Below are 114,470 nucleotides of genomic sequence, written 5' to 3' on the forward strand. Positions count from 1 at the left end.
AGGTCGATGTCCGAGTGCCGGAGGTCGATGTCCGAGTGCCGGAGGTCGATGTCCGAGTGCCGGAGGTCGATGTCCGAGTGCCGGAGGTCGATGTCCGACTGCGTGCGCTCAGGGAGCGCCAGCAGCGTCAGCTGGTGCGTCCGGGGCGCGACCGGGCGGTCCCAGCTCAGGGAGGCGCCGTTGGGGCCACTGCCCCAGGCCGCGGCCCGCCGGCTCACGCTGCGCAGCCGGCTGACCAGCTGCCGCACCGGGGCGGTCAGCCGCGACGGGGGCGCGGCCAGCCGGGTGGGGGTGGTGAGCAGGTCGACGGAGAAGTCGGTGGCGAACTCGATCGCCGCCTCCAGCTCGTGGTCCACGGCCGGCGGCGCGGACGGAGCCGGGGCGCGCTCAGCCGCCGGGGCGACCGCCGGGACGGGCGCCGGGCGGGAGACGGACCGGTCCGGCCCGTCGGTCAGCCGGTAGACCGGCAGCGGCGTCGCACGCCAGGCCAGGTGCGCACCGTCCCCGCCGGCGCCCCAGGTGGCGGCGCGGCGGGCGAGCTGACGCCGCCGGGAGCGGGGCGGGCGCACCGGCACGTCGTGGTCCACCACGGGGTCGGGGCCCATGCCGAGCACGCCTACGGCGAGGCCGATCGCCAGGCCGAACGCCAGGTCGGTGGTGTTGGGCGCCGGGGTGTCGGTGCCGAACAGCCCGAGCCGACCGGTGTCCCGGGCAGTGGGCAGCTCGGTCGTCCGGACCGGTGCCATCTGGATCGCCATGTGCCGCCCTCCCGGGGAGTAGTCGCCGCGGCCGGGGAAGGGGCCGCGGGCAAGGAAGAAGTTACGGACGACGGAGCCCCGGGACCCCCGTTCAGGACACCCCCTCCCGACCGCGTGACCCAACCGTTGCCCGACCCCTCCGCAGCGGTCGATGACCCCCCTCCGGACCCGGGCACTTGTCGACAGACCTGGACGAAAGACCAGGTCAGCCCCACATCTGCCGGGCAATGACCTCGGGCGCCGATCCGGCGCACCGGCGTGTCGGGCCGGTCTGGTGGGATGGGCGGATGCGCACCCCGCTGGTGATCGACACCGACCCGGGCATCGACGACGCACTGGCCGTGCTGCTCGCGCTCGCCAGTCCCGAGGTCGACCTACAGCTGGTGACGACGGTGCACGGCAACGTCGGGCTCGCCGCGACCACCGAGAACGCGCTGCGGGTGCTGCACCTGGCGGGGCGGTCGGACGTGGCGGTGGCCGCGGGCGCCCGCACCTCGCTGGTCTTCCCCCAGCCGCAGCGTGCGGGCCACGTGCACGGGGCGGCGGGCCTCGGCGGCGTCGTGCTGCCCCCGTCCCCGGCCACGGTCGACCCACGGCCCGCGGTCGTGGCGCTGGCGGAGCTGCTGCTGGCCAGCGAGCAGCCGGTGACCGTGGCCGCGATCGGCCCGCTGACCAACATCGCCCTGCTGCTGGGCGTGTACCCCGAGGCGGCGGCGCGGATCGGCCGGCTGGTCGTGATGGGCGGCTCGGCGACCCGCGGCGGCAACGTCACCGCAGCCGCAGAGTTCAACGTGTGGGCCGACCCGGAGGCCGCCGCAGCGGTGTTCGGTGCGGGCCTGCCGACCGTGCTCGTGGGGCTGGACGTCACGCTGCCCACGGTGCTCACCGCGGCGGGGATCGCCCGGTTCGCCGCGGCCGGCCCGGTCGGCGCCCAGGCGGCGGCGGTCCTGCAGCAGTACGTCGACCACGCCCGCAGCAGCTACGGCGTCGAGGGCGTGGTGGTGCACGACGCCCTGGCGCTGACCGAGGCGATCGTGCCGGGCACGCTGACGGCCGTGCGCCGGGACATCGTCGTGGACACCGGGCACGGGGCCGGGCGCGGGCAGACCCTGGTGGACCGCCGGACGACGTCGTCCTCGGCCACCGCCGTGGCGGTGGCCGAGGGCGTCGACAGCGAGGCGGCGGTGGAGTTCCTGGTCAGCCGGATGTGCGGGCTGGCCGAGCGGACCTGATCAGGCCGGCTCGACGAGCCCCTCGGAGACCATCCACTCCAGCGCGACGTCCCCGGGCTGCTCGCCGGCCACGTCGACCTGGGCGTTCAGCTCCTGCAGCACGTCGTTGGTGAGCAGCGGGGTGATCTGCCCGAACAGGTCGGCGAGCTCGGGGTGCTCCTCGAAGGTCTCGGTGAGCAGCACCGGCGAGATGTTGTAGTTGGGGAAGAACGCCCGGTCGTCCTCCAGCACCGTCAGGTCCAGCGCCGGGATCCGGCCGTCGGTGGTGAAGACCTCGCCGAAGTTGCACGCACCCTGGTCGGTGGCCTCGTAGACCGCGCCGGTGTCCAGCGTGCTGACGTTGTCCCGCGGCACGCCCTGCTCGTCACCGAGCTCCAGGCCGTAGGTCTCCAGCATCGGGACGAACCCGTCGTTGCGGCTGGCGAACTCGCTCTCCACGCAGAAGGTGCGCTCCTCCACCGGCAGCTCGGCGATCTCCGACAGCGTGCTGATCCCGCCGAGGTCGTCGACCGCCTCGCTGCGGACGGCGAAGGCGTAGGTGTTGTTGGCCTCCGCGGGCGGCAGCCAGGTCAGGCCGTTGGCCAGCTCGGCGTCCCGGACGGCCTCGTACTGCTCCAGCGGGTCCGCGATCGGCGCGGTCTCGCCGAGGTAGGAGAGCCACGCGGTGCCGGTGTACTCCCACTCCATGTCGATCTCGCCGTTGACCATGCCCTGGCGAGCCGGCACGGAGCCGGGGATGTTGGTGCGGTCGACGACGTCGAACCCGGCGGTCTGCAGCGCGATCACGGCGATCTTGCCGAGGATCAGCTGCTCGGTGAAGTTCTTCGACCCCACCACGATCTCCTCGCCGGCCACCCCCTCGATCGGCTGGATGTCGGCCGGCGCGGAGGCCGGGGTGTACTGCGTGGCGGCCTGCAGACCGCACCCGCTGAGCAGGGTGGCCGCCGCGAGGGAGAGGGCGGTGGTCGCGCGCGTGCGCATCAGAGTCCCTTCGGTCGGGCGACGTGCTCCACGACGCGGCCGAGCCAGTCGATGGCCAGCGCGAGCAGGGCGACGAGGACGGCACCGCTGAACAGCAGACTGTCCAGCGAGAGGTTGATGCCGGTGGTGATCAGCTGGCCCAGCCCGCCGCCGCTGATGAAGGTCGCCAGCGTGGCGGTGCCGACCAGCAGCACCAGGGCGGTGCGGACGCCGGCCAGGATGACCGGGACGGCCAGCGGCAGCTCCACCCGCAGCAGGACGGCGACGGCGCTCATGCCCATCCCCCGGCCGGCCTCGACCAGGCGGGCGTCGACGCCCTGCAGCCCGACCATGGTGTTCCGCAGCACCGGCAGCACCGTGTAGAGCACCAGGGCCACGACCGCGGACCGGAAGCCGAACCCCAGCCAGGTGGCCAGCAGCACGAACAGCCCGATCGCCGGGGCGGCCTGGCCGGTGTTGGCCACGCCCAGCACCAGCGGCGTGGCCCGACGGAACGGCCCGCGGGTGAGCAGGACGCCCAGCGGGATGCCGATCAGCAGCACGACGACGGCGGCGAGCAGGGTCAGCTGCAGGTGCTCGACGATGCTGCGGCCCAGCACGCTCCAGCCGAGCTGCCGCTGCTCGGTGTCGGCGAGCTCGGCGGTCGACCGCCAGACGACGAAGGCCAGCACCCCGGCCAGCACGAGGACCGGCTGCACGAGCAGTCCCCGCCAGGCACCGCGGGCCTCGTCCGAGCCACCGCGGACCGGCGTCTGGGTCTGGGCGAGCGCGTCGTCGACCTCGGTGTCGGGGTACGCCTCGGTGGCCGCGGGGCGGGGCGCCGTCATCCCTCCACCTCGTCGCGGGTGCGCTGGATCGCGGCCATCACCGTCTCCACCACCATGACGCCGGCGACGCCGTCCCGTCCGGTCACGACGACGCCGCCCTGGCTGGCGGCGAGCATCGTGTCCAGGGCGTCGTTGAGGGTGGAGCGCAGCCCGACCACCGGGAGCTTCTCGTCCACGGTGTCCGGCACGGTGGCCACCCGGGACAGCTCCGCCAGCGACGGCCAGCTGATCGGCCGGCCACGGCGGTCGGTGACCACGACGTACTTCTCCCCGGCGGCCGACGCGCGGCGGACGACCTCGGCGGCGTCCTCGCCGACCTTTGCCTGCTGGGGGTGGATCAGCTCGACGTCCCCGACCCGGGTCAGGGTCAGCTGCTTCAGGGTCGCGCCGGCGCCGACGAAGTCGGCGACGTACTCCTCCGCCGGGTCGGCGAGGATCGCCTCCGGGGTGTCGTACTGCACCACGCGGGCGCCGACGTCGAAGACCACGATCCGGTCGCCGAGCTTGACCGCCTCGTCGAAGTCGTGGGTGACGAACACGATCGTCTTGCCCAGCTCCTCCTGGATGCGGATCAGCTCGTCCTGCAGGCGCTGGCGGGTGATCGGGTCGACCGCGCCGAACGGCTCGTCCATCAGCAGGACGGGCGGGTCGGCGGCGAGCGCCCGGGCGACCCCGACGCGCTGCTGCTGGCCACCGGAGAGCTCACGCGGGTAGCGGTCGCGGTACACCTCGGGGTCCAGGCCGACCAGCTCGAGCAGCTCGTCGACCCGGGCGGCGATCCGCTTCCGGTCCCACTTGAGCATCCCCGGGACCAACCCGATGTTGGTGCCCACGGTCATGTGCGGGAAGAGCCCACCGGCCTGGATGACGTACCCGATCCGGCGGCGCAGCTGGTCGGCGTCCTGCCCGGTGACGTCCTCGTCGCCCAGGAAGATCTTCCCGCTGGTGGGCTCGACCAGCCGGTTGAGCATCTTCAGCAGCGTGGTCTTCCCGCAGCCCGAAGGGCCGACGAACATGACGATCTGACCGGCCGGGATGTCCAGGTCGACCGAGTCGACGGCCGGCTTCCCCTGCCCGGAGTAGCTCTTGGTCACGCCCTCGAGCCGGATCGACACGCCGCTGACCTGGCGCTCGGTGCTGGTGGATGCAGGTGCGGCTGCGGTGGCGCCGCCGCGCTCAGCGGTGGTCTCAGACACGGATGCCCCTCGAGGTGGTCAGGCGACCGACCAGCACGAGCACCACGTCCAGGACGAGGGCGAGCAGGACGATCGCGATGGTCCCGACGAGCGTGGCGTTCAGTGCGTTCGCACCGCCCAGCCGAGAGAGTCCGGAGAAGATGAAGCTGCCCAGGCCGGGGCCGAGCACGTAGGCGGCGATCGCGGCGATGCCCATGACCATCTGGGTGGAGACCCGGATGCCGGCCAGGATCACCGGCCACGCCAGCGGCAGCTCGATCCGCAGGAGCGTGCTCATGCGGCTCATCCCGATGCCGCGGGCCGACTCCACCAGCGAGCGGTCGACGCCGGCCAGGCCGACGACGGCGTTGCGCAGGATCGGCAGCGCCGCGTAGAACGTCACCGCCAGCACGGCCGGGGTGATCCCGAACCCGAAGGGCGCCAGCAGGATGCCCAGCAGCGCGAAGGACGGGATGGTCAGCCCGATGGCCGAGAGGCCGTTGGCCAGCCCGGTGAGCCGCGGGCTGCGGTAGGCCAGCACCGCCAGCCCGATCGCGATCACGGTGGCCAGCAGCACGCACTGCACGACCAGGCTGACGTGCTGGAAGGCCTGGAAGGCGATCAGCCCGCGCCGGTCGACCAGGTACTCCCACATCGGCCCACCCCCTCTCCGCACCCGGCCACGCTGGGCCGGGTGGTCGTCCTGATGGCGCCGCACTCGGTCCGGCGAGGACTCGGGCGGCCTGGTGGGCGTGCGCCCCCGGCGCGCACGGCGCGGCTGCGGGGTGCTCCACCGCCGGACACGGGCCGTACCGCACCGGCGGCCTCGTTTCGGCCGTGTGTCACCGTGTCACACCCGTCCCACGGATGGCGAGCTCGACAGGTGACGAAGTGATGACGTTCCTGACCGGGTACGGCGACTGGCGTGCCTCGATCGGGGTAGTGACTCGGCCCGGTCCGCTCCGCGGGCAGGTGCCGACGGAGACGATCGGTGGCGGACACGAACGTGTCCCGGTCTGGAGGAGGACCCATCAAGACGGTCAGGTCGGCAGCCGACGAGGCGCCGTTCCAGGTGCGGCTCGCCGACGGCCCGGAACCGGGGCAGGTCGTCGCCGCCGTGTCCGGCGAGCTGGACGCCGCCAGCAACCCGCTGCTGCAACAGAGCCTGCTGGCTGCGCTGCGTCAGGCGGAGCGCCTGCTCACCATCGACCTGTCCGGGGTCACCTTCTTCGGGTCCGCCGGGGTCACGGCGTTGGTGTGGGTGAGCCAGCACCCGGAGGCCGCCGGCAAGCACGTCGGGGTCATCGCGACCAGCCGCATCGTCACCGGGCCGCTGGAGCTGACCGGCCTGCTCCTGCGACTGGACGTCCAGGGGATGCCGGGCGTCGCCGCCGGCCCGCACGACAGCGAGGACCGGGCGCGGCGCTGACCGCGCCGAGCCGACACGTGACCCCCCGTGCTGCACGCGCCCCCTGCGTCCGCCACCATGGTCCCGGCGAGGACACCGGCCGGCGGGAGGCCCCAAGAGTGAGTGCACTGGTCTGGCCGGCGGCCGACGTGCCCCGCGAGGACGGCGACGTCTGGCGGTGGGAGCTCCCGACGGTGCACGACGCGTCCCGGGTCCGGATGGACCTGCGGGCCCGGCTCGCGCACCCGTCCCTGGCGGCCCGGTCCACCGAGGATGCCCGTGAGGGCCTCCTGCTGGTGTTCGAGGAGCTCAGCTCGAACGCGCTGCGGCACGGTGGTGGCGCCGTGGTGGCGCTGATCGTCGCCGTCCCGACCGGTTGGCTGATCGTGCTCACCGACGGCTCGCCCGACGCCCCGCCGCGCCCTGCGGTCGACCGCGACCCGGCGTACGGGGGGATGGGGCTGCCGATGGTGGCCCAGCTGTCGGTCGACTACGGCTGGTGCAGCGACGCCGGACGCAAGCACGTGTGGGCCCGGCTGCCCTCCGGGCTGCCCGCCGCCGCGGTCCCCCGGCCGCGCTCCTCCTCCGGCCCGGCAGGGGCCTGAGGGAGGGCCTCGGCCCGGAGCTCAGCTCCGCACCACCGTCACGTCGCTGAACCCCTCTGCGGTGCTCGGCACGGTGAGCCGCCCGGCCACGCTGTACAGCCCGACCAGCGGCACCCTCGCCCGCCCCTCCCGGGCCTCGTTGCGGGCCCGGCAGGTCTCCAGCGGGACGTCGAGGAACACCGCCCGGGCCGGGACGCCGGCGGCTGCCGCCAACGCGACGAGCGGTGCGCGTTCGGCCGGCGACGGCGAGGTGTTGTCGACGACGACGCTGGCGCCCTCGGCGAGCAGTGTGGCCACGGTCCGCTGCTGACGGGCCTCCCGACGCCGGGCGTTCGGCCAGTGGTCCTTGCTGACCACCGCATGTGTGCCGGCCAGGTGCTCGGTGACCCACCTGGACTTGCCCGACCCCTGCAGGCCGACCATCACCACGAGCTCCTGGCGTGCCATGGCCCATCCGGTACCCGCCCCGGCCCAGGCAGTCGCTGCGGGGTTGCGCGGCCACGGCACCGGGCATGGAGGGGCATCTGTCCCGAGACCCGAGGAGGACCCCGTGTTCCCGGCCGAGAACATCCGTGACTGGCGCACCCTGAACGTCGTCGACCCGGACGGGAGCAAGATCGGGACGTTGGAGTCGGTGTACGTGGACACCACCACCGACCAGCCGTTCTTCGCCGCGGTCATCACCGGCTTCATCGGCCGGCGCCAGTTGACCTTCGTGCCGCTGACCGGCGCCACCGTGGCCCCCGACCACATCCGGGTCACCGTGTCCAAGGACCTCACGAAGAACGCGCCGTCCATCGACACCGACGGCGAGCTCACCGTCGAGCAGGAACCCGACGTCTTCGCGCACTACTCGATGCCCTACACCGGCGGCGTGCGCCGGCTGGCCCGTCGATGACGAAGGGCCCCGTCCCCCACCCGCTCGAACGCTGAGGGCCCCCACCGGGGGCCGGGTGTGTCGTCTCGCAGGAGGCAGGGGCGGGCCCTGTCAGCCTCGGCGGGCGGTGAAGAGACCGGCGGCGTCCCGCAGGCTCTTGGTCGGGCGCAGCCAGGCGCCGTCCGTCGGCAGCGCGTCCAGCCGGACGCGGTCCAGCGGCTCGACGAACGCCCCGGGCACGTCCTCGATGTCGACGAACTGCAGCAGCTCGGAGCTGATCGCGTAGCCGGCGACCTCGCTGAACGCGACGACGACCACCTCGGTGCCCGCGCGCGCCAGGTCCTCGAGCGGCTCGGCGAAGTTCCGGCCGTCACCGGAGAAGACGACCAGGCGGCGCAGCTGGTGGCTGTGCGCCCGCACGCTGATGTGGTCGAGCATCGACTGGTCGATGTCGTCGTCGGGCTGGAGCTTGGGCCGGGCGAAGACGGCGTAGCCGAAGCTGCGCAGCGCCTCCACCCAGCGCTGCAGGGAGGTGGCGTGCTGCGGTGGCACGTTGGCGAAGACGCAGGCCTCCACCTCCGGCGGCTGCACCGCCCCGAACTCCTCGGCGCCCTCGACGAACCACGCGGCGATCGCGTCGAACCGCGGCCGGGACGCCGCGGTCGGGCGCGCGCCGATGACGTTCGCCAAGGTCATGTCGATGTTCGGCGCGTCCCACACCAGCAGGTCCAGCGACGGGCGCGGCCCCTCGGCCGAGAAGCCCTCGTGCCCGTCCACCGATCCGGTCGCGTCGTCGAGGATCTCGGTCATCGGCCCAGTCTGCCGGTCGGGGTCCACCGGCGGGCCCGGTGGGCGCGCGACCGTGGTGGGCGTGCCGCCCGGGGCGGTCGCCCGTCGCCGACGGCGGCCGGTCACCGGACCGCTCCGACGCACCGACGACGGCATCGCGACCAGCTCACCCCGGCACCGTACGAGACGCACCGGACGCTCAGGTCGTGATGGTCACCAACCGCTTGATCGCCAGCAGGGCCAGCGGCGCGTAGCCGAGCACCAGGGGCGTGAAGCCGCTGATCCGCAGGCCGGTCGTCGTCCCGCCGTCCGGGCCCGCGCCCACCCAGTGCGCCAGCCCCAGCCGGGTCGGTCCGACGGTGACCTGCCAGCTCCACCACCTCGCCGCGTCGGACACCTCGTCGACGACGAACGGGACGGAGGTGCGCAGCGGGTCGTACACCCGGCCGGTGACGCCCTGGGCGATCCGGGGGGCGGTGGCCTCCACCCGGCTGATCTGCGGTGACCACTCCGGCCAGCGGGCAGGGTGGACGAAGCGGTCCCACACCTCGCCGGGGTCGACCGGGCCGGTGGCGTGCAGGGTCACGGTGGTCACCCCGGACGGGTGCCCGCCCAGCTGCCGACTGACACCCGGGCGGGCTGATGGCCGGGATCCGCCCCCGAGAGTGACCCAGGCCGGTCCATCCGCGCCCGACCAGCATGACCCGCGCCCGCCCACCGCGCAGGTCCGGTTCCACGTGGAACCCCCGACCAGCGAGGACCGGACCGGACGCGAGGATGGCGGCGTGCCCGGGTCCTCCCCCTCAGCGGTCCTCCGTGCGATGACGGCGGCCGACTGGCCCGCCGTCCGCGAGATCCACGCCGCCGGCATCGCCACCGGCCTCGCCACCTTCGAGACCGAGCCACCGACCTGGGCGGCCTTCGACGCCTCCCGCCTGCCCGGTCACCGGCACGTGGCCACCGACGGCACCGGCGCGGTCCTCGGCTGGGTGGCGTGCAGCCGTGAGTCGCCGCGGGCGGCCTACGCCGGCGTGGTCGACCACTCGGTCTACGTCGCACCGCACGCGGCCGGCCGGGGCATCGGGCGGCTGCTGCTGCAGCGGCTGATCGACTCGACCGAGGCCGACGGCATCTGGACGATCCGGGCCGGGGTCTTCCCCGCCAACACGGCCAGCCTCGCACTGCACGAGCGGCTCGGCTTCCGGGTGGTCGGCCGTCGGGAACGGATCGGCCGCCGGGTCGTCGACGGGCGGGCGAGCTGGCAGGACGTGCTGTTCCTCGAGCGCCGCAGCCGGGTGGTGGGCCGGGACGACGACCCGGCCTGACCCTCCGTCAGGCCGGGGGGCCGCCGAGCAGGAGCTGGCGCAGCAGGTGCAGGGCGAGCGTCGTCGTCCGCTGACGCACCGCCTCCCGCGACCCGAGCAGGGTCAGCGAGCGGGCGACCGCGCCGGCCGGGCCGGCGGCGGCCAGGTGAACGGTGCCGACCGGCTTCTCCGCCGTGCCGCCACCCGGACCGGCGATCCCGGTGACGCCCACCCCGACGTCGGCGCCGAACCGGCGCCGGGCGCCCTCGGCGAGCGCGGCGGCGACCTCCGGGCTGACCGCACCACCGCGGGACAGCGTGCCGGCCGGCACGTCGAGCAGCTGCGTCTTGGCGCTGTCGGCGTAGGCGGCGACCCCACCGAGCACCCGCGCCGAGGAGCCCGCCGGTGCGGTGAACCGCGCGGTGAGCAGCCCGCCGGTGCACGACTCGCCGATGCCCACCGTCCACCCCTGCTCGTCCAGCGCGGCGGCGACCAGCTCGTCCACGGTGGGCCCGGCGCTGAACAACGTGTCGCCGAAGTCGGCGGTGACCGCCTGCACCAGCCGCTGGTGCGCCGGTTCGGCGTCCGGGCCGTAGCGGGTCACGATCTCCAGCTCGCCGTCCCGCAGGCAGGTGGTGATCTCCAGGCCGGTCACCTGGTCGTCGACCCGGCGCAGGGTGGCCGCCAGCTCGGACTCCGGAGTACCCCACAACCGCAGCGTCGACTGGCGCAGCTCGGTGGCCCCGGCCAGCGCCCGGCGCACCGGCTCGACCGCCAGCGCCGCCGGCCACATGCCCTGCAGCTCCGACGGGGGCCCGGGCAGCACCAGCACCGGGGGGCCGGTCCGGCCGTCGGCCACCGGGACGACGAGGCCCGGCGCCGTGCCGACCGGCTCCAGCACCGTCGCGCCCGCCGGGACCTGCGCCTGCTTGGCGACCCCGGCCGCGGTGGACGCAGGGTCCATCCGCCAGCCGCGGCGGGCGCTGAGCCGGGCGACCACCTCGGCGATCCGCTGCTCCAGAGCCGGGTCCAGCGCCGAGGGCCGGCCCTGGAAGTCACCGACCAGGGCGGCGGTCAGGTCGTCGGCCGTGGGGCCCAGGCCGCCGGTGGTGATCACCAGGTCGTTGCCCGCGCCGGCCAGGAAGGCGAGGGCGGCCCGCAGGTCCTCGGGCCGGTCCCCGACGACGACCACCGCACCGACGTCGACGCCTCGGGCGCGCAGCGCCTCGGCCAGCCACGGCCCGTTGCGGTCGGCCACCCGTCCGGTGAGCACCTCGGTGCCGGTGACGACGATGCCCGCGCGTGCTGCCACGGGACCGACCCTAGGCGGGCGGCCGGACCACGGCGCGGGGGCAGGATCCCGATGGCCCTCCGCGGCTACGGTGTCCAGCGCCCTGCCCCGCCGTCCGGCCGGACTCGACCAGGCCGTCGGCGCCTCGGCGCACCCCACGAGGAGGACACGTGAGCCAGCCGCACCCGCCGATCCCCGAGCCACAGCCGCAACCGCAGCCGCAGCCCGCACCGACCGGCGCGACCCGGCACCCCGCCGACGAGCCCGCCGGGGACCAGCACGCCACCACCGAGCACCCCGCGACCGAGCATCCCGTCACCGAGCCCGCGGTGACCGGCACGACCGACGATCCCCGTACCCAGTCGATCCTGCTGCCGCCCAGCCAGCGTCAGACGGTCGAGCCGGACGCCGGGGAGCACGGCAGCCACCAGCCGTACGAGCCCTCCTACGACCCGCCGACCGCTGTGCACGGGACCGGCCCGGTCGACGTCGGCACCGGGTCCACGCCCACCCCGCCGCCGGTCCCGGGCCCGGCCACCACCCCCGGCACCGCACCCGGCACCCCGTCAGCGGGGTCACAGGACGGGGGGTCCTCGTCGTCCTCGGTCCGTTCTCGGCTCGCCGCCGTCCGTTCCTCGGGCCGGCCCGGGACGGAGCTCGTGGCCCTCCTGCTCGGCGTGCTCGGGCTCGCCCTGCTCCAGCTGGGGCTGGCCCTCGACTTCGTCAACCAGTCGCTGTGGGACGTCGTGCCCACCTGGTCGGCGTTCGCCACCGTCGCCGCCCTCCTCGCGCTCGCGCCCTCGGTCGCTGCGCTGGCCGGGCGGCGGGAGTCCGTCCGGACGGCGTGGCGGGTCGGGGCCGGCGGCCTGGTCGGCCTCGCCGCCTTCTGGGTGCTGATCGCCCTCCCGATCGTCGCCAGCGACCGCGGCTTCTGGCTCACCCTCGCGCTGGCCGCCACGGGCGCCGCGGTGGTGCTGGCCCCGGGCCGCCCCGAGTGACCCGGGGCCGCGGCTGGTTCCTCGGCGCCGGGGTGCTCGCCCTCGCCTCGCTGGGGCTGCCGTGGGCCGGGCAGCTCTCCGGCGCCGGGCACCCGGCGCGGGTCGCCGTCCTCGCCGCGCTGGCCCTGGCGGTGGTGGGGCTGCGCCGCCAGCAGGGCCAGTGGCTCGCCGCCGCGCTGGCCGCCGCCGGTGTCGGGCTGCTGCTCGGCGGGATCGACGCGTCGTCCGGCCGGGTGGCACTGGCCGCCGCGGCGACCTGCCTGGTCCTCGGCTGCCGGGCTGCCGGGCACCGCCTGGTCCCGTCCCGGTGGACCGGGAGCACGGCGGGCTGAGCACGGGCACTACCCGCGCACCCGCACCGCCAGCACCGCGACGTCGTCGTCCACGGACCCGTCGAGTCCGGCGAGCAGCCGGTCGCACAGCTCCTCCAGCGGGAGGTGCGCCCACCGGGCGAGCGCCCCGGCCAGCCAGGCCGTGCCGTCGTCCAGCACCGCACCCCGGCGCTCCACCAGCCCGTCGGTGTAGAGGACGACCGTCGAACCGGGCACGAGCAGCTGGGTGTGGTCGCTGCGCAGGACGGACGGGTCGACGCCCAGCAGCAGGTCCGGCTCACGCTCCAGCACGGTGACCGTGCCGTCGGGGTCGAGCAGCAGCGGCGGTGGGTGCCCCGCGTTGCTCCAGCGCAGCAACCGGTCGCCGGTCCCCACCTCCTCGACCGTGGCCAGGACGCCGGTGGCGAGGGTGGCCACCTGCAGGTCCTGCAGCGCCCGGTCCAGCGCGCTGAGCACCGCACCGGGGGTGCCCCGGCGGCTGTGGGCGACCCCCCGGAGCACGTTGCGGACCTGCGCCATCGCCGCCGCCGCGTGCCGGTCGTGCCCGGTGACGTCACCGATCACCAGGGCGAGCCGGCCGTCGCCCAGCAGGAAGGCGTCGTACCAGTCCCCGCCGACCTGGGCCAGGGAAGCCGCCGGCAGGTACCGGACGGCGACCTGCAGGTCGTCGGCCTCGGGCGGCTCGGTGAGCAGGCTGCGCTGCAGCGCCTCCGCCATGCCCTCGACGACCGCGTGCTGGGCTCGCTCGTCGGCCCGGGCCCGGATCCGCTCCAGCGCCAGCGCGGACTGGCCGGCCAGCGCGTGCAGCAGCTCGAGGTCGCTCTCGGTCAGCGCCGGGGAGTGCATCCAGCCCACGCTCAGCGACCCGATCCGCCGGGAGCCGCTCTCCAGCGGCACCGCGGCCCAGGCCTGGACGCCGGTCACCTCGGCCACCCTGGCCAACTGCGGCGAGAACGCCTCGGTGGCCGCGCGGTCGGGCAGGACCACCCGCTCCCCGGTGCGGGCCGCGACGCAGCCGGGGTAGGGCGCGTCCAACGGCAGCACCGTCTCCGGGCCGACGCCGACCGGGACGAGGTCGTCGGTGCGCACCAGCCGCAGCCGGTCGGCGCCGTCGCACACCCCGAGCACGCCGCCGTGGGCCCCCAGCACCACCAGGCCGCGTTCGTTGACCACCCGGGCGAGGTCGTCGAGGGTCTCCGCCCGCCCCAGGGCCAGGGCGACGCCGGAGAGGGCGGCGAGCCGGCGTGCGGTGTCCGCCTCGGCCTGGCGGGCGACGCGGAGTTCGGCACTGCGGGCGAAGAGGTCGCTCTCCACCTCCAGCACCCGGCGGTGCCAGCGCTGCCCCCGGCCGCTGGGGTGGTCGGACATGGCCTGCTGGCGCACGTAGTCGGTGATGTCCTCGACCCGCTGGAGCAGGTGCCGGCAGCTCCCCTCGTCGTCCAGCACCGGGACGCTGATCAGGCTCCAGAAGCGCTTGGTGAAGCCGCCGGAGCCGTCGGGGATGTCGAACTCCTGGACGGGCAGCGTCTGCGGGCGGCAACTGTCCCGGGCCCGCTCGAGGGACGCCCGGATGCGGCTGCCACTGGCGTCGGGGGCGGTCGAGTCGGGGTTGCCGGGGAACGCCTCGAAGACCGGCCGCCCGACCAGCTCGGCCCGGGTCCGACCGGTGTTGGCCAGGTAGGCCGAGTTGGCGTCGACGATGACCAGCTCTGGCGTCAGCACCAGGTAGGGGGTGGGCATCGCGGCGAAGAGCGCCGCGTGATCAGGGGACGACGCCGCGAGGTCCGCGACAGGACCCGCGATGCCGGTCGGGTGGTCTGACCCGTTCGCCGCCGCGCTCACGACCCTGGATGCCCCCCCATGGCCACTGCCTCGTCGGACCGGGCCTGTGGCGGGCAACATACCGGCGCTGGGCACCGCCGGGGGCCGCTCGGCTCAGTCCTTGTCGGGCTTGCCGTTCCCGTTCCCGTTCCCGCCGCCGTTGCCGTTGCCGTTGCCGTTGCCGCCCGCACCGTTGCCGTTGCCGTTGGACGGGGACGTCCCCGGGTCGGGCGAGGTCTCGCCGTCGTCGGTCTCGCCGTCGGCCGTCTCGCCGTCGTCGGTCTCGCCCTGGCCCTGGCCCTGGCCCTCGCCCTCGTTCGCCTCGTCCTCGGCGCCGTCGTCACCCTCGGCCGACTCACCCGACTCGGCCGGTGCCTCCTCGACCGGCTCGGCGGTCGGGCGCCCGCCGGTCGTCGCAGTGGGCATCGGGGTGGGGACCTGGGTCGGCTTCGGAGCGGCGGTGGTCACCGGGGCGGGAGCCGGCTGCTGGACGACGGTGTCGACCGTCCGTTCCCGGCTCGGCCGGACGGGCGCCGGGGTGGCGCTCGGGGCGACGGCGTAGCTGACCAGGACCGTCTCGCCCGCCCGGAGCTCCGTCGCCAGCGGTGCGAGGTCGACGACCGTGCCGGGGTCCGCGGAGTCGGTCTCCACGGGCTGGACCTCGACGACCAGGTCGAGGGCCTCCAACTGGGCACGGACGGCGTCGACCGGACGGCCCAGGTGGTCAGCGGCGTCCAGGACCACGGTGGCCGGGGAGGCCACCACCTCCCCGGGGACCTCCACGGCGGCCGCGATCGGCGTCGTCCTGGTCGGGGCGAACGCCTGCAGCACGACGGCCGCCAGGCCGGCCCCGACCAGCAGCGCGACGAGCGGGACCAGCAGCCGGCCCAGGCCGCCCTGCGGAGCGGGACGGCGGGTCGGGCGCTCGGTGGCCGACGACGCCCCGGCCAGCGCAGCCGCGTCCGGCAGCAGCCAGAAGCTCTGGGTGTCGGTGCGCTGCACCGCCGGCAGCTCCCGCCCGGCGAGCACCTCGTCGATCGCCGCGACGACGGCCTCGCCGTCGGGGTAACGCTGGGCAGGGTCCTTGACGATGGCGCGCTCGACCAGCCGCCGCACGCCCTCGGGCAGCTCCGCGGGGAGCGGGGCCGGCTGGTCGCGCAGGTGGCGCAGCGCGATGGTCACCGAGTTGTCACCGTCGAAGGCGCGCCCACCGGTCAGGCACTCGTAGCCGACCATGCCCAGGGCGTAGACGTCGCTGGCCGCCGTGGCGTGTGCGCCCGCAGCCTGCTCCGGGGAGAGGTAGGACGCGGTGCCGACCACCTGGCCGGTCTGGGTGAGCGGGACGCTCCCGGCCGACCAGGCGATGCCGAAGTCGGTGATCTTGACGGTACCGTCCCACCGGACCAGCACGTTGCCCGGCTTGACGTCCCGGTGCACCACGCCGGCAGCGTGGGCGGCGGCCAACGCGGAGGCGGTCTGCCGGAGGACGTCGAGCGTCCGGTCCGGCGACAGGCGCTCCTCGCGGGCCAGCACGGTCGACAGCGACTGGCCCTCGACCAGCTCCATGACCAGGTAGGCCAGGTGCTCGCCCGAGCCGTCGACCGCCGACTCCTCGCCGTAGTCGTAGACAGCGGCGATGTTCGGGTGGCTCAGCGCGGCCGCGTGGTGCGCCTCCGCGCGGAAGCGGGCCAGGAACAACTCGTCGCCGGTGTACTCACTGCGCAGCACCTTGACCGCGACGGCCCGGTCGAGCAGCTGGTCGTGCCCGCGCCACACCTGGCCCATGCCGCCGGAGGCCAGCAGGGTCGCCAACTCGTAGCGGTTCCCGAGGCTCCTCCTCGTGGGCTCCACCACCGTGCGCCGTCCCCTCGTCCTGCCTCGTCAGAGGTGCGGTCCCCAGCCGGCTGGCGCTGGCGGGCTGGACGCACCGAGGGGGTGGATGCCCCGCCGGAGCGTTCGTACACATGCCGGCGACGGCTCGTCGGCCGACGTGCCCAACGTCAGGTCGACACGGACTGTTCCCGTGCGAGGCGCTCTCCCGCCGCCGCCAGCCAGTGAGCCGGGTCGGCCATGGCGCCCTCGACCGAACCGGCCAGGTCGGTCAGCGAGAGCGCACGGGCCACCGGCAGCTCCTCCGCCGCCACGACGCGGCCGGCGACCACCGCCACCGGCACCGCCGCACCGCGTGCCCGCTCGACCAGGTCGCCCACCACCTTGCCCCGCAGCGACTGGGCGTCGAACTGCCCCTCGCCGGTCACCACGAGAGCGGCGCCCCGCAGGCCCTCGTCCAGACCCGCGGCAGCGGCCACCGCCTGCGCGCCGCTGACGAACTCCGCCCCCCAGCAGGCCGCGAAACCGTAGGCGGTGCCGCCGGCCGCCCCGGCCCCCGGCGCCTCCCGGTCGCCCCCGAGCAAGTCGGCCAGCCGGGCCAGCGCCGCGTCGAGCTGGGACACCTGCGCGGGGTCCGCGCCCTTCTGGGGCCCGAACTGGCCGGCAGCACCCAGCGGCCCCAGGAGCGGCGCGGTGACGTCGACCAGGCACTGCACACCCCCGGCCGGCGGAGGGACCAGCCCGGCCAGGTCGACCCTGGCCAGCCGGGACAGGGCGCCGCCGCCGGGGGGCAGCGGCGCCCCGTCGGCGTCCAGGAACCGGGCGCCGAGCGCAGCCAGCGCGCCGGTGCCGCCGTCGGTGGTGGCGGAGCCGCCCAGGGTGAGCATCACCCGGTGCACGGCCGGATCGGCGAGCACGGCTGACAGCAGCTGCCCCAGCCCCCGGGTGGTGGCGCCCAGCGGGTCGGGCTGATCGAGCAGCGGCAACCCGGCCGCCCGGGCCATCTCCACCACCGCCGTCCCGTCGGGGAGCAGCAGCCAGGCGGCGTCCATCGGGCGCCCGTCCGGCCCGGTCACCCGCGCACTGCGCCAGCAGGCGGCCGGCAGGTCGTGCCCGAGGGCCTCGAGCGTGCCCTCACCGCCGTCGGCCAGGGGGACGGCGATCAGTTCGTCGTCGGGCCGCACCCGCCGCCAACCGGCAGCCAGCGCGTCGGCGGCCGCCGCCGCACCGAGCGTGCCCTTGAACGAGTCGGGGGCGATCACCACCCGGGTCACCCTCGGTCACCGTCGCCGTCGTCGCCGCACCACATGACCGGCAGCCTCGCCGGTGCCGGGGGCGGGCGGCAAGCCGGGCGGGTCGGGCCGGCGAGGAATGTGCCGCCCGGAGGTACCGATCGGCCCGGGAGCTGCCGAGGAGGACCCCGACGGCCGCTCGCGCAAGCCCACGACCAGGAGTGCAGGTCCGATGATCGGTGCCACGTCCACGTCCGCCACCCCCGCCCGGGCCCTTCGACCCGTCACCGTGAGCGCCGCACCGGCGCGCTGGCGGCGGAACGCGCTCGCCGCCCTCACCGCCGAGGACCGCGCGCTGCTCGCCCAGGCGACCGGCGTGCAGCTGACCGCGGACGGCGAGCGGGCCGACGGACGCGAGCTGGTGCCAGCCATCGCCTCCGCCGTCGCCCGGGACCGGCTGACCGGGCGGCTGCCCACCGACCGACCGGTCAGCCGGGGCTACCTGGAGCAGATGTGGGCCGCCCTGCCCCTGGGGCCGGGATCGGCCGGGACGATCAGCGACATCACCGCGGTGCTGGACGTGCTGGCCCGCCCGGACGCCCACCAGGCCCTGGCCCGCCCCGCCTGACCAGACCGCACCGTCCTGGCGGGTCGACCTGCGGGGCTGGTGCTCTGGTGCACCAGTGCAGCCAGAGCACCAGCGCGCCCGGGCTCGCGGCGCGGGAACGGCCGTACCAGCAGAATGGGCCGCGCCCGGAACGCCGTCAGCAGAGGAGCTGTCGATGCACCCTCAGGACACGCCGTCGACCAGCGAACGGACCGGCACCGACCGGACCAGCACCGCGCTGCCGGAGCAGGTCGGGGTGATCGGCGGCGGTCGGATGGGCGCCGGGATCGCCCAGGCGTTCCTCGTCGCCGGCGCACGGGTCGAGGTGGTCGAGGCCGGTGACGAGGCAGCCGAGGCCGCCCGCGGCCGGGTGTCGGCCGGCCTCGAGGAGGCCGCCCGACGCGGCAAGCTGACCGCTGAGGTCGCCGAGGTCCTCGGCCGGCTGACCCTGGTCGACTCGCCCGCCCAGTTGGCCGAGGACGCCGGCCTGGTGGTGGAGGCGGTGCCCGAGCGGGCCGACCTCAAGGTCGCGGTGCTCACCGCCGCGGAGGCGGTGCTGGGGCCGGACGCCGTCCTGGCGACCAACACCTCCTCGCTCTCGGTCACCGAGCTGGCCGCGGCGCTGCAGCGGCCGACGCGCTTCCTGGGCCTGCACTTCTTCAACCCGGTGCCGGCCTCGAAGCTGGTCGAGGTGGTCGTCGCGCCGGAGACCGCCGAGGACGTCGTCGCGGCCTCCCGCGAGTGGGTGCGCGCCCTGGGCAAGACCGACGTGGTCGTCCGCGACTCCCCCGGCTTCGCGTCGTCCCGGCTCGGCGTGCTGCTCGGGCTGGAGGCGATCCGGATGCTGGAGGAGGGCGTCGCCGACGCCGAGGCCATCGACGCGGCGATGGAGCTGGGCTACCGGCACCCGATGGGCCCGCTGCGCTCGACCGACCTCGTCGGTCTGGACGTGCGCCTCGCGATCGCCGAGTACCTCGCCGGCACCCTGGGCGAGCGCTTCACCCCACCCCAGTTGCTGCGTGACAAGGTGGCCGCCGGAGAGCTGGGCCGCAAGACCGGCCGTGGCTTCCACGACTACGCAGAGGACTGAGAGGACGACGATGTCCACACCCGGCTCCGAGCCCACCGTCACCCGCGCCGACGCCGACGGCGTCGCCACGCTGACCCTGCAGCGACCGGCGTTGTCCCACCGGCTGCGCACCGAGCTGCTCGCCCACGTGCGGGACGTGGCCGCGGACGAGTCGGTGCGCGCCGTGCTGCTCACCGGCAGCGGCCGGGCCTTCTGCGTCGGCCAGGACCTCGCCGAGCACGTCGAGGAGCTCCGCTCCGAGCGTCCGGACGCCGGGCCGTCGCTGTCGGTGGTCGAAGCCGAGTACAACCCGCTGATGCTGGCCCTGGCCGCACTGCGGGTCCCCCTCGTGGTGGGGGTCAACGGCGCCTGCGCCGGGGCGGGCCTGGGCATCGCGCTCGCCGGCGACCTGCGGGTCGCGGCCGCCGGCGCGAAGTTCACCACCGCGTTCACCGGCATCGGGCTGTCCAGCGACTCCGCGCTGGCCTCGCGGCTGGTCCACTGCGTCGGCGGGTCCCGTGCCACGGAGCTGTTGCTGCTCCCCGAGCCGTTCCTCGCCGAGACCGCCGCCGAGTGGGGCCTGGTGCACCGCGTCGTCCCGGCCGCGGACGTGCTCGCCGAGGCGACCGCGCTCGCCACCCGGCTCGCTGCCGGGCCGACCCGGGCCTACCGGGCGGTCAAGACGGTGCTGGCGACGGCGGCCACCGACAGCCTCGAGGACACCCTGGCGCTGGAGGCGAGCCTGCAGACCGACCTGGGGGCGACCGCCGACCACCGCGAGGCCGTCGAGGCGTTCCTGGGCAAGCGACCAGCGGTCTTCACCGGCCGCTGAGGGACGGATGCCCCCTCCCCGGGGGGGCCCGGGTTCCACGTGGAACCGCTAGCTGGCGGCGGTGCAGGCGGGGCAGACGTCGACGCCGGACACCGGCCAGTGCGCCTCGGTGGTCACCCGGGCCAGGGTCCCGCAGACGGTGAGCTCGCAGGCGCCGTCCAGGTCGCCGGGGGCCCGGTGCACCTCCACGGCGTGCCAGAGCGCGACGGTCGGCCCGTGCGCACGGCTGCGGGCGGCGGCGAACGTCAGCGTCTGTGTCGTCACCCCTGGGACGTCGGCAGCACCGGCCCGCCGGTGCAGGGACTCCGCCGCCGGCTCACCCCATCGGATGACCCGGCCCGGTCCCCAGGTGTGGACGCGGCGTGGCAGCGTGCACGGCGACGTCCCGCCACCCACGAGGAGACCCTGGTGCAGCTCACCAAGCACGGACACGCCTGCGTGGTCCTGTCCGACGGCGACCGACGGCTGGTCATCGACCCGGGTGCGTTCACCGCCGACGACGCCTGGCACGGCGCCTCGGCCCTGCTGGTCACCCACCAGCACCCCGACCACTTCCTGCCGGACCGGGTCCGCGCCGCGCTGGACGCCGACCCGGCGCTGGAGGTGTGGACCAACTCGGAGGTGGCCGAGCAGCTGGCCGGCGCGGGTCCGCGGGTGCACGTGGTCGGTGCCGGTGACGCGTTCACCGCCGCGGGGTTCGGGGTCACCGTGCACGGGGAGTGGCACGCCGTGATCCACCCGGACGTCCCGCGGGTGCGCAACGTCGGGTTCCTCGTCGAGGAGCGGGTCTTCCACCCCGGCGACGCGCTCACCGTGCCCCAGGCCGCCGTCCCCACCCTGCTGCTGCCGGCACACGCCCCGTGGTCCAAGACGGGCGAGCTGATCGACTACCTGCGCGAGGTGCGCGCCGAGCGGGCGCTGGCCGTGCACGACGGCCTGCTCAACGACACCGGCCTCGGTCTCGTCTCCGGGCTGCTCGGTGAGCGTGGACCCGGCCAGCCGGTGCCCTACGCGCGCCTGGCCCCCGGGGAGTCCGTCGAGGCGTGAGGTCCGTCGGCCGGCGACGGGAGGGACACCGGCACCGTGACCCGCGGGTCCAGCTCGGCGATCCGGGCCGCGTAGCGCCGCACCCGGTCCCGCTCGGTGAGCAGCGCGCGCTCGGTCTCCACCTGGTCGGTGACGTCGGCCTGGATCCCGATGTACTGGACGACGGCGCCGGTCTCGTCGGTCACCGGGGTGAGCGTGCACTCGTTCCACCAGCTGCTGCCGTCGGCCCGCCGGTTGAGCAGCACCTCCCGGCACTCGGCACCGGCCGCGATCGCCGCACGGATGCGGCCCACGGCGGCGGGGTCGGTGTCGGTGTCCTGCAGGAAGCGGCAGTTGCGGCCCAGCAGCTCGGCGGCGGGCTGGCCGGCCAGCCGCTCGAACGCGGGGTTGACGTAGACCAGCGGCTGGTCGGGCAGCCGCAGGTCCACGATGGTGACGCCGGTGCCGACCGCGGCCAGCGCCCGGTGCAGGAGCGCCTCCCCCGGATCGCCGGCGGACCGCCCGGTGAGCAGTGAGACCACACCGGCCGGGACCGCCGACACGTCGCCGTCCTCCGTGGACGCACGCTGCCCGGTGCTCGGCGCGACCCGGGAGAGCAGCGCGCGGGCGGCCCGCACCACCGTGTCGCGCTCGTAGGTGAGGGCGAAGGCGAACCGGCGCGCCAGGTCCGGCCCGTCGTCCCCGAGGTCGCGGGCCAGCAGCGCGGCGCTGAAGTGCGGACTGAGCACCACGACGTCCCACTCGCCGCGCACCGGGTCACCGGGCGCCAGGTCCGCTCCGCGGAGGCCGGGCATCGGCTCCACCGGCAGCCCCTCGCCCAGGGCGGCGACGAACCCGACCCGCTCGACCAGGTCCCGGTAGCGGAGCCGGGTCGCCGGCGTGACGTGCCGCGCCTCCTGGAACGTCGAGGTGACCACGCAGGTCTCCCCCAGTCGCAGGGCCTGCCGTTCCAGTTGCTTGCTGAGCTCGATCAGCAGCGCCTTGGGCGCCTCCCGGACCGGTACGCGCGCCGGCAGGCAGGCGAACGGGGACACCAGCTCCCCCCGTGGGGCGGCGGGCTGGACGGCGGGCAGCCGGAGCGTGCCCGGTCGCGCACCCGAAGCGGCACCGGGCCCCGGGCGCCCGAACAGCCAACCCTGCCCCAGCGTCGCTCCCAGCGCCCGCGCCATGGTCAGGTGCGTGCCGTTCTCGATCCCCTCGGCGAGCACGAACGCCCCGGTGGACTCGGCGTAGGCGTTGACCGCGTTCATGATCTCCGCGATGGCCGGGCCCGGACGTTCCTGCACCAGCCGCAGGTCGAGCTTGACGACGTCGGGCCGCAGCAACGGCATGAAGGCCAGCGAGAGGGACTCGGCACCGACGTCGTCCAGGGCGATCGCCCAGCCGAACTCCCGCACCCGCTCAACGGTCCGCAGCAGTTCCGCGGGGCGGGCGGCCAGCGCGCGCTCGGTGATCTCCAGGACCACCCGCAGGTCCCCGGGCACGGGCAGCTCCGGGTCGAACAGCGCCGCCACGGGGGCGTCGTCGAGGACCTCGGGCTCGACGTTGACGAAGACGGTCGCGGGAGCCAGCAAACCCTGAGACACGGCGCCGCGCAGTGCGGCGGCCCGGCACGCCTGGTCCAGCTCGGTGAGGCAGCCCGCGTCGCGCGCTGCGGCGAACAGCGCATCCGGCGCCTCGAACGGGCCCTCCGGGCCGCGGGCGAGTGCCTCGTAGGCGACCACCCGTCCGCTGTCCAGCTCGACGATCGGCTGGAACACGCTGCGGACCGCACGGTCCGCGATCACCGCACGGATGTCGGTCGTCAGCTGCTCCCCGAACTGCGCCACCGTCGTCCCCCATCGGAGCCGGGCATCGACCCCTGGAGTCTGACAGCATCGTCGTGCTCCGGACGGGTGAGCGCACTGGTGGGCGTCGCCGGACAGACCGCAGGCGGACAGGGGGGACAGTGAGCGCTGCGTACGAACTGCCGACCTGGGCCGTCCTGCCGGCCCGGGCCGACGCGGCCTCCGACCGGCTCGCCCGGTCGGCGGCCGAGGCGCTGCGCGTCCCCCGGGCACTGGTGGTCCTGGTCTCGAAGGCCGGGCAGGTCTTCCCGGGCGCCTTCGGGCTGCCCGAGCCGTGGGCCAGCCGCCGTTCGATGCCGTTGAGCCACTCGATGAGCAAGTGGGTGGCCACCAGCGGCAGCCCGCTCGTGCTGCGAGATGCCCGGGAGCACGCCGAGTTCGCCACCGATCCCTCCGTCCAGGAGCTGGACGCCGTCGCCTACGCCGGGATGCCGCTGTGGGGCGTGCACGGGCAGCCCATCGGCGTGCTGTGCGTCATCGACACCAGCCCCCGGGACTGGACGGAGCCCGAGCTCGCGACGCTGCACCGGATGGCCGACGACAGCTCCCGGCAGCTGCGGTTCCGGGTGATCGAGCTGGCCGAGCAGGAGGCGCACGCGGTCGCCGTCCGGGACGACAGCGCCGCCCAGAGCGCGGCCGAGGCGGCGCGCGCCGCGTTCGTGCTGGCCGAGGCCGACGCCGACCGGGCCCGGGTGGTCGCCCGGCTCAGCACCGCTCTGCTGCCGACGGAGACGTTCCCCGACCTGTTGCACACGGTGGACCGGCTGGTCCGGTCCCCGCTCGGCGCCACCACCGTGCTGCTCGGGGTGGCCGAGGTGGGTGCCCCGGAACTGCAGGTCTGGTCGACGGCGGCCAGGGCACCGCGGGGCACCGGCCCCGTCGCGTGCCTCCGGGTGGACGGCGCCCATCCGCTGTCGGCGGCGATGCGCGAACGGCACCTGGTGGTGGTCGCGACCCCGGAGGAGGCCCGGGCCTTCCCGGGGCTGCTCGAGCTGCCCGGTGCCGGTCCGGTCCTCGCCGTCCACCTGGCGCTCGGTCAGCACCACTCCGACGCAGCGCTGCTGGTCGGCTGGCGACAGCCCCGCCAGCTGGACGCACCGGTGCGGGCCGTCGTCACCGACCTGGCCCGGCCGGTCGGGCACGCGCTGGACCGGGTGCTGCTGCGCGACCAGCGACTGCGGCTGGCCGAGCTGCCGCCGGGGCCTTCCCAGGGCCTGACCCGGGGGCTCAGCGACCGCCGACGGACACCTCGAACTCGACCTGGCTCACGTCCGGCCGCAGCCGGCTGAACGAGTGCACCAGCGGGTGCCCCGACGTGTCCCGGACGGTGGTGCGCACGACGAGCAGCGGCGAGCCCGCGGTCACCTGCAGCACGTCGGCCTCGTCCGCGGCCGCCGTCCCGACGTCGACGAAGATCCGGGCGTGCGCCAGGTCGGCGGAGTACTCCCGGCGCAGGAACTCGTAGAGCGAGCCGTGGCTGAAGTCCTCGGTGGCCGCCTTCGGGTAGCGGGCGGCCGGCAGGAAGCTGCGGACGACGTGGTTGGGCAGCCCGTCGACGCTGCGCAGCCGGACCAGCTCCACGACGTCGGCGGCGGTGCCCACCGCCAGTTCGGCGGCGATCGGCGGCGCGGCCGGGACGACGCGCTGGCTGAGCACCGAGGTGCCCACCTGGGCGCCCTGCTCGGTCATCACCGAGTGGAAGCCGGCGATCCGGTGCACGAAGCTCTCGCGGTACTCGTGCCGGATGCCGGGCCGGCTGACGAAGGTGCCCCGCCCCTGCTCGCGGACCAGGTGCCCGTCGGCGACCAGCCCGTCGACCGCGCGGCGCAGGGTGATCCGGCTGACGCCGTACTCGGCGCACAACACCGGCTCGGGAGGGAGGAGGGTGTGTTCCGGCAGCGCGGAGGCGCGTCGCCGCAACGCCTCGCGCACGGCGAGGTACTTGGGCCCCGCCTCCGAACTCGCCACGCCCAGAAAGGTACTGCACCATGAGACGTCTAGACGTCATGACGTACGGTTCATCCGCCCGACCCCCTCGTCCAGAGGAGAGCACGTGCGCATCGGAGTCCTGACCGGCGGCGGAGACTGCCCCGGCCTCAACGCCGTCCTCCGGGCGGTGGTCCGCACCGCGGAGAAGCAGTACGGCAGCGACGTCGTGGGCTTCCGCAACGGCTGGCGCGGCCTGCTCGACGACGACGCGATGCCGCTGGACCGGCCCATGGTCCACAACCTGCTGACCCGCGGCGGCACGATCCTCGGCTCGGCCCGGGTGGCGCCGGAGAAGCTGCACGCCGGGCTGGGCCGGATGCGCGAGGTGCTCGACGCCCACGGGATCGACGTGCTGGTGCCCATCGGCGGCGAGGGCACGCTGACCGCCGCGGCCTGGCTGTCCTCCGAGGGCGTGCCGGTGGTCGGCGTCCCGAAGACGATCGACAACGACATCGACGGCACCGACCTCACCTTCGGCTTCGACACGGCGGTCAGCATCGCCACCGAGATGATCGACCGGCTGCACACGACCGCCGAGTCCCACCAGCGCGTGCTGCTGGTCGAGGTGATGGGCCGGCACGCCGGCTGGATCGCGCTGAACTCCGGGATGGCCGCGGGCGCGCACCTGGTGATCACCCCCGAGCAGCCCTTCGACATCGAGGAGGTCTGCGAGATGGTCACCGCCCGGTTCGAGCGGGGCCACCGGCACGTCATCGGGGTGATCAGCGAGGGGGCCACGCCCAAGCCGGGCACGATGCCGCTGCGCGACGGCGGGCTCGACGAGTTCGGCCACCGGCGGTTCACCGGGGTCGCCCAGCAGTTGGGCGAGGAGCTGGAACGGCGCACCGGCAAGGAGGTGCGGACGACGGTGCTCGGCCACGTGCAGCGCGGTGGCACCCCGACCTCGTTCGACCGGGTGCTGGCCACCCGCTTCGGGCTGCACGCCACGATCGCCGCCCACGAGGGGCACGTCGGGCAGATGGTCGCGTTGCAGGGCACCGAGATCGGGCTGGTCCCGCTGGCCGACGCCGTGGCACGGCTGAAGACCGTGCCCCCGTCACGACTGGGCGAGACCACCGCCTTCACCGGCTGAGCGGGCCGCTCCCGGCGGGCCAGGGGTCAGCGGCGTGGTGCGGTCGGCTCGCCGGGCAGCAGCTCGATCACGGTCACCTCGGGGCGGGCACCCACCCGCATCGGCGGGCCCCAGTAACCGGCCCCCGAGGTGACGTAGAGCTGGGTGTCGCCCTGCTGGGACCAGCCCTCGACCGCCGGCTGGTCCAGCAGCACCGCGTAGTCGAAGGGCCAGAGCTGGCCGCCGTGGGTGTGCCCGGACAGCTGCAGGTCGACCCCGGCGGCGCGCGCCTGCTCCACCTGCACCGGCTGGTGCGCCAGCAGGACCACGGGGACGGCGTCGTCCCGGCCGTCCAACGCGGCGTCCAGGTCGGCACCGTGGCCGGGCAGCCCGGAGGCGGCCGCCGTCCGGTCGTCGATGCCGGCCAGGTCCACCGTCGCGCCCCCGCGGCCGATCGACACCCGCTCGTTGCGCAGCACGTCGACCCCGAGGGTGGACAGGTGCCGCAGCCACTGCCCGGTGTCGACGAAGTACTCGTGGTTGCCGGTCACGAAGTAGACGCCCTGGTCGCTGACCAGGTCGGCCAGCGGGGCGACGTCCTCGCGCAGCTCGCTCACCTCGCCGTCGACCAGGTCGCCGACGATCGCCACCACGTCGGGGCGCTGGGCGTTGACCGTCTCCACGAGCCGCTCGAAGCGCCGCCCGCCGTAGGTCGAGGACAGGTGCCCGTCGGAGAAGGTGACGACCCGCAGCCCGGCCAGCGCAGGGTCCAGCCGTGGGATGCGGATCGGCACGCGACGGACGACCGGAGCCGAGTTGGCCAGGGCGACGCCGGTGCCCGCCGTCCCGACCGCGACCGCACCCGCCCCGACCGCCAGCGTGCGCGCCAGGAACAGCCGGCGGGAGGGGTCGGTGACGACGGGATCCTCCCGGACCGCACCGCCGCCAGGTGCCGGCCCCGGTTCGGGCGGAGCGGCCTCGTCGACCGACTCGGGCCGGCGCCGGCGCTGCCACAGCCGAGCGACCGCGCGGACCGGTTCGGTCGCCAGCGTGGCGAGGAACAGGTAGAAGGCCAGGCCCAGCCAGGTGTACCCGACCCAGTCCAGCACCCCGTCCCCGACCGACAGCCGGCCCCGCAGCAGCACGACGAGCACCGGCAGCACGGCCAGGACGACGAGCAGCACCGTCAGCCGGCGCCGGACACGCCCGGGCCGGGTGGTGCTGCGCACCAACCGCCACCAGAGGTATCCGTGCAGCAGGACCATGGCGAGCAGCACGGTCAGGCCGAAGCCGAGCAGGCCGATCAGGGACACCGGCGCGCTCCTGGGGGTCGGGGTGGTGCGCCCGACGCTACTTCGACCGGGTCTTCAGCACCGAGCGCAACTCCGGCCAGCGCAGCCAGAAGTCCCGCTCCGCCTGCTGGCACCGGGCTTCCTCGAGGGCGTGCAGGCGGCCCCAGGTGAAGGCGTTCTCCCCGGCTGCGAACGCCGCCCGGCCGAGCTGGACGCAGAGCGGACGGGTGACGAAGGTGTCCTGCCGGTCGCCGAGCACCTCCTGGACGCCCTTCAGCGTCGAGACCAGCTCGGCCACCGGTGCGCCCAGCACCGACACCGCCGCCTCCGAGGTGTACCGCAGCCGCTTGGCGGCCTTGCGCACGTCGTGCAGGGCCTCGGCGTCGTCGCTGTCCTGGGCCGCCTCGACGCTGCGCCGCAGCCGGCGGCCGGCGCGGGCGACGACCTCGCGGAGCACCTCCTCCGCGGGCCGGGTGGCGGCCTCGGTCAGCGGCGGCTCCTCGACCAGGACGTCGAGGTCGTCGCGGAGCTGGAGGTACGCGGCTGCGTTCAGCGCCTTGCGCGCCTGGGCGTCGCCGGCCTGCTCGTCCCGGGTCGTCGCCTGCTGCAGCCGGGCGGCGACCGGACCCGGCACCAGCTCCGCGGGCTCGGCGGCGACCAGGTCGCGCAGGTGTGCCAGCGCCACCTCGGCGTCCCGGCTGGAGGACAGCGCCGACCCGACCTGGGCCAGCTCCTCCCGCAGCGGGTCGGTCCGGGTGCGGTCGAGCACCGGGCGGAAGGCGGCGAGCGTGCTGCGCAGCCGACGGCAGGCCACCCGGACCTGGTGGACGCCGTCGGGCTGCCCGGTGCGGACCATCAGGTCGGCGTCCTGCAGCGCCCGGACCTGCGCGGCCAGCGCGGAGCGGACGACGTCGCCGGCCGGCGTGCCCGGTGCATGCCGGTGCTTCTTCTTCTTGCCCTTCTTCTTCCCGGCCCGCTCCGGAGCCGCGGCCGGCGGCTCGACCGCTCCGTCGGCGTCCGCCAGCCGGTGGGCGAGCACGCGGGTCAGCTTGGCCGGCGACGACGCCGGCCGGGCGCCTGCCGTGACGAGCAGCCCGGCGACGTCGGCGAGCAGCTGCTCGTCGCCGTCGACCAGCTCCACCTCCACCTCACGCCAGGTGGTGACCACGGCGGCCTCCCCGGGCGCGGCCGGCAGCGCGGTGCCCGTGACGTGGTCGTCGGCGACCTCGACCAGCACCCGGCCGTCGGCGTCGACGAGCTCACTGACCACCCGGCGGGTGCGCAGCGCGGCCACCTGGGCCGCCGGGGCGCGGCGGACGATGCCCAGCACCGGCTCCAGCACGGCCTTGGGCGGGGTCTTGGTGGCCCTGCCGAGGGGGGAGTGCAGCTCTCGGCGCGCACCGGCGACGGCCGGCAGCTTCACGTGCCAGCCGGCGTCCGGGCCGCCGGTGCGGCGCCGCATCGTGACCCGGGCCCGGGCCAGCCGCAGGTCGGTGGTGTCGTAGTAGGCGGCCTCCAGCGCGTGCTCGACCGGCTCGCGGACCTCGACCACGCCCGGCGCACCGCCGAGGTCGGGCAGTTCGAACGCCTCGTCGACGTCGAACTTCCGCTCGATCTCCACATGCTCGACAGCCACCGGCGCCACTCCTCCTCCACCGGGCCACCCTCTGCTGGGCGCCCCGCTGTGAGCCCTCCGTCCTACCGCACGCGGGTGAACGGCGCACCCGGCCGTCATCACCGTGCCGCGCTGGGCACCATGGACCCCGTGTCCCGCCGACCTCCCACCCGCCGCCGCTGGACCCCCACCGTCTTCGCCGTCCCGTGGGCCGTGGCGGCTGCGCTCCGACTGACCGGCACCGAACGCGGCTTCCCCCTCGTGCCCGCACTGGCCTTCACGCCGTACGTCGCGGCCACCAGCGTGCTGCCGCTGACCGCCGCGCTGGTGGCCCGTTCGCGCGGTGCCACGGCGTTGTCGGCCGCCGCGGCCGCGGGGCTGGCGGCCGCGGTGCTCCGGCCGACGACGCCCGACACCCCGGCGCGGCGACCACAGGGGCCGCGGCTGCGCGTCGTCTCGGCCAACATGCTGCACGGCCGGGCCGATCCGGCCGCGCTGCTGGCCCTCGCGGCCGAACAGGACGCCGACGTGCTGGCCCTGATGGAGGTCACGCCCGAGGCGGTCTCCGGTCTGCTCGCCGCCGGGGTGACCGACCTGCTGCCCGGCGCTCACGTGGTGCCCGCCGGCGAGGGCCAGCCCGCCGGTGCCGGCGGGGCGCTCTGGACCCGGCTGGAGATCCGGGGGCGCACGGTGGTGCCGGGGCGCTTCGGGCAGCCTGCGGCCCGGCTGGTCGTGCCCGGCGCGCCCGACGTCGAGCTGACCGCGGTGCACACGCACCCGCCGACCAGCTCCCCCGCCCAGGTCGCCAGCTGGGCTGCGGACCTGCGACTGCTGCCCGACCCGGAGCCGGAGGTGCTGCGGGTGCTGGCCGGCGACTTCAACGCCACCCCCGACCACGCCGCCTTCCGACGGCTGCTGCGCCGGGGCTGGGTGGACGCCGCGGCGGCGGTCGGTGCGGCCCGGCGGGCCACCTGGTGGCCGATGCGGGTGTCCCAGCCGCGGCTCACCCTGGACCACGTCCTGGTCGACCCGCGGATCGCGGTGGACGACCTGCAGGTCGTGTCCGTGCCCGGCACCGACCACCGAGCCCTCGTCGCCGACCTGAGGCTGCCGGCGGCCGGCTGACGGTCGGGAGGGAGGGAGTGTCCCGGGCGGCGGGTTCGCGGCACCGCCGCCCGGGCACTGCATCACATGCCCGCATCCCCGCCGGGTGCACGCGAGTTGTGTGACATCTGCGTTAACTCACCCGACCGCCCGCGCGGGGTGACTGCATGCGCACGGCCACGCACCCGAATCGGTCGGTCAGCCGACCCGCACGTCGTCCTGCCCGGCAACCGAGACGACGTCGCCACGGTGCAGTTGCCGGCCGCGGCGCTCCTCCGGCTCACCGTTCACCTGCACGTCCCCGGCGACCAGCACGTCCTTGACCTGGGCCCCGGTGGGAACGGCGTCGACCAGCTTGAGCAGCTGACCGAGCCGGATGGTGTCCTCGCCGGAGCGGAGTTCGATGGTGCGCACGGCCCTGATCCTCCCCGCCGCACGCCGGGGTCGGCACATCGCCCGCCGTGAGCACGCCGCTCAGGCCGGGGTCCACCCCACCGTCCAGGTCCCCGACCAGGTCTCCCCCGGCGCGAGCACCAGCACGTCCACGTCGTCGGCCAGCGCGTTCGGCGGGCAGGTCATCGGCTCCACGGCCACGCTGCGCCGCCGCTGGTCCGGGGGCAGGGTGTCGCCGGTGTAGACCTGCAGCCACGTCCAGGTCGGGTCCACGGCCACCTCCAGCGCACCGGCCGGCCCGCTGAGCCGGGTGCGCGCCCAGCCGTCGTCGTCCCGGACCAGGTCGGTCACGGCGGTGTCGATCGACTGGTCCCCGATCCGGCCGACCGCGCCGTCGTAGGTCCGCCGCTCACCGGTGGGCAGGCCGCCGTCGAGCACCAGAGCAGTGCGGGCCGGCACGGTCAGCTCGGCCGCGGCCACGTCGCCCGGGGCCGGCGCGCCGACCGAGAAGTAGGGGTGCATGCCTGCTCCGAACGGCGCGTCCTCGTCCCCGGCGTTGCGCACCCGCACGGTCACGGTGAGCTGGTCGGCCGTCAGCGTGTGGTCGACGGCGGCGGCCAGCCGGAACGGCCAGCCGGTGCGCGGCTCGATCGTCGTCCCGACCGTGACGGCGTCGGAACGCTGGGCCAGCACCTGCCAGGGCTGTGCGGTGACCAGCCCGTGCACCGCGTTCGGGGAGGCCTCGCTGACCACGTCGAGCTGGAGCTCCCGGCCACGCCAGGACCAGCGCCCGCCCCGGAGCCGGTTGGGCCAGGGCAGCAGGACCCCGCCGCGCCGGCCGGCCGGGACGGTGCCCGACGCGTAGCCGTCCACCACGTGCCAGTCGCCGACGACGAGCTCGCGCAGGGCCCCGCCGCGCAGGTCCACGGCCAGCCGCGCGGGACCGGCGGTCACCTCGACGTCGCGCGGTTCGGTGGCCGGCCAACGGAGGTCGGTGGACGAGGGCTCGAGCGACATGCGGTCCTCCCGGGGAGACGGTTCCCGGACAGCTCACCACAACGGTCGTCCGCCGGTTCCACGTGGAACCGGCGGCCTGATCCCGGTCACCGACGGGTCGTGACAGACGTCAGTGGCCCTGGAGAGGCGTGCGGCGACAGACTGGACGGGCACCGACCACGAGGAGCCCCCGATGCCCGAGCCCCACCTGCGCGCCGCCGATGCCGACCGGGCGGCGGTCGCCGAGGTCCTCGGCCGGCACATGTCCGCCGGCCGGCTCACCGTCGCCGAGTACGACGACCGGCTGGCCCGGGCCTACGCGGCTCGCACCTACGGCGAGCTCGCCGAGCTGACCACCGACCTCCCCGCCACCGAGCCGGCCGGGAGCCGCACCCCCGAGACCCCCGCTGTCGCCGGATCGCCGGCCGGCCCGGCCGGGGGTGGCCCCTGGGCAGCCCACGGCGGGTACGGCAGTTCCGTGCCCTGGGCCGGCGGCGCCAGCATGCGCGCGGCCTGGGCGAGCTGGGCGAGCACCGCGGTGATCGTGGTGGGCATCTGGCTGATCACCTCGCTGACCAGCGACGGGTGGATCCACCCCTGGCCGATCTGGGTGATCGGGCCGTGGGGGCTGTTCCTGCTCGCCCAGACGGTGGGCGGGCACCGCGACACCGTCGACCCGGGTGACCAGCGGCGCTCACTGCCCAACTGAGGCCGGCGGCCGGGCCGCGAAAGCCAGAGAGCGCCGGTGACCCGTCGGTCACCGGCGCTCTCTCCTCCCTCCCGGAGGAGGGACAGGGTGGGCAAGGGGGGAGTTGAACCCCCACGTCCTCTCGGACACACGGACCTGAACCGTGCGCGTCTGCCATTCCGCCACTTGCCCTGGCGAGGAAGGACAGTAGCAGCCCCCGGCGCAGCTTCCCGCAGCCCCCCGCCGGGACGGCACCGCCCATCGCCGGCGGCGCGCTGGTAGAACGGTGTGTCGACGCGGCACGGACGAGATCGTCCGGGGCGTCCCGCGCTTCCCGACCGGTCCGGCGACCCTCCCCCGGTTACGATCAGCGCTCAGGGCAGTGGGAGGTCGACCGAGCGCAAGGGAGCGACTGTGGGTGCGCTGCAGCGCTTCGAACGACGCCTCGAGGGCATGGTCGGGCTGGCCTTCGCCCGCGTGTTCAAGGGGAAGGTCCACCCCGCCGAGATCGCCCACGCCCTCCAGCGCGAGGCCGACGAGCAGCGTTCGGTGCTCAGTGGCGACCGGGTGCTCGCCCCGAACGTCTTCGTCGTGACCCTCGGCGCCACCGACCACGAGAACCTGGTCGAGTGGTCCGAACAGCTGGCCGCCGAGCTCGCCGACATGGTCGCCGAGCACATCGAGCGCGAGGGCTACCAGACCTTCGGCGACATCGAGGTCCGGCTGGAGCTCGACGAGGAGCTGCGCACCGGGGTCTTCGAGGTCGGCTCGCACGTCACCGGCGGGGCCTCGCAGCGTTCCGCCGCCGCGCCACCGCCACCGCCACCCGGCCTGCCCCCGCTCCCGCGGCTGCCCGGCGCCGCCATGGGGGCCACCGACACCGGCGCCCAGGACCCCTCGGTCGTCGGCCGCCCCGGCCAGCGGGTCAGCCACGTCCTGGTCGTCGACGGCCCGGGCACCAAGCACGTGCTCGAGCAGGGCAGCAACGTGCTGGGGCGCGGCACCGAGGCCGACGTCCGGCTGCCCGACACCGGGGTGAGCCGCAAGCACGCCGACGTCCAGCTCGTCGGCAGCGCGGTCGTCGTCGAGGACCTCGGCTCGACCAACGGCACGCTGGTGAACGGTCGTCGGGTGGGGCGGCAGGAGCTGGCCGACGGCGACGTCCTCCGCATCGGTCACTCGGTGCTGGTGTACCGGCAGGACGGCGCGTGAGCGCGGTCCCCGGGGGTCGCTGTGCCGGCTGAGATCGTGCTGCAGGGCTTCCGCTTCGGCTTCCTGATCCTGCTCTGGCTGTTCGTCTTCGCCGCCTTCCGGGTGGTCCGCGCCGACCTGTTCGGTGGCCGGGCCGGCCGGGTGGCCTCGGTGCCGCCCCGCGCCGCCGCCTCCCGCAAGCGTGGTGGCCGCGGACCCCGCCACCTCGTCGTGACCGCCGGCCCGCTGTCGGGCACCCGGATCACCCTGGGGGAACAGGCCATCCTGATCGGCCGCGCCGATGACTCGACCCTGGTGCTCACCGACGACTTCGCCTCCTCCCGGCACGCGCGGCTGACCAACCGCGGCGGCCAGTGGTACGTGGAGGACCTCGGGTCCACCAACGGCACCTACCTCGACCAGCAGCGGGTGCAGGGCCCGCTGCTGGTGGCCCCCGGTCAGCCGATCCGGATCGGGCAGACCGTCCTGGAGCTGCGTTCATGAGCTTGGTCCTCCGCTATGCGGCGCGTTCCGACCGCGGTCTGATCCGCGGCACCAACCAGGACTCGGTGTACGCCGGGCCCCGGTTGCTGGCCGTCGCGGACGGCATGGGCGGGCACGCGGCGGGCGACGTCGCCAGCAAGGTCGTCATCGCGGCGCTGGAGCACCTCGACGAGGACGCCCCCTCCGGCGACCTGCTCCAGGCGCTGCGTCACGCGGTGTTCGAGGGCAGCGAGCACCTGCGCGAGGTGATCCGGGAGTCCCCGCAGCTGGAGGGCATGGGGACGACGCTCACCGCCGTCCTCTTCGCCGGTGGCCGGCTGGGGCTGTGCCACGTCGGTGACTCCCGCGCCTACCTGATGCGCGACGGCGAGCTGCACCAGATCACCCACGACGACACGTTCGTCCAGACGCTGATCGACGACGGCCGGATCACCGAGGAGGAGGCCAACAGCCACCCGCAGCGCTCGCTGCTGTTGCGCGCCCTCAACGGCCAGGACGTCGAGCCGGACCTGTCGATGCGCGACGCCCGCGCCGGCGACCGCTACATGCTGTGCTCCGACGGCCTCTCCGGCGTGGTCAGCCACGAGACGCTCGCCGGGGCGCTGCGCGAGCCGGACGCCCAGGCGACCGCCGACCGGCTGATCGAGCTCGCGTTGCGCAGCGGTGGCCCGGACAACATCACCTGCATCGTGGCCGACGTCGTCGAGGACGACGGCCGTGGCGTGCTCGTCGAGCCGGTCGTCGACGGCGCCGCCGGTGACCACGTGGGCCAGCGCGAGGTCGACCCCCGGTCGGCCGCCGGCCGCGCCGCGCTCGCCGACCCGCAGGCCACCGGGCAGTCCACCGCGCTGACCACCAGCTCCCCGCCGCCGCGGCGGCGCCGGCCGCTGCGCACCGCGCTGTTCGCGCTGGCCGCCGTCGTGGTGCTGGGGGCGGCGACGATCGGCGCCTACCTGTTCGTGATGGGCCACTGGTTCGTCGGGGTCGCCGAGACCACCGACGGCGACCGGGTCGGGGTCTTCCGCGGGCTCAACGCCTCCGTCGTCGGGCTGGACCTCTACCGCCTGGACGAGTCGACGGCGCTGGCCACCACGGACCTCACCCAGGCCGCCCGCAACCGGGTGACCGACGGGATCCCCGCCGACGACCCGGACGACGCCGCGCGGATACTGTCCAACCTCCGCGGCCAGCAGCTGCCGCTGTGCCGGACGACGTCGGCGCTGGCCACCAGCACCCCGTCCGCCACCCCGGCCCCTCCGGCCGAGCCCACGCCCGCCCCCGCCCCGGGGCAACCGGACGCCGCCGCCACGACGACCGTGACCACGACCGTGCCCGGCGCGGACGCCGCCGAGCTGACGACCTCCACCTCGGCGCTGTCCCGTTCCGGTGAGCCGGGAGTGGACTGCCGGGAGGCCGACTAGTGGCTGCGCCGGTCAACGGCCCCGGCACCGACCCGCGCGCTGCCATCGCCCCCGGCACGGCCATCCCCACCCGGCGGGGCACCGAACTGCTCCTGCTCGGCTTCGCGGTGCTCATCACGCTGGCCGCACACCTGATCATCGACATCACCGTCACCGGGTCACCGGGCACCGAGCTGGTCACCTTCGGCATCTGGTTCTCCGCGCTGTGGCTCGTCGCGCACGTCGTCGTCCGGCGGTTCGCGCCCTACGCCGATCCGCTGCTGCTGCCCTGTGTGGCGGTGCTGTCCGGGCTGGGCCTGTCGATGATCCACCGGCTGGACATCGCCGGCACCCAGCTCGGCGGCGACGAGCCCACGAGCGTGGACGCCCCGGTCCAGCTGGTGTGGGCCACGGTCGGCCTGGCGCTGTTCATCGCCGTCCTGGTGATCGTGCGTGACCACCGGGCGCTCGCCCGCTTCGCCTACACCCTCGCCCTCATCGGGCTGGTGCTGCTGGCGCTCCCCGCAGTGCTGCCGAACTCCGAGATCAACGGCGCCAAGCTGTGGATCCGGTTCGGTGGCTTCTCCATCCAGCCCGGCGAGTTCGCCAAGATCTGCCTGATCGTCTTCTTCGCCGCCTACCTGGTCGACAAGCGCGACGTGCTCGCGCTGGCCAGCCGCCGGGTGCTCCGCCTGGAGCTGCCGCGCGGCCGTGACCTCGGCCCGGTGCTGCTGGCCTGGGTCGCATCGATCCTGGTGCTGGTCTTCGAGCGCGACCTGGGCAGCTCGCTGCTGCTGTTCGGCATCTTCGTGGTGATGCTCTACGTCGCCACCGAACGGGCCAGCTGGCTGGTCATCGGCCTGCTGCTGTTCGCCGGTGGCGCGTTCGTGGCCTATCAGCTCTTCAGCCACGTCCGGGTCCGGGTCGACACCTGGCTGGACCCGTTCGCCTACGCCGACACCGGCGGCTACCAGGTGGTCCAGTCGCTGTTCAGCCTCGGCACCGGCGGCCTGTTCGGAGCCGGGCTCGGCGGCGGGCGGCCGGACCAGGTGCCGGTGGCCAAGAGCGACTTCATCGCCGCGGCCATCGGCGAGGAGCTCGGTCTCTTCGGCCTGGTCGCGATGATCGTGATCTACCTGGTGCTGGTCGAGCGGGGGCTGCGCACCTCCCTGGTCGTCCGGGACGGCTTCGGCAAGCTGCTGGCCGCCGGGCTGGCCTTCTCCCTCGCCTGGCAGGTCTTCGTCGTCCTGGGCGGGGTCACCGGGCTGCTGCCGCTCACCGGTCTGACCACCCCCTTCCTCGCCTACGGCGGCTCCTCGCTCGTCGCGAACTTCGGGCTGGTCGCCCTGCTGGTGCGGATCAGCGACGCCGCCCGCCGGCCCGCCGCCACGGCGACCTCCACGCCGGCCAAGCTCACCGACGCGCCGACCGAGGTGGTCCAGCAGTGAACGCGCCGCTGCGCAAGGTCGCGATCAGCGTGCTGGTGCTGTTCACCCTGCTGATCGTCAACGTCAACGTGATCCAGGTGATCCGCGCCGAGGGGCTGCGCGAGAACTCGCGCAACACCCGGGTCCTCACCGACGAGTACGGCCGGGAGCGCGGGGCGATCGTCGTCGACGGCAACGAGATCGCCTCCTCCGTCGAGACCGACGACACCCTCCGGTACCTGCGCACCTACGCGAACGGGCCGCTCTACGCCCCGGTCACCGGGTACTACTCGGTGCTGTTCGGCAACCGCGGGATCGAGCGGGTCGAGAACGACGTCCTGCGCGGCACCGACGACCGGCTCTTCGGCCGGCGGCTGGCCGACCTGTTCACCGGCCGCGACCCCTCCGGCGGCAACGTCGAGCTCACCCTCGAACCTGCCGTGCAGGAGGCGGCGATGGCCGGCCTCGCGGGACAGGTGGGCGCCGTCGTCGCCCTCGACCCGTCCACCGGGGAGGTCCTGGCCCTGGCCAGCACGCCCACCTACGACCCGAACCTGCTCTCCAGCCACGACCCCGCCGCGATCCGCGCCTACGACGAAGAGCTGGACGCGATGGAGACCGACCCGCGGATCAACGTGGGCATCTCCGAGCGCTACCCCGCCGGGTCGATCTTCAAGGTGGTCGTCGCCGCCGCAGCGCTGGCCAGCGGTGACTACACGCCGGAGACGGTCGTCCCGGCGCCGCAGGACTACATCCTGCCGGGCACCTCCACGGACCTGCAGAACTTCGGCAACGAGCCCTGCAGCCCCACCGGCGAGCAGCCGCTGATCGACGCGCTCACCATCTCCTGCAACACCGCCTTCGCCCAGCTCGGCATCGACCTGGGCGAGGAGGCGGTCCGGGAGATGGCCGAGGCGTTCGGCATCGACGGCACGGGATTCGACATCCCGCTGCCGGTGGAGGGCAGCACCATCGGCGACATCGAGAGCGACGCCGCCCTCGGACAGACCTCCATCGGGCAGCGCGACGTCGCCCTGACCCCGATGCAGGCCGCGATGATCGCCGCCGCGGTCGCCAACGACGGCGTGCTGATGAACCCGTACCTGGTCGAGTCGATCCAGGCCCCGGACCTGACGGTCCTCGACCAGACCGAGCCCGAGCCCTTCTCCGAGCCCTTCTCGGAGGAGGTCGCCGCGCAGCTCACCGAGATGATGACCAACGTCGTCGACGAGGGCACCGGCCGCCGCGCCCAGATCAGCGGCATCCAGGTGGCCGGCAAGACCGGTACGGCGGAGAACGCCGGCCCCGACCACAACTGGTTCATCGGCTTCGCACCCGCCGAGGACCCGAGCATCGCGGTGGCCGTCTTCATCCGCAACGGCGGCGGCACCGGCGGCGACGTCTCCGCCCCGATCGCGCGCTCGGTCATCGAGGCCCACCTGCAGGGCGGCGGCTGATGGCCGTCCACGTGGGCAGCATGCTGGCCGGCCGCTACGAGATCACCGCGCCCATCGCCACCGGCGGGATGGGAGAGGTCTGGCAGGCCCGCGACCGCACCCTCGGCCGGATCATCGCGGTCAAGGTGCTGCGCAGCGAGTACACCGGCGACTCGAGCTTCCTCATCCGGTTCCGGAACGAGGCCCGGCACACCGCCGCCCTGTCGCACCCGAACATCGCCTCGGTCTACGACTACGGCGAGACGACCGAGGACGGCCAGCGCCTGGCCTACCTGATCATGGAGTTCGTCGAGGGCAAGCCGCTGGTCACCATCCTGGCCGAGCGCGGGCGGCTCACCGCCGAGCAGACCCTCGACGTCCTCGGGCAGGCCGGTGACGGCCTCTCCGCCGCGCACGACGCCGGCATGGTGCACCGGGACATCAAGCCCGGGAACCTGCTCGTGCGGCCGGACGGCGTGGTCAAGCTGACCGACTTCGGCATCGCCTACGCCCGCGACGCCGCACCGCTCACCCGCACCGGGATGGTGGTCGGCACCGCGCAGTACCTCTCCCCCGAGCAGGCCCAGGGGCACGTGGTGACCGCCGCCTCCGACGTCTACTCGCTCGGCGTGCTCGGGTACGAGTGCATCGCGGGGGTGCGTCCCTTCGACGGCGAGTCGCAGGTGGCGATCGCGCTGGCGCAGATCAACCGACCTCCGCCCCCGATGCCCGCGGACGTGCCGTGGCAGGTGCGGTCGCTGATCGAGCGGGCCCTGGCCAAGGACCCCGCGGCCCGCTTCCCCGACGGCGCGGCCTTCGCCGCCGCGGTGCGGCAGGTGGCGGCCGGTGGCCCCGTGCCCGCTGCCACCGCCATGACCCAGGTGGTCGGGGACGACGGCACGGCGACCACGGTGTTCCCGGCGACCGGCCCGGGCACCACCATGAACCCCTCGACCGCACCCCACACCATGCCCCCGCTGCACGGCCCCCCGGTCGACGGCGACGGCGCGAGCACCTGGACCGGTGACGACGCCGACCCGCAGGACCTCCGCCGCACCCGGTTGCTGTGGGCCGCGGCGGCGCTGGCCCTCGTGGGGCTGGTCGCCGCGGGGGTGTTCCTGGCGATGTCGGGGAACGGCGACGAGGGCGGCTCGGCCGCACCCAGCGGGCCCAGCTCACCGTCGACCTCGCTGTCGGCGACCACCAGTGCCTCCGGGGCCATCCCGTTCGACGTGTCCGACTACGTCGGGCGCGACGCCGACCTGGTCAGCGCCCAACTCGTGGGCCAGGGCTTCACAGTGCGGCAGGAGGACGCCACCACCGACGAGCTGGAGGAGGCCGGGATCGCGCTGGCCGAGAACGACGTCGTGACCGCCTCTCCCGCGGCCGGGCCCCTGGAGGAGGGGGCGACGATCACGCTGGCCGTGGCTGCCGAGGCCTACGCCCCCGAGGCCGAGGAGGGCGCCGAGCAGAGCAGCGCGCCGACGCCCGCGGCACCCGCGCCCGACAACGGGGACGACGGGGGCGAGGACGGCAGGCCCACGACCCCGACGACCGCCACCGTGACCGCGACGGTCACGCAGCGCAGCTCGCCCACTTCGAGCAGCAGCTCCAGCAGCAGCTCCAGCAGCTCCAGCAGCAGTTCGAGCAGCAGCTCCAGCAGCAGTTCGGGCGAGCCGGCGCCCGAGCCCGCCCCGGAGGCCGATGCGCGCGGGCCGGCCATCCCCGTGGTCACCCCGTGACACACGCGTCCCCCGGCGCTCGCGTCGCGCCTGCCGCGAGCCCGCCAGCGATTAGGCTCCGCGACGGCGTACCGCTCCCCGGTCCAGCCACTCCGGAGCCGCGACCGCCGCACCGCACCACCCGAGAGGACCACCGATGACCACCCCCCAGGTGCTCGGCGAGCGCTACGAGATCGGCGGGGTGCTCGGCCGCGGTGGCATGGCGGAGGTGCACCGGGGGCGCGACCTCCGGCTCGGCCGGGAGGTCGCGGTCAAGGTGCTGCGCCAGGACCTCGCCCGCGACCCGTCGTCCCAGGTCCGGTTCCGCCGCGAGGCCCAGGCCAGCGCGTCGTTGAACCACCCGGCGATCGTCGCGGTCTACGACACGGGGGAGGACCGCACCGCCACCGGCGCGACCCCCTACATCGTCATGGAGTACGTCGAGGGCGACACCCTGCGCGACGTGCTGCGCCGCGAGCGGCGCCTCTCCCCCGAGCGCGCCATGTCGCTCACCGCCGACATCTGCGCCGCCCTGGACTTCAGCCACCGCAACGGCATCGTGCACCGGGACGTGAAGCCCGGCAACGTCATGATCACGCCGCAGGGCACCGTGAAGGTGATGGACTTCGGCATCGCCCGCGCGGTCTCCGACTCCGCCGCGACGATGACCTCGACGGCTGCCGTGATCGGCACCGCCCAGTACCTCTCCCCCGAGCAGGCCCGCGGTGAGGGCGTCGACGCCCGCTCCGACGTCTACTCCGCCGGGTGCCTGCTCTACGAGCTGGTCACCGGCACCCCGCCCTTCACCGGCGACTCCCCGGTCGCGGTCGCCTACCAGCACGTGCGGGAAGACCCTCGGACGCCGTCGTCGATCAACCCGGAGATCAGCCCGGAGCTCGACGCCATCCTGCTCAAGGCGATGAGCAAGAACCCGGCCAACCGGTACCAGTCCGCCGCCGACATGCGCGCGGACCTGCTACGCGCCGTCGCCGGCCAACGGGTCGAGGCGACACCGGTGATGAGCGACGCCGAGAAGACCACGATCATCGGCGTGACCCCCGGCGGGTACGGCAACGACGAGTGGGACGACGGGCAGACCGACGACAAGCGCCGGCGCAACCGGGTCATCGCCGTCGTCGTCGCCGTCCTCGTGCTGATCGCCGCCGGCATCGGCCTGGCAGTGGCGCTGACCTCCAATCCCGACGAGCCCGAGACCCCGGTGGTCGAGCAGGTCGCGGTGCCGGAGCTGGTCGGTGATCCGCAGGCCGACGCCGAGGCCGAGATCCAGGCCGCGGGTCTGCTGGTCGGCACGGTCACCCGCGAGCCGAGCACCCAGGCCGAGGAGGGCACCGTGCTCAGCTCGAACCCGGCCCCGGGCGACGAGGTCGACCCGGAGACCCCGGTGGACCTGGTCGTCGGCGGCGGCCCCAACACGATCGCCGTGCCCAACGTGCTGGGCGACGACCAGGACGAGGCGATCGACCGGCTGGAGGGCGCCGGCTTCACCGGGAGCAAGAGCACCGACCAGGTCCCCAGCCTGCAGCCCGCCGGCACCGTCGTGGACCTCGACCCCGCGCCGGGCAGCCAGGCCGCCCCGGACGTGTCGTTCCGGCTGAGCGTCTCCACCGGCTCGATCACCCTGCCCGACGTGCGCGGGCTCACGGAGCCCGCCGCCCGGGAGGCCCTCGTGGACGCGGGGCTCGACAACGGCGTCATCGTGCCGAACAACGTCGAGCGCGACGACGCCACGCCGGGCACGGTCGTCGACACCGACCCGGGCCCGCGGGCCTCCGTCTCGGACGGCGAGACGGTGACCCTGCTGATCGCCGTCCCGACCCCGGCGGTGCCGACCCCGACCCCGACGCCGGCGCCCGCCCCCCCGACCCCGGCTCAGCCGACGGGCGAGGTCACGCCACCGGCGCAGCCCACCAGCTGAGTCACCGGCCACCCCCCGGGGTGGCCGGTTCAGAGGGTGACGGTGGTGAGCCGGCGGGCGGTGGCTGCCGCCGCCTCGACCCGGGCGGGGTCCGGTGCCAGTCCACAGCTGGACAGCCAGTTCGCCAGCAGCCGGTGGCCGCCCTCGGTGAGCACCGACTCGGGGTGGAACTGCACCCCCTCGATGGGCAGCTCCCGGTGCCGCAGCGCCATCACGATGCCCGACGGCGTGCGGCCGGTGACCTCCAGCTCGGCCGGGACGCTGTCGGACTCCACCGCGAGCGAGTGGTACCGGGTGGCGGTGAACGGGCTGCCCAGCCCCGCCAGCACGCCCACACCCTCGTGCACGACCTGGCTGGTCTTGCCGTGCAGCAGCTCAGGCGCCCGGCCCACGACGCCACCGAAGGCCTCGGCGATCGCCTGGTGCCCCAAGCAGACCCCGAGGACCGGCAGCCCCGCATCGGCGGCGGCCCGCACCATCGGCACGGTCACGCCGGCGTCGACCGGTGTGCCGGGGCCGGGGGAGAGCAACACCCCGGCCAGGTCCAGGTCGGCGAGCTCGTCGACGGTCACCGCGTCGTTGCGGCGCACCACGCTGGGCACCCCGAGCTGGCCCAGGTACTGGACGAGGTTGTAGACGAAGCTGTCGAAGTTGTCGACGACGAGCACCGGCCGGACGGCGGGCAGGCTCATCGCTGGACACTCACGGCGGTGCGGGACACGAGGGGCTCGATCTCCAGAGGGCGGTGTCAGGCGGCCCGAGTGGGCCTCCACGGGCTCAGGTGTACACGCCAGCAGCCTGCGCCGTCACCACCATCGGGACGGCCGGGGTTCAGGGCGGCTCAGCCCACCCTGGCGTACTGCATGTCCAGGGCGCCGTCATAGGCCGGCAGGGAGAGCCGGTCCTCCTCCTCGACGTCGAAGGTCAGCCCGTAGTCGTCGGCGGCCTCCTGGAAGACCTGCACCCCGGGGGAGGCGGCGAGCTCGTCCCGCATCTCGTCGGCGTCCCCGACGGCGGTGATCACGTACGGCGGTGAGTACTTGCGGCCGTGCAACAGCAGGGTGGGGCCGACGCAGATGACGGCGCTGGTGGAGATCAGCCGCTGCCCCATGATGGCCACGCCGTCGGCACCGGCGGCCCACAGTGCGTTCACCACACCCTGGACGTCGGACTGGTGGATCACCAGGTTGTCCGGGTTGCCCTCGGTCGGCGTGGTCCCGGCGGACGGGTGCGGGGCGTCGTCCAGCTCGATGGCCAACCCCGGCCCGGTGAGCTCAGCGAGCCCGGCGGAGCCGACCCCGGGGGCGGCCTGCTGCTGCACGGCCGCGACCTCGCCGTTCCGCAAGGCCGCCAGGTCGGTGAGCGCCTGCACCTGCTCCTGCAGGGCGGCCAGCTCGGCCTGCTGGCCGGCGACGGTGGAGTCACGCTGCTCGATCAGCGCGGACAGCTCGGTGACCTCACCGCCCCGCAGGTCGGTGCCCTGCGCGGTCGTGCTGGAGGTGGCGAACAGCAGACCGGCGGCCAGGGCGACGACGGGCACGAGCCCGACCCACGGGTCGAACCGGCGGGGGCTCCCGATGCGGGTCATGCACACCTCCTGGTGTCGGCGTCCACCCCCGCAAGGGCGAACGAGGGTGACGCCGCCGCGCGACGGCGCGGGACTGCTGGCCCGCTCAGCTTAGGCTGGTGGGCGTTCACGCCGGGGCGTCAGGCCACCGGCCCGGGAGGGAGTCCGCCAGGTGCCCAAGTCGAAGGTGCGCAAGAAGTCGGTCTACACGCCGCCGGCGGGCGTGCTGCCCGCGAGCGCGGCCCGGGCCCAGGCCGCGCAGCCGAGCCCGCGGTGGTACGCCCCGGTGATGGTCGCGCTGATGCTGCTCGGCCTGCTGTGGATCGTCGTCTACTACGTGGCAGGCGACCGGATCCCGCTCATGACGACGTTGGGCCCGTGGAACTTCGCCATCGGCTTCGGCGCCATGGTCGCCGGGTTGGTCATGTCGATGCGCTGGCGCTGACGCTCGCGCACGGCTCGACCGACAGGCCCTCGTCCCTCCGGGACGGGGGCCTTCGTCGTGTGAGCTGATCCCGCCCGAGCGGCGCTGACCGGTGGGTACTCCGTTCGGTGACCAGTGCACAGCGAGCCGTGACCGGCTCGCAGGGTCGACAAACGGTCAACGCGCAGGTCAGGGGCTCGCACGAAGATCGTCTGTGCACAGCGGGTCGCGTCGTCCACAGGTGGACCGCTCCGCCATCCACCGGGTTGTCCACGATCTGTGGGTTGCCGCGACCGTCGCACCGGGGGCTGACCTGCGGGAATGCCGGCGATGTGACCACTGGGACGGAAACGGCACAGGGGTAACTACACCCGTGGAACTCCGTCCCCAGCTGTGTACACACCTGTGGGAAAACTGCTCGCTCGAGTCGCCTGGCCGAAGGCGACCGAGCGCTTACTACCCGCCTCACCGAAGCGCAAACCAGCAGCGTGACGGGCCGTTCCCGCGCGTGTCCGGGCGAGTTGTCGACATCCCCACCCCGGCGGACGGTCGCCGGGACACCACAGCCCCCGTCCGCGTGGACGGGGGCTGTGGACGGCGGGCACCGGGTCGGTCAGCGGTCGAGCAGCTCCAGGATCGTGGCGTTGGCCATGCCACCGCCCTCGCACATCGTCTGCAGCCCGTACCGGGTACCGGTGGCCTGCATGTGGTGCACCAGCGTGGTCATGATGCGTGCGCCCGAGGCGCCCAGGGGGTGCCCGAGCGCGATCGCGCCACCCAGGGGGTTGACCGCCTCGGCCGCGGCGCCGATCTCCCGGCGCCAGGCGAGTGGCACCGGGGCGAACGCCTCGTTCACCTCGAAGACCCCGATGTCGGCGAGCGCCAGCCCGGAGCGGTCCAGCACCTTGCGGGTGGCCGGGATGGGGGCGGTCAACATGATCACCGGGTCGTCACCGGCGACGACCGTCGTGTGCACCCGGACCACAGGGGTCAGCCCCAGCTCGCGGGCTCGTTCGGAGGTGGTGACCAGGAGCGCAGCCGATCCGTCGGAGATCTGGCTGGCATTGCCGGCGCTGATCACGCCGTCGACCTGGAACGGGGTCGTGAGCGCCCCGAGCGCCTCGAGCGTGCCGCCGGTGCGGATCCCCTCGTCGGCGGTCACCACCGCGCCCTCAGGGGTGCGGACCGGGACGAGCTGCGCATCGAAGGCCCCGTCGGCCTGCGCCTTGGCGGCCCGCTCGTGCGAGCCCAGCGCGAACTCGTCGAGCTCGGCCCGGGACAGGCCCCACCGCGCCGCGATCATCTCCGCGCCGACCCCCTGGTTGGGCGCGACCCCGCCGTAGCGGGCCAGGTACTGCGGCCCCAGCGGCCGGCCGGCCGACCCGTCACCGGCCGAGGAGCCCATCGGCACCCGGCTCATCGACTCGACCCCACCCGCGACCACGACGTCCGCCTGACCACTGATGACCGTGGCGGCGGCGAAGGCGACCGCCTGCTGGGAGGAGCCGCACTGCCGGTCGATGGTCGTGCCGGGCACCGTCTCCGGCCAGCCGGCCGCCAGCGCCGCGACCCGGCCGATGTTGCTGGTCTGCTCGCCGACCTGGCTCACGCAGCCCCAGAAGACGTCGTCGACGACGGCGGGGTCGAGGCCGGTGCGCTCCACCAGGGCATGCAGCACGGTGGCGGACAGGTCGGCGGCGTGCACGCCGGACAGCCCGCCGCCCCGCTTCCCCACCGGTGTGCGGACGGCGGCACAGATGACGGCATCGCGCATGGACCACTCCTCATCGCAGACGGTGACGTCTCAGACGTCCGGTCGCTCGATGCTAGGCGCCGCGTACAGGCCCGCGACCGGTGCTGACAAGCTGGCCCCGTGCACTGGTCGCCCCGGATCGGCGAGGCGGTGGCGATGGCCGCCGCCGGCGTGGCCCTCGCGCTGGCCACCCTGCTGGTCGACCCGGTCGGGCGGGTCCTCGTCGGCAGCGGCGCCGTCCTGCTGCTGGGCCTGGCCGCCCGCGACCTGCTGCTGCGCCCCCGGCTGCGCGCCGACGCCCACGGGGTGACGGTGCGAACGCTCAGCGGCGGGACGACGATCGCCTGGCCTGCGCTGCGCGCCCGGGTCCGGACGTCACGACGGTGGGGGTTGTGCGCCCGCACGCTGGAGCTGGAGGACGGCACGGACGACGCCGTCCTGGTCGTGCTGGGCCGCCGGGACCTGGGGCAGGACCCGGACGTGGTCGCCCGGGCCCTGCACGCCGCCGGCGCAGGACGCTAGCGCAGCCCGCCGAGCACCAGCACCAGCAGCACGACCACCAGGGCGGCGACCCCGCCGACCACGACCGCCCGCTGGCGGCCGCCCAGGACGAGGATGCCGGCCGTCAGTACGCCGACGACGAGGCCGCCGAGGTGGCCGAGCAGGGACACCCCGGGCAGGAAGCTGATCGCCAGGTTGATCACCAGCAGGGTGAGGAGCCCGCGGAGGTCCTGCTTCTGCTTCAGCAGGACCACGCCGAAGGCGCCCAGCAGGCCGTAGATCGCCGCCGATGCGCCGACCACGGCACCGAGGTAGTCGCCGAACAGCTGCAGGGCGGCCACGCCCCCCAGCGCGGAGACCAGGTAGACGGTCAGGAAGCGGCCCCGGCCCAGCATCCGTTCGAGCTCGGAGCCGAACAGCAGCAGGGCGAGCATGTTCAGCGCCAGGTGCACCGGCCCGACGTGGGTGAAGGCGCTCGTGACCACCCGCCACCACTCACCGACGTCGACCAGGTAGGGGACGATCGCGAGATCGTCCTGCAGCGGTGAGCGGAAGCTGCGCAGCGGGTTGACGCCGACACTGATCGCCGAGCCGGCGGTCGCGAGGGCGACCAGCAGGTTCAGCGTGATGAGGGAGAGGGTGACCGGCCCCCAACGCCGGGCTGCGCTGCGCAGCCCGGTGGTGCGCTTGGGACGGCGGACGGTGGCGTTGCCGGCCCGCACGTCGTCCGGGCACTGGAAGCCGACCGCGGCCGGGTTCATGCACTCCGGGCAGATGGGCCGGCTGCAGCGGGTGCAGCGGACCCCGGTGGGCCGGTCCGGGTGCCGGTAGCAGGTGGCAGGGGGCGCCGGCTGCGGCTCCGAGCCGGCGCCCCCGCTGCCCTCGGGGGTGCTCAGCTGCGCTGCACCTCGACGGAGGTGATCACGATGTCCTCGACCGGGCGGTCGCCGCGGGCGGTCGGGGCGGTTGCGATCGCGTCGACGACCTGGCGGCTGGCGTCGTCGGCCACCTCACCGAAGATCGTGTGCTTGTTGTTCAGGTGCGGGGTGTTGGTGACGGTGATGAAGAACTGGGAGCCGTTCGTGCCGGGGCCCGCGTTGGCCATGGCCAGCAGGTAGGGGCGGTTGAACGAGAGGTCGGGGTGGAACTCGTCGCCGAAGCGGTAGCCGGGGCCACCGGTGCCCTGACCCAGCGGGTCGCCACCCTGGATCATGAAGCCCTGGATGACCCGGTGGAACACCGTGCCGTCGTAGAGCTTCGCCGTGGTCTTCTCGCGGGTACGCGGGTCGATCCACTCGCGGCTGCCCTCGGCGAGCTCGGTGAAGTTCGCGACCGTCTTGGGGGCGTGGTCGGGGAACAGGTCGACGGTGATGTCGCCGTGGTTGGTGTGCAGGACGGCGCGCCGTGCGGCGGAGGTCTGTTCAGTCACGACGACCACTCTCCCACTGCGGACCGGGAGGCCGCTGGGCGCCCGGTGCGGCCGGCCTGTGCCCGGCGGCCGGTGAAGGGCCCTCGAGGGACCGGAGTGGAGACGAGGGGAATCGAACCCCTAACCCCCGCCTTGCAAAGGCGGTGCTCTGCCAATTGAGCTACGTCCCCGGGGGACTGCGGTGGTCGGTCGACCGCAGCCGCGGGATCAGGCGCCGGGCGTGCTGACCGAGCCCGGACCGCGGGTCGCCTCGGCCCACAGGTCGGCCTCGCCCTTGCCGGAGCTGCGCTTGCGCACGGCCGCCAGGGCACTGGCCGCGAGCGCTGCCATCGCCAGCTTCTTCAGCACGCGGGACCTCCTCGAACGGTGTGGGCCACCGCGGTGCCGGTGACCGCTGCCGGGACCAGCGGCGGGCGACCGTGATCCCCGTGGAGATCGCTGTCGCCCGCCGTCGGTGCACGGGTGGGCCTGGGAGGACTTGAACCTCCGGCCTCATCCTTATCAGGGATGCGCTCTAACCGTCTGAGCTACAGGCCCGTGGACCGGTGAACAGCTTACCTGCCCGGCTGAGGCCCCCCGACGCGGGGGGCCTCAGCGGGTGTGACTCGCTCAGTCGCGCTCGGCGAGGGTGACCTCGAGGCCGCCGACCAGGTCGGAGCAGAGGTTGTAGACGAACGTCCCCACGGTGCACAGCGCCGTGAGCAGCACGATGTTGATCGCCCCGATCACCGCGGCGCCACCGAAGACGACGCCGGCGGTGATCACCTCACCGCCCCCGTCCGTGGTCTCGGTGGTGGTGGCCAGCTGCCCGATCAGGTCGTTGACCGTGTCGAAGACACCCAGGCTGCTGAGCACCCCGTACAGGATGCCGACGGCGACCATCCACACGAAGAACAGGGCGATCGAGAGGACGAGCGAGATCTTCAGCGCCGACCAGGTGTCGATGTGGCGCAGCTGCAGCCGGGCCCGGCGCGGGCCGCGGTTGACCGGGCCGCGCGCCTTGCCTGATGAGGCTCGACCGGCGCCCTGGCCGGCCGGCCGGGACGCCGGCCTGGCCGTGGGGCGCGCGGGGTCGGGCCGGGCCGCCGGGTCGATCGGCCGGGCAGCCGCCGGGGGCAGGCCGACCGCCTGGGTCGAGTCGACCGGGACCGAGCCGGCTGCGGGCACCCCGCTGCGCGACGCGGCGCCACGGGCAGCGGCCGCCGTCCGGTCCACCGGAGCGGACGGCGGGCCGGCCGTGGCAGCACCGCCCCGAGCCGGGCCGTTGGCCGCGGCCGGCTCGTCCGCCGGGGGCCTGCCCGCCGGCGACGCCCCGGCCGAACGACCCTTCGCCGTCACGGGCCGGGCTGCGCTGGTGGCCGAGGACGCACCGCCACCATCGGCCGGACCGCCGTCAGCGGCCTTCGCCGGGGCGGGCGGTGCCGGCGCGGCCGGCGAGCCGGACGCCGGCTCGCCGCCGTCCTTCGTCGAGGGCGCGGTGCCCGCACCGGCCGGCCCGGGCCGGTCGGCGACCGGGGTGGCGCCCTCCGGTACCGCATCGGCGGTGCCGTCCCCCTCACGGGAGTCGGTACGCACCGAACTGCGTGCCCGGTCGCTCATCCCAGTCTCCTGTCGCCCTGCGGCCCTCGCCGCGTCGGTGCACCCACCGGGCCCGCCGTGGTGCAGAGGGCGGTGGGTCGGTCACTGCCGTGGTCATCGCACACACCGGATTGCGGACGACGTCGTCCGCGACACCGGTCTGGCATCCGCCCCACCCTAGGCGTCGGGCTCGTCGTTGTCCGTCGTACGCGCGATCGCCACGATCGACACGTCCTCAGGCAAGTTCATGAGCTTGACACCCATGGTGGCCCGGTCCCGGGTGTGCCGGACGCCGTTCACCGGGGTGCGGATGACCCCGCCGCCGGAGGTGATGGCGTACAGCTCGTCACCGAGCACCACGGCCAGCGCACCCACCAGTGCACCCTTGCGGGCCTTCGGGTCGGCGGTGAGCACGCCCTTGCCGCCCCGCCCCTGCTCCGGGTAGTGCTCGATCCCGGTGCGCTTGGCGTAGCCGCCCTCGGTGGCGACCAGGACGTCGACTCCCTCCTGGACGACGATCATCGACAGCAGTGTGTCGTCCGGCGCCAGCGAGATGCCGCGCACGCCCTCGGTGGCCCGGCCCATGGGGCGCAGCTGCTCGTCGTTGGCCTTGAAGCAGATCGACATCGCCTTGCGGGTGACCAGCAGCAGGTTCTGGTCCGGGCTGATCATCGCCGCACCGACCAGCTCGTCGTTGTCGCGCAGGTTGATCGCGATGACGCCGCCGGACCGAGGGGAGTCGAAGTCGGTGAGCCGGGTCTTCTTCACCTGGCCGCGGGCGGTGGCCAGCACCAGGTACGGGGCGACCGTGTAGTCCTTGATCTGGATGACCTGGGCGATCTTCTCGTCCGGCTGGAAGGCCAGGATGTTGGCCACGTGTGCGCCGCGGGCGGTGCGCGCCGCCTCGGGCAGCTCATAGGCCTTGGCCCGGTAGACCCGGCCCTTGTTGGTGAAGAAGAGGATCCAGTCGTGGGTCGACCCCACGAAGAACTGCTGGACCAGGTCGTCCTGCTTGAGCTGGGCGCCCATGACGCCCTTGCCGCCGCGCCGCTGCGAGCGGTAGAGGTCGGCCTTGGTCCGCTTGGCGTAGCCGGTGCGGGTGATCGTGACGACCACCTGCTCCTCGGCGATGAGGTCCTCCATGGAGACGTCACCGTCGTTGGCCACGAACTGGGTGCGCCGGTCGTCGCCGTACTTCTCCACGATCTCGGCGAGCTCGTCGTGGACGATCTGCCGCTGCCGCTCGGGGGAGTCCAGGATCGCCTGCAGCTCGGCGATGCGGGCCTCGATCTCGGCCAGCTCGTCCAGGATGCGCTGCCGCTCCAGGGCGGCGAGCCGGCGCAGCTGCAGGTCGAGGATCGCGACGGCCTGGATCTCGTCGACGTCCAGCAGCTCCATCAGCCCGCTGCGGGCGGCCTCGGCCGACTCGCTGCGGCGGATGAGGGCGATGACCTCGTCCAGGTGGTCCAGCGCCTTGGCGTAGCCGCGCAGGATGTGCGCCCGCTCCTCGGCCTTGCGCAGCCGGTACCGCGTGCGCCGGACGATGACCTCGATCTGGTGGGTCACCCACAGCCGGATGAGCTCGTCCAGCCGCAGGGTGCGGGGCACGCCGTCGACGATGGAGAGCATGTTGCAGCCGAAGGTGGTCTGCAGCTGGGTGTGCTTGTAGAGGTTGTTCAGCACGACCTTGGCGACGGCGTCCCGGCGCAGCGTGATCACCAGGCGGCGGCCAACCCGGTCGCTGGACTCGTCGGCGATCTCGGAGATGCCCTGCAGCCGGCCGTCGCGGACGCCCTCGGCGATCGACTCGGCCAGGTTGTCCGGGTTGACCTGGTAGGGCAGCTCGGTGACGACGAGCTGCACCCGACCCCGGCTGTCCTCCTCGACGGTGACGACGGCGCGCATCCGCACCGAGCCGCGGCCGGTGCGGTAGGCGTCCTCGATGCCCTCACGGCCGACGATCAGCCCGTGGGTGGGGAAGTCCGGGCCCTTGACCCGCTCCATGCAGGCGGTGAGCGCCTCTTCCGCCTCCGCGTCCGGGTGCTCGAGCATCCAGAAGACGGCGGCGGCGACCTCGCGCAGGTTGTGCGGCGGCATGTTGGTCGCCATGCCGACGGCGATGCCGGCCGAGCCGTTGACCAGCAGGTTGGGGATGCGCCCCGGCAGCACCAGCGGTTCGAGGTTCTTGCCGTCGTAGTTGGGTTGGAAGTCGACGGTGTCCTCGTCGATGTCCCGGAGCATCTCCATGGCCAACGGGGTGAGCCGGGCCTCGGTGTACCGCATGGCCGCGGCCGGGTCGTTGCCCGGCGAGCCGAAGTTCCCCTGGCCGTCGATCAGCGGGTAGCGCATCGACCACGGCTGGGCCAACCGCACGAGGGCGTCGTAGATCGACGAGTCACCGTGCGGGTGGTAGTTGCCCATCACCTCGCCGACCACGCGGGCACACTTGACGGTCGCGCGGTCGGGCCGGAAGCCCTGGTCGAACATCGCGTACAGCACGCGGCGGTGCACCGGCTTGAGGCCGTCCCGCACGTCGGGCAGTGCGCGGCCGACGATGACCGACATCGCGTAGTCGATGTAGCTGCGCTGCATCTCCTGCTGGAGGTCGACCGGCTCGACGCGGTCGCGGCTGGGTGTCTCTGTCACGTCTGGTTCTCCACAAGTCGATACACAGCGGTGGATGAATGCGCATTACAGGCCGCAGCCTGATGGCCCCCTCGCCGGGGCCCACCGCGAGCTCGCGAGCGGTGGGGGGCGAGGGGGCCTTCCTCAGACGTCGAGGAAGCGGACGTCCTTGGCGTTGCGGGTGATGAAGCTGCGTCGGGCGACGACGTCCTCGCCCATCAGCACGCTGAACAGCTCGTCCGCGGCGGCGGCGTCATCGAGGGTCACCTGGCGCAGGATCCGGCTCTCCGGGTTCATCGTGGTCTCCCACAGCTCCTTGGCGTCCATCTCACCGAGGCCCTTGAACCGCTGGATCGCGTCGTCCTTGGGGAGCTTGCGGCCCTCGGCAGCGCGGGCCTTGAGCAGCTCGTCCCGCTCCCGATCGGTGTAGACGTAGTCGTCGGGGTGCTTGTTGCCCCACTTGATCTTGTACAGCGGCGGTTGCGCCAGGTAGACGTGGCCGGCCTCGACCAGCGGCCGCATGAAGCGGAACAGCAGGGTCAGCAGCAGCGTGGTGATGTGCTGGCCGTCGACGTCGGCGTCGGCCATCAGGATGATCTTGTGATAGCGCAGCTTCGCCAGGTCGAACTCGTCGTGGATCCCGGTACCGAAGGCGGTGATCATCGACTGGACCTCGGTGTTCTTGAGGACCCGGTCGATGCGCGCCTTCTCGACGTTGATGATCTTGCCGCGGATCGGCAGGATCGCCTGGTACATCGAGTCGCGGCCGGACTTCGCCGAGCCACCGGCCGAGTCGCCCTCGACGATGTAGACCTCGGAGTTGCGCGGGTCGGTCGAGCGGCAGTCGGCCAGCTTGCCCGGCAGGCCGCTGACCGTGAGCAGGCTCTTGCGGGCGAGCTTGCGGGCGTCCTGCGCCGCGCGGCGGGCCCGGGCGGCCGAGGCGGCCTTGGTGATGATGGTCTTGGCCTCGGTCGGGTTGGCCTCGAACCAGTGCCCGATCTGGTCGTTGCAGACCTTCTGCACGAAGCCCTTGACCTCGGTGTTGCCGAGCTTGGTCTTCGTCTGGCCCTCGAACTGCGGGTCGCCGAGCTTCACCGAGACGATCGCGGCCAGGCCCTCCCGGATGTCGTCACCGGTGAGCTTGTCGTCCTTCTCCTTGAGCAGCTTCTTCTCGATCGCGTACTTGTTCACGATCGAGGTCAGCGCCGCCCGGAAACCCTCCTCGTGCGTGCCGCCCTCGTGGGTGTTGATGATGTTCGCGAAGGTGTGCACCGACTCGGAGTAGGCGTCGGACCACTGCATGGCGACGTCGACCGACATCGCGGTGTCGTTCTTGCCCACGCCGTCGGCGGAGAAGCCGATGACCGAGCGGTGGATCGCCGTCTTGCGGCGGTTGATGTAGGTCACGTAGTCGACCAGGCCGCCGTCGTAGCGGTAGGTCACCTCGGTGGGCTCGAAGGCGGCGTCCTCCTCACCGACCGTCGGCGCGGCCTCGGCCAGCGAGGCCTCGTCGGAGGCGCCGGTCTCGGCCTTGCTGTGCCCGGGACGCTCGTCCCGCAGCACCATGGTCAGGCCCTTGTTCAGGAAGGCCATCTCCTGGAGCCGGCGGTTGATCGTGTCGAACGAGTAGGTCGTCGTCTCGAAGATGCTGCCGTCGGCCCAGAAGGTGATGGCCGTGCCCCGCTTGTCCGTCGGGCCGACCTCCGTCAGTGCACCGGGCTTGGCGACGTCGTAGTGCTGGGTCCACTCGGTCCCGTTGCGCCAGATGCGCACGTCGAGCGCGCTGGAGAGCGCGTTGACCACCGTGACGCCGACGCCGTGCAGGCCACCGGAGACGCCGTAGCTCTTGCCGTCGAACTTGCCGCCCGCGTGCAGGATGGTCATGACGACCTCGACCGTGGGCCGCTTCTCCACCGGGTGCATGTCGACCGGGATGCCACGGCCGTTGTCCTCGACCTTGACGCCACCGTCGGCGAGCAGGGTCACCCGGACGGTGTCGCAGTACCCGGCCAGCGCCTCGTCGACGGCGTTGTCCACCACCTCCCACACCATGTGGTGCAGGCCCCGCTCACCGGTCGAGCCGATGTACATGCCGGGGCGCTTGCGGACCGCGTCCAGCCCCTCCAGGACGGTGATGGAGCTACCGGAGTAGGCGTTCTCGGTCTGCGGCTGAGCGACCACGTGGGGCCCTTCTCTTGCGCAACCTCGCGGCCGCGGCACCACGTCGACGACGATGTCGAGGGGCGCAGGACGGCTCTCAGCGGGCTGCTGGGGGTGAGTCCCCTCCAGCGTACCGGGTGGGTACACCCCAGACCGGCCGTCCACGGCCTGACGTGGCGCGAGAGCCTCTCCCGACTCACCCACCACCACCTGTGTTGCCCCCCAGGTCGACACGCCGTCCTGCGGCGACTGGTGCCGACGTTCCACGTGGAACGCCGCTACTGGACCAACAACTGGGCGGTGGCCAGCTCGCGGTAGAGCGGACTGGTTTCGACCAGCTCGGCGTGCGTGCCGACGGCCACCACCCGGCCGGCGTCCAGGACGACGATCTGGTCGCTGTCGAGCACCGTCGACAGCCGGTGGGCCACGACCAGCAGCGCCCGGTCGGCCGCCGCAGCGGCGAGGGTGTCGCGCAGCAGGCCCTCGTTGCGGGCGTCGAGGCTGGCCGTCGGCTCGTCGAGCAGCAGCAGTGCCGGCCGGGCCAGCAGGGACCGGGCGATCGCCAGCCGCTGGCGCTCACCACCGGACAGCAGCACCCCGTCGTCCCCGACGGAGACGTCCAGTCCACGGGCGGAGCGCTGCACCACGCCGGTGAGGCCCACGTCGGCCAGCGCCTGCCACAGCTGCTCCTCCCCGGCGTCCGGCGCGGCGAGCAGCAGGTTCTCCCGCACCGTCCCGGCCAGCACCGGCGCCTCCTGCTCGACGTAGCCCATCCGGGCCCGGAGCGCGGCGCGGGGCAGCTCACGCACGTCGGTGCCAGCCCACCGGACCGCCCCGGCCGACAGCGGGTAGAAGCCCTCGACCAGCGCCAGCACCGTGGACTTGCCCGCCCCCGACGGCCCGACCATGGCCACCCGGCTGCCGGCCGGCACGGCGAAGGAGACGTCGTGCAGCACCGGCGTGCCGTCCGGGTAGCCGAAGCCCACGCCGTCCAGCTGGAGCAGCGGGACGGGGTCCCCGCCCGTCGGGGTGCGGAGCACCGCCGGCGACCCGCCGGCTGCCGGTCGCTCCGGCTCCTCGTCGTGCTCGGGTTCCAGCGCGAGCACCTCCTGCACCCGGGCGAGCGCGCCCAGGCCGGTCTGCAGCTGGGTGTAGGAGCCGATCAGCTGACCCAGCGGCATGACCAGCAGGAACAGGTAGAGGATGAACGCGACCAGGTCGGCCACGGCGATCGAGCCGGTCGCCACCCGGTAGCCACCCAGCCCCAGCACGGCCAGGAACGCGCCCTGGACGGCGATCGAGCCGGCCGGTGAGACCAGCGCCTCCAGCCGGGCGACCTGCACCCCGGCGGTGAACGCCCGCTCGGCGCTGGTGCCCACCGTGTCCACCTCCCGGGCGGTGGCCCCGCTCGCCCGGATCGTGCGCACCGCCGACAGCGCCCGCTCCACCGCTGCACTCATCGCGCCGACCTGCTCCTGGGCCTCCCGGGAGAGCACCCGGACCCGGCGGGAGGCAAGCACGGCGGTGGTCACCCCCACGCTGACCGCCAGGACGGTGACCAGCAGCAGCCAGACGTCGACCAGGGCCATCGCCACCAGCGCGCCGACGCCGACGACCACCGACCCGACGATCTCCACCACACCGCTGGTGACCGCAGCACGCAGCAGTGTGGTGTCCGAGCCCACGCGCGACATGAGGTCGCCGGTCCGGCGCCGGTCGTACTCGGCGATCGGCAGCCGGAGCAGCCGGTCGACCAGCAGCCGCCGGGTGCTGAGGACGACGCCCTCGGCGGTGCGCTGCAGCAGGTACTGCTGCCCGGCCCCGAGCACGGCGGCCAGCACCAGGACGACGACCAGCGCGACCACCCCGGGCAGCACCGCCCCGCCCGAGCCCACCGCGCCGATCACCTGCCCCACCAGCGCCGGCTGGGCCAGCGCGGCCGCGGCCGAGAACAGCGAGAGCACCGCGGCCGCCCCCAGCGCCCGGCGGTGCGGGCGCAGCAGCGGCAGCAGCTCGCGCAGCCCGGCGGACGGCGCCGGTTCGTCCGTTGCCGACCCGCCCGACGTCATCTTCGGTGTGCTGCTCAGGCCGCGGCGGCGAGTGCGCCGACCACGGCGGCCAGCAGCCGGGCGTGGTGCTCGATCAGCTGCGGCCGGTTGGCGTCGGGCCGGATGGCGGCGACGAAGCCGGCCGCCGACCAGACCTCGTCGCCGTCGTCACTGCCCAGCAGCGACTGCCGGACGACGGGGTCCTCGGCGATCCGGCGGACCTGCGGGCCGTCCTCGGCGGCCAGCAGCACCCAGCGCCGGTCGAACTCGGGGTCCGGGCTGGGGATCTGCAGCATCCCGCCGGTGCCGTGCCGCCACATGCGGGCCGGTGAGAGCCGGAATGCGGGCACCGCGCCCAGCACGGGCGCTGCGGTGATCGCGTGGGTGCTCACGAAGCCGCGCCCGACCGGGGAGACGATGTCGAAGGCGACCAGGTCCAGGCCGTTGCCCCGACCGCGCAGGACCCGGCTCGCCTGGTCCTCCTTCCCGGGGCGGACCGGCGCCGAGCGCACCAGCGCGGTGAGCGGCTCGTCCTCCGGGGCGGTGCCGTCGGAGGGCACCCAGCCGAACTGCTGGGCCCACAGCTGCGTGCCGTACGGGTCCGCGGCGACGGCCGGGTCCGGCTGGACGTCGCGGTACCCGGCGTCGTCCCCGGACCGGGAGCGCCCGCCCCCGAACAGGCCGCCCAGCCCCCGGCGGGGACGGTCGGTCTGCTCCGGCGGCGGGGCATCGGACTGCCGCTGGTCGGCACCCGGCGGCTGCCAGGCGGCCTCGTCCCGCGTCGTGGCCGGCGGTACGGACGCCTGCGGGGTGGACGGGGGCGGGGACGTGGCCGGGCGTTCCGGCTCCACCGCCGGCAGGTCCCAGCCCGGCGGCTGCCAGGCCTGGGACCCGGTCCGCTCGTCCCCGGGCTCGGCAGGGCGGTCGCTGTCGGGGCGGGGAGCGGCAGGGCCGGACTCACCGCCGCCGGGCGTGTCCCCGCCGAGGTGCGCGGGCTCCTGCCACTGGCCGCCGGCGCCGTCGTCGAACCCGTCCCGGTCGCGGTCGCGCGGGCTGCTCATCGCTGACTCCTCGTCTCGCTGGTCATCCGTACGTGTCCCGCGGCCCACGGCCACGGACGGTGCGCGGGCCCTTCTTCCAGCTCGGGGCCGTCGGACCGACAACGCGCAGCTTGGTCACGACGTCCCCGCCGACCCCGGCGCGCAGCTTGCCCAGGATGGTCGGCGCCAGCAGGCGCAGCTGCGTCGCCCAGGCCGTGGACTCCGCGACCACCAGCAGCTCGCCCTCGTTCAGCGACTCCGGCCGGCAGTGCGCGGCGATCTCCGGCCCGACCAGGGTGTCCCAGCGCCCGAACACCGCACCGACCTTGGTGCGGGCGGTCCAGTCCTGCTGGGTGACCAGCGAGTCGACCAGTGAACCGAGCGTCTGGGGGTCGTCGGCGCCGGGTCCGGGGCCGGTCCAGCGGCGCCGCGGGCCGGCCACCCGGCGACGGGTCGGCTGCGGCCGGGAGGCCGAGGCCGCCCGGGCGGCCTCCAGTGCCGCGCGGGCGATGTCGGAGGGTCGTGCCGGGCGTTCCTCAGCCACCGTCCACCCCTGCCTCCCCCGTTGCCGCGCTCTCCTCGGTCGGCTCCCCGGGCAGGATCCGCGCCTGCCCGTCGGCGATCTGCACCCGGGTGCCCAGCAGCACCGCCGGGACGTCCTCGGCGACCGCCGCGGTGATCAGCGTCTGCTCGGCACTGCGGGCGACCTCGGCCAGCGCAGCGCGGCGGCCGGAGTCCAGCTCGGCGAAGACGTCGTCCAGGACCAGGATCGGGTCGTCGCCGTCGGCCCGCAGCAGTGCGAAGCAGGCCAGTTTGACCGCGAGGGCGAAGGACCACGACTCGCCGTGGCTGGCGTAGCCCTTGGCCGGCGCCGGCCCCAGGTGCAGCACCAGGTCGTCCCGGTGCGGACCGACCAGGGTCACCCCGCGGTCGACCTCGTCCTTGCGCCGCTCGGCGACCCGCTCGCGCAGCGCCGCGGCGAGCTCCTCGGCGCCGGGCAGCACCCGCGCCGGGTCGACCGGCGCCCCGTCCCCGGCCAGCGGCACCGAACTGCTGTAGCCCAGCGCCGCCCGGTCGGCGCCGGGACCGGCCACCCCGGCGTAGGACTCGGCGACGTAGGGGGCGAGGTCGGCGACGAGCTGCAGGCGGGCGGCCAGCAGCTGACCGCCGAGCTCGGTCAGGTGGCCGTCCCAGACGTCCAGGGTGGCCAGCGCGTTGCCGCGGGCGAGCTTCGCCGTCTTCAACAGGGCGTTGCGCTGCTTGAGGACCCGGTCGTAGTCGCTGCGCACCCCCGCCAGCCGGGGTGTGCGGCTGACCAGCAGGTCGTCGAGGAAGCGCCGGCGTTCGGCCGGGTCGCCGCGCACCAGGGCGAGGTCCTCGGGGGCGAACAGGACCGTCCTGACCAGCCCGAGCAGCTCCCGTGGCCGGGGCAGCGGGGCCCGGTTGACCCGCACCCGGTTGGCCCGGCCGGGGTTGATCTCCACCTCGACCAGCAGCTCGCGGTCGTCGCGGCGCAGCGCCGCCCGCACCACCGCCTGGCTCGCGCCGTGCCGGACGAGAGGGGCGTCGGCGGAGACCCGGTGGCTGCCCAGCGTGGCCAGGTAGCCCACCGCCTCGACCAGGTTGGTCTTGCCCTGGCCGTTGCGCCCCACCAGCACGGTCGGGCCTGGGGTCAGCGCCAGGTCGGCGGACTCCCAGCTGCGGAAGTGCCCGACCTGCAGGTGCCGGAGGTACATGGGTCAGCCCCGACCCCGTCCTCCACCAAAATGGCCATCTTGGTGGAGGACGGACGTCGATCCGGTGCTCACGCGGGGTTCTCGGCCTCCGCCGGCTCGGCTGCCTCGACGGCCTGGACGGCGTGCCCACCGAACTGGTTGCGCAGCGCGGCCACCGCCTTCATCGTCGGGGAGTCGCTCTGCCGCGAGGCGAACCGGGCGAACAGCGAAGCGGAGATCGCCGGCATCGGGACGGCGTGCTCGATGGCCTGCTCGACGGTCCAGCGGCCCTCACCGGAGTCCTCGGCGTAGCCGGAGATCTTCTCCAGGGCCGGGTCGTCCTGCAGTGCGCGGACCAGCAGGTCCAGCAGCCAGGAGCGGATGACGGTGCCCTGGGTCCAGGAGGCGACGACGCCGGGCACGTCCTCGATCAGGTCGACCGCGGCCAGCAGCTCGTAGCCCTCGCCGTAGGCCTGCATCATCGCGTACTCGATGCCGTTGTGGACCATCTTGGCGAAGTGGCCGGCGCCGCACGGGCCGGCGTGCACGAAGCCCGCGCCCTCGATCGGCTGTCCGGCCTCGTCCTGGGGTGCCGGCGGCTTCAGCGCGTCGAAGACCGGCTGCGCCTTGGCGACGTCCTCCTTCGAGCCACCGACCATCAACGCGTAGCCGTTCTCCAGGCCCCACACGCCACCGGAGACCCCGGCGTCGATGTAGCCCAGGCCCTTGGCGCCCAGCTCCGCGGCGTGTTCCTGGTCGTCGGTGAACTTGGAGTTGCCCCCGTCGATGACCACGTCACCGGGGCTGAGCAGCTCGCCCAGCTCGCGCACCGTCGCCCGGGTGGGCTCACCGCTGGGGACCATCACCCAGACGACCCGGGGCGCCTCCAGCGCCTCGACGAGCGCCTCGAGGCTCTCCACGTCCCGCTTCTCGGAGAACGAGTCGTACCCGACCACGTCGTGACCGGCGCGACGCAGCCGCTCGGCCATGTTGCCGCCCATCTTGCCCAGTCCGACCATCCCCAGCTGCACGTCTTCTCCTCCGTCGTCGATGTCTCGCTCGTGGGCCGCGGTCCTCCCGCAGCAGGTCTCGGTGGGCAGCCGCACCGTCGCGGCGCACCCGTCGCGCCTGGGCGCGGCCCGGGGCACGCGCCGTCGCCCATCGTGCTCGCCCTCCCCGGCGCTCGCGCGCCGGGGACCGCTCCTAGCCCGGCAGCCGCACCGGCATGATCAGGTACCGGTACGAGCCGGCCCGCTCGGCGGGCCTGCCGCTGTCCTCGTCGTCGGCGGAGGGCTCGTCGACCCCGGACAGCACGGCCGGCTTCAGCGCCGTCGTGAAGTCCATCCGGGCGCGGTCGGTGTGCACCGCGGCCAGGCCGTCGAGCAGGAACGTCGGGTTGAAGCCGATCGTCAGCGGCTCCCCGTCGAACTCGACGTCGCAGCGCTCCTCGGCCTGGCCCTCGTCGTCGGTGCCGCCGGCGCGCAGCGTGACCTGGCCGGGCGTGAACTCGCAGCGCAACGGCGTGCCGCGCTCGGCGACCAGGGCCACGCGCTTGGCGGCGTCGGTGAACAACCCGACCGGCAGGGTGGCGAAGGACGAGGACTCGCTGGGCATGATCGCGCGGTACTTCACGAACTCCGCGTCCAGCAGGCGGGTCGTGGTGCGGCGGTCCTTGCCCGACATGCCCAGGATGCCCTCCCCGGAGCCGCCCGACGCCAGCGAGAGCACCACCTCGGGGCCGCTGGTCAGCGTCTTCGCCGCGTCGGCGAGGGTGCGGGCCGGCACCAGGACGGCGGCGGAGAGCCCCGGGGTCTCCGGACGCCAGGCGAACTCCCGGACGGCGAGCCGGTACCGGTCGGTGGCGGCGAGTGTGACCAGGTCGTCCTCGATCTCCAGCCGCACGCCGGTCAGCATCGGCAGGGTGTCGTCCCGGCCGGCGGCGACGGCGACCTGACCGACGGCCTCGGCGAACGCGTCGCTGTCCACGACCCCGGCGGTGGAGGGCATCGAGGGCAGGGACGGGTAGTCCTCGACCGGGAGCGTGGGCAGGCTGAACTTCGCGTTGCCACAGCTGATGGCCAGCCGGGCCCCCTCGGCGACCACGTCGACCGGGTGCGGCGGCAGGGCCCGGGTGATCTCGGCGAGCAGCCGGCCGGGGACGAGCGCGCGGCCGGCCTCGGTGGACTGGACGTCGACCTCCGACCGGGCCGACACCTCGTAGTCGAAGCCCGAGACCGCGAGCTGGCCGCCCTCCACCTCCAGCAGGATCCCGGCGAGCACCGGCACCGACGGCCGCGGCGGCAGGCTGCGCGCCGTCCATGCCACGGCCTCGGCGAGCACCTCGCGTGCCACCCGGAACTTCATCTCGTCATCCACCCCACGTTCGTCTGCGCCGGCTGCTGCCGGGCGGTGTGCGGCGCCCATCCTCTCCTGCCGGCCCCCCTGCATGACCAGTCCCCTGGTCACAGCTGCACCTCAGAGCCAGGAACCGGCTTCCTGGGTGCCCGCCGGTCGGGGCGGCGCAGCCTCCCGATCCGGCCCGTCCCCACCGAGAGTGTGGTTCGAGAACACCTGGGAGATATAGCTCATCTTCGTCATCACAGGTGTGGATCCTGGGGACGAGACCCCTTCGTGCAGGTCACCCCCGGAATGGGCCTGTTGGCTCGCTGTGGGCCGGTGGGCGTCCGCCTGTGTCGACACGTGGACAACTCGACCGCCGTGCACCGTCGTCGTGCCCTCTCCACCCCGCATCCCCCCTCCACCCGCAGGTCCGTCCCCACCCGATGTGGGTGGAGAGGGCTGTCCACCGGCACCGGTGGGCGACTTGTGGACACCTGGGGGACGGCGCCGTGCCAGGTGCACCCGCTGGACCTGCGGAGATGCGGCTGGCTGCGGGACGAGAGCGATGGTGGGCAGTGGGTTCCGGCTCTCCCCAGGCTGTGTACAGATCTGGGGACAAGGAGACACGGACGCCGGCTCGGCGTCGGCGAGGTCATCCCGGTCGGGCACCTCGAGGGCGCGCGGGAGCGACCGGACCGGCGGTCGGTGTCCGGACGTGCGGCGGCCGAGCCCCAACCCGGGAGGACTGGGGCTCGGCCGGACGATCAGGAGCGGGCGCGGCTCTTGATCCGGGCGGTGAGCTCGGTGACCTGGGTGTAGGTGGCCCGGCGCTCGCTCATCAGGCCGGTGATCTTCTTGACGGCGTGCATGACCGTGGTGTGGTCCTTGCCGCCGAACGAGGCCCCGATCCGCGGCAGGGAGAGCTCGGTGAGCTCGCGGCACAGGTACATGGCGATCTGCCGGGCGTTGACCAGGGTGCGGCTGCGGTTGGCCCCCTGCAGCTCCTCCATCGTCACGGAGAAGTACTCGGCGGTGGCGGCCATGATGATCGCCGCGGTGATCTGCGGGCCCTGCTCGTCGCTGATCAGGTCCTTGAGCACGAGCTCGGCCAGCGCGAGGTCGACCGGCTGCTTGTTCAGGCTGGCGAAGGCGGTGACCCGGATCAGCGCGCCCTCGAGCTCGCGGATGTTGGTCTGCACCTTGCTGGCGATGAACTCCAGGACCGCGTCGGGGGCCTGCAGTCGCTCGCCATAGGCCTTCTTCCGCAGGATCGCGATGCGGGTCTCCAGGTCCGGCGCCTGGACGTCGGTGATGAGACCCCACTCGAACCGCGTGCGCAGCCGGTCCTCCAGCGTCGTCAGCTTCTTCGGCGCGCGGTCGGAGGTGATGACGATCTGCTTGCTGGCGTTGTGCAGCGTGTTGAACGTGTGGAAGAACTCCTCCTGGGTGCGCTCGGCGCGCTCCAGGAACTGGATGTCGTCGATCAGCAGGAAGTCGATGTCCCGGTAGCGACGCCGGAAGTCCTCGGCCCGGCCGGAGTGCACCAGGTTGATGAACTCGTTGGTGAACTCCTCCGTGCTGACGTACCGCACCCGCACGTTGGGGAACATCCGCGCGGCGTAGTGGCCGATCGCGTGCAGCAGGTGCGTCTTGCCCAGCCCGGAGTCGCCGTAGATGAACAGCGGGTTGTAGGCGCGGGCCGGGGCCTCGGCGACGGCGACGGCGGCCGCGTGCGCGAACCGGTTGCTGTTGCCGATGACGAAGCTGTCGAAGACGTACTTCGCGTTGAGCCCCGGGTCCAGGCCGCCGGGGCGCCGGTCGGCGAACAGGGGGACGGCGCCGCCGCCGCGGCCCGGGCGCTCGGCGGGGCGGTCGCCGATGCCCTCGTTCCCCGGTGTCTGGGCGCGACCGGCGTCCCCCGGGTCCCGGTCCCACGGGGCGAGCCGGCGGGGGCCGCCATCGGGCTGGTCGTCGGAGGCCGACCCACGCGACCAGTCGCGCCCGTCCCCGGACTCGGGCAGCCAGGCCTCGGCCCGGGCGGCATCGGTACGCACCCCGAAGGCGCTCCGCCCGTCGTCGACCCGGTCCCGGTCGGCGCGGTCCTCGGCGGCCCGGTCGTGCGCCGCCCGCTCGCGGGCAGCCAGCTCCTCCGAGGCGCGGTCGTGGGCCAGCCGGTCCTGCGTGAGGCGGTCCTGGTCCAGCCGGTCCTGCTCGGCGGTGGGCCAGCGACGGACCTCCGGCTCGACGCCGAGCCGAGGTGCCTCGGGGGCCGGCGGCGGCACCGGCATGTCCTCCAGCTGCACCGCCACCCGGATGTCCCGGCCGATCTCCGCGGACAGCGCCTCGGCCAGCACCATGCGCATGCGGGACTCGAGCACCGTCTGGGTGAACTCGTTGGGCGCGGCGAGCACGGCGGTGTCCTCGAACAGGCCGAGTGGGCGGGTGAGGTTGAGCACCGCCTTCTGCTGCGGGGTCAAGCTGCTGGCGAGCCTCTCGCGGGCCTGGTCCCAGACCGTCGCCAGGTCGACCGGATCGTCGGCCATCGACTGTGTCCCTTCCCGTGCCTTCGGTGCTCTGCCTCTGGTGTGACGCCTCTGGTGCGACCCCGGAGCTGCGGTGCGACCCCGGAGCCGTCGTCCACAGGTGGGATGGATCTCGGGGACTCGCTGGATCCCCCGTCGGGTCCCCAGCTGTGGACGTCCGGCGGTGCTGCGTCCACATGAGTGTCCACAGTCTGTGCACGCTCGGCGACACCTGGTCCGGCGATCGGCGTCCGCGCTGCCGGGCACGACGTCATGGCTGGTGAGCGCCCCGGCAGGGGCGATCGGAGGAAGGTCCGGCGAGCGATCGGCCGACGGGGTCGGCAGGAGAACCGGCGCCCGGTCGTCCGACCCGGAGCGACGGCGACGCTAACAGCCTCGTCCACAGGCGGGCAACGACGACGGCAGCCGGCACGCTGATCGGCCGCGGCGTGTCCGGCGCCGGGTGGCCCGATCAGCGGTGCACCATGAGCGGTCCGGCCAGCAGACCGGGACCCGTCGGGTGTCGGCTATGCTGGTCGGAGTCTGTGCACGGGAGTCGGCGCGCGCCCTGAGGTCGTGGGGCGTGATCACCGGGCCCGTCGCACAGCAGACCAGCCTCGGGAGTCCGGGACAGGTCGCAGGTCCCAGGAGCACCGGGGCCGACGACCTGCCCGGCCCCGCGCGTGCGCTGCCCGACCGGGTGCGCGCCGCATCGACGTCGTCAGCAGTGGGAGTCCCTCGTGAGCAAGCGCACGTTCCAGCCGAACACCCGTCGTCGGGCCAAGACCCACGGCTTCCGGCTGCGGATGCGCACCCGGGCCGGGCGGGCGATCCTCGCCGCTCGCCGTGGCAAGGGTCGCAACAAGCTCTCCGCCTGAGGTGCTGCCTGCGCAGGCACGCCTGCGCCGGCGGCCGGAGTTCACCGCGGTCATGCGGTCCGGCCGACGTGCCGGGCGGCCGACCCTGGTGGTGCACTACCTCTCCGAACGGCCCGTCGCCCGGGTCGGGGGTCCGCTGGACCCCTCGACCGGGCCGCGGGCCGGTTTCGTGGTCGGCAAGGCCGTCGGCAACTCCGTCTGCCGGCACCGGGTCACCCGGCAGCTCCGCCACCTGGTCGGCGACCGCCTGGACCGGCTCCCGGCGACCGCGGACCTCGTCATCCGGGCCCGCCCGGAGGCGGCCGACGCCGGTTCCGCCGTGCTGAGCCGCGACCTGGACGCCGGCCTCGACCGGGTGCTCGGCGGACACGGCCCCCGGGCACGGCGACCGTGACGATCGCGCCCGCCCGCGGGTTGCTGGCCGCCGTCCGCTTCTACCAGCGGGCGATCAGCCCCGCGTTCCCCCCACGGTGCCGCTTCGAGCCCACCTGCAGCGCCTACGCGGCCGAGGCGATCGAGGTCCTCGGCGCCGGCCGGGGCAGCTGGCTGGCCGTGCGCCGGCTGGCGAAGTGCGCGCCCTGGCACCCCGGTGGCGTCGACCTGGTCCCGCCCCGGCGGGCCGGTACCGAGCCATCCGTAGGTGAATCGCTCGACCCCGGCCCAGGAACCGCTGGGCCCACCCACTCGTCGTGCACAGCGGCGCAGCCGCCGGCACCGTCCGCGGCGACCGCGTCGACGGCTGACGGCACACGTCGTCCCGACCGTGCCACCCCGCCGGCTCCGCGCCGGTCTGCGCAGCAGGAGGCTGGCGTTGCTTGACTGGCTGTACACCGCGATCGCGTGGGTGATGAAGCAGTGGCATGCACTGTTCTCCACGTTCCTCGACCCGGCGAGCGGCATCACCTGGGCGCTGTCGATCGTCTTCCTGGTCGTCACCATCCGCGTGCTGCTGTTCCGCCTGTTCGTCAAGCAGGTGAAGAGCCAGCGGGCGATGCAGGAGATCCAGCCGGAGATCCAGAAGCTCCGCAAGCAGTACGGCAGCGACAAGCAGGGCTTCAGCCAGGCCATGATGGCGCTGAACAAGGAGCGCGGGGTCAACCCGCTCGCCGGCTGTCTGCCGATCCTGCCGCAGATCCCGATCTTCCTGTCGCTCTTCCACGTGCTGCGCCGGATCGCGCCGGGCAAGGACGGCCTCTACAGCTGGTCGGACACCCTCACGAACCAGGCGGCTTCGGCCCAGCTGTTCGGCGCGCCGATCTCCGCCTCGTTCAACATGACCGGGGCGAAAGAGCAGGCGATCCTCGGGCTGCCGGACGTCGGTTACACCAACATCCGGATCGTCGCGTTCCTGCTCATCGTGATCATGTGCGGGACGACCTTCTTCACCCAGAAGCAGATCATGCGGCGCTCCGGCCCGGTCGAGGGCCAGGCCGCGATGGTGCAGAAGCTGCTGCTCTACGGCATGCCGCTGAGCCTCTTCGTCTCCGGCTTCTTCTTCCCGATCGGCGTGCTCCTCTACTGGTTCACCAACAACCTGTGGACCCTGGGCCAGCAGTTCTACATCCTGAAGAAGCTGCCCCCGCCCGGGTCGCCGGCCGCGCTGGCCAAGGCCGCCGCCGACAAGCCGCCGATCGACCCGAAGGCCCTCGCCCCCAAGCCGGGCGCGAAGCCGGTGCGCCCCAAGTCGGGCAGCCGCGGGGCGACCGCGGCCCCCTCCCCCACGGTGGACGGCGACGGCACCACCCCCGACGCCCCGCCGGCCGGTGCGACCCCCGCCGAGGGGACCGGACCCGCAGAGGGTGGCTCGGCCAACGGCCGGCCCCCGGGTGGCGGAGGTGCCCGCCCCCGCACGGGCTCCTCGGGCAGCCGGTCGTCGGCCGGGCCCGCCAACCGAGGCAAACGCAAGCGCCGCTGACCGGCTGCGGCACCCGGGCGCGAGCCCGCGGCGTGCCCGCCACCTGACCACCGGGCTCGCCCGGCCGCCTGCACGATCCTGGAGGACTCCGTGAGTGCATCCGACAACGACACCGTGGCCACGTCCGAGGCGACCTCGGACGCCCTGCTGACCCCGGCCGGCGGGAGCGGTGACCCCGCGCTCCCCGACGCCGACCCGGCGTCCTCCGACGCCGTCGTCGAGCCGGTCGACGTCGAGGACGAGTCCGACGACGACGCTGAGGACGGCGCGGACGGCCTGCTCGTCCGCGAGGGCGACGTCGCCGGCGACTACCTCGAGCGGCTGCTGGACATCCTCGACGTCGACGGTGACATCGACCTGGACGTCGAGGGTGACCGGGCCTCGGTCGCGGTCGTCGGCGGCCAGCTGAAGACCCTCATCGGGCCCGACGGCGCCACGCTGGAGGCGCTCCAGGAGCTGACCCGGCTGGCGGTGGCCCAGTCCACCGGTGTCCGCAGCCGGCTGATGCTCGACATCGGGGGCTTCCGGGCCAAGCGGCGCGCAGACCTGACCAGCCTGGCGTCCGCAGCGGCCGAGCGGGTCGCCGAGAGCGGAGCACCCGAGCGCCTCTCGCCGATGAACCCGTTCGAGCGGAAGGTCGTGCACGACGTCATCGCCGTAGCCGCCGGTGTGCGCAGTGAGTCGGAGGGCGAGGAGCCGAACCGGCGCGTCGTGGTCCTGCCGGACCGGTGATCGACGAGGAGGGCCAGGCCGAGGGCCCGCCGTCCGCAGCTGATCAGCCCGGTCCTGTTCCGGAACCCTCGGCGGCAGCGCTCGCCCTGTTCGGTCCCGCTGTCGAGCAGGCGGTCCGCTACGTCGGGATGCTCGCTGGTGACGGTGTGGTCCGTGGGCTGATCGGGCCGCGTGAGGTGCCCCGGCTGTGGGACCGCCACGTGCTGAACAGCGCTGCGCTGGCCGAGGTGGTGCCGCAGGGCAGTCGGGTGGTCGACGTGGGCAGTGGGGCCGGGCTCCCCGGGGTGCCGCTGGGGCTGGCCCGGCCGGATCTCATGCTGACGCTGGTCGAGCCGATGGCCCGTCGGGTGGAGTTCCTCCAGGACGTCGTGACCGAACTGGGTGCTCCCTGGCGGGTGGTCCGCGGGCGTGCCGAGGAGCGGTCGGTCGTCCGGGCGGTCGGGCCGGTGGACGTGGTCACCGCGCGGGCGGTGGCGCCGCTGCCGCGACTGGTGGGCTGGTGCCGTGGGCTGCTGGCCCCGGGGGCCCAGCTGATCGCCCTGGTCGGCGCACGGGCGGCAGCCGAGGTGCCGGACCTGGTGCCGGAGTTGGAGGCTGCCGGGATGCGGGACGTGCACACGCGGGCAGTCGGTGTCGAGCTCGGCGCTGCAGCCACTACCGTGGTGCTCATGACGCGCGCTGGCACCTCTCGGTCCGGGCGCTCGGCAGGGTGAGCGCGTTTCACGTGGAACTCGCCGTAGCGACCGCTCCCTGTTCCACGTGGAACACGGTGGTGAGGAGGACGCACCGATGACGGACCCGGGCGAGCGCCTGCGCAACAGCCTCGCCGCCGATCTCCCGGTCGGTCCCGACTTCGACAGCCCGATCGCCATGGAGGCGATGCGGGCCACTCGCGTGCTGCACGCCGCTGATCAGGATCCCTTCCCGGCGCCGGGCCGGATCCGGGTGGTGACGGTGGCGAACCAGAAGGGCGGCGTCGGGAAGACGACGTCGACGGTCAACCTGGGTGTCGCCCTGGCCATGTACGGGCTCCGGACGCTGGTCATCGACCTCGACCCCCAGGGGAACGCCAGCACCGCTCTCGGTGTGGAGCACACCGTGGGCACCCCCTCGATCTACGACGCACTGGTCGGCGACAACACGCTCGCCGAGGTCACCCACCCGACGACCGCGAGCCCGAACCTCTTCTGCGTCCCGGCGACGATCGACCTCGCCGGCGCGGAGATCGAGCTCGTCTCGGTCGTCGCTCGGGAACACCGGCTGCGCCGCTCCATCGAGACCTACCTGCACGAGCTCCCCGCCGAGGAGCGCCCGCACTACGTCCTCATCGACTGCCCGCCGTCCCTGGGGCTGCTCACGCTGAACGCGCTCGTGGCCGGGGACGAGGTGCTGATCCCCATCCAGTGCGAGTACTACGCGCTGGAGGGCCTCGGCCAGCTGCTGTCGAACATCGACCTGGTGCGCGCCCACCTGAACCCGGGCATCTCGGTGAGCACGATCCTGCTCACCATGTACGACGGTCGTACCAAGCTCGCCGACCAGGTGGCCGACGAGGTGCGCAACCACTTCGGTGACCTGGTGCTCACGGCGGTCATCCCGCGGAACGTACGGGTGAGCGAGGCGCCGGGCTACGGGCAGTCGGTGCTCACCTACGACCCGGGATCCCGTGGCTCGACCAGCTATGTGGAGGCGGCGCGGGAGTTCGCCCGCCGGGGAGCGGCCCTGCCGGCGTCGACGCCTCAGCCGATCAGCCAGCCTCCTCCCCCACCACCGGTTGCCACGCCGGTCTACCCGCCGCCGGTGGGCGGGCCGCCGCCACCGGTGGCCGGGCCGCCGTCGGTGGCGGCACTGGTGCTCGGTGAGCCGGCGACGGCTCCGGCCCAGCGGGGACGGCACGCGACGTGACCCCGGTGCGCCACATTCCCACCCCCGAGCCGCGTCTGCGGACACCGGGCATCTGCGAGGAGGACCAGTGACCAAGCGCGGCGGTCTGGGGCGGGGCCTGGCGGCTCTGATCCCCACCAGTGCACCGGCTCCCACGGCGACCCCGGCGGCTCGCGCCGCGGAGGCGGCCGAGGTCGCCGCCACCGCGGCCGACCAGGCCGGGGCCACCCCTCCGGACCAGTCCACCCGGACGGCGTCGGTGCACGAGCTCCCGAGCCGTGCGCTCGAGGAGGTCGCCGGCGTCCCCGGTGCGCAGCTGCGCGAGCTGCCGGTCGACGACATCGTCCCGAACCCCAAGCAGCCGCGACAGGTCTTCGACGACGAGGCCCTGGAGGAGCTCACCCACTCGGTGCGCGAGTTCGGGCTCCTGCAGCCGATCGTGGTCCGGGAGGCCGGTGACGGCCGCTACGAGCTCATCATGGGCGAGCGCCGACTGCGTGCGTCCCGGGCAGCCGGCCTGGAGACCGTGCCCGCGATCGTCCGGGACACCACCGACGACGCCATGCTGCGCGACGCCCTGCTGGAGAACATCCACCGGGTCCAGCTCAACCCGCTGGAGGAGGCAGCTGCCTACCAGCAGCTGCTCGAGGAGTTCGGCGCCACCCACGAGGAGCTGGCCAGCAAGATCGGGCGCAGCCGCTCGCAGGTCACCAACACCATCCGGCTGATGAAGCTGCCGGTGAAGGTCCAGACCCGGGTGGCCGCGGGGGTCATCTCGGCCGGGCACGCTCGGGCCCTGCTCGGTCTTCCGGAGGCGGAGGCGCAGGACGCCCTGGCCACCCGGATCGTCGCCGAGGGCATGTCCGTCCGGGCGACCGAGGAGGCCGTCGCGATGGCGGTCGCCGACTCTCCCACCGCGGCGCGCCGTTCGGCCCGGAAGATCAGTGCCCCCGGGGTCGAGGACCTCGCCGGCCGGCTGTCGGACGTCTTCGAGACCAAGGTGAAGGTGCAGATCGGCCGGGCCAAGGGCCGGATCGTCGTGGAGTTCGGCTCGGTCGACGACCTGCAGCGGATCGTCGGGATGATGGCCCCGGACATCACCGGTCGCAGCCAGCAGGAGTGAGTGCCGTACTTACGTCACAGTAGTAATGCGGATGAGGTGGTCGTCCGTCCGGACGACGACCTCATCCTGTGATCGGTCCCTCGGCCGCCGCTCGGGCGAGCAACCGGCCGAGGACGTCGCCGAGCCCGTACCCGGCTGCCTCGACGGCCATCGGGAACATCGACGTCTCCGTCAGTCCCGGGGAGACGTTCACCTCGAGGAACTGCACCGCGCCGTCGGGGGTGACGATCGCGTCGGTGCGGGACAGGCCGGCCAGCCCGAGCACCTCGTGCACCCGCAGGGCCATCTCCGCCGCGCGAGCAGCGACCTCGTCGGAGACCCGCGCCGGGGAGTGGTACTCGGTCATCCCGGGGGTGTACCGGGAGGTGTAGTCGAAGACGCCGGACTCGGGGGCGATCTCGACCGCAGGCAGCGCCTCGGGGCCGTTCCCGAGGTCGATCACCGACAGGGCCAGCTCGACCCCGTCGACGAACCGCTCGACCATCACCGTGTCGCCGTAGGCGAAGCAGCTGACCATCGCGGCCGGCAGGTCCTCGACCCGGCTGACCTTCTGCACGCCGAGCGAGGAGCCACCCGAGGCCGGCTTCACCATGAGCGGGAGTCCGAGCCGGGCCACGATGAGGTCCAGGACGGCGCCGGCGCCCAGTTCCCGGAACGTGCTGTGCGGCAGAGCGACCCAGTCCGGCGTCGTGACCCCCGCCGTGCGCACGACCGACTTGGCGGCCGGCTTGTCCCAGGCCAGCCGGCAGGCAGCGGCCGGGGAGCCGACGTAGGGCACGCCGGCCAGGTCCAGCACGGCCCGCAGCGCGCCGTCCTCGCCGGTGGCGCCGTGCAGCGCGATGAACACCGCGTCGGCCGGCGAGGCCGCCAGGCCGGGCAGCAGCTCGGCGTCGGCGTCGTGCATCTGCGCCTCGACCCCGGCCCGGGTGAGCGCCTCGACCACCTGCCCGCCGGAGTTGATGCTGACCTCCCGCTCGAAGGTGAGCCCACCGGCGAGCACCAGGGCCCGCAGCGGGGTCGTCGCAGCGCCGGGTGCCGCTTCCGGTGCGGCCGCCTGGTCGGTCATGGCTGACGGTCCTCGCTCTGGTCGTTGTTCGCCGGCCCGATGACCGGCGGCGGGGTCGGCCGGCCGCCCTCCGGCCGGGCCGTGGCCGGGCCCACCGCGCGGAACGTCCCGGTGTCGACGGCGTCGAAGGTGGAGTGCAGGTCCAGCTCGGCCTCGATCACCCGGGCCAGCCGGCGCACGCCCTCCCGGATCTGGTGCGGCTCGGGGTAGCAGTAGGACAACCGCATGTGCTCCCGGCCACCACCGTCGGCGTAGAAGCCGATGCCGGGCACGTAGGCGACGTGGGCGGCGACCGCGCGCGGTTGCATGAGCTTGGCGTCCAGGCCGTGCGGCAGCTTCAGCCAGACGTAGAACCCGCCCTCCGGCTTGGTCCAGGTGGTGCCCGGCGGCATGAGCGCGGTGAGCGACTCCAGCGTGGCGTCCCGCCGCTCGCGGTACAGCTCGGTGAAGACCTTGATCTGCTCGCGCCAGGGCTGGGTGTCCAGGTACCGGGCGACCGCGTACTGGGTGAGCGAGGGCGGGCAGAGGACCTGCGCCTCGGTGGCGAGCACCAGCTTCTCCCGCACGGCCAGCGGGGCCAGCACCCAGCCCACGCGCAGACCCGGGGAGAAGGTCTTCGAGAACGACCCCAGGTAGATGACCCGGTGCTCGTTACGGGCGCGCAGCGCGCGCATCGGCTCCTTGTCGAAGCCGAGCAGACCGTACGGGTTGTCCTCGATGACCAGCAGGTCGTACTGCTCGGCGATCGCCATGATCGCCTCGCGGCGCACCTCGGTCAGCGTGACGCCGGCGGGGTTGTGGAAGTTCGGCACCGTGTAGAGGAACTTCACGCGGTCACCGCGGGCCCGGCACTCCAGCAGGGCCTCCTCCAGCGCCTCGGGGATCAGCCCGTCGTCGTCCATCGCGACGTGCCGGACCTGGGCCTGGGCGGCCTGGAAGACCCCGAGGGCCCCGACGTAGGACGGCGCCTCGGCGAGGATGACGTCACCGGGGTCGACGAAGACGCGGGTCACGAGGTCGAGCCCCTGCTGGGAGCCGACGGTGACGACCACCTCGCTGGGCGAGGCGTCGGTGATGCCCTCCAGGGCCATGACGTCGCAGATCCGCTCCCGCAGCCGGGGCTCACCCTGGCCGGAGCCGTACTGGAGGGTCTGGGCGCCCATGTCGGACACCAGCTCGCCGATCATCGACCCGACGGCGTCCAGCGGCAGAGCGGTGACCGCGGGCATGCCCCCGGCGAGCGAGACGACCTCGGGCCGGCTGACCACGGAGAACAGCGCCCGGATCTCCGAGCTCTTCATGCCGTGGGTGCGTGCTGCGTACCGGTCGGCCAAGGGGTCCAGCCGCGGGTGTCGCGGGGAGACGTGCGGGGACGCACCGCTGGAGTGCGCCCCGGCCTGACCGGTTCCGACCGAGGGGCCGGGCACAGGAGGGGTCACCTCTCGGAGTCTATGCCCGCCTCACTGCCGGCCGTTCAGCCGCGGGCGGGCAGCAGGAAGGTGCCGGTCGGCGGGTCGGCATCGGCGGGCAGGAACAGCCGCTGGACGGCGGCCACCACGGCCTGGGCGACGGTGCTGCGCAGCCGGGCGTCCAGCAGCAGCAGCCGGTCGACCGGGTGGGAGAGGTAGCCGCAGTCGATCCGGACGGCGGGCATCCTCGTCATGCGCAGGATGTCCCAGGTCTTGGGGTGGGAACCGCAGTCGAGCATGCCGGTGCGGGCGATGACCTCGCGGCGCACCAGGTTGGCGAACTCCTCGCCGACCGTGGAGCTCGCCCCGGACCCGGTGCCGTAGTAGTAGCTGGCGACGCCGCGGGCGTGCGCCGACCCGTGGGCCTCCATGTGCAGGGAGAGGAAGAGGTCGGCGCGCGCCTGGTTGGCGAAGGCGGTGCGGTCCTCTGCGGTCTGGTCCACGGTGCGGCCGCGGGTGAGGTAGACCGTGGCGCCCGCGGCGGCCAGCCGGCCCTCGATCCGGGAGGCGAGGTCGAAGACCAGGTCGGCCTCGGTGGTCTCGCCGGCCGTGTACCCGCTGTCCGCCCCGCCGTGGCCGGGGTCGATGACGATGACCCGGCCGATCAGGTGCGGCCCGGAGTCGACCAGCGAGGCGCTCTGCCGCAGCAGCTGCGGCCGGCCGCCGGTGACCCGGCGGCCCAGCTGCTTGAGCGCGCGCAACGTCGCCGGACCGCACGTGCCGTCGGCGGTCAGCCCGTAGTCGCGCTGGAACGCCCGCAGGCCCAGCTCGGTGTCGGCGCCCAGCATGCCGTCGGCCCGGCCGGCGTCGTAGCCGAGCTCCAGCAGCAGCTCCTGGAGCCGGCGGACGTCGTCCCCTCGGGTCGGCCGCTCGGGGTCGAACCGCAGCAGCCGGTCGCCCAGGGACCAGCGTGCCTCGTGCAGTGCCCGGTAGGTCTCGTCGCCCACCCGGCCGTCGACCGAGAGCCCGCGCACCTGCTGGAAGTGCCGGACGGCGAGCTCGGTCGCTGCGTCGTAGCCCGCGTCGTCCGGACGCTCTGGTCGCTCCGGCTCATCGGTCAGCAGGCCGAGGGAACGGAGCATGGCCTGCACCTCCGCCACGGCGGGACCGGTGCTGCCAGGTCGCAGGACGTCCATGCGCAGGTCGTCGCTCCTCGCTCGGGTCAGGACGGCCGGTCGAGGCCGCTGGGGACGATTGTGGCGGGTGTGCACGACCGGGCAGTGCACCGGGTGACCCGGTACCCCTGTCCGGGTGACCGTCCCCCGGGACGGGCGAGGCCCGCCGGTCCGGGTGGACGGGCGGGCCTCACCATGCGATCCGCGCCGCAGCGCGGTGGCTGCGGTGCCGCGTCGGCCGGTGGCCGGCCCGACGGATCAGAGGTAGTCGGACAGGTCCGACAGGATGGCGCCCTTGGGCTTGGCGCCGATGATGCTCTTGACCGGCTTGCCACCCTGGAAGACCGTCATGGTCGGGATCGACATGACCTGGTAGTCACGGGCGATCTGCGGGTTCTCGTCGATGTTGAGCTTGGCGATCGTCAGCTTGTCGGCGTGCTCGGCCGCGATCTCCTCCAGCACGGGGGCGACCATCTTGCACGGCCCGCACCACTCGGCCCAGAAGTCGACCAGCACGGGCTTGTCGCTGCCCAGGACGTCACTCGCGAAGCTCGAGTCGGTGACGGTCACGGTGTTCTTGCCTGCCATGGTGCTGCTCCTTGCTCAGAGGGGACGGTGCAGTCTGTGGTTCAGCGCAGTCTGTGGTTCAGCGCTCGTCGAATGTCTCGGCGAGCCAGCGCTCGGCGTCGATGGCCGCGGCGGCGCCGGTGCCGGCCGAGGTGATCGCCTGCCGGTAGATGTGGTCGACGACGTCGCCGCAGGCGAAGACGCCGTTGACGCTGGTGTCGGTCGTCGGGTGGGAGACCACCACGTACCCCTCGTCGTCCAGCTTCAACTGCCCGACGAAGAGCTCGGTGCGGGGGTCGTGGCCGATTGCGACGAACATGCCGGAGACCGGGAGCTGCTCCGTCGCGCCGGTGGCCACGTCGGTCAGCTCCACCGCCTCGACCGTCGTGTCGCCGTGCACCTCGGTGACCTGCTTGCCCAGTGCCCAGCGGATCTTCTCGTTGTCCTGCGCGCGCTTGACCATGATCTTCGACGCGCGCAGCTCCTCGCGCCGGTGCACCACGGTGACCGACTTGGCGAAGCGGGTGAGGAAGGTGGCCTCCTCCATCGCCGAGTCGCCGCCGCCGACGACCGCGATGTCCTGGTCGCGGAAGAAGAAGCCGTCGCAGGTGGCGCAGGCGGAGACACCACGGCCGAGCAGTCGCTGCTCGTTGTCCAGCCCGAGGTAGCGGTACTTGGAGCCGGTGGCGACGATGACGGCGTGCGCGCGGTGCACCTCGTCGCCGACCTTGATGATCTTCGGGTCGACCGTGAGGTCGACCTCGGTGACGTCCCTGGCGACCAGCTCTGCGCCGAAGCGCTCGGCCTGGGTGCGCATGTCGTCCATCAGCTGCGGGCCCTGGACGCCCTCGGGGAAGCCGGGGAAGTTCTCGACCTCGGTGGTGGTCATCAGTGCACCGCCGAACTGGGACCCCTCGAACACGAGGGGGTGCAGGTTCGCGCGGGCGGCGTACGTGGCAGCGGTGTACCCGGCGGGACCGGACCCGATGATGATCAGGTCGCGGATCCCGTCGTGCTCGGCCGGAGGGATCTCCGGGGCGGCACTGGTCGGGACCGTCAGGCCGGGAGTGGGGTCGTTGCTCGTCACAGGCGGCACAACGGACAGCCTAGGGCGGTCATTCCCTGGGGGCGGCCGGGTCCTTCGTCAGCCGGCTGCGGTGACGCTGACCTCGGCCAGGTCGGCGCTGAAGCCCTCGTCGACGGGGACGAGGCCGGTCACCCACACCAGCACGTACCGGGTGGTCGCCGGCTCGGCGAACTCCAGCACGTCCTCGCCGGTCAGCTCCGCAGAGGCGGCGACGTCGAACGCCTCCAGCCCGGCGTCCGGTGAACCGCCGGTGCGCACCTCCACGGTCGCCCCGGGCCGGGTCGTCTGCAGCGCGACGCTGCTCACCGGCTGCTCGCTGCCCAGGTCGTACAGGACGCCGACGCCGGGCTTCAGGTTGCCGAAGTCGGCCGAGCCCCGGTAGTTCAGCGTCGACCACGCGGTGCTCGGGTCGCCGTCGAAGGACAGCGGGACATCGTCGTCGTTCTCCGGCTCGCCGTCGCCGAACGGGTCGAACACCGCGGCGCCGGTGAGGGGCACCGGGGCGCCGGCGGCCGGCGGGGCCGGTGCCGGCTCCTCACCGGGTGCCGGTGCGGCAGCGGCGGTGGTGCTGGACTCCGGCGTCGACCCGGTCGGACCGCCCTCGACGCTGCCCGCCACGGAGAGCACGTTGGTGCCGAACCACCATCCGATGGCCACGACGAGGGCCAGCGCCAGCAGCGGCAGCCCGATCACGGCCAGCCGCCGCCGGGCGGACGACGACGCCTCGCGCTCGGCGACACCGTCGTCCTCGGCCACGAGGGTCTCGTCGAGGACGAGGTCGTCCTCGACGTCCCGGTAGCCCGCGGGCCCGGCGGACAGCGGGCGGGGCAGCGACGCCCCGGGGACGGGGGGCAGGTGGTTCCGCACCAGCCGGACCGGCTGGTCCGCGTCGTCGCCCTCGACTGCGTCGGCGTCGGCCAGGTCGCGCCGGTCGCGCAGGCGGCGCACCCAGCCGCTGTCGGTGAGGCCGTCGGGCCGGGCGCTCTCCTGCGGGCCGGTACGCGGACGCTCGACGAGCAGCGAGACCATCGTGGTCACGCTCGACAGCCCGGTGGCCGGGTCGGTGGAGCGGGCCCGGCGCACCAGGGCGGCGAGGTCGGGCGACGAGATCTCGGCGGGCTGGGCGCCGGACAGGCCGGTCAGGCACAGCTCCAGCAGCGCCCCCAGGGCGGTGATGTCGCCCTTCTCGGTGCCGCTGGCCGCCGGCACCGACAGCAGGCCGACCAGGCCGCCGGGACGCAGCACGACGTGCTCGGGCGTGAGGCCGCCGACGGCCAGGCCCACCCGGTGGGCCTCCGCGACTCCCTCGGCCAGCCGGCGGACCACCGCGCGCGCCTCGCGCTCGGACAGCGGGCCCTCGGCGGCGAGCCGGTCGGAGAGCCGGATGCCCTCGATCCACTCGTTCACGACGTACGCGGCGCCGCCGGGCTCGGTGCGACCGGTGCCCTCTGCGGCGTCGTAGACCATCGCCAGCGCGGGGGTCGCCAGCCCACCCGCGGTCAGCGCGCGGTTGATCCACTCCCGCGCGGCCGGGCCGCCGGGGGTGTGCACCCGCAGCGCCACGTCACGGTTGAGCACCCGGTCACGGGCGCGCCAGGTGCGGATGACGCCGGTGGGCGTCTCCTCGTCGGGGGCCACCTGGTCCAGCGGGCGGTAGCGGTCGGGCAGGCCGGTTGTCGTCGACGTCACGGACGCTGCCGACCCCCTGCTCGTTCACGGCCGGGAACGGCGCCCCCGGTTCCGGCCCGAGACCGCCTGGTCACCGTGAGCGCCCGAGTCGAGCCCGGACCCCGGCCAGTGCGTCCCGGAGCTCCGGGACACCGGCCATCACGGCACCCGCGACGACCGCGCTGCCGATGACCACGGTACCGAGGACGACCGTCCCGAGCGAGCCCGGTACCGAGGTGCCCAGTGACCTGCCGGCGAGCGACACGGCGGCCCAGCCGAGGGCCCCGGCGACGGCCGAGACCGCGGTCATCCGGAGCACGGTGGTGCCTGCCTCGGCGCTGGCCCGGACGCCGAGCTTGCGCTCCAGGGCGATCGCGCCCACCACCCAGCCGGCGACGTAGGTGACGCTGGTGGCGATCATCAGGCCGGCCACGACGTGCTCCGGGTCGACCAACACCGGCACGAGCAGCAGCAGCGGCACCCGGACGGCGACCATCGCCACCTGGATGAGCGTCGGGGTCCGGGCGTCCTTCATGGCGTAGAACACCCGCAGCTGGAGCAGCGTCACCGCCATCGGGAGCAGGCCGAACGCACCGACCGCGAGGGCGACGCCGACCTGCCGGGCGTCGTCGACGTCGGCGTTCCCGCGGGCGAAGGCCACGATGCCCACGGCGGGGCCCAGCACCATCAGCAGGGCGGTCACCGGCAGCAGGCCGGTCGCCGAGAGCCGGGTGCCGAGCGTGAGGTCGGAGACGACGCCGTCCATGTCGCGCCGGGCGGCCGCCCGGCTCATCCGGGGGAGGAGGGCGGTGAGCAGCGCGACGCCGATGATCCCGTAGGGCATCTGGAACAGCAGGCTGGCGTTGCTGAACGCGAAGGGGCCGAGACCGCCGGCGTCGGCGGCGTCGTTGGCCACGTTGCTGGCGACGACGACCCCGATCTGGCTGACCAGCACGTAGCCGATCACCCAGAGCCCGAGCGTGCCGGCCTCCCCGAGCCCGGTGCCCCGCAGCTCCCACCGCGGTCGCAGCGGCACCCCGTGCCGGCCCAGCAGCGGCAGCAGCACGAACGCCTGGACGGCGATGCCCAGGGTGGTGCCGATGCCGAGCAGCCAGACCTGGAAGGCGGTGATGGTGACCGGCGTCAGGTCGCCCGGCCCGGCCGCCAGGAGGAAGACCGCCCCGGTGGCGATCACCACGATGTTGTTCAGCACCGGCGCCCAGGCCGGTGGACCGAACACCTGACGCGCGTTGAGCACCGCCGTCGCGAGCGCGCCGACCCCGTAGAAGACGATCTCGACCAGCAGGATCCGGGCCAGCCAGTTGGCCAGCTCCACCTGCTCGGGGTCCTCGTCGATGCCCATCAGCCAGGTCAGCGCCGGTGCCGCGAGCACGGCCACGACGGTGAGCGCGGCCAGGCCGACGGTGGCCAGGGTGAGCAGCCGCTGGGTGTACCGCACGCCCCCGTCGGCGTCCCGCTCCTGGGCGCTGACCAGCAGCGGGACGACGACCGAGGTCAGCACCCCGCCGAGCAGCAGCTCGTAGACGATGTTGGGCAGCGTGTTGGCCACGGTGTAGGCGTTGCCGACCAGCCCGAAGCCGAGCGCGGCGGTGAGCACCACGGTGCGCAGGAAGCCGGTGAGCCGGGAGACCAGGCTCGCCACGGCCATCGTCCCGGCCGCGCGCAGGATGCCGCCGCTGCCGCCGGAGCGGCCCTGGCGGACCTCGGTGTCCTCCGGCTCGTCCTCGAGGTAGCGCGGCACCGCTGGGATGACCGGGATGAGCTGGGTGTCGTCCGGGCCGGGCACGAAGCGCCGGGGTCGCGCGGGCGGCGGCACCGGGGGCAGCACGGCACGCCGGCGGGCGGCGTCGGCCGACCGGTCGCCCGCCGGCCGCGCCGCCGGGTAGCCGGCGGGTGGCGGCGGCAGGGGTCGCGGGGAGAGTGACGGGGCCAGGTTCTCGGGCTGGTTGCCGACCACCGGCGCGGGGACGGCGGTGGGAGGAGTGGGCGGCGGACCAGGCTGTGCCCCCCGGTACGGCGGCGGGGGCAGCGGTGCGGGCGTCCGGGGCCGCGCGTCGGGTGACCCGGTCCGTTGGTCCTCGGACCCGGCCGGTGGGCCGCCGCTCACACCGGGCTCCGGGTGGGCGGCAGGCCGGCCGCCTCGTCCGCGGCGGGAACCGGCTCGCCGCGCCGGCGGCGCAGCACGAAGCGCACCCCCCGGCGCAGGAAGAGCAGGGCCAGCAGTGCGGCGGCGCCGAGGGTGATCGCCAGGGTGACCGGGCCGTACGCGGTGCTCCGCACCTGGAGCTGCACCGGCTCGCCCAGCGGGCCACCGGCCGGCGTGGTCAGCCGTGCGGTGACGGCGAACCCGCCGGACTGCTGGACGTCGGCGGGCACCTCGACCGTGGTGAGCGACTCCGGCTCCAGCGTCTGCACGCCGATGTCCTCGGTGTCCAGACCGACGTTGCTGCGGGTCTGCAGGTCCAGCCGCACGTCGACGGCGAAGGGCAGGTCGTTGCGCACGGTGAGCACCAGCGGCGCGTCGCTGGAGGCGAGGGTGTAGGTCCCGTCGGCCGGGGAGACGAGGGTGACCTGCTCGCGGAGCCGGGCGACGGTGCCCCGCAGGTCGGTGACCACGGACTGGAACACCTCCGGCTCCCCCCGCCACTGCGCGGACGCCGCCCGGGCGATCGCCGCGTCGTACCCGGCGAGCGCCTCGTCGGCGTCGCCGACCACGGCGGCGGCGAAGTCGTCCCGCACCCGCGAGGTCTCCACGATCCCGGCCATCGTCGCGGCCGGCAGCCGGACGTCCGGGTCGGTGCCGGTCAGCTCCCCGACGTCGGCGGCCGGGCCGTCGGCCGTTGCGGCCACCGAGAACGGGACCAGCCACGGCTGGGTGTACGTGTCGGTCATCATCGCGGCCACGGTGCCCGGGTCCGGGTCGACCCAGCGGGGTGGGGCGACGAGCACGGTCGAGCCGTCGCCGTCGGCCTGCTGGGTGTGCAGCGCCGCGAGCTCGGCCAGGTAGCGCTGTTCGACGAGTCGCCCCGCCCCCGGCTGGAGGGTCGCGACCTCGACGGCCTCGGCCAGTTCCCCGTCGGCGACCAGCGTGGTGACCGGCCCACCGTCGGTGGTCAGGTCGCCGCGGGCGGCGGCCGGGTCGCCGTCGTCCCCCACCGCTCGGCTGCCGTCGGTCAGTCCGTCCTCGGCCAGCACCACGGTGCCGACCCCGCCGGCGACCAGGGTGGCCAGGGTGGGCTCGTCCACGGTGCCACCGGCCGGCCAGGCCAGGTCGGTGCGCGGCTCCACCCCGAGCACCTCCTCCACGATCTCGGCCCCGGCGCCGGTCTCCCCGGTCGGGCCGGCCGCGGGCGCCGGGACCAGGGCCCCGTCCGCGGTGCTGGGCTGACGGGCGGTGCCCTCACCCGGCAACGCGCGGAGGAGGGCCTCCGGTCGGCCGGCCGCGACCAGTGCGTCGGCGTCGACGTCGGCGTACGGGAGGGCCACCACGTCGTGGTCGGCGGCCAGTCGGCGCAGCCGCTCCAGCAGTTCGGCCGCGTCGGCGGTGCCCGTGCCCTCCTCGCCGTCCGCCAGGTAGGGGCCGGCGGCCATGGCCGCCAGCTCCTCGAGCAGCGCCGGATCGACGGCGAGGGTCACCGGCACGACGGGCTCGGTCTCCGCCGGCGTCGGAGCCGTGGTGCGGGGCAGCTGCTCGACCGCCTCCAGGACCCGGTCCAGCCGGCCGCCCTCGGCCACCTGGGCGGCGAGCGCGTCGTCGGTGAAGGCGCCGGTGGCGTCCCGGTGCGGGCGGTCGGTGATCGGCCAGAGCCACGCCACGCCCGTCCGGGTCGCCGGCACCGCAGGCTGGACGACGAGGTGGGTGGACAGCTCGGCCACCCGCTCGGTGATGCCGTCGGCACGGGTGCCGTTGACGTTGACCAGGAGCGGGTACACGCCGTCGGTGGTGAGCTGCAGCGCGTCGGCGGTGCTGGGGTAGGTGAACGTGACCTCCTCCCCCGGCTCGAGCTCGTCCGAGGACACCTCGAGGAAGGACGTGGTCGCCGCAGTGTGGTCTCCGGGCCGGGCGAGGTCGGCGGCGAGCCCGCTCCGCGAGGTCAGCACCTCACCCCGCTGCAGCCGCACCGACAGGTCCTCGTAGGTCTCGGTGCTGTCGTTGCGCAGGGTGGCGGTGACCTCGACGGCGGCGCCGGGGGTGACGGTGCGCGGTTCCAGCCGGTCCAGGGTCAGCTCCAGGGGCCGGTCGGCCGACGAGTCGGTCGCGCGGCCGGCGTCGCCGGGCGCGGCGGAGGCGGCCGGGGCGCCCAGCAGCCCGCTGACGACGGTCACGAGGGCGCCGAGCAGCACCTGCCGGCCGCCGGCGCGGCCGGCGGCCCGCCGGGTCACGCGCTGTCAGCCAGGAGGCCGGGCGCGCGCTCGACCAGCGCACGCTCGTCGGCGTAGGCCAGACGCCCGCCGAGCTCGGTCAGCGGCACCCAGGCGACCTCGGTGACCTCGACGTCGGCGTCGGACAGAGCGCCGCCGGTGGCCCGGAGCAGGAAGTGGTGGACCGTCTTGTGGACGCGACGGCCGTCGGCGACGAACCAGAAGTCGATGATGCCCAGCGGGGCGACGACCTGGCCGATGATGCCGGTCTCCTCCGCGACCTCGCGGACGGCGGTGTCCTCCGGCGTCTCGCCCTGTTCGATGTGCCCCTTGGGCAGCGACCAGAGCAGACGACCGCGGCGGTCGGTTCGGCCGATCAGGGCGGCGCGCGGCCCGGTGACCTCGTCATCTGCGACCACCAGCCCTCCCGCCGAGGTCTCGTCGACCCGACGCAGCCGGCGGCCGGGGCGCTGCCGCCCGCCCGTCCCAGCCATGTCAGGAGGGTAGCGCGCGACACGGCACTACCCTCGACCGTCGTGTCAACCGAGCCGTCGCGTCGCGCCCCCTCCGGCCCGACCCCACCACCCCCGCCCGTCCCCGCGGCGGTGCAGCAGACGGTGCGCGAGCTCGTCGAGGTCTCCCCCGTGCTGGTCGCCCTCGGCGAACGGTTCTCCGCCGCCGGCCACGAGGTGCACCTCGTGGGCGGCTCGGTGCGCGACGCGCTGCTGGCGGCCGGGACGGGACGGCCGCTGCCCACCGGCGACCTGGACCTGACCACCGACGCGCGCCCGGAGCAGACCCTCGAGGTGCTCCGGGGCTGGGCCAGTTCCACGTGGAACACCGGCATCGCCTTCGGCACGGTCGGCGCCGAGGTGCGCGGCGAGCGGGTGGAGATCACCACCTTCCGCGCCGACCGCTACGACCGGGAGTCCCGCAACCCGGAGGTCGCCTGGGGCACCTCGCTCGCCGACGACCTGGCCCGGCGTGACTTCACCGTCAACGCGATGGCGGTCTCGCTGGGCCCCGACCGCACGGTCACCGACCCCTTCGGTGGGCTGGGCGACCTGCTGGCACGGCGGCTGCGCACTCCGGGCCGGGCGGTCGACTCCTTCGCCGACGACCCGCTCCGGATGCTGCGTGCGGTCCGGTTCGTCGCCCAGCTGGGGCTGACCCCGGACGACGAGGTGGTCGAGGCGATGACCGCCCTCGCTCCCGAGCTCGGCCGGATCACCGCCGAGCGGGTGCAGCACGAGTTCTCCCGCACGCTGCGGGGCGACGCCCCCGGCCCGGCGCTGGACCTCTTCGTCTCCACCGGCCTGGCCGACGTCGTCCTGCCCGAGCTGTCCGCGCTGCGGATGGAGATCGACGAGCACCACCAGCACAAGGACGTCTACGTCCACTCGCTGACCGTGCTGGACCAGGCGATCGCGCTGGAGGAGGCCGACCCTGCTGCGGAGTCCCCCGACCTGGTGCTGCGGCTGGCGGCGCTGCTGCACGACATCGGCAAGCCGGCCACCCGCCGGCACGAGCCGCGCGGCCGGGTCTCCTTCCACCACCACGAGGTGGTCGGCGCCAAGCTGGTGCGCAAGCGGCTGCTCGCGCTGAAGTACCCGAAGGACGTCGTCGAGGCGGTGTCCCGGCTGACCTTCCTGCACCTGCGCTTCCACGGGTACGGCAGCGGGGAGTGGACCGACTCCGCCGTCCGCCGGTACGTCACCGACGCCGGTGACCTGCTGCCGCGGCTGCACAAGCTGGTCCGGTCCGACTGCACGACCCGCAACCGGCGGCGGGCGGCGGCACTGTCGGCGACCTACGACTCGCTGGAGGAGCGGATCCAGGTGCTCTCGGAGGAGGAGAACCTCTCCCGGATCCGGCCGGACCTGGACGGCAACCGGATCATGGAGCTGCTGGAGATCCCGCCGGGTCGCGAGGTCGGCGAGGCCTGGCGCTTCCTCAAGGACCTGCGCCTGGAGCGCGGGCCGCTGGAGCCCGAGGAGGCCGAGGCCGAGCTGCTCGCCTGGTGGCGGGCCCGCGGCCAGGTCAGCTGACTACGGGGTGAGCGAGACCCGCAGGGCGAGCGGGGCGTCGTCGGTGCGCCGGGCCTCGGCGCGGGCCCAGCGGCTGAACACCACGGCGGTGAGCAGGTAACCGGCGGCGATGCCGATCAGCAGGGGCCAGCTGACCCCCGACGCCGGCATCAGGAACGCCCCGGCCAGCAGCGCCGCCACGAAGGTGGCGTTGAACAGGGTGTCGTAGACGGAGAAGACCCGGCCCCGGAAGTCGTCGTCCACCGCCTCCTGGAGCGTGGTGTCGACACAGATCTTGATGCCCTGCGCGACGAACCCCAGCACGAGGACGGCGGCCACGATCGCCGCCGGCCGGAACACCCCGCCCAGCACCAGCTGGCCGGTGCCGCCGAGCACCAGCAGCCCGACCACCCAGGCCGCCTTGCCCCACCGGCGCACCGCCCACGGCGTCACCGCGGCCGCCAGGAGGGTGCCGACCGCGCCGGCCGCCAGCACCTGGCCCAGGCCGGCCAGCCCGCCCGGGAAGAGGCCGGTCACGTCGGCGAAGGAGTTGCGGTAGAGCAGGAGCGTCATGAGGGTCAGCAGCCCGTACAGGAGCCGGTGCACCGCCATCACCGACAGGATGGCCGTCGCCGGCGGGTGCGCCAGCATGTGCCGGGCGCCGGCCACCATCCCGTGCAGCACGTCGCGGGCGCTCACCGTGGCGGCCAGGCTGAGGTGGTCGGGGCCGAGGTGGCCGCGCGGGAAGCGGGAGACGATGGCGGAGGCCACCAGGTAGGGCATCGCCGAGGCCAGGGCCAGACCGGCGTAGCCACCGCTACCGGAGCCGACGAGCGCGGTCGCGCCGATGGCGACCCCGCCGCCCAGCACGCCGGCCACCGCCCCGGACGTCGTGGACAGCGCGTTCGCCGAGACGAGCGAGGGTGCGTCGGTGGTGTGCGGCAGCCCGGCGGAGAGCGCGGAGAGCACGAAGCGGTTGACCGAGAACACCAACAGCCCGGCGACGTAGAACCCGATTCCCTGGATCCCGGCCAGCACGAGCGCAGCGACCGCCACCACGAGCAGCGCGCGCACCACGTTGGCGACCAGCAGCACCTGCCGACGGCTCCAGCGGTCCAGCCACACCCCGGCGAACGGGCCGACCAGCGAGTACGGCAGCAGCAGGACGGCGAACCCGGCGGCGACGTCGATGGGGTCGGTGGCCTGCTGCGGGTTGAACAGCACCGTGCCGGCCAGCGCGGCCTGGAAGACGCCGTCGCCGAACTGCGAGGACAGCCGGGTGGCCAGCAGCCGGCGGAAGTCGGCGCGCAGCAACAGATGACGCACGGTGGTGGGCGCCTGCTGCATCCCAGCCACACTACGTCGCCGGTGGCCGGGCGGCAGCCGAGGTCGGGCGGCCAGGAGGCAGGCCGATGGGCCACCCCTCCGGCTCGTCCCTGATGCACACTGGGAGGCGATGAACCCGGTGCCCTCGTCACCCGATCCCGAAGGTCGTCCCGCCGCCGGCCAGGCTGCGGGGCGGGGCCGGCGTACCGGCGTACCGGCCCTGTCGGTCGGCTCACTGGACGACGTCCGGCCGGGCTCCCTGCTGGTCGCGATGCCGGCCCTGACCGACCCCACCTTCGCCGGGGCGGTCGTCTACGTCCTGGACCACGCCGACACCGGCACCATCGGCGTCGTGCTCGGCCGGCCCAGCGAGGTCCGGATCGGCGACGTGCTGCCGGGGTGGTCGGAGCTGGCCGTGGAGCCGGGCGTCTTCCACGTCGGCGGGCCCTGCGAGGCCGACACCGCCCTGTGCCTGGCCACCCGCCGGGGCAGCACGCCGCTGCCGGACGACAGCGGGCTCCGTGAGGTCGCGGGCGCGGTGCACCTGGTCGACCTGGACAGCGACCCGGCAGAGCTGGACGGCGAGATCGGCGGTCTGCGGGTGTTCGCCGGCTACGCCGGGTGGTCGGCCGGGCAGCTGGCCGGCGAGCTGGCCGAGGGCGCCTGGGCCTGCGTCACCGGGATCCCCGCCGACGTGCTGACCGGCGCATCCGGGCCGGAGCTGTGGCGGTCGGTGCTGCGCCGCCAGTCGGGCCGGCTGGCCGTGCTATCCACCGCCCCGGCGGACCCCTCCGCCAACTGAACCGGCTCCCGGGCAGTCATGACCGCGTGTCGACTCCCGGATCCGGTCACGGCCTGGTAGGAAGGGGACCGCAGGAGGGGGCGACCTGGGGAAGAGGCCGCCCCCTCCTGCTCTGTCTCCGGCCCGGCGTGGCTACAGGCCCAGCGCCGCCGCGATCTCCGGGTGCTCCGTGAGGCTCACCGTGTCGCTGTCGGCCGGGAGCGTGATCTCCCGCTCGCCGTGGTCGGCCAGGGTGATGGTGACCGGGACGTCCTGCAGCGTGGTGGAGTACTGAACCAGCAGCTCACTGTCGGCGGCCACGGCGATCGTCGTCCCCGTCGGGTTCTGGAAGACCGAGGCCAGCTCCCCGTTGATCGACCGGCTGCCCGCCCAGGTGTAGCCCGCGAAGGACCGCGGGTCGTCCGCCGTCGGGGCGGCGAGCTTGGGCACCATCTGGACCAGCACGTCCAGCAGCGAGGCGGTGCCGCCGGCCTGCGTGGTGGCGATCGGGCGGCGCACGTAGGTGGCGGGCGGGAGGCCGGCGTCCTCCAGCGCCTCGGTCAGTCCGGGGACGTCGCCCTGCCAGAGGTCCGCACCGGTGAAGAAGAGGGTGCGGGTGTCCTCGGGGCGCCCGTCGGCGTAGCTGGTGACGGCCTGCGCCCGCCCGATGCCCTCGGTGAAGTCGATCTCGCCGGTGAGCGTGAGGACGGCGCCCTCGGCGTAGGGGGCGGTCACCTCGAAGTCGGCGCCGCCCTCCTCGAGGTCGGCGGCGAGCACCTGACCGAGGACCTCGGCCTCCTGGGTGGTCACCGGGTCGCCGGGGACGCGCTGGACGGTCTCGTCCTCCCCGCACCCGGCCAGCAGGGCCAGTGCCACCAGCAGGGAGGGCACGACCAGGGGCGGGCGACGCAGCTGCATGCCCCAACACTAGGAGCCGGGCCGGGGCCCGGACGCGGAACGGCCCGCACCCGGTGAGGGGTGCGGGCCGTTCGGTGCTCCTGCTGTCAGCGCTCGATGTCGCCGCGGATGAAGGCCTCGACGGCGTCCCGGGCCTCGCTGTCGCTGTACTGCTCCGGCGGGCTCTTCATGAAGTAGGACGACGCGGACAGGATCGGTCCGCCGATGCCGCGGTCCAGGGCGATCTTCGCGGCCCGGACGGCGTCGATGATGATGCCGGCCGAGTTCGGGGAGTCCCAGACCTCGAGCTTGTACTCCAGGTTCAGCGGGACGTCACCGAACGCGCGGCCCTCCAGGCGGACGTAGGCCCACTTGCGGTCCGAGAGCCACGGCACGTGGTCCGACGGGCCGATGTGCACGTTGCCCTTGCCCATGTCCCGGTCGACCTGGCTGGTGACCGACTGGGTCTTGGAGATCTTCTTGGACTCCAGGCGCTCCCGCTCGAGCATGTTCTTGAAGTCCATGTTGCCGCCGACGTTGAGCTGCATCGTGCGGTCCAGCTGCACGCCGCGGTCCTCGAACAGCTTGGCCAGCACCCGGTGGGTGATGGTGGCGCCGACCTGGCTCTTGATGTCGTCACCGACGATCGGCACCCCGGCGGCGGTGAACTTGTCCGCCCACTCCTTGGTGCCGGCGATGAAGACCGGCAGCGCGTTGACGAAGGCGACGCCGGCGTCGAGCGCGGCCTGCGCGTAGAACTCCGCTGCCTGCTGCGAGCCCACCGGGAGGTAGCAGACCAGCACGTCGGCGCCGGACTCCCGCAGCGCGGTGACCATGTCGACCGGCTGGTCGTCGGACTCCTCGACGATCTCGCGGTAGTACTTGCCCAGCCCGTCGAGGGTGGTGCCGCGCTGCACGGTCACGCCCAGCGGCGGCACGTCGGCGATCTTGATGGTGTTGTTCTCGCTGGCGACGATCGCCTCGGAGAGGTCGCGGCCGACCTTCTTGGCGTCGACGTCGAACGCGGCGACGAACTCGACGTCGGAGACGTGGTAGTCGCCGAACCGGACGTGCATGAGGCCGGGGACCGACGCGGTCTCGTCGGCGTCCCGGTAGTACTCGACGCCCTGGACGAGCGACGCGGCGCAGTTGCCGACGCCGACGATGGCGACCTTGACCGATGCCATGGACTGACTCCCTCCGACGGACCCGAGCCGGGTCCGGACTGTGTGCGATGGGTGCGGTGCAGTGGTTCGGGTGGTGCAGCTCAGGTGGTGCCGTCGTCCGGCGGGGTGGGCGACTGCGCTGGGGGGGTCTGGGTGGGCGACTGCTCAGCCCGGGCGGCGTCGTCGCGCTCGCTGTCGATGAGCTCGGTGAGCCAGCGGACCTCGCGGTCGACCGAGTCCAGACCGTGCCGCTGCAGCTCGAGGGTGTAGCGGTCGAGCTTCTCCTGGGTGCGGCGCAGGGAGTCCATCAGCCGGTCGCGCTGGCGCTCGACGGTGCGTCGGCGGCCCTCCAGGATGCGCAGCCGCACGTCGGCGGCGGTGTGCCGGAAGAAGGCGAGGTGGACGCCGAACCGGCCCTCGTCGTCGTATGCCTCCGGGCCGGTCTGGCTGACCAGGTCGGCGAAGCGCTCCTTGCCCTCGGCGGTGATCGCGTAGACGACCTTCCCGCGCCGGCCGGTGAGCGCCGGGGCGTCGGCGGGCAGCAGGGACCGCGGGGTCGGGTCGTCGCTGGCGATCAGGCCGGCCACCTGCAGGCGCTTGAGCGCCGGGTAGAGCGAGCCGTAGGAGATCGAGCGGAGCCCCCCGAGGACGGCGGCCAGTTCCTTGCGGAGCTCGTAACCGTGCATCGGCGACTGCTGCAACAGGCCCAGGATGGCGAACTCGAGCACGGCGCCACCTCCTGGTCTGCCGGCGTTCACCGGATCGATGTATCGGCACGATACATCTGAGCGCTGTACTGCGCGCAAGTCGGACAGTCAGTTGACGGGTGTCCCACCCGTCCCATGTCGACCTGTGGAGGAGGTCGTGAACCGCTGGTCAGTGCGTACATTGGCGGCCGTGCCCGGACGTCGTTCGGTGGTGGACCACGCACTGGGTCGCCGGGACGCGCACCACGCGAGGACCGCCGCCAGGCGTCGTCCCGCCCGGCTGAGCTGACGCGCTCCCAGCCGACACACAGCTGAAGACGCCACCCTGGGCGCGCAGGCACCGCGAGCAGTCCGGCGCCTGAGCACCCACGACCTGCAGGAAGGGGCCCACCGCGTGCCTCCCCACGACGAGACCGCCCGCGTCACCCCTGGTGGCGGCGCGGTCCGCCGTCCCCCGCCGGCCCGGGCCCGCGCCGGCTCCGGCGGCAGTGGTGCCGGCGGTGTCCGCCGCCCGCCGGCCGCCCGGGCCCGGACGACGGCGTCCCGTGACGGTGGTGGGCGTCCGGCGGCCCGGTCCGGTGGCGGCGGTGGTGGTGGCCGTCCCCCGGTGAAGCCGCCGACGGGTGGACGGCGGCCCGGGGGCAGCAGCCGGCCGCCCGGTGGTGGCAGGAAGAAGGGTGCGAAGCCGAAGCGCCGGCGCTGGCTGAAGGTGCTCGCCGGGCTGTTCCTGAGCATGCTGGTGCTGCTGGGCGTCTTCGTCGGCGTCGTCTACGCCACGACCGAGGTGCCCACGCCGGAGTCGGTGCAGAACGACCAGACGACGGTCGTGTACTACGCCGACGGCGTCACCGAGATGGCCCGGCTGGGCAACGAGAACCGGACGAACGTCACCCTGGCGCAGATCTCCGAGCCGGCCCAGAACGCCATCCTGGCCGCGGAGAACCGGGCCTTCTACACCGACCCGGGCATCTCCTTCACCGGCATCGTGCGGGCGGCGTGGAACAACCTGACCGGTGGCTCGACCCAGGGTGGCTCCACCATCACCCAGCAGTACGTGAAGAACGCCTTCCTGACCTCCGACCAGACGTTCAGCCGGAAGTTCAAGGAGCTCTTCCTCGCCGTCAAGCTGGACAACGAGTACTCGAAGGAGCAGATCCTCGAGAACTACCTCAACACCATCTACTTCGGCCGCGGGGCGTACGGCATCGAGGCGGCGGCCAACACCTACTTCGGGGTGCCCGCCGCGCAGCTCACCCCCGAGCAGGGCGCTGTGCTCGCCGTGCTCATCCGGAACCCCAGCGCCAACGACCCGGAGACCAACCCGGAGGGTGCCCAGCAGCGCTGGGGCCTGGTCCTGGACGCGATGGTCGAGCAGGGCTGGCTGGACGCCGCGGCACGCGAGGCCGCGGCCTACCCGGCGATCCTGCCCAACACCGGCAGCAGCTCCGGCATCCCGGAGGGCCCGCAGGGGCTGATCGTGCGCCAGGTCCTCGACGAGCTGGAGCGGCAGCCGTTCAGCTACTCGCGCGACGACATCTACTCCGCCGGTCTGCGGATCACCACGACCGTGGACAAGGCCAAGCAGGACGCCGCGGTCGCCGCGGTGAACGAGGTGATGGCCGGTGAGCCGCAGAACCTGCAGGAGGCGCTGGTCGCGGTCGACCCGGGGACCGGCGGCGTGCTGGCCTACTACGGCAACGCGTTGAGCAGCAGTGAGGACGCTGCGGTCGACACCACCGACTACGCGCAGGCGCTCAAGCAGCCCGGCTCGTCGTTCAAGCCCTACACCCTGGCTGCCGCGCTGGAGAACGGCTTCAGCGTCGACACCCGTCGCGACGGCAGCTCGCCGCAGGAGTTCGAGGACCGGCCCGGGCTGCCGGTGGTCAACTCCGGCAACGCGCAGTGCGGCAACTGCACGCTCAAGGAGGCGATGACCAGGTCGCTGAACACCACGTACTACGGGCTCGCCTACGAGGTCGGCCCCGAGGTGGTCGCCGAGACGGCCCGGGAGATCGCCGGTCTCCCGGCGACGTGGGACCCGAACCAGAACGACCCCACGGTGCCCACGGACCTGACCGGGTTCGAGACGCTCAGCATCCCGAAGACCAACACCACCGGTGGTTCGATCGGCATCGGGGAGTACGCGGTCCGCCCGATCCAGCAGGCCGCCGGCTTCGCCACCTTCGCCGCCGGTGGGGTGCAGCGCGCGACGCACTTCGTCGCCTCGGTCGCCGACAGCGCCGGGACGGTGCTGGGCACGGGGACGACCGCCTCCACGCAGGCGATCTCGCCCGAGGTGGCCAACGACGTCACGTTCGCGCTGACCGACGTGGCCGAGAGCTCGAAGCTCCCACTGGACGGCAACCGGCCGGTCGCGGCGAAGACCGGCACCCAGGGCAGCAACCGCACGGACAACTCCGACGCCTGGATGGTCGGTTTCACGCCGTCGATCTCCACCGCGGTGTGGGTCGGGACCAAGGGCACCGAGGCCATCGTCAACTCCCGGGGCAACATCATCTACGGGTCGGGGCTGCCGGGGGAGATCTGGCAGCAGTTCATGAACACCGTGCTCGAGGGCACGCCGGAGCAGCCGCTCCCGTCGAAGGCGCTGATCGAGGGCGACCCGGACCGGAGCATCCCGGAGCCGACGACGGAGGCCCCCGCCCCGACCACGAGCGAGGCGCCCGCGCCGGAGCCGGCACCGGTCACCAGCCAGGCTCCGGCCCCCAGCAGGGCGCCGAGCAGCAGTTCGGCTCCGGTCACGGAGGCGCCCGAGGTGGAGGAGCCCGTCACCTCGACGCCGCCGGTCCCCCCGGCCCCGACGTCGTCGTCGCCGGGACCGCCCACCACGGGCCCGAACGGCTGATCGGGGCAGCAGGCAGACTGACCCGGTGAGTGCGACACCGACGGGCCCGTCCGTCCCGGCCGATCGGCTGGGGGGCGGGCCCGAGGTGTCTGCGCCGCCGGGGCCGGACCGCATCGTGCCGTCCTGGACCGACCCGGTGGCGGTCCAGGCCAGCGAGGCGGTGGGCGGTCCCTGGGGTCGGCACGCCGTCACCGGGCGCGCCCGCTTCTGGACGCCGCTGCGGGTGTGCCTGCTGTTCACCGTGGTGGTGCTCGGGCTGGCCTGGGCCAAGCAGGCGCCGTGCGCCACCGGCAACTGGACGGGCAGCAAGCAGTACACCCACTTCTGCTACAGCGACCCCGTCGCGCTGTTCTTCACCCATGGGATCGGCGACGGGCAGGTGCCCTACCTCGACTCCGCCGTCGAGTACCCGGTGCTCACCGGTGCGCTGATGCAGCTCGCCGCGGTGGTCGCGCGAGGCTGGGACGGGCTGGCGGCGGGCGTCTCCACCGTGCCGGTGGCGAGCTTCTACGTCGTCACCTGTCTGCTGCTGTCGGCACTGGCGCTCCTGGTCACCCGCGGCGTGCTGGGGCTGGCCGGCCGCCGGCCCTGGGACGCCGCGATGGTCGCGCTGTCGCCGCTGCTGCTGGTGCACGCCTTCACCAACTGGGACCTGCTGGCCATCGCCCTGACCACGCTCGGGATGTGGGCCTGGGCACGCCGGCACCCGGCGCTCGCCGGGGTGCTGATCGGGCTGGGGGTCGCGGCGAAGCTCTACCCGGTGATCGTCCTCGGCGTGCTCTTCGTGCTGTGCCTGCGCGCCGGCCGGCTGCGGGCATGGCTGTCGGCGATCGTGGCCGCCGGGCTGGCCTGGCTGGCGGTGAACCTGCCCGTCGCCCTCGCCGCGCCGGAGAACTGGGCCCGGTTCTTCACCTTCAGCGACGTCCGGCCGGCGAACCCGGAGAGCGTCTGGGCGATCGCCCTGGACCTGACCGGCGACCGGATCCTGGACGGTCCGCTGGCCGAGGGTCAGACGCCGTCGGTGCTCAACGCCACCGTCGCGGTCGTGCTGCTGCTGTCGGCCGCGGCCGTGGCCTGGCTGGCCCTGGCGGCCCCGCTGCGCCCCCGGCTGCCCCAGCTGGCGTTCCTGCTGGTCGCGGCCTTCCTGCTGCTGAACAAGGTGTGGAGCCCGCAGTTCTCGCTGTGGTTGCTGCCGCTGGCCGTGCTGGCGCGACCGCGGTGGCGCTCGCTGCTGCTCTGGCAGGCCACCGAGGTGCTGGTCTGGGTGATGACCATGCTCTATTACCTGGGGGCGGACGAGAACGGTGTGGACGTCGAGTGGTTCTACCTCGCCGTGGTGGTGCGCGACGTCGCCGTCCTCGTCCTGATGGCGCTGGTCGTCCGGGAGGTGTGGTCACCGGACCGGGACCTGGTGCGGCGCAGCTGGCCGGGCACCGACGACCCCGCCGGCGGCGTCCTGGACCAGGCCCCCGACCGGTTCACGTTGCGGCGCACGCCTCAGCCGGCGAGCGCTCCGCGCAGCAGGGCGATCTCCTCGGCGTGACCTGCGGTGTCCCCGGGGGTCTCCAGGACGACGGGGGCGCCGGCGGCGCGGGCCACGCCCACCAGCAGCTCCAGCGGGATCTCCCCGGCGGTCAGCGGCGCGTGGCGGTCGCGACCGGAGCCGGCGGGGTCGCGGCTGTTGTTCAGGTGCACCAGGTCGACCCGGCCGGTGATCGCCCGGACGTCGTCCACCACCCGGGTCAGGTCCCAGCCCGCGGCCCAGGCGTGGCAGGTGTCCAGCACGAAGCCCGCGCCGAACTCCCCCACGGCCTCCCACAACCGGGCGACGGCGTCGAGCTCGCGGGCCATCGCGTTGTCCCCGCCGGCGGTGTTCTCGATGAGCACCGGGACGCCGAAGCCGCCCTCGTCGGCCTGCCGGGCGAAGGTCTTGCGCCAGTTGTCGACCCCGGCCGACGGGTCGTCCGCCGCCAGCACGTGCCCGCCGTGCACGACCATGCCCTGGGCCCCGACGGCGGCCGACGCCTGGGCGTGCTGGCCGAGCAGCTTGCGGCTGGGGATCCGGATCCGGTTGTTCGTCGAGGCGACGTTGAGCACGTAGGGGGCGTGCACGAAGACGGCGACGTCGGAGCCGAGCAGCGCCTCGGCGTCCGGGCGCGGCCTCGGCGCCTTCCAGCCCTGGGGATCGGCGAGGAACACCTGCACCGCGTCGGCGTCCAGCTCGGCGGCGCGGGCCAGCGGACCGCCGTCGGCCAGCTCGTTCTCCTCGGTCAGGCCCGGTCCGACGTGCACGCCGATCAGCTGCTCAGCCACGCGGAGGAGACTAGGCCTCCCCGCTGCGCGGCACATCGGGGAGAACGCACTGGTAGCCTGTCCGGTGCGCGTCCTCCCCTGCTCCGAGCAGGTCCGGGCGCGCGACGCATGTACGACCCTCCTGCTGCAGACACCCTGCGGCCGCTGAGACCAGAGGAGGTGGGGTTCTCCGTGCGTAACTACGAACTGATGATCATCCTCGACCCTGAGCTCGAGGAGCGCACCATCGCTCCCAGCCTGGATCGTTTCCTGACCGTCGTCACCAACTCCGGTGGCACCGTCAAGACCGAGATCTGGGGCCGCCGCCGGCTGGCCTACGAGATCGACAAGAAGGCCGAGGGCATCTACGCCATCGTCGACATCCAGGCCGAGCCGGCCGCCGTCGCCGAGCTGGACCGTCAGCTGAACCTCAACGAGTCCATCCTGCGCACCAAGCTGATGCGCCCCGAGGCTCACTGACCATGGCCGGCGAGACCGTCATCACCGTCATCGGGAACCTGACGGCCGACCCGGAGCTGCGGTTCACCCCGTCCGGCGCCGCCGTCGCCAACTTCACCGTCGCCTCGACGCCCCGCACCTTCGACCGTCAGTCGCAGGAGTGGAAGGACGGCGAAGCGCTGTTCCTCCGCTGCAACGTCTGGCGCCAGGCGGCGGAGAACGTCGCCGAGTCGCTCACCCGCGGTTCGCGGGTCATCGTGTCGGGCCGGCTGAAGCAGCGGTCCTTCGACACGAAGGAAGGCGAGAAGCGCACCGTCATCGAGCTGGAGGTCGACGAGATCGGCCCCTCTCTGCGGTACGCCACCGCCAAGGTCACCCGCGCTGCGCGCAGCGAGGGTGGCGGTGGCGGCGGCGGGTTCGGCGGTGGCGGCGGCAACAGCGGTGGCAGCGGTGGCGGTGGTGGTGGCTTCTCCGGTGGCGGAGCGAGCGACCCCTGGTCCACCCCGCCGGCGTCGTCCGACGAACCGCCTTTCTGATCCCCCCTCTGTACTGATCTCTGGAGAACCCAGTGCCCAAGCCTCCCCCCCGCAAGATCAAGAAGAAGGTCTGCCAGTTCTGCAAGGACAAGGCGACCTACATCGACTACAAGGACACGACCCTGCTGCGGAAGTTCATCTCCGACCGCGGCAAGATCCGTGCCCGCCGCGTCAGCGGCAACTGCAGCCAGCACCAGCGTGACGTCGCCGTGGCCGTGAAGAACAGCCGCGAGATGGCACTGCTGCCCTACACCTCCACGGCGCGCTGATCATGAGCACCATGAAGCTGATCCTCACGCAGGAGGTCACCGGTCTCGGGTCCTCCGGCGACACCGTCGAGGTCAAGGGCGGGTACGCCCGCAACTACCTCCTGCCCCGCGGGCTGGCCATGCTGGCCACCCGAGGTGCCGAGAAGCAGGTCAACAGCCTGCGCCGGGCGCGCGCTGCGCGCGACGTGCGTTCGCTCGAGGAGGCCCAGGCGGTCGCCGGTCAGCTGTCGCAGCTGACCGTCACGCTTCCGGCCCGCTCCGGTGACGGTGGCCGTCTCTTCGGCCGCATCACCACCGCCGACGTCGCCGCCGCGGTGACCGCGGCCGGTGGCCCGGAGCTCGACCGTCGCCGGATCGAGCTGCCCAGCAGCATCAAGAGCCTCGGCACCCACACCGTCACGGTGCGGGTCCACCCCGAGGTGTCCGTGCCGGTGACCGTGGACGTCGTCGCCGGCTGATCGGGCCGCTTTCCACAGCACTGCCCACGAGGGGCGTCGGACTCCGGTCCGGCGCCCCTCGTGGCGTTCCCGGGGCCTGCTGGGCGTCCTCCCGTGTCGACACGGGCGCCGGCCCTCCGTGGACGGCAGGTGAACGGCGCCACCGACCCGTGCGGCACCGCGCAGCACGGCCGAGCCTCGGGGACGGCGCCCCTGCCGTCGACCCGTTACGCGTGTGACCTGCGGGGATCCGCCGACACGCCCGGGCGGCGTGTTCTGCGACGAGTTGCGGGATTTCTTCCGTCCACACCCCGGGACAGGCTCCGGCGCAGGTGACGAGGGGGTGGCGGGGACGCGACGTCCGCGGGTCCACCACGGTCTCCACACGGTGACCGCCCCTGTCCACCGACTTGTCCACAAGTTGTGCAGATCGGCGTGCACAGCGGTGTTGGACGTGCCCCCTCCTGGCTTCCTAACGTCACCCCCAGCTACCGCCGGGCACGAACTGTCGGCGCCCGGTGGTAGCTGTTGTCCGAACGCACGTTCGAGCGGCAGCAGGAGCAGGGGACGAGGAGAACATCAGCGTGGCGGTCGTCGACGACATCAGCAGGCCGAGGGTCACGGCTCCGGAGTACGACCGACAGCCCCCTCAGGACGTCGCTGCCGAGCAGTCGGTCCTGGGCGGCATGCTGATGAGCAAGGACGCGATCGCCGACGTGGTCGAGGTCCTGGCGGGCCCGGACTTCTACCGCCCGGCCCACCAGATCGTCTTCGACGTCATCCTCGACCTGTACGGCCGGGGTGAGCCCGCCGACGCCATCACCGTCGCCGCGGAGCTGAACCGCACCGACCAGCTGTCGAAGATGGGGGGCGCGGTCTACCTGCACACGCTCATCGCCTCCACCCCGACCGCGGCGAACGCCGGGTACTACGCGGCGATCGTCGCGGAGCAGGCGGTGCTGCGGCGGCTGGTCGAGGCCGGCACCCGGGTCGTCCAGCTCGGCTACGGCGCAGCCGGTGGGAAGGGCGATGTCGACGACATCGTCGACCGCGCCCAGCAGGAGATCTACGACGTCACCGAGAAGCGGATGAGCGAGGACTACTCCCGCCTCGCCGACGTCCTGCAGCCGACGATGGACGAGCTCGACGCGATCGCCTCCCGGGGTGGCACGGCGCGGGGCGTCCCCACCGGCATCCGTGACCTCGACGAGCTCACCAACGGCCTGCAGGCCGGCCAGATGGTGGTCATCGCCGCCCGCCCCGGTGTCGGCAAGAGCACGCTGGGGCTGGACATCGCCCGCTCGGCCACCGTGAAGCACCACATGCCGGCGGCGATCTTCTCGCTCGAGATGAGCAAGCACGAGATCACCATGCGTCTGCTGTCGGCCGAGGCGAAGGTGCCGCTGCACCACATGCGTGCCGGCACGCTGTCGGACGAGGACTGGTCGAAGCTCGCCCGCCGGATGGGCGAGATCGCCGACGCCCCGCTCTACATCGACGACTCCCCCAACATGACGATGATGGAGATCCGGGCCAAGGCGCGGCGGCTCAAGCAGCGCAACGACCTCAAGCTCATCGTCATCGACTACCTGCAGCTGATGACGTCGGGCAAGAAGGTGGAGAGCCGTCAGCAGGAGGTCTCGGAGTTCTCCCGTGCGCTGAAGCTGCTGGCCAAGGAGCTCGAGCTGCCGGTGATCGCGATGAGCCAGCTGAACCGTGGCTCGGAGCAGCGTCAGGACAAGAAGCCGATGCTCTCCGACCTCCGTGAGTCCGGCTCGATCGAGCAGGACGCCGACATGGTGATGATGATCCACCGCGAGGACATGTACGAGAAGGAGTCCCCGCGGGCCGGCGAGGCCGACATCATGCTGGTCAAGCACCGCAACGGCCCCACCGCGAACGTCACCGTCGCGTTCCAGGGTCACTACAGCCGCTTCGTCGACATGGCCAACTGATCCCCGTGCCCGAACTGGTCGAGCCGACTCCGCGGTTGCACGTCGCCTGGCTCGCCGCGCACCGCGAGTGGGGCGCCGGGGTGCCTGAGGACGGCGCCGGCCTGCGGCCCGAGGACGACGTCGAGACGCCTGAGGGCTTCGCGGCCTGGGTCGAACGGCTGCGCGAGGAGTCGGACCCGGAGCGGCCCATCGCCGAGGGGCGCGTGCACTGCACCTACTGGTGGATCGTCGAGGGCGACACCGTGCTGGGGGCCATCGCGCTGCGCCACCAGCTCAACGACTTCCTGCTCCGGGCGGGCGGTCACATCGGGTACGGCATCCGCCCTTCGGCCCGCCGGCGTGGCCTGGCCACCTGGGCGCTGGGCCAGGTGCTGAACCGGGCCCGTGCGATGGGTCTGGATCAGGTGCTCATCACCTGCGACGAGGGCAACCAGGCCTCGGCTCGGGTGATCGAGCGGGCGGGTGGTCTCCTGGAGGACATCCGGGACACCGAGCTGGGCCGGGCACGGCGGTACTGGGTCCCGCTCCCCCGCTGACCGCCGTACACCCGATCGGGGATACGAGACCCGGGCGACTCAACGATCGGCACCCTGCTGCCGATGCTCCAGGCAACGCTCGATCCACGACCTGGAGGTCACCTGTGCTCTCGCTCCTCTCCGGCCTGCTCGCCAAGGCCGTCTCCGCCTCGCTGGCCGCCAAGGTGGCCGCCGGCGCGACCGCCGTCGTCGTGGCCGGTGGCGGCGCTGCCGTGACCACCCAGGTGGTCACCGCCGCTGCCGAGCCGACGACGTCGGAGGTCAGCACCACGGAGAACACCGACGTCGCCGACCCCGCGGACGTCGCAGTCCCGACCGAGGCCCCGGAGACCACGGAGCCGACCCCCGCCCCCGAGGCGCCGGAGACCGAGGAGCCCACGGTCGACCCGACCGCCGAGCCGACGCCGGAGCCGGCGCCGGAGGAGACCGAGGAGCCCACGGCCCCCGAGGTGCCGGCCGAGCCGTCGGCCCCGGTGAACCACGGACAGGTCGTCTCGTCGGTCGCGAAGTCCACCTTCGCGACGGGCCGGGAGCACGGCCAGGCCGTCTCCTCCGCCGCACGCAACAAGGCGAGCAAGAACGAGCCCGCTCCCGCCCCCGAGGCTGACAGTGCCGAGGCCGTCGAGGGCGCCAGCACCGCTGACGCCACCGGCAACGGCAACGGCAACGGCAACGGCCGGGGTGGCCGGGGCTGATCCCCTGCGCCGGGCGGCGACACGTCGCCCGGCGCGCCCGGCAGGTCCGCCGATCCGGGCCGCACGGAACCTACCGTCGGGGCTGGCCGACTCCCGGGGGCTCCACGTGAAACACCGCATCACCGCGCTGGCCGCGCTCGCCGTCTTCGGCACCGCCGCCTGCGCACCGGCCGACACCCCGGCCGCCACAGGCGCGGACACCGTCTCCGAGGCCGCCCAGCAGTCGCCCTCCGTCGCCCCCACGGCTGGTCAGTCCGCCACCGACGTGCTGGCCACGCTCCCGGTGAAGGGCCGCGCGGCGAAGACCGGCTACGACCGGAACGAGTTCGGCGCCACCTGGGCCGACGTCGACCGCAACGGCTGCGACACCCGCAACGACGTGCTGGCCCGCGACCTGACGCAGGAGCAGTTCCGGCCGGGCACCCAGGACTGCGTGGTGGGCAGCGGCACCCTGGTCGACCCGTACACCGCCCAGACCATCGCGTTCGAGAAGGGCGATGGCAGCAGCGTCGACATCGACCACGTCGTCGCGCTCAGCAACGGCTGGCAGACCGGCGCGTTCGGCTGGGACGAGGCCCGGCGCACCGCCTTCGCCAACGACCCGCTCAACCTGCTGGCCGTCGACTACGCGGCGAACCGGCAGAAGGGCGACGGCGACGCCGCCACCTGGCTGCCGGCAGACCGCGGCTACCGCTGCGCCTACGTCGCCCGTCAGGTCGCCGTGAAGGCCACGTACGGCCTGTGGGTCACCCAGGCCGAGCACGACGCCATCGCCCGGGTACTGGACACCTGCCGAGGTGAGCCCGTCCCGACGTCCACCGTGGTGGACGTTCCCGCGGGAACGTCCACCACGGTCGAGCCCTTCGCCGACTGCGACGCCGCTCGGGCAGCCGGCGCGGCACCCCTGCACCGCGGCGACCCCGGGTGGTCCGACCGGATGGACGGCGACGGGGACGGCACCGCCTGCGAGTGACTCACCCCGGCCAGCGCACCGACCCGTCGGCTCCGCGCACGGCGCCCTCGGCCGGGCGGTGCGGGGTCAGCCGGCCGTCGGGCATCAGGTGGTCCACCGGCAGCTCCCGGCCCAGCACGACGACGTCGGCGATCAGCCGCCGGTGGCAGCGCCACCACACGCTCTCGCTGCACATCACCGCCACCGTGCGGTCGGCCGCGGCGGCCAGCACCTCGTCCAGGGCGTCGCTGAACTCGGTGGTGCGGGTGTGCGCGGCGTACGCGGCGAACTGGGCCACCGTCCACCAGCCGTCGGCGGCCGGCTCGTCCGCGGGCAGCCGACGCCGACCGCCCAGCCGCTCCTCCCAGCGGTAGGCGACGCCCGCCGCCGGGAGCCACTCGGTGAGCGCCTCGCGCCGGACGTCGGGGTTGACCCGGCTGCCCGGGAACCGCCGCACGTCGACGAGCTGCTCCACCCTGGCGCCGGAGAGCCGGGCGAGCAGGCGGGCCTGGTCCTCGGGCCCGTGGCCGACGGTCAGCAGCGGCACGGTCGGGCTCAGTCCCGCAGGTTGAGCTGGTCGTGCCGGAGCGCGAACTCGTCGATCTCCGCAGGGGACGGGGTCCGCCCGCCGGCGTGCAGCTCCAGCAGCCCCTCGAAGTACTCCTCCCGCGGGACGCCGGGGGTGAAGAGGATCTGGAACCGGGCCCCGACGTCCGGGCCCACCGACCGGAACGCGTGCACCCCGGAGCGCGGCACGTAGACCAGGTCACCGGCGTGCGCCGTCGTCCACTCGCCGTTCGCCAGCACCGCCAGCGACCCCTCCAGCACGTGGAACGACTCGCTGAACGTGCGGTGCAGGTGCGGCCCGGGGCCGCTGCCGCCCGGGGTCAGGGTCACCTCGAACAGCCCGAAGTCCCTGCGGGTCTGCGCGCCGGTGGCGACGAACCGGGTCCGGCCCGCCGACCGCTGGTCCGCGCGCCGGGAGAAGGTCGCCGGGTCGGGCAGCAGGGTCATGCCGGACGCAGGACGGCGACCAGGAAGTCGGCGTCCGGGGACCAGGGCCGCAGGTCCCAGGTGGACAGCAGCACGTCGGGGGTCAGCCCGGCGCCGTCGGCGTCGGCCAGGAACTCCTCGAAGGCGTAGCCGCGCCCGGCGCCGAAGCCGATCGCCGCCCGCCCGTCCGGGCGCAGGTGGGTGCGCAGCCGGCGGAGCACCTCGCCCCGGGTGCTCGGCGCGAGGAAGGCCATCACGTTGCCGGCGCAGACGATCCCGTCGAACCGTTCCGCGATGCCCAGGGAAGGGAGGTCCAGCTCGGCGAGGTCACCGACGAGCCAGCGGGGCCCGGGGTGGTCGGCCTCGGCGGCGGCGATCAGCACCGGGTCGGCGTCCACCCCGACCACCTCGTGCCCGGCGGCGAACAGGACGGCGCCGACCCGGCCGGGACCGCAGCCGGCGTCCAGCACCCGGGCGCCGCGCGGCAGCAACGCGTCGACCAGTCGCGCCTCCCCCGCCAGGTCCGCGCCCTGGGCGGCCAGCCGGCGGAACCGCTCGACGTAGGCGTCGGAGTGCGCCGGGTCCTCCTGGGCCATCCGGCTCCAGCTGCTCTGTTCGACCATGCGGTCATCATCGCGCGGCATCATGGAGGGCGTGCGTCGGGAGCCCAGCATCCTGCACCTGGACCTCGATGCGTTCTTCGCCGCCGTCGAGCAGCGGGACAAGCCCTCCCTGCGCGGCCGGCCGGTCGTCGTCGGGGGCACGGGCGGCCGCGGCGTCGTCTCCACCGCCTCCTACGAGGCCCGGGCGTTCGGCGCCCGCAGCGCGATGCCCACCGCCGAGGCGCGCCGGCTCTGCCCGCCGGGCACCGCCTTCCTCGGTGGCCGCTTCGCCGCCTACCGGCGGACGTCGGAGGTGGTGATGGGGCTGCTGCGCGAGCTCTCCCCGCTGGTCGAGCCGGTCTCCATCGACGAGGCCTACGTCGACCTGGCCGCCGGCGACCACGACCTCTCGGTCCCCGGGGTCACCGCGCTGGCCGCTGAGCTCAAGGCCCGGATCGCCGTCGCCACCGGCGGCGTCACCGGGTCGGTCGGGATCGGCACCTCGAAGGCGGTGGCGAAGATCGGCTCCGAGCTGGACAAGCCGGACGGGCTGACCGTCGTCCGGCCCGGGGAGGAGCTCGCCGTCCTGCACCCGTTGCCGGTGCGTGCGCTGGGCGGCGTCGGGCCGGCGACGGCCGAGCGGCTGGCCCAGATCGGGGTGAAGACCATCGGCGACCTGCACCGGCTGTCGCTGGTCGACCTGACCAGCCTGGTCGGCCAGGCGCACGGCGCCGGGCTCCACCGGCTCGCCCGCGCGGACGACGACCGGCCCGTGGTCACCGACCGGGAGGCCAAGTCGGTCAGCGCCGAGGAGACCTTCGCCCGCGACCTGACCGACCCCGCCCGGCTGGCCACCGAGATCGAGGCGCTGGCGACCCGGGTGGGCAGCCGGCTGCAGCGCTCGGGCACCTCGGGGCGCACCGTGACGCTGAAGGTCCGCCGCTACGACTTCAGCACCCTCACCCGGTCGCAGACCCTGGCCCACGCCGTCGACGACCCGCGGCAGATCGCCGAGGTCGCCCACCGCCTGCTCGGCGCCGTCGACCGCAGCGGCGGCCTGCGGCTGCTCGGCGTCGGCGTCTCGGGGCTGTCGCCGTACGCGCAGGGCGACCTGTTCGCCGAGCCCGCCGAGGCGGTGGAGCCCGTCGAGGTGGTCGAGCCCGCGGAGCTGCCGGCCGACCCAGCGCCGGGCCCCGCCGTCGTCGCCTGGTACCCGGGACAGGACGTCGTCCACCCCGACCTCGGCTCCGGCTGGGTGTGGGGCAGCGGGCTCAACCGGGTGACCGTCCGGTTCGAGGGCCCGCGCACGACGCCCGGTCCGGTGCGCACGCTGGCCGCCGACGACCCGGACCTGCAGCCGGCCGACCCGCCGGACTGGACCCCCTGAACGGGTGGGCCCGCCCCTTCGGGGCATGCGCCCGACCCGGTGATCACGACAGACTGCCGACGTGCCCCTGGACCCGGAGAACCTCCCCGACGTCGACGTCCTCGTCGACCGGGGCTGCGCGCTCGCCGACCTGGGCGACCACGAGCAGGCGGTCGAGCTCCTGGGGACGGCGGCAGCGCACGGCGACCCGGTCGCCCTCCGCCACCTGGGCTCCTGCCTGGGCGTCCTCGGACGCTGGGCGGAGGCCGCCGTGGCGTACCGCCGGGCGGCCGATGCCGGCCGGGACGACGCCTGGCTGGACCTGGCGCGGGCGCTGCTGCGGCTGGGGTGCTGGTCGGAGGCGGAGACCGCCGCCCGGACCGCGGTGGACCGGGGGGAGCCGGGAGGCTGGGCTGCGCTGAGCGTGGCGCTGCAGGGCCAGGACCGGGCGGCCGAGGCCGAGCGGACGTTCCGGGTGGCTGCCGAGCGCGGCGCGCACCCGGCGGCGCTGGAGCTGGCGTACCTGCTGCGGTCGTCCGGGCGGCACCTGGCCGCCTGGCACTGGGCGCAGGTCGCTGCGGATGCCGGCAATCCGGTGGCCCGCGCCACCCTGGCCTGCTGGCGCTGGCAGGAGAGCCACGACCGGGCTCTGGAGCCGGAGCTGCGGGCCGGCGCCGACCACCACCAGCACGCCCGTACCGGCCTGGCCGACCTGTTGCGCAGCACCGGACGGGTCGAGGAGGCCCGGGCGGTCCTGGAGCGGGGGGCGGCCCGTGGCGAGGTGGCGACCTGGCTCCCGTTGGGCAACCTGTACCGCGACGAGCTGGACGACGCCGTCGCCGCCGAGGCCGCCTACCGGGCCGGGGTGGAGGGCGGTGACCTGCACGCCCACCACAACCTGGCCGTGCTGCTGCTGGAGACCGGGGACGTCGACTCCGCCGTCGAGCACTTCTCCATCGCCGCCGCCGGCGGCGACGAGCTGGCCGCCCGGGTGCTGCGCGAGGTCCTCGGCGACAGCTGAGTCAGCGGGGTCGGCTCACCAGCGGCCGGCGAAGTGGTGCACCGGCCCGTGCCCGGAGCCGACGCCGAGGGACTCCCCGGCCTCGAGTGCGGCCTGCAGGTAGTCCCGGGCCCCGTCGACCAGCGGCGTCCAGTCCAGCTCGTCCCCTGCGAGCCGTGCGCGGGCGGCCAGCGCCGCGAGCGCCGAGGACAGCGTGCAGCCGGTGCCGTGGGTCGACGACGTCGCCACCCGCGGACGCCGGGTCTCCAGCACCCCGGCCGCCGTCGCCAGGACGTCGACGCTCTCGCCCCCGCCCAGGTGCCCGCCCTTCAGCAGCACCGCCGCCGGCCCGAGTTCCAGCAGCGCGCGGGCCTGCGGGGCCAGCTCCTCGACCGTCGTCGCCGGCGCCACGTCCAGCAGGGCCGCCGCCTCGGGCACGTTCGGGGTGAGCAGGTCGGTCACCGGCAGCAGGTCGGTGCGGACGGCGTCCACCGCCTCCTCCGAGATCAGCCGGTCGCCGCTGGTCGCCACCATCACCGGGTCGCAGACCACGGGGCCGCCCGGGCGGTCGGCCAGCGCGGCGGCGACCGTCCGCACGACGTCCGCGGTGCCGAGCATGCCGAGCTTGGTGGCGTGCACGGTCACGTCGCCCAGCAGGGTGGCCAGCTGCGCGCCGACGAAGTCGGCCGGCACCTGGTGCACCCCGGTGACGCCGCGGGTGTTCTGTGCGGTGAGTGCGGTGAGCACCGCGGTGCCGTAGACGCCGAGCGCGCTGAAGGTCTTCAGGTCGGCCTGGATGCCGGCGCCGCCGCTGGGGTCGCTGCCGGCGACGGTCAGCGCCACTGCCGCGGTCATCGGGCCACCAGCTCCCCGGCCATCGCGGCGCGCAGCGTGCGGGCGGCGGCCGCCGGGTCGGTGGCGGCGCAGATGTCGGAGACCACGCAGATGCCGTCGACTCCGGTGCCGGCCACCGCGGCGGCCGTGGCGGCGGAGATGCCGCCGATGGCCACCGACAGCAGGCCCCCGGCGCGGGCCCGGGTGGCCAGCGCGCGGGTTCCCGTGAGCTCCAGGGCGGTGCCGGCGTCCGGCTTGGTCGGCGTCGACCAGACCGGGCTGAGCCCGACCAGGTCGGCGGTGCCGGCGGGGAGGGCGAGCACGTCGTCCAGCTCGGCCGCGCTGCCGACGGAGACGCCGATCAGGGCGTCGGGCCCCAGCAGCGTCCGGACGTCGGCGGCCGGCAGGTCCTCTTGGCCCACGTGTACGCCGTCGGCCCCGGTGAGCAGCGCGACGTCGACGGCGTCGTTGACGAAGAGCCGGACGTGCGGGGTCGGCCGGAGCACCTCCTGCACCGCGCGCGTGAGGGCCAGCAGGTCGCGGCGGCCGGCGGTCTTGTCCCGCACCTGGACCGCGGTCACCCCACCGGAGACGGCGGCAGCGACCACCTCGGGCACCGACCGGGGCGCGCAGAGCAGCGTGTCGGTGACCAGGTAGAGCCGGGGGTCGAAGTCGGCCCTCATGCGCTGCGGACGTCGGCGCGGGCGAGTGCGTCGCCGTCGACCGCGTCCAGCGCGTCCAGCCACAGCGCGGCGAACGTGCCCGGCCCGGCGGCGAGCCCGGCGGCGGCCTCGGCGGCCAGCGCCACGTGCGCGTGGGCGGCGACCACGGCGATGAGCGGGTCACCGGTGGTGGCGGCGTAGGCGGCGACGATGCCGCCGAGCGCGCAGCCGGCGCCGGTGGTGCGGGTGAGCAGCGGGGAGCCGCCTCCCACCCGGACGACCCGGTCCCCGTCGGTGACGACGTCGACCGGACCGCTGACCGCGACGACGCCGCCGGTCCGGCGGGCGAGCTCCTGGGCCGTCTCCAGCGCAGCCTCCGGGGAGTCGGTGCTCTCCACGCCACGGCCGCCCTTGCCGGCGCCGGCCAGGGCCAGCACCTCCGAGGCGTTCCCCCGGACGACGGTGGGGCGCAGCTCGACCAGGTCGGCGGCGAGCCCGGTGCGGAAGGTGAGCCCGCCGACGGCCACCGGGTCCAGCACCCACGGGGTGCCCACCTCGCCGGCGGTGCGGGCGGCGAGCCGCATCGCCTCGGCGGTGCGCTGCTGCACCGTGCCCACGTTGACCAGCACCGCGGAGGCGACGGCGGCGAACTCACCGGCCTCGGCCGGGTCGTCGACCATGGCCGGTGCCGCGCCGATCGCCAGCAGCGCGTTGGCGGTGATCGTCTGCACGACCGTGTTGGTGAGGCAGTGCACCAGGGGTGCGGAGTCGCGCAAGGCCGTGCCGGCAGCGCGCAGATCGATGGCGTCCATCGCCGTGACATCCCTTCGCCAGTACCAACTGGAGCAGGTTCGACGGGTGTGCTCTCAGTCCCCGGTGGGACACCCCGTGTCAGCCCCCGACGCTAACACCGCTCCCGGCGGCCCTTCCACCGACGGGTCGCTGAGCTGCGGTTCTGTCGTACCCCGGTGCCAGCGTCGTGCCATGGGTGCAGTCGTGGCGGTGCGGGACGTGTCGGTGCTCGACCTGACGGGGCAGCGGTCGGTCGAGGAGCTGGCTCAGGAGATCCGGTCGGGGGCGGTACGGCTGGCGGCGGCGACCGCTGCCTGGCTGCGATTGGTCGCGGAGTTCGACGCCCGCGAGGGCTGGGGCGAGGTCGGCGTGCAGAGCTGTGCGCACTGGCTGGCCTGGCAGTGCGGGATGAGCCCGGGTGCCGCGCGGGAGCACGTGCGGGTCGCCCGGGCACTGGGCTCGCTGCCGGTGACGGCGGAGGCGTTCGCCGCGGGCCGGTTGTCGTACTCGAAGGTGCGGGCGATCACCCGGGTGGCCGATGCCGGCACGGAAGTCGAGCTGGTCGAGCTGGCACGGCACGCCACGGCCTCACAGGTGGAGCGGGTGGTGCGCGCCTGGCGCCGGTCGGACGCCGTCGACGAGGAGCTGGTCGCGGAGAAGCGGTCCTTCCAGTGGCACTGGGACGCCGACGGGATGCTCGTGCTGCAGGTCCGGATGGACGGCGAGGCCGGCGCGGCGCTGCTGGCGTCGGTCGAGTCGCTGGCCGAGCGCGACGCCCGCCGGGAACGCGCCGCCACGACCCGGGCCGCCGCTGCCGCCGACTGCCCGGCGGACCCCGAGACGTTCCCGCGGGAACGGATGAGCGCGCGGCGCTGCCGGGCGCTGGCCCAGCTGGCCGAGGTCGCCGCCGACACCGGACGACGGGCGGGCGACCCGCCGCGCCGGGAGGTGGTGGTGCACGTGGACGCCGACGTCCTGGCCGACGACGCCGCCGCGGGGAGGGCGCACCTGGAGGGCGGCCCGGCGCTCACCCCGGCGCAGGTCCGGCGGATGGCGTGCGAGGCGGCGCTGACGGTGATCGTCGAACGGAACGGTCAGCCGCTCGCACTCGGACGGCGCCGGCGGCTGGCCACCGTGACGCAGCGGCGGGCGCTGCTGGCCCGGGACGGCGGCTGTGCCCGGCCGGGCTGCACCGAGACCCGGATCGAGCGGCTGCACGCCCACCACCTGACCCCGTGGCGGCTGGGGGGCCGCACCGACGTGTCGGCGATGGTGGTGCTCTGCGACGTCGACCACGGCCTGGTGCACGACGAGGGGCTGGTGCTGGACCGGCGGGGTCGGGAGCTGGTGGCCCACGACCGGGCCGGGCAGCGGGTCTGGGGTCCGGCCGACCCGGCCTTCGCCGACGGCCTGACCGCGAGGGAGGCCACGTCTCCGCGGCCGCTGCTCACCCTGGTCCCGGACGCCGCACTGCCCGACGCCTGGCCGGCCGGCGGGGAACGGATGGACCTCGGGCACGTCGTCTGGGCGCTGCTGGCCCACCGCGAGCACCTGCGGCGAGCGGCGTCCTGACCGCTTGCGACGATGCACAGGTGACCGATGCACCCGTCCTGCGCGAGTCGGCCTTCGCCGAGCTGACCCCGGCCGAGCTCTACGGGATCCTGCGGCTGCGGGTCGACGTCTTCGTCGTGGAGCAGGCCTGCCCGTACCCGGAGCTGGACGGCCGGGACGCCGAGCCGACCACCGTGCACCTCTGGCACGAGGCGGACGACGGCACGGTGCTCTCCACGATCCGGGTGCTGACCAACGGCGAGGACCGGGCGATCGGCCGGGTCGCCACGGCGGAGGATGCCCGGGGTCGAGGGCTGTCTGCCCAGCTCGTCGCCCGCGGCATCGAGCTGTGCGCGGGCCGCACCATCGACATCGGCGCCCAGGCGTACCTGGAGTCCTGGTACGAGCGGTTCGGGTTCCGTCGCTCGGGGCCGGACTACGTCGAGGACGGCATCCCGCACCTGCCGATGCGGCTCGCGCCCCGCTAGTCGGCTCCGGTCAGCGAGGTCGTGGGCAGCCAGTCGGCGTCGAGCAGCTCGGCGATCTGCTGCAGCCCGGCGGTGTCGCCGCCGGCGGCCGAGCCGGTGACCGCCAGCCGCTCGACCATCACCCGGGCCACGTCCTCCTCCACGGTGTCCTGGGCGAAGGCCACCCGCCACGGTGAGACCTGGTGGTCGCGGTGCGTGCGGCCGGTGACCTGCCGGGCGGCGATCCCGGAGAACCGCGGCTGGTGGAACAGCCCGACCCGTGGCGTGGTCGACGCGGTGCGCCCGCCGGGCAGCACCTCCCCGGCGTGCAGGCTGATCGAGGCGGTCACGGTGAACACGCACACCGGCGCCTCCCCCGTCTGGAAGCGGAGCCGCTCGGCCTCCACGTCGAAGCGGTCCCGGCCGTAGATCGAGGCAACGGCGACGCCGCCGTCCAGCAGGGCCTCCCGGATCGGGTCGGCGGCGGTCTCGACGAACTCCACCGACACCGCGACCTGCCGGTCGGCCTCCACCTGGGCCTTGACCCAGTCGACCGTCGCCGCCGCCCGGATCAGCCCGGCCTTCTGCCGGAACCGCAGCAGCGCCGCCCGGCCGCGCGCGGTCTCGCGCTTCCGGCGGGCCAGCTGCATCTCCGCGCGGAACTCCGACCACTCCGCCTCGTACTGCGCGCGCTCGGCCGGGGTCAGCTCGACCGGGGTGCCGGTGACCGACACCGGCCCCCACGGTGCGGGGCGGTGCAGCGTGGCCGGCGGGTCGGTGTCGGCCAGCCAGCTGCGCAGCCGGGTCAGGTCCGCCCGCCGTTCCTCGGCGTCCTCGGTCCAGCTCCAGCCGTAGCGGGCACGTTCCACGTGGAACCCGTGCGCCGCGAGCCGGCTGGGCAGGTCGGACCAGTCCTTCAGCGGTTCCCCGTGGACGGCGGCGAAGTGCGGCGCGAGGTAGGGCAGCTCCAGCGGGGTGTGCGCCGGGGTCGCGGTGGCCAGCAGCACGTACGGGGCGTCCTTGACCCGGCCGGCGCCGGACACCGACCGCCAGTGCTTCCACCGCTGCGTCGTGGTGTGCCGGACCATGTGCGCCTCGTCGGCGACGACGACGTCGAACCGCTGACCGGTGGCCTTCGTCAGCCCGGCCACCTTGCCCAGCCGGTCCCAGGTGGTCACGCACCAGCGCAGCCCGCTGTCGCCGAAGGCCGCGATCGAGCGGGCCCAGTGCGGCACCGTGATGGCGGCCGGCCGGTCGGCGACCACGAGCACGGTGCGCACCGGCCGTCGGGCGGCGATCTGCTGGACCGCGAGCACGGCGGTGCCGGTCTTGCCCACGCCCGGGTCGTCGCCGAGCAGGAACATCCGCCCGCCCGCGGCCTCGTGCGCGGCGATGACCGCCGCCCCGGTGACCTGCTCCGGCCGCGGGGACATCGGGCGGGCCGGCGGCACCGGTCGGGGCTCGGCGTTCAGCTCGTCCTCGAGGAACCGCTCCAGGCTGTACGGCGGCGGGTCGTAGGGCGCCAGCGCCGCGGGCAGGGTGGCGCCCACGTACACGTGCGCGGACAGGCCGGCGTGCCAGCTCGCCCCCGGTGCCGGCGCGCGGAACGGGACGGCGAGCACCCAGACCCGCTCCCCCGGCCCGGCGACCGGCAGCTCGGCGCCCGCCTTCGGCGCGGCCTTCCGGGGGGTCGCCTTCTTCGCGGCTGCCTTCCGCGGCGCCGCCGTCCGGGTGGTCGTCGTGGTGGTGCGGGACGAGCTGGTGGGGCGCCGTCGGCGTCCGGGCACGGGGTTCTCCTGGGGGTCGACGACCGGTCCGCCCGACGCTACGGGCGCCCACCGACAGCCAGGCGCAGCGACATGTGCTGCGATCAGCGCATGACCGAGGACATCCGCCTGTCGGCCCGCACGCTCGGCGACACCGGGCCCCACGTGGTCTTCGTGCACGGCCTGTTCGGCCAGGGCCGCAACTGGACGACGATCGCCAAGGCGCTGGCCGCCGACGGGCACAGGGTCACCCTGCTCGACCTGCCCAACCACGGGCACTCCCCGTGGACCGACCGGGTCGACTACGTCGACATGGCCGACTTCGTCGCCGCCGAGCTGGCCCAGCTGGGCGAGCCGGTGACGCTGGTCGGGCACTCGATGGGCGGCAAGGTGGCGATGCAGCTGGCGCTGCGCCGTCCCGAGCTGCTGCGCGCCCTCGTCGTCGTCGACATCGCCCCGACCGACTACCCCGAGTCCGGTGGCCGGACCGAGGACCCCGACGAGGAGGCCTCTCCGTTCGCCGCGTTCATCACCGCGATGCAGGGCATGGACCTCGACGGGCTGGAGACCCGGGAGGACGCCGACCAGGCGCTGCGCGCCGCCGTCCCCAGCACGATGGTGCGGTCGTTCCTGCTGCAGAGCCTGGTCCGGGACGGCGTCGGGGAGGGTGACGGCTGGCGCTGGCGGCTGAACCTGGAGACCTTGGCCCGTGACCTGGGCGAGCTGCGCCGGTTCCCCGACCCGCCGCCGGGGGCCACCTACGAGGAGCCGGTGCTCTGGATCGCCGGGGCCAACTCCACCTACGTGCTCGACAGCGACCGGCCGCGGATGGACGAGCTGTTCCCGACGACCCGGCTGGTGCGGGTGAAGAACGCCGGGCACTGGGTGCACTCCGAGCAGCCCGAGGTCTTCCTGGAGACGGTCCGCCGGTTCCTGCGGCAGGTCGAAGGATGACGTACCCCCGGCCGGTGCCGCTGATCGGCGACGGCACCGCGGCCACCGAGCGCGCCGCCGACCCCGCCGGCTGGGCGCTGCCGGACGCCGACCGGGCCGGGCTGTACCGCACGGTCGAGGCCCGCCGCGACGTCCGGCGCTACCGCCCGGACCCGGTGCCCGACGAGGTGCTCACCCGGGTGCTCACCGCCGCGCACCAGGCGCCGTCGGTGGGGCACAGCCAGCCGTGGCGGTTCATCGTCGTCCGGGACGCCGGCACCCGGGACACCGCCGCCGTCCTCACCGACCGGGAGCGGCTGCGCCAGGCCGCCCAGCTCGACCCCGACGCCGCGGCCCGGCTGCTGGACCTGCAGCTGGCGGGCGTGCGGGAGGCGCCGCTGGGCGTCGTCGTCTGCTGCGACCGGCGGGCGCCGGCGGCCGGCGTGCTGGGCCGGGCCACCTTCCCCGACGCCGACCTGTGGAGCTGCGCCACCGCCGTCCAGAACCTGTGGCTGGCCGCCCGGACGGAGGGGCTGGGCGTCGGCTGGGTGACCTTGTTCCGCCCCGAGGAGCTCGCCGCCCTGCTCGGCCTGCCCGACGGGGTGGTCACGCTCGGCTGGCTGTGCCTGGGCTGGCCGGACGAGCGCCCGCCGGCGCCGGGGCTGGAGCGGGCCGCCTGGTCGCGTCGGCAGCCGCTGTCCGACGTCGTGCTGGCCGACCGGTGGCCGGCCGAGGAGGCCGCGCCCGCACCGCCGCCGTCCCGGCTGCGCAGCCCGGCACCCGAGCAGGTCGTCGGGGCCCGGGACGACGCCGACCGGCTGCTCACCCCGCCGGGGTCGCTCGGCGTGCTGGACGGCGCGGTCGCCCGGGCGGTGGCGCTGGGCCGGGGCGGCCTGACCGGGGGTGTGCTGGTGCTCGCCGCCGCCGACCACCCGGTCACCGCGCACCACGTCTCGGCCTATCCGGCCTCGGCGACCCGGGACGTCGTCACCGCCGCGGTCGCCGGGGTGGCTATGGGGGCGACCGCCGCCCGGTCGGCGGGGCTGGACCTGGTCGTGGTGGACGCCGGGGTCGCCGGGCCGGCGGTGCCCGGTGCGGTCGCGGCCCGGCCGTCCGGCGACCGCGGGGATCTGGTGACCGGGCCGGCGATGACGGCGGCGGACGCTGCGGCGCTGCTGGCGGCCGGCCGGGCACTGGGCCTGGAGCACGGTCGGGCGGGGCTGGTGGCCCTCGGTGAGGTGGGCGTCGGCAACACCACGGTCGCCGCCGCCCTGGCCGCCGCGCTGTTGCACGTGGAACCGGCCGCGGTGGCCGGGCTCGGGTCCGGCGCGGACGCGGCCATGGTCGAGCGCAAGCGGGACGTCGTCGCGGCGGCGCTGACCCGGGCCGGCCCCTACCTGGACCCGCTGACCGCGCTGGCCGAGCTGGGCGGACCCGAGCTCGCCGTGCTCGCGGGGGTGGTGCTGGGGGCGGCGGAGGCCGGGGCGGTCGTCGTCCTGGACGGGTTCGCCACCGCGGTCGCCGCGCTGGTCGCCGTATTGCTCGAGCCCGCGGCGCAGTCGGCACTGGTGGCCGGGCAGCGCAGCCGGGAACGCGGCAGCGACGCCGTCCTGCAGGCCCTCGGCTGCGAGCCGCTGCTGGACCTGCGGCTGCGCGCCGGCGAGGGGGTCGGGGCGGTGCTCGCCGCCGGCCTGCTCCTGCAGGGACTGCGGATGCGCCGGGAGACCGCCCGGGTCGACTCCTAGCCCTCGGCAGGGAGGACCCGGATGGCGATGAGGGCGACGTCGTCGTCGGCCCCGGCGGCGGGGAGCAACGTCCCGACCACCCGGTCGCACAGCTGGTCCAGCCCCAGGTCGGCGGCGTCGGTCAGCACCTCGACCAGGCGCCCGAGGCCCTGGTCGAGGTCCCGGGCACCGGCGGGGCCGACGCCGTTCTCGATCAGGCCGTCGGTGTAGAGCAGCAGCGTGGACCCGGCCGGCAGCGCGCACCGGTGCTCCGGGCGCGGCTGGTCGGGCAGTACGCCCAGCGGCAGCCCGACCGGGTCGGTGAGGACGTCGACGCGGCCGTCGGCGTGCAGCAGCAGCGGCGGCGGGTGCCCGGCGGAGGACCAGCGGATGGCCCGGGCCCCACCCGGTTCGGCCGCGGGGTCGCCGTCGATCTGGGCGACCAGGGCGGTGGCGAACACCCCGTGCTCCAGGGTGTCGCAGGCGGCGTCCACGGCGGTCAGCACGGCGCCGGAGGTGGCCGTGCCGTCGTGGCCGGCCATCCGCAGCATCGTGCGCAGCTGCCCCATGGTGGCCGCCGCGTCGATGTCGTGCCCGGCGACGTCGCCGATGACCAGGCTGGTGGTGCCCCGCGCGTCCAGGAAGGCGTCGTACCAGTCGCCGCCGACCAGCTGGGCGTCACCGGCGGGCTGGTACCGGGCGGACAGCTGCAGGTGGGCGGGCCGGGGCAGCACCGGTGGCAGCAGCGCCCGCTGCATCGTCTCGGACACCGAGCGCTGCCACGCGTAGGCGAGGGCGTTCTCCACCACCAGCGCGGCGCGGTCGGCCATCGCGGTGACCAGTTCCTGCTCGACCTCGGTGTAGGGCGCCGCCGCACCGGTCCGGGCCACCACCAGGACCGCGACCACGCCACTGCGGCTGCTCAGTGGCGCGACGAGCGCGCTGCTGACCCCCAGCCGGGCGGCCGCGTCCCGCTGGGCGGGGGTCAGCGCGGCGTCCGCCGGGATGTCGATCAGCTGGACCCGGCCGGTCACGGCGACGTGGCCGGGACCGGATGCCTCGCCGATCCGGCGGCCCACGCCGTGCACCCACTCCTCCAGCACCGCGAGCTGGTCGGGGTCGGCGTGTCGGACGGCCACGGGGGTGAGGCTGCCGTCGCGCTCCACGGTGCAGACGTAGGCGAGGTCGCCCAGTGCCGGGACGGCCAGCCGGGCGATCGCCTGCCAGACGCCGGCGGGCTCCAGGCCGGCGGTGAGCAGGTCACCGATGCGGGCCAGCAGGGCAGCGCGGTCCGCCTCTGCACGGGCCTCGGCACGGGCCTGCTCGGCCCGGAGCATGGTCACCCGCAACGCGACCTCACGGGACGCGATGGCCGCCAGGTCCTCCAGCAGCTCGACGTCGTCGGCGGTCCACTCGTGGGTGGCGGTGTCGACCACGCAGAAGCTGCCGAGCACCTCCCCGTCGGGGGTGTGCACCGGGAAGCCGGCCCAGGCGCGGACGCCCAGCTCGTCGACGTGCGGGTTCCGCTTCGTCCGCTCGTCGGCGGTCACGTCGTCCAGGACAAGTGGCTCCCCGCCGAGCACGTACTGGCAGAAGGACTCCTCCACGGTGCTCTGCACCGGGCCACCCGGCTCCGTGCCCTGGCGGCTCAGCCAGTAGGACCGCTGGTCGTCGACGACGGTGAGCAGGGCCACCGGTGCCCCGGTCAACCGCCGGGCGAGGGCGGTCAGCCGGTCGAAGGACTCCTCGGCGGCCGCGTCGAGCAGCTCGGTGGCGCGTACCGCGGCCACCCTCGCCCGGCTGCCGGCGCTCTCCGCAGCGGTCACCGGGTGGGGCACGGACGAGCCGTCGGGTCTCCGGGATGCACGTCACCATTGAACACAGCAGGGACGACGACCGGTGGCCGGTGCCGCGAGAGGGTGACGTGCCGGACCGGGACGGCCATCCTGGTGCGGTGTCCGACGAGTGGGTGCACGTCCGCCCGCACCCGGCGCTGCGCCCGTTCGTCCCGAGTGCGGTGGGCTACCGGTACGGCGGGTCCGCCTCGGGGGTGCACCGGGGGCTGCCGTCCCCCTTCCTCACCTTCGTCGTCACCGTCGACGAGCCGCTCGTGCTCGTCGCGCACCCCGATCCCCAGCAGGCGCCGGGCCGGTACGACGCGCTGCTCGGTGGGCTGCACACCCGCCCTGCGCTGATCACCCAGACCGGGTGGCAGACCGGCCTCCAGCTGGCGCTCACCCCGCTGGGCGCCCGGGCGCTCCTCGGCCTGCCGGCCGGAGAGCTGGCCTCGCTCGACTGCCCGGTCGCCGACGTGCTCGGTGCGGACGGCGCCGAGCTGACCGAGCGGGTGCGGTCCGCGCCGGACTGGGCGGGCCGGTTCGCCGCCGTGGAGGACGTGCTGCTGCGTCGGGTGCGGGCCGGGGCCGGGCCCGCGCCCGAGGTCACCGAGGCCTGGCGGCTGACCCTCGCCTCCGGTGGGCGGCTCCGGGTCGCCGACGTCGCCGGGCGGGTGGGCTGGTCGGAGCGGCACCTGCTGGCCCGGTTCCGCACCGAGACCGGCCTGACCCCGAAGGAGGCGGCTCGCGTCGTCCGGTTCGACCGGGCCCGTCGGGCGTTGACCGCCCGGGTGACCGGCGGCGGCCCGCCCGACCTGGCCGCCCTCGC

General features: G+C 74.3%; 108 protein-coding genes, 3 tRNA genes and 1 riboswitch (1 of these 112 only partly in view). Of the genes, 51 read left to right on the forward strand and 60 right to left on the reverse strand.

Annotated elements, in window-relative coordinates:
- Positions 1-758 (reverse strand): hypothetical protein (locus tag O2V63_RS13535; protein WP_269168086.1); only part of this gene is annotated, 758 nt, incomplete at its 3' end.
- A gap of 287 nt (positions 759-1,045) precedes the next feature.
- On the opposite strand from O2V63_RS13535, the gene O2V63_RS13540 reads away from it, so the two are divergent.
- Entirely contained in the window at positions 1,046-1,990 is a 945-nt protein-coding gene (locus O2V63_RS13540) for a nucleoside hydrolase (protein WP_269168087.1), read from the forward strand.
- On the opposite strand, the gene O2V63_RS13545 is transcribed toward O2V63_RS13540, so the two are convergent.
- Genes O2V63_RS13545 through O2V63_RS13560 form a run of 4 tightly spaced genes read right to left on the reverse strand, consistent with a single transcriptional unit; the run spans position 1,991 to position 5,628 of the window.
- A complete protein-coding gene (locus O2V63_RS13545) occupies positions 1,991-2,971 on the reverse strand; it encodes a glycine betaine ABC transporter substrate-binding protein (protein WP_269168088.1) in 981 nt (326 codons plus the stop codon).
- A complete protein-coding gene (locus O2V63_RS13550; protein ID WP_269168089.1) occupies positions 2,971-3,798 on the reverse strand; it encodes an ABC transporter permease in 828 nt (275 codons plus the stop codon). Before O2V63_RS13550 ends, O2V63_RS13545 begins: the two co-directional genes overlap by 1 nt.
- Entirely contained in the window at positions 3,795-4,994 is a 1,200-nt protein-coding gene (locus O2V63_RS13555; protein ID WP_269168090.1) for an ABC transporter ATP-binding protein, read from the reverse strand. Before O2V63_RS13555 ends, O2V63_RS13550 begins: the two co-directional genes overlap by 4 nt.
- Entirely contained in the window at positions 4,987-5,628 is a 642-nt protein-coding gene (locus O2V63_RS13560) for an ABC transporter permease (RefSeq protein WP_036335960.1), read from the reverse strand. Before O2V63_RS13560 ends, O2V63_RS13555 begins: the two co-directional genes overlap by 8 nt.
- Positions 5,629-5,964: 336 nt before the next feature.
- Here O2V63_RS13560 and O2V63_RS13565 point away from each other — a divergent pair, with 336 nt between their 5' ends.
- Together O2V63_RS13565 and O2V63_RS13570 are read left to right on the forward strand one after the other, a co-directional pair.
- Complete coding sequence (locus O2V63_RS13565; protein WP_269168091.1) at positions 5,965-6,402, forward strand: STAS domain-containing protein; 438 nt, start codon at positions 5,965-5,967, stop codon at positions 6,400-6,402.
- 98 nt (positions 6,403-6,500) lie between these two features.
- Positions 6,501-6,986 (forward strand): ATP-binding protein, encoded by a 486-nt coding sequence (locus O2V63_RS13570; RefSeq protein WP_269168092.1) that lies wholly within the window; start codon positions 6,501-6,503, stop codon positions 6,984-6,986.
- A 21-nt stretch (positions 6,987-7,007) separates the two neighbouring features.
- Here O2V63_RS13570 and O2V63_RS13575 read toward each other — a convergent pair whose 3' ends face one another.
- A complete protein-coding gene (locus O2V63_RS13575) occupies positions 7,008-7,433 on the reverse strand; it encodes an AAA family ATPase (RefSeq protein ID WP_269168094.1) in 426 nt (141 codons plus the stop codon).
- A gap of 103 nt (positions 7,434-7,536) precedes the next feature.
- Here O2V63_RS13575 and O2V63_RS13580 point away from each other — a divergent pair, with 103 nt between their 5' ends.
- Positions 7,537-7,884 (forward strand): PRC-barrel domain-containing protein, encoded by a 348-nt coding sequence (locus O2V63_RS13580; RefSeq protein ID WP_269164054.1) that lies wholly within the window; start codon positions 7,537-7,539, stop codon positions 7,882-7,884.
- Positions 7,885-7,974: 90 nt separating this feature from the next.
- Here the strand turns inward: O2V63_RS13580 and O2V63_RS13585 are convergent, their stop codons facing one another.
- Entirely contained in the window at positions 7,975-8,673 is a 699-nt protein-coding gene (locus O2V63_RS13585; protein ID WP_269168095.1) for an NYN domain-containing protein, read from the reverse strand.
- Positions 8,674-8,851: 178 nt separating this feature from the next.
- Positions 8,852-9,247 (reverse strand): SRPBCC family protein, encoded by a 396-nt coding sequence (locus O2V63_RS13590; RefSeq protein ID WP_269168096.1) that lies wholly within the window; start codon positions 9,245-9,247, stop codon positions 8,852-8,854.
- A 226-nt stretch (positions 9,248-9,473) separates the two neighbouring features.
- Here O2V63_RS13590 and O2V63_RS13595 point away from each other — a divergent pair, with 226 nt between their 5' ends.
- Positions 9,474-9,977 carry a GNAT family N-acetyltransferase gene (locus tag O2V63_RS13595; protein WP_269168097.1) on the forward strand — a complete coding sequence of 168 codons (504 nt, stop codon included), beginning with the start codon at positions 9,474-9,476 and terminating at the stop codon, positions 9,975-9,977.
- A gap of 7 nt (positions 9,978-9,984) precedes the next feature.
- Here the strand turns inward: O2V63_RS13595 and O2V63_RS13600 are convergent, their stop codons facing one another.
- Positions 9,985-11,268 carry a competence/damage-inducible protein A gene (locus O2V63_RS13600; protein ID WP_269168098.1) on the reverse strand — a complete coding sequence of 428 codons (1,284 nt, stop codon included), beginning with the start codon at positions 11,266-11,268 and terminating at the stop codon, positions 9,985-9,987.
- A gap of 149 nt (positions 11,269-11,417) precedes the next feature.
- Here O2V63_RS13600 and O2V63_RS13605 point away from each other — a divergent pair, with 149 nt between their 5' ends.
- The gene (locus O2V63_RS13605) at positions 11,418-12,245 is read left to right on the forward strand and encodes a hypothetical protein (RefSeq protein WP_269168099.1); all 828 of its coding nucleotides are present in this window, start codon (positions 11,418-11,420) and stop codon (positions 12,243-12,245) included.
- A complete protein-coding gene (locus tag O2V63_RS13610) occupies positions 12,242-12,577 on the forward strand; it encodes a hypothetical protein (RefSeq protein ID WP_269168100.1) in 336 nt (111 codons plus the stop codon). Before O2V63_RS13605 ends, O2V63_RS13610 begins: the two co-directional genes overlap by 4 nt.
- 9 nt (positions 12,578-12,586) lie before the next feature.
- Here O2V63_RS13610 and O2V63_RS13615 read toward each other — a convergent pair whose 3' ends face one another.
- From O2V63_RS13615 to O2V63_RS13625, 3 genes are all read right to left on the reverse strand, one after another.
- Positions 12,587-14,317 (reverse strand): SpoIIE family protein phosphatase, encoded by a 1,731-nt coding sequence (locus tag O2V63_RS13615; protein ID WP_269168101.1) that lies wholly within the window; start codon positions 14,315-14,317, stop codon positions 12,587-12,589.
- 195 nt (positions 14,318-14,512) lie between these two features.
- Positions 14,513-16,252 (reverse strand): protein kinase domain-containing protein, encoded by a 1,740-nt coding sequence (locus O2V63_RS13620; protein ID WP_269168102.1) that lies wholly within the window; start codon positions 16,250-16,252, stop codon positions 14,513-14,515.
- 146 nt (positions 16,253-16,398) lie between these two features.
- A complete protein-coding gene (locus O2V63_RS13625; RefSeq protein ID WP_269168104.1) occupies positions 16,399-17,502 on the reverse strand; it encodes a glycerate kinase family protein in 1,104 nt (367 codons plus the stop codon).
- A 247-nt stretch (positions 17,503-17,749) separates the two neighbouring features.
- Here O2V63_RS13625 and O2V63_RS13630 point away from each other — a divergent pair, with 247 nt between their 5' ends.
- The 3 genes from O2V63_RS13630 to O2V63_RS13640 all read left to right on the forward strand — a co-directional run bounded on the left by O2V63_RS13630 (position 17,750) and on the right by O2V63_RS13640 (position 19,968).
- Positions 17,750-18,088, forward strand: a complete 339-nt coding sequence (locus O2V63_RS13630) for a hypothetical protein (protein ID WP_269168105.1) — start codon at positions 17,750-17,752, stop codon at positions 18,086-18,088.
- Positions 18,089-18,242: 154 nt separating this feature from the next.
- Complete coding sequence (locus O2V63_RS13635) at positions 18,243-19,157, forward strand: 3-hydroxyacyl-CoA dehydrogenase family protein (RefSeq protein ID WP_269168106.1); 915 nt, start codon at positions 18,243-18,245, stop codon at positions 19,155-19,157.
- A 10-nt stretch (positions 19,158-19,167) separates the two neighbouring features.
- The gene (locus O2V63_RS13640) at positions 19,168-19,968 is read left to right on the forward strand and encodes an enoyl-CoA hydratase-related protein (protein ID WP_036332529.1); all 801 of its coding nucleotides are present in this window, start codon (positions 19,168-19,170) and stop codon (positions 19,966-19,968) included.
- 48 nt (positions 19,969-20,016) lie between these two features.
- Here O2V63_RS13640 and O2V63_RS13645 read toward each other — a convergent pair whose 3' ends face one another.
- On the reverse strand, positions 20,017-20,232 hold the full coding sequence (locus tag O2V63_RS13645; RefSeq protein ID WP_269168107.1) for a hypothetical protein: 216 nt from the start codon (positions 20,230-20,232) through the stop codon (positions 20,017-20,019).
- Between the two features lie 144 nt (positions 20,233-20,376).
- On the opposite strand from O2V63_RS13645, the gene O2V63_RS13650 reads away from it, so the two are divergent.
- The gene (locus O2V63_RS13650) at positions 20,377-21,015 is read left to right on the forward strand and encodes an MBL fold metallo-hydrolase (protein ID WP_269168108.1); all 639 of its coding nucleotides are present in this window, start codon (positions 20,377-20,379) and stop codon (positions 21,013-21,015) included.
- Here the strand turns inward: O2V63_RS13650 and O2V63_RS13655 are convergent.
- A complete protein-coding gene (locus O2V63_RS13655) occupies positions 20,976-22,844 on the reverse strand; it encodes an EAL domain-containing protein (RefSeq protein WP_269168109.1) in 1,869 nt (622 codons plus the stop codon). The genes O2V63_RS13650 and O2V63_RS13655 overlap by 40 nt on opposite strands.
- A 119-nt stretch (positions 22,845-22,963) precedes the next feature.
- On the opposite strand from O2V63_RS13655, the gene O2V63_RS13660 reads away from it, so the two are divergent.
- Positions 22,964-24,151 (forward strand): GAF domain-containing protein, encoded by a 1,188-nt coding sequence (locus O2V63_RS13660; protein WP_269168110.1) that lies wholly within the window; start codon positions 22,964-22,966, stop codon positions 24,149-24,151.
- On the opposite strand, the gene O2V63_RS13665 is transcribed toward O2V63_RS13660, so the two are convergent.
- Positions 24,090-24,830, reverse strand: a complete 741-nt coding sequence (locus O2V63_RS13665) for a GntR family transcriptional regulator (protein WP_269168111.1) — start codon at positions 24,828-24,830, stop codon at positions 24,090-24,092. The two genes, O2V63_RS13660 and O2V63_RS13665, sit on opposite strands and share 62 nt — an antisense overlap.
- An 85-nt stretch (positions 24,831-24,915) precedes the next feature.
- On the opposite strand from O2V63_RS13665, the gene O2V63_RS13670 reads away from it, so the two are divergent.
- Positions 24,916-25,944, forward strand: coding sequence for an ATP-dependent 6-phosphofructokinase (locus tag O2V63_RS13670; RefSeq protein WP_269168112.1), 1,029 nt, complete (start codon positions 24,916-24,918; stop codon positions 25,942-25,944).
- Positions 25,945-25,970: 26 nt separating this feature from the next.
- Here O2V63_RS13670 and O2V63_RS13675 read toward each other — a convergent pair whose 3' ends face one another.
- A complete protein-coding gene (locus O2V63_RS13675; RefSeq protein WP_269168113.1) occupies positions 25,971-27,236 on the reverse strand; it encodes a metallophosphoesterase in 1,266 nt (421 codons plus the stop codon).
- Between the two features lie 37 nt (positions 27,237-27,273).
- Positions 27,274-28,851 carry a CYTH and CHAD domain-containing protein gene (locus tag O2V63_RS13680; protein WP_269168114.1) on the reverse strand — a complete coding sequence of 526 codons (1,578 nt, stop codon included), beginning with the start codon at positions 28,849-28,851 and terminating at the stop codon, positions 27,274-27,276.
- A 129-nt stretch (positions 28,852-28,980) separates the two neighbouring features.
- Here O2V63_RS13680 and O2V63_RS13685 point away from each other — a divergent pair, with 129 nt between their 5' ends.
- The gene (locus O2V63_RS13685; protein WP_269168115.1) at positions 28,981-29,955 is read left to right on the forward strand and encodes an endonuclease/exonuclease/phosphatase family protein; all 975 of its coding nucleotides are present in this window, start codon (positions 28,981-28,983) and stop codon (positions 29,953-29,955) included.
- 177 nt (positions 29,956-30,132) lie between these two features.
- Here O2V63_RS13685 and O2V63_RS13690 read toward each other — a convergent pair whose 3' ends face one another.
- Together O2V63_RS13690 and O2V63_RS13695 are read right to left on the reverse strand one after the other, a co-directional pair.
- Complete coding sequence (locus tag O2V63_RS13690; protein ID WP_269168116.1) at positions 30,133-30,348, reverse strand: RNA-binding S4 domain-containing protein; 216 nt, start codon at positions 30,346-30,348, stop codon at positions 30,133-30,135.
- 60 nt (positions 30,349-30,408) lie between these two features.
- Positions 30,409-31,344 carry an aldose epimerase family protein gene (locus O2V63_RS13695; RefSeq protein WP_269168118.1) on the reverse strand — a complete coding sequence of 312 codons (936 nt, stop codon included), beginning with the start codon at positions 31,342-31,344 and terminating at the stop codon, positions 30,409-30,411.
- Between the two features lie 172 nt (positions 31,345-31,516).
- Between O2V63_RS13695 and O2V63_RS13700 the strand changes: the two genes are divergently transcribed.
- Complete coding sequence (locus tag O2V63_RS13700) at positions 31,517-32,032, forward strand: DUF1707 domain-containing protein (RefSeq protein WP_269168119.1); 516 nt, start codon at positions 31,517-31,519, stop codon at positions 32,030-32,032.
- Between the two features lie 88 nt (positions 32,033-32,120).
- Here the strand turns inward: O2V63_RS13700 and O2V63_RS13705 are convergent.
- Positions 32,121-32,203: transfer RNA gene (locus O2V63_RS13705), tRNA-Leu, on the reverse strand.
- Between the two features lie 222 nt (positions 32,204-32,425).
- Here O2V63_RS13705 and O2V63_RS13710 point away from each other — a divergent pair.
- The 7 genes from O2V63_RS13710 (at position 32,426) to pknB (ending at position 41,626) form a co-directional block, all read left to right on the forward strand.
- Positions 32,426-33,223: an FhaA domain-containing protein gene (locus O2V63_RS13710; RefSeq protein ID WP_269168121.1), complete on the forward strand. Its 798-nt coding sequence runs from the start codon at positions 32,426-32,428 to the stop codon at positions 33,221-33,223.
- Positions 33,224-33,244: 21 nt separating this feature from the next.
- Positions 33,245-33,706 (forward strand): FHA domain-containing protein FhaB/FipA, encoded by a 462-nt coding sequence (locus O2V63_RS13715; protein ID WP_269168122.1) that lies wholly within the window; start codon positions 33,245-33,247, stop codon positions 33,704-33,706.
- Positions 33,703-35,127, forward strand: a complete 1,425-nt coding sequence (locus O2V63_RS13720) for a PP2C family protein-serine/threonine phosphatase (RefSeq protein ID WP_269168123.1) — start codon at positions 33,703-33,705, stop codon at positions 35,125-35,127. Before O2V63_RS13715 ends, O2V63_RS13720 begins: the two co-directional genes overlap by 4 nt.
- Positions 35,127-36,554, forward strand: coding sequence for an FtsW/RodA/SpoVE family cell cycle protein (locus O2V63_RS13725; protein ID WP_269168124.1), 1,428 nt, complete (start codon positions 35,127-35,129; stop codon positions 36,552-36,554). The genes O2V63_RS13720 and O2V63_RS13725 overlap by 1 nt, the downstream gene beginning before the upstream one ends.
- Positions 36,551-37,990 (forward strand): peptidoglycan D,D-transpeptidase FtsI family protein, encoded by a 1,440-nt coding sequence (locus tag O2V63_RS13730; RefSeq protein ID WP_269168125.1) that lies wholly within the window; start codon positions 36,551-36,553, stop codon positions 37,988-37,990. Before O2V63_RS13725 ends, O2V63_RS13730 begins: the two co-directional genes overlap by 4 nt.
- Positions 37,990-39,711, forward strand: a complete 1,722-nt coding sequence (locus tag O2V63_RS13735; RefSeq protein ID WP_269168126.1) for a serine/threonine-protein kinase — start codon at positions 37,990-37,992, stop codon at positions 39,709-39,711. The genes O2V63_RS13730 and O2V63_RS13735 overlap by 1 nt, the downstream gene beginning before the upstream one ends.
- 136 nt (positions 39,712-39,847) lie before the next feature.
- Positions 39,848-41,626, forward strand: a complete 1,779-nt coding sequence (gene pknB, locus O2V63_RS13740) for a Stk1 family PASTA domain-containing Ser/Thr kinase (protein ID WP_269168127.1) — start codon at positions 39,848-39,850, stop codon at positions 41,624-41,626.
- 29 nt (positions 41,627-41,655) lie between these two features.
- Here pknB and O2V63_RS13745 read toward each other — a convergent pair whose 3' ends face one another.
- Both O2V63_RS13745 and O2V63_RS13750 read right to left on the reverse strand, forming a co-directional pair.
- On the reverse strand, positions 41,656-42,318 hold the full coding sequence (locus O2V63_RS13745) for an aminodeoxychorismate/anthranilate synthase component II (protein ID WP_269168128.1): 663 nt from the start codon (positions 42,316-42,318) through the stop codon (positions 41,656-41,658).
- Positions 42,319-42,467: 149 nt separating this feature from the next.
- Entirely contained in the window at positions 42,468-43,214 is a 747-nt protein-coding gene (locus tag O2V63_RS13750) for a DUF881 domain-containing protein (protein WP_269168129.1), read from the reverse strand.
- Between the two features lie 151 nt (positions 43,215-43,365).
- Between O2V63_RS13750 and crgA the strand changes: the two genes are divergently transcribed.
- The gene (gene crgA, locus O2V63_RS13755) at positions 43,366-43,638 is read left to right on the forward strand and encodes a cell division protein CrgA (RefSeq protein WP_269168130.1); all 273 of its coding nucleotides are present in this window, start codon (positions 43,366-43,368) and stop codon (positions 43,636-43,638) included.
- A gap of 592 nt (positions 43,639-44,230) precedes the next feature.
- Here the strand turns inward: crgA and O2V63_RS13760 are convergent.
- Positions 44,231-45,391, reverse strand: coding sequence for a thiolase family protein (locus O2V63_RS13760; RefSeq protein WP_269168131.1), 1,161 nt, complete (start codon positions 45,389-45,391; stop codon positions 44,231-44,233).
- 99 nt (positions 45,392-45,490) lie between these two features.
- On the opposite strand from O2V63_RS13760, the gene O2V63_RS13765 reads away from it, so the two are divergent.
- Positions 45,491-45,892 carry a PH domain-containing protein gene (locus O2V63_RS13765; protein WP_269168132.1) on the forward strand — a complete coding sequence of 134 codons (402 nt, stop codon included), beginning with the start codon at positions 45,491-45,493 and terminating at the stop codon, positions 45,890-45,892.
- Here O2V63_RS13765 and O2V63_RS13770 read toward each other — a convergent pair.
- From O2V63_RS13770 to dnaA, 15 genes are all read right to left on the reverse strand, one after another.
- Positions 45,889-46,632: a rhomboid family intramembrane serine protease gene (locus O2V63_RS13770; protein ID WP_269168133.1), complete on the reverse strand. Its 744-nt coding sequence runs from the start codon at positions 46,630-46,632 to the stop codon at positions 45,889-45,891. The genes O2V63_RS13765 and O2V63_RS13770 overlap by 4 nt on opposite strands.
- Positions 46,633-46,763: 131 nt before the next feature.
- Entirely contained in the window at positions 46,764-47,300 is a 537-nt protein-coding gene (locus O2V63_RS13775; protein WP_269168134.1) for a peptidylprolyl isomerase, read from the reverse strand.
- A 97-nt stretch (positions 47,301-47,397) separates the two neighbouring features.
- Positions 47,398-47,470, reverse strand: a tRNA-Ala gene (locus tag O2V63_RS13780).
- A 37-nt stretch (positions 47,471-47,507) separates the two neighbouring features.
- Entirely contained in the window at positions 47,508-47,648 is a 141-nt protein-coding gene (locus tag O2V63_RS13785) for a DLW-39 family protein (RefSeq protein WP_166754335.1), read from the reverse strand.
- Between the two features lie 115 nt (positions 47,649-47,763).
- Positions 47,764-47,837: transfer RNA gene (locus tag O2V63_RS13790), tRNA-Ile, on the reverse strand.
- Positions 47,838-47,909: 72 nt separating this feature from the next.
- A complete protein-coding gene (locus O2V63_RS13795; protein ID WP_269168135.1) occupies positions 47,910-48,899 on the reverse strand; it encodes a DUF3566 domain-containing protein in 990 nt (329 codons plus the stop codon).
- Between the two features lie 156 nt (positions 48,900-49,055).
- Positions 49,056-51,524 carry a DNA gyrase subunit A gene (gene gyrA, locus O2V63_RS13800; protein WP_269168136.1) on the reverse strand — a complete coding sequence of 823 codons (2,469 nt, stop codon included), beginning with the start codon at positions 51,522-51,524 and terminating at the stop codon, positions 49,056-49,058.
- Between the two features lie 123 nt (positions 51,525-51,647).
- Positions 51,648-53,684 (reverse strand): DNA topoisomerase (ATP-hydrolyzing) subunit B, encoded by a 2,037-nt coding sequence (gyrB, locus tag O2V63_RS13805; RefSeq protein WP_269168137.1) that lies wholly within the window; start codon positions 53,682-53,684, stop codon positions 51,648-51,650.
- A gap of 257 nt (positions 53,685-53,941) precedes the next feature.
- Positions 53,942-55,732 carry an ABC transporter ATP-binding protein gene (locus O2V63_RS13810; RefSeq protein ID WP_269168138.1) on the reverse strand — a complete coding sequence of 597 codons (1,791 nt, stop codon included), beginning with the start codon at positions 55,730-55,732 and terminating at the stop codon, positions 53,942-53,944.
- A 14-nt stretch (positions 55,733-55,746) separates the two neighbouring features.
- Entirely contained in the window at positions 55,747-56,772 is a 1,026-nt protein-coding gene (locus O2V63_RS13815; protein ID WP_269168139.1) for a hypothetical protein, read from the reverse strand.
- A gap of 22 nt (positions 56,773-56,794) precedes the next feature.
- Positions 56,795-57,295: a DUF721 domain-containing protein gene (locus O2V63_RS13820; protein WP_269168140.1), complete on the reverse strand. Its 501-nt coding sequence runs from the start codon at positions 57,293-57,295 to the stop codon at positions 56,795-56,797.
- A complete protein-coding gene (recF, locus tag O2V63_RS13825) occupies positions 57,288-58,487 on the reverse strand; it encodes a DNA replication/repair protein RecF (protein ID WP_269168141.1) in 1,200 nt (399 codons plus the stop codon). Before recF ends, O2V63_RS13820 begins: the two co-directional genes overlap by 8 nt.
- Before the next feature lie 68 nt (positions 58,488-58,555).
- Positions 58,556-59,497, reverse strand: coding sequence for a phosphogluconate dehydrogenase (NAD(+)-dependent, decarboxylating) (gnd, locus tag O2V63_RS13830; protein WP_269168142.1), 942 nt, complete (start codon positions 59,495-59,497; stop codon positions 58,556-58,558).
- A 172-nt stretch (positions 59,498-59,669) separates the two neighbouring features.
- Positions 59,670-60,830 carry a DNA polymerase III subunit beta gene (gene dnaN, locus O2V63_RS13835; RefSeq protein WP_269168143.1) on the reverse strand — a complete coding sequence of 387 codons (1,161 nt, stop codon included), beginning with the start codon at positions 60,828-60,830 and terminating at the stop codon, positions 59,670-59,672.
- A gap of 740 nt (positions 60,831-61,570) precedes the next feature.
- The gene (dnaA, locus tag O2V63_RS13840) at positions 61,571-63,349 is read right to left on the reverse strand and encodes a chromosomal replication initiator protein DnaA (RefSeq protein WP_269168144.1); all 1,779 of its coding nucleotides are present in this window, start codon (positions 63,347-63,349) and stop codon (positions 61,571-61,573) included.
- Between the two features lie 719 nt (positions 63,350-64,068).
- Between dnaA and rpmH the strand changes: the two genes are divergently transcribed.
- The 8 genes from rpmH (at position 64,069) to O2V63_RS13880 (ending at position 69,860) form a co-directional block, all read left to right on the forward strand.
- Positions 64,069-64,206 (forward strand): 50S ribosomal protein L34, encoded by a 138-nt coding sequence (gene rpmH / locus O2V63_RS13845; RefSeq protein WP_036333061.1) that lies wholly within the window; start codon positions 64,069-64,071, stop codon positions 64,204-64,206.
- Between the two features lies 1 nt (position 64,207).
- A complete protein-coding gene (gene rnpA / locus O2V63_RS13850; protein ID WP_269164105.1) occupies positions 64,208-64,600 on the forward strand; it encodes a ribonuclease P protein component in 393 nt (130 codons plus the stop codon).
- A complete protein-coding gene (yidD, locus tag O2V63_RS20865; protein ID WP_269168145.1) occupies positions 64,597-65,025 on the forward strand; it encodes a membrane protein insertion efficiency factor YidD in 429 nt (142 codons plus the stop codon). Before rnpA ends, yidD begins: the two co-directional genes overlap by 4 nt.
- Positions 65,018-66,121 (forward strand): membrane protein insertase YidC, encoded by a 1,104-nt coding sequence (yidC, locus tag O2V63_RS13860; RefSeq protein ID WP_269168146.1) that lies wholly within the window; start codon positions 65,018-65,020, stop codon positions 66,119-66,121. Before yidD ends, yidC begins: the two co-directional genes overlap by 8 nt.
- 90 nt (positions 66,122-66,211) lie before the next feature.
- A complete protein-coding gene (locus O2V63_RS13865) occupies positions 66,212-66,853 on the forward strand; it encodes a Jag family protein (RefSeq protein WP_269168147.1) in 642 nt (213 codons plus the stop codon).
- Positions 66,850-67,566 (forward strand): 16S rRNA (guanine(527)-N(7))-methyltransferase RsmG, encoded by a 717-nt coding sequence (gene rsmG / locus O2V63_RS13870; RefSeq protein WP_269168148.1) that lies wholly within the window; start codon positions 66,850-66,852, stop codon positions 67,564-67,566. Before O2V63_RS13865 ends, rsmG begins: the two co-directional genes overlap by 4 nt.
- A gap of 76 nt (positions 67,567-67,642) precedes the next feature.
- A complete protein-coding gene (locus O2V63_RS13875; protein ID WP_331253842.1) occupies positions 67,643-68,758 on the forward strand; it encodes a ParA family protein in 1,116 nt (371 codons plus the stop codon).
- Between the two features lie 67 nt (positions 68,759-68,825).
- Entirely contained in the window at positions 68,826-69,860 is a 1,035-nt protein-coding gene (locus O2V63_RS13880) for a ParB/RepB/Spo0J family partition protein (RefSeq protein WP_269168150.1), read from the forward strand.
- A gap of 61 nt (positions 69,861-69,921) precedes the next feature.
- On the opposite strand, the gene O2V63_RS13885 is transcribed toward O2V63_RS13880, so the two are convergent.
- The 9 genes from O2V63_RS13885 to O2V63_RS13925 all read right to left on the reverse strand — a co-directional run bounded on the left by O2V63_RS13885 (position 69,922) and on the right by O2V63_RS13925 (position 81,709).
- Positions 69,922-70,926, reverse strand: a complete 1,005-nt coding sequence (locus O2V63_RS13885) for a D-alanine--D-alanine ligase family protein (RefSeq protein WP_269168151.1) — start codon at positions 70,924-70,926, stop codon at positions 69,922-69,924.
- A complete protein-coding gene (locus tag O2V63_RS13890; RefSeq protein WP_269168152.1) occupies positions 70,923-72,365 on the reverse strand; it encodes an aminotransferase-like domain-containing protein in 1,443 nt (480 codons plus the stop codon). The genes O2V63_RS13885 and O2V63_RS13890 overlap by 4 nt, the downstream gene beginning before the upstream one ends.
- 35 nt (positions 72,366-72,400) lie before the next feature.
- Positions 72,401-73,531, reverse strand: a complete 1,131-nt coding sequence (locus O2V63_RS13895) for an N-acetylmuramoyl-L-alanine amidase (RefSeq protein WP_269168153.1) — start codon at positions 73,529-73,531, stop codon at positions 72,401-72,403.
- 237 nt (positions 73,532-73,768) lie between these two features.
- Positions 73,769-74,098 (reverse strand): thioredoxin, encoded by a 330-nt coding sequence (trxA, locus tag O2V63_RS13900; protein ID WP_269168154.1) that lies wholly within the window; start codon positions 74,096-74,098, stop codon positions 73,769-73,771.
- Between the two features lie 58 nt (positions 74,099-74,156).
- The gene (gene trxB, locus O2V63_RS13905; RefSeq protein ID WP_269168155.1) at positions 74,157-75,173 is read right to left on the reverse strand and encodes a thioredoxin-disulfide reductase; all 1,017 of its coding nucleotides are present in this window, start codon (positions 75,171-75,173) and stop codon (positions 74,157-74,159) included.
- Between the two features lie 48 nt (positions 75,174-75,221).
- Positions 75,222-76,853, reverse strand: a complete 1,632-nt coding sequence (locus O2V63_RS13910) for a protein kinase family protein (RefSeq protein ID WP_269168156.1) — start codon at positions 76,851-76,853, stop codon at positions 75,222-75,224.
- Between the two features lie 70 nt (positions 76,854-76,923).
- Positions 76,924-78,810, reverse strand: coding sequence for a murein biosynthesis integral membrane protein MurJ (gene murJ / locus O2V63_RS13915; protein WP_269168157.1), 1,887 nt, complete (start codon positions 78,808-78,810; stop codon positions 76,924-76,926).
- A gap of 146 nt (positions 78,811-78,956) precedes the next feature.
- A complete protein-coding gene (locus O2V63_RS13920; RefSeq protein WP_269168158.1) occupies positions 78,957-81,236 on the reverse strand; it encodes a DUF6049 family protein in 2,280 nt (759 codons plus the stop codon).
- Complete coding sequence (locus tag O2V63_RS13925; RefSeq protein ID WP_036333049.1) at positions 81,233-81,709, reverse strand: NUDIX hydrolase; 477 nt, start codon at positions 81,707-81,709, stop codon at positions 81,233-81,235. Before O2V63_RS13925 ends, O2V63_RS13920 begins: the two co-directional genes overlap by 4 nt.
- 123 nt (positions 81,710-81,832) lie before the next feature.
- On the opposite strand from O2V63_RS13925, the gene O2V63_RS13930 reads away from it, so the two are divergent.
- Entirely contained in the window at positions 81,833-83,263 is a 1,431-nt protein-coding gene (locus tag O2V63_RS13930) for a CCA tRNA nucleotidyltransferase (protein WP_269168159.1), read from the forward strand.
- Here the strand turns inward: O2V63_RS13930 and O2V63_RS13935 are convergent, their stop codons facing one another.
- Positions 83,264-84,589: an MFS transporter gene (locus tag O2V63_RS13935; protein WP_269168160.1), complete on the reverse strand. Its 1,326-nt coding sequence runs from the start codon at positions 84,587-84,589 to the stop codon at positions 83,264-83,266.
- A 109-nt stretch (positions 84,590-84,698) separates the two neighbouring features.
- On the opposite strand from O2V63_RS13935, the gene O2V63_RS13940 reads away from it, so the two are divergent.
- Positions 84,699-85,370, forward strand: coding sequence for a YqgE/AlgH family protein (locus O2V63_RS13940; RefSeq protein ID WP_269168162.1), 672 nt, complete (start codon positions 84,699-84,701; stop codon positions 85,368-85,370).
- A gap of 132 nt (positions 85,371-85,502) precedes the next feature.
- On the opposite strand, the gene O2V63_RS13945 is transcribed toward O2V63_RS13940, so the two are convergent.
- The 3 genes from O2V63_RS13945 to O2V63_RS13955 form a co-directional block, all read right to left on the reverse strand.
- Complete coding sequence (locus O2V63_RS13945; RefSeq protein WP_269168163.1) at positions 85,503-86,267, reverse strand: hypothetical protein; 765 nt, start codon at positions 86,265-86,267, stop codon at positions 85,503-85,505.
- 86 nt (positions 86,268-86,353) lie between these two features.
- Positions 86,354-87,433: an inositol-3-phosphate synthase gene (locus tag O2V63_RS13950; RefSeq protein ID WP_269168164.1), complete on the reverse strand. Its 1,080-nt coding sequence runs from the start codon at positions 87,431-87,433 to the stop codon at positions 86,354-86,356.
- Between the two features lie 80 nt (positions 87,434-87,513).
- Positions 87,514-88,140, reverse strand: coding sequence for a PadR family transcriptional regulator (locus tag O2V63_RS13955; protein ID WP_269168165.1), 627 nt, complete (start codon positions 88,138-88,140; stop codon positions 87,514-87,516).
- A 373-nt stretch (positions 88,141-88,513) separates the two neighbouring features.
- Here O2V63_RS13955 and O2V63_RS13960 point away from each other — a divergent pair, with 373 nt between their 5' ends.
- Together O2V63_RS13960 and O2V63_RS13965 are read left to right on the forward strand one after the other, a co-directional pair.
- Positions 88,514-90,985 carry a transglycosylase domain-containing protein gene (locus tag O2V63_RS13960; protein WP_269168166.1) on the forward strand — a complete coding sequence of 824 codons (2,472 nt, stop codon included), beginning with the start codon at positions 88,514-88,516 and terminating at the stop codon, positions 90,983-90,985.
- 115 nt (positions 90,986-91,100) lie between these two features.
- Complete coding sequence (locus O2V63_RS13965; RefSeq protein ID WP_269168167.1) at positions 91,101-92,528, forward strand: glycosyltransferase family 87 protein; 1,428 nt, start codon at positions 91,101-91,103, stop codon at positions 92,526-92,528.
- Here O2V63_RS13965 and O2V63_RS13970 read toward each other — a convergent pair.
- Positions 92,483-93,298, reverse strand: a complete 816-nt coding sequence (locus O2V63_RS13970; protein WP_269168168.1) for a deoxyribonuclease IV — start codon at positions 93,296-93,298, stop codon at positions 92,483-92,485. The genes O2V63_RS13965 and O2V63_RS13970 overlap by 46 nt on opposite strands.
- 171 nt (positions 93,299-93,469) lie before the next feature.
- On the opposite strand from O2V63_RS13970, the gene rpsF reads away from it, so the two are divergent.
- From rpsF to O2V63_RS14010, 8 genes are all read left to right on the forward strand, one after another.
- Entirely contained in the window at positions 93,470-93,757 is a 288-nt protein-coding gene (rpsF, locus tag O2V63_RS13975; protein WP_036333081.1) for a 30S ribosomal protein S6, read from the forward strand.
- Positions 93,758-93,759: 2 nt separating this feature from the next.
- Entirely contained in the window at positions 93,760-94,272 is a 513-nt protein-coding gene (locus O2V63_RS13980; protein WP_269168169.1) for a single-stranded DNA-binding protein, read from the forward strand.
- Between the two features lie 32 nt (positions 94,273-94,304).
- Complete coding sequence (gene rpsR / locus O2V63_RS13985) at positions 94,305-94,541, forward strand: 30S ribosomal protein S18 (protein WP_036333041.1); 237 nt, start codon at positions 94,305-94,307, stop codon at positions 94,539-94,541.
- A gap of 11 nt (positions 94,542-94,552) precedes the next feature.
- Complete coding sequence (rplI, locus tag O2V63_RS13990; protein WP_269168170.1) at positions 94,553-94,999, forward strand: 50S ribosomal protein L9; 447 nt, start codon at positions 94,553-94,555, stop codon at positions 94,997-94,999.
- A 563-nt stretch (positions 95,000-95,562) separates the two neighbouring features.
- A complete protein-coding gene (gene dnaB / locus O2V63_RS13995) occupies positions 95,563-96,933 on the forward strand; it encodes a replicative DNA helicase (RefSeq protein WP_269168171.1) in 1,371 nt (456 codons plus the stop codon).
- Positions 96,934-96,938: 5 nt separating this feature from the next.
- Positions 96,939-97,469 (forward strand): GNAT family N-acetyltransferase, encoded by a 531-nt coding sequence (locus O2V63_RS14000; RefSeq protein ID WP_269168172.1) that lies wholly within the window; start codon positions 96,939-96,941, stop codon positions 97,467-97,469.
- Between the two features lie 104 nt (positions 97,470-97,573).
- A complete protein-coding gene (locus O2V63_RS14005; RefSeq protein WP_269168173.1) occupies positions 97,574-98,164 on the forward strand; it encodes a hypothetical protein in 591 nt (196 codons plus the stop codon).
- Between the two features lie 106 nt (positions 98,165-98,270).
- Positions 98,271-99,137: a GmrSD restriction endonuclease domain-containing protein gene (locus O2V63_RS14010; protein ID WP_269168174.1), complete on the forward strand. Its 867-nt coding sequence runs from the start codon at positions 98,271-98,273 to the stop codon at positions 99,135-99,137.
- A 1-nt stretch (position 99,138) separates the two neighbouring features.
- On the opposite strand, the gene O2V63_RS14015 is transcribed toward O2V63_RS14010, so the two are convergent.
- Genes O2V63_RS14015 through O2V63_RS14025 form a run of 3 tightly spaced genes read right to left on the reverse strand, consistent with a single transcriptional unit; the run spans position 99,139 to position 100,732 of the window.
- Entirely contained in the window at positions 99,139-99,663 is a 525-nt protein-coding gene (locus O2V63_RS14015) for a DUF488 domain-containing protein (RefSeq protein WP_269168175.1), read from the reverse strand.
- Positions 99,664-99,671: 8 nt separating this feature from the next.
- On the reverse strand, positions 99,672-100,130 hold the full coding sequence (locus O2V63_RS14020) for a cupin domain-containing protein (RefSeq protein ID WP_269168176.1): 459 nt from the start codon (positions 100,128-100,130) through the stop codon (positions 99,672-99,674).
- Positions 100,127-100,732, reverse strand: a complete 606-nt coding sequence (locus O2V63_RS14025) for a class I SAM-dependent methyltransferase (protein ID WP_269168177.1) — start codon at positions 100,730-100,732, stop codon at positions 100,127-100,129. Before O2V63_RS14025 ends, O2V63_RS14020 begins: the two co-directional genes overlap by 4 nt.
- Before the next feature lie 31 nt (positions 100,733-100,763).
- On the opposite strand from O2V63_RS14025, the gene O2V63_RS14030 reads away from it, so the two are divergent.
- Entirely contained in the window at positions 100,764-102,098 is a 1,335-nt protein-coding gene (locus tag O2V63_RS14030) for a DNA polymerase IV (protein ID WP_269168178.1), read from the forward strand.
- Between the two features lie 61 nt (positions 102,099-102,159).
- The gene (locus tag O2V63_RS14035; protein WP_269168179.1) at positions 102,160-103,098 is read left to right on the forward strand and encodes a tetratricopeptide repeat protein; all 939 of its coding nucleotides are present in this window, start codon (positions 102,160-102,162) and stop codon (positions 103,096-103,098) included.
- A gap of 15 nt (positions 103,099-103,113) precedes the next feature.
- On the opposite strand, the gene thiD is transcribed toward O2V63_RS14035, so the two are convergent.
- From thiD to thiM, 3 genes are all read right to left on the reverse strand, one after another.
- Positions 103,114-103,932 (reverse strand): bifunctional hydroxymethylpyrimidine kinase/phosphomethylpyrimidine kinase, encoded by an 819-nt coding sequence (thiD, locus tag O2V63_RS14040; protein WP_269168180.1) that lies wholly within the window; start codon positions 103,930-103,932, stop codon positions 103,114-103,116.
- Positions 103,929-104,594, reverse strand: a complete 666-nt coding sequence (gene thiE, locus O2V63_RS14045) for a thiamine phosphate synthase (protein ID WP_269168181.1) — start codon at positions 104,592-104,594, stop codon at positions 103,929-103,931. Before thiE ends, thiD begins: the two co-directional genes overlap by 4 nt.
- Positions 104,591-105,385, reverse strand: coding sequence for a hydroxyethylthiazole kinase (gene thiM / locus O2V63_RS14050; RefSeq protein WP_269168182.1), 795 nt, complete (start codon positions 105,383-105,385; stop codon positions 104,591-104,593). The genes thiE and thiM overlap by 4 nt, the downstream gene beginning before the upstream one ends.
- A riboswitch (TPP riboswitch) is annotated at positions 105,379-105,472 on the reverse strand. (Overlaps the previous gene by 7 nt.)
- An 85-nt stretch (positions 105,473-105,557) precedes the next feature.
- On the opposite strand from thiM, the gene O2V63_RS14055 reads away from it, so the two are divergent.
- Complete coding sequence (locus O2V63_RS14055) at positions 105,558-106,937, forward strand: HNH endonuclease signature motif containing protein (RefSeq protein ID WP_269168183.1); 1,380 nt, start codon at positions 105,558-105,560, stop codon at positions 106,935-106,937.
- Positions 106,938-106,957: 20 nt separating this feature from the next.
- Positions 106,958-107,404, forward strand: coding sequence for a GNAT family N-acetyltransferase (locus tag O2V63_RS14060; RefSeq protein ID WP_269168184.1), 447 nt, complete (start codon positions 106,958-106,960; stop codon positions 107,402-107,404).
- Here O2V63_RS14060 and O2V63_RS14065 read toward each other — a convergent pair.
- A complete protein-coding gene (locus tag O2V63_RS14065) occupies positions 107,401-109,170 on the reverse strand; it encodes a helicase (protein WP_269168185.1) in 1,770 nt (589 codons plus the stop codon). The genes O2V63_RS14060 and O2V63_RS14065 overlap by 4 nt on opposite strands.
- A 90-nt stretch (positions 109,171-109,260) precedes the next feature.
- On the opposite strand from O2V63_RS14065, the gene O2V63_RS14070 reads away from it, so the two are divergent.
- Both O2V63_RS14070 and bluB read left to right on the forward strand, forming a co-directional pair.
- Positions 109,261-110,103, forward strand: a complete 843-nt coding sequence (locus O2V63_RS14070; RefSeq protein ID WP_269168186.1) for an alpha/beta fold hydrolase — start codon at positions 109,261-109,263, stop codon at positions 110,101-110,103.
- Positions 110,100-111,827 carry a 5,6-dimethylbenzimidazole synthase gene (bluB, locus tag O2V63_RS14075; RefSeq protein ID WP_269168187.1) on the forward strand — a complete coding sequence of 576 codons (1,728 nt, stop codon included), beginning with the start codon at positions 110,100-110,102 and terminating at the stop codon, positions 111,825-111,827. The genes O2V63_RS14070 and bluB overlap by 4 nt, the downstream gene beginning before the upstream one ends.
- Here the strand turns inward: bluB and O2V63_RS14080 are convergent.
- Positions 111,824-113,644 carry a SpoIIE family protein phosphatase gene (locus tag O2V63_RS14080; RefSeq protein ID WP_269168188.1) on the reverse strand — a complete coding sequence of 607 codons (1,821 nt, stop codon included), beginning with the start codon at positions 113,642-113,644 and terminating at the stop codon, positions 111,824-111,826. The genes bluB and O2V63_RS14080 overlap by 4 nt on opposite strands.
- A 116-nt stretch (positions 113,645-113,760) precedes the next feature.
- Between O2V63_RS14080 and O2V63_RS14085 the strand changes: the two genes are divergently transcribed.
- Positions 113,761-114,470 carry the 5' portion of an AraC family transcriptional regulator gene (locus O2V63_RS14085; protein ID WP_269168189.1) on the forward strand. 136 nt of this gene lie beyond the right edge of the window, so the window shows 710 of its 846 coding nt (coding positions 1-710); the start codon lies at positions 113,761-113,763; its stop codon lies beyond the right edge, outside the window.

It is taken from the genome of Modestobacter sp. VKM Ac-2977, assembly GCF_026968045.1.
Lineage (GTDB): Bacteria > Actinomycetota > Actinomycetes > Mycobacteriales > Geodermatophilaceae > Modestobacter.

Coding starts and splice junctions, on each gene's coding strand:
- trxA (WP_269168154.1), bottom strand. CDS start 74,098: ATGGCAGGCAAGAACACCGTGACCGTCACCGACTCGAGCTTCGCGAGT.
- O2V63_RS13635 (WP_269168106.1), top strand. CDS start 18,243: ATGCACCCTCAGGACACGCCGTCGACCAGCGAACGGACCGGCACCGAC.
- O2V63_RS13875 (WP_331253842.1), top strand. CDS start 67,643: ATGACGGACCCGGGCGAGCGCCTGCGCAACAGCCTCGCCGCCGATCTC.
- pknB (WP_269168127.1), top strand. CDS start 39,848: ATGACCACCCCCCAGGTGCTCGGCGAGCGCTACGAGATCGGCGGGGTG.
- O2V63_RS13745 (WP_269168128.1), bottom strand. CDS start 42,318: ATGAGCCTGCCCGCCGTCCGGCCGGTGCTCGTCGTCGACAACTTCGAC.
- rplI (WP_269168170.1), top strand. CDS start 94,553: ATGAAGCTGATCCTCACGCAGGAGGTCACCGGTCTCGGGTCCTCCGGC.
- thiE (WP_269168181.1), bottom strand. CDS start 104,594: ATGAGGGCCGACTTCGACCCCCGGCTCTACCTGGTCACCGACACGCTG.
- O2V63_RS13940 (WP_269168162.1), top strand. CDS start 84,699: ATGAACCCGGTGCCCTCGTCACCCGATCCCGAAGGTCGTCCCGCCGCC.
- O2V63_RS13815 (WP_269168139.1), bottom strand. CDS start 56,772: ATGAGCAGCCCGCGCGACCGCGACCGGGACGGGTTCGACGACGGCGCC.
- dnaN (WP_269168143.1), bottom strand. CDS start 60,830: ATGAAGTTCCGGGTGGCACGCGAGGTGCTCGCCGAGGCCGTGGCATGG.
- O2V63_RS13545 (WP_269168088.1), bottom strand. CDS start 2,971: ATGCGCACGCGCGCGACCACCGCCCTCTCCCTCGCGGCGGCCACCCTG.
- thiD (WP_269168180.1), bottom strand. CDS start 103,932: ATGACCGCGGCAGTGGCGCTGACCGTCGCCGGCAGCGACCCCAGCGGC.
- O2V63_RS13895 (WP_269168153.1), bottom strand. CDS start 73,531: ATGGACGTCCTGCGACCTGGCAGCACCGGTCCCGCCGTGGCGGAGGTG.
- O2V63_RS13810 (WP_269168138.1), bottom strand. CDS start 55,732: ATGACGTCGGGCGGGTCGGCAACGGACGAACCGGCGCCGTCCGCCGGG.
- O2V63_RS13885 (WP_269168151.1), bottom strand. CDS start 70,926: ATGACCGACCAGGCGGCCGCACCGGAAGCGGCACCCGGCGCTGCGACG.
- thiM (WP_269168182.1), bottom strand. CDS start 105,385: ATGGACGCCATCGATCTGCGCGCTGCCGGCACGGCCTTGCGCGACTCC.
- O2V63_RS13935 (WP_269168160.1), bottom strand. CDS start 84,589: ATGCAGCAGGCGCCCACCACCGTGCGTCATCTGTTGCTGCGCGCCGAC.
- O2V63_RS13950 (WP_269168164.1), bottom strand. CDS start 87,433: ATGGCATCGGTCAAGGTCGCCATCGTCGGCGTCGGCAACTGCGCCGCG.
- O2V63_RS13575 (WP_269168094.1), bottom strand. CDS start 7,433: ATGGCACGCCAGGAGCTCGTGGTGATGGTCGGCCTGCAGGGGTCGGGC.
- O2V63_RS13980 (WP_269168169.1), top strand. CDS start 93,760: ATGGCCGGCGAGACCGTCATCACCGTCATCGGGAACCTGACGGCCGAC.
- O2V63_RS13540 (WP_269168087.1), top strand. CDS start 1,046: ATGCGCACCCCGCTGGTGATCGACACCGACCCGGGCATCGACGACGCA.
- O2V63_RS13795 (WP_269168135.1), bottom strand. CDS start 48,899: ATGAGCGACCGGGCACGCAGTTCGGTGCGTACCGACTCCCGTGAGGGG.
- O2V63_RS14070 (WP_269168186.1), top strand. CDS start 109,261: ATGACCGAGGACATCCGCCTGTCGGCCCGCACGCTCGGCGACACCGGG.
- O2V63_RS13735 (WP_269168126.1), top strand. CDS start 37,990: ATGGCCGTCCACGTGGGCAGCATGCTGGCCGGCCGCTACGAGATCACC.
- bluB (WP_269168187.1), top strand. CDS start 110,100: ATGACGTACCCCCGGCCGGTGCCGCTGATCGGCGACGGCACCGCGGCC.
- O2V63_RS13560 (WP_036335960.1), bottom strand. CDS start 5,628: ATGTGGGAGTACCTGGTCGACCGGCGCGGGCTGATCGCCTTCCAGGCC.
- O2V63_RS14055 (WP_269168183.1), top strand. CDS start 105,558: ATGGGTGCAGTCGTGGCGGTGCGGGACGTGTCGGTGCTCGACCTGACG.
- O2V63_RS13595 (WP_269168097.1), top strand. CDS start 9,474: ATGACGGCGGCCGACTGGCCCGCCGTCCGCGAGATCCACGCCGCCGGC.
- dnaA (WP_269168144.1), bottom strand. CDS start 63,349: ATGGCCGACGATCCGGTCGACCTGGCGACGGTCTGGGACCAGGCCCGC.
- O2V63_RS13760 (WP_269168131.1), bottom strand. CDS start 45,391: ATGCGCGATGCCGTCATCTGTGCCGCCGTCCGCACACCGGTGGGGAAG.
- O2V63_RS13550 (WP_269168089.1), bottom strand. CDS start 3,798: ATGACGGCGCCCCGCCCCGCGGCCACCGAGGCGTACCCCGACACCGAG.
- O2V63_RS13945 (WP_269168163.1), bottom strand. CDS start 86,267: ATGCAGCTGCGTCGCCCGCCCCTGGTCGTGCCCTCCCTGCTGGTGGCA.
- O2V63_RS13720 (WP_269168123.1), top strand. CDS start 33,703: ATGAGCTTGGTCCTCCGCTATGCGGCGCGTTCCGACCGCGGTCTGATC.
- O2V63_RS13695 (WP_269168118.1), bottom strand. CDS start 31,344: ATGTCGCTCGAGCCCTCGTCCACCGACCTCCGTTGGCCGGCCACCGAA.
- O2V63_RS13640 (WP_036332529.1), top strand. CDS start 19,168: ATGTCCACACCCGGCTCCGAGCCCACCGTCACCCGCGCCGACGCCGAC.
- O2V63_RS13615 (WP_269168101.1), bottom strand. CDS start 14,317: ATGCCCACCCCCTACCTGGTGCTGACGCCAGAGCTGGTCATCGTCGAC.
- O2V63_RS14025 (WP_269168177.1), bottom strand. CDS start 100,732: ATGGTCGAACAGAGCAGCTGGAGCCGGATGGCCCAGGAGGACCCGGCG.
- O2V63_RS13700 (WP_269168119.1), top strand. CDS start 31,517: ATGCCCGAGCCCCACCTGCGCGCCGCCGATGCCGACCGGGCGGCGGTC.
- O2V63_RS13925 (WP_036333049.1), bottom strand. CDS start 81,709: ATGGCTGGGACGGGCGGGCGGCAGCGCCCCGGCCGCCGGCTGCGTCGG.
- O2V63_RS13750 (WP_269168129.1), bottom strand. CDS start 43,214: ATGACCCGCATCGGGAGCCCCCGCCGGTTCGACCCGTGGGTCGGGCTC.
- recF (WP_269168141.1), bottom strand. CDS start 58,487: ATGTACCTCCGGCACCTGCAGGTCGGGCACTTCCGCAGCTGGGAGTCC.
- O2V63_RS13585 (WP_269168095.1), bottom strand. CDS start 8,673: ATGACCGAGATCCTCGACGACGCGACCGGATCGGTGGACGGGCACGAG.
- O2V63_RS13770 (WP_269168133.1), bottom strand. CDS start 46,632: ATGAACCCGGCCGCGGTCGGCTTCCAGTGCCCGGACGACGTGCGGGCC.
- O2V63_RS14020 (WP_269168176.1), bottom strand. CDS start 100,130: ATGACCCTGCTGCCCGACCCGGCGACCTTCTCCCGGCGCGCGGACCAG.